Origin of the sequence: Lachnotalea sp. AF33-28, assembly GCF_003477885.1 — a bacterium.
GTDB lineage: Bacteria > Bacillota > Clostridia > Lachnospirales > Lachnospiraceae > AF33-28.
This window is the reverse complement of the sequence record NZ_QUEE01000005.1, coordinates 115,344-204,560: the sequence shown is the minus strand read 5'-3', so window position 1 is coordinate 204,560 and position 89,217 is coordinate 115,344. Positions and strand designations below refer to the sequence as shown.

Sequence of the window (89,217 nt, the reverse complement as noted above, 5' to 3'; positions counted from 1 at the left end):
AGAATAGAAGGAAATGAGGAAAAAGAAATACTATATCTTCGTAAGACATCCGAAAACGGGTACCATATATATGTCGCAGAACAAGCCCGATGTATTTTAACCAATAAAGGTCTTACTGTAGATGAGCCTGTATTAAAAAAAATCAAACCAAAAAGAATTTCGTATATTTTACCGGTGCTTTTAATAATGGTCGGATGTGTACCGTTTATTTGGTTAGCAATAACGAAGCTATAAACAAACTGGCAGGTCCTGATTAAGCCCCAAGCGGTCTGCTCGTTTTTATAAAAATAGATCCCGCTATTTATACTCATATAAAATTTCATAGTAACTGGTATAAAGAGGATACTCACAAACATCCGGATATGCTTCTAATAATGCATTGCCAAAATCAAAAACTATTTTTCCGTTATTAGGCTTATCCTTTATGATATCTATTACTATATCACATTCGCAGTATTCTAAAGGTGTTAAATCACCATAATAATAGGTCAGACCATATAAGGCTTCAGCTCCCACCATTTTTAATAGGGGGATTTTCAAGCGTCCTTTAAAATAATAATTATCCTCATTTTCGCCTACCGTAAGCTGATCACGATACTCATAAAAATACTGAAAAATATATAACAGATTTTCATAATTAAGCAGTGGCTTAAGTCCCAATTTGCTAAACAGCTCCTCAAAATCTTCACCAGCCTGCGGTTTTATTAATACATTGTTATCTTCTGATAAAATTTCAAAATTATAGTTATCCCCCTCAGAACTGCATTGAAACGTAAGCCGGCCTCTTGGTGCATGCATCCATAGCATATGGTAACTTCCACTTCCATTATAATTGTCTAATATCTTATTATAGCTTTGATCCATTGTGCTCTCATAAAATAGTGCCCATGGAATATCCGCTATTCCAGTATAGCTTACACTTGTAATGCTGCTTGTATCAAGAGATGTATATTTATCAGACATTACGTCGTCCATTAACAGTGTATATATTTTATCCCTATCTAATTGCATATTATAAGCATCTTCTTGTGAAGGAAATGATTCATTTAATGTAAAAAATTTTGATATTTGCGGTAAACCGGCGAGACATAGTATAAATAAAAATATTGCCAAAACAATTATAGTCTTTCTCATTTTATATCCTTACATTAAAAAATATCTGGTTGTTGTCTACTACTCTAGTTTAGATCAAGCAAGTCAATAATACAAGGCAGTAAAAAGGGGGAATTGCAGAAAGAACCAAAATATCTGCACTTACCCCCTATTAATTTAATTGTTACTTAACAAATTCTATGCTTTTCAGCATCTCATAAATTAGTTTCTTAAAAGCTTCCCATAGATTTTCAATTTCAGGTGCAACAGAAGGAACTAGTGAAGTTCCTGAAAGGTCTTTCGTTATCGCCCAAAATGCGCCTCCGGATAAGACATCAACAAATAGGGTTACAACAAATGCACCTACTACTTTTTCCCTATAAGTAATATGTGTAAGTTTATATGATGTCATAATTTCGTCAACTACCTGGTAAACCTCATAGCAAGGAGAGTTTTGAATATCTCTGTATAGTAATATAAATTCCAATGTAGTTTTTAACTCACTATTATCAGATTCACCTCCTTTATTTTCAGAAATTATTACAATAGACAGTGTAACCGTTATTCCTTCTTTAGTTTTAGTAAACGATAAGGCAAACAGACCATTTTCCATTGCTACTGCAACAGTATCGAGTTCATCAAGCGAAATCATTGGTGCACCTATTGTCAACGCTCCAATATGTATATCTTCTTTTGCTGACATTGAAATATTATGATCCGTAACAGTCATAAAAATATTGGTATCCGGAATACTCAGTTCATACGAATTGCTAACCTTCAGAGATAACCGTAAATAGCCCCAATCAAATAGTGGTATTTCTGTATCTAATGGTGGTTTCTTAAAGAACATTTGAGTTACTTTTAGTGATTCCAGTAAGACATATGTCCAATTGTAGGCAACACGCTCCAAACCACTCTCGTTAAGGATAATCTCGTTCCAATCTATCGGATACGCCTTTTGATTATATATTATGCTATTCTGATTAAGAATTTCAACATCAAATGTTCTAAGACTATTATTTTCATCTGTTAAAACAATAGCCCAGTGCTGATGGTAATCACAAAAATCAGGTCTATTATTTTCTGGAATCTCACTTATATCATACAAAAAAGAATGCATAGAATATTTATTTGAAGCAACAATGCATGCCGTTATATCTCCATATACACCAATGGAGTATCTATTTGATATACCACATTCATCAAAATATGATCTTATTCCCTCAAAATAATAGATTTCACCAGTTAACCCAATATGTTTAGGACTAAACAAATAAGAGAAATAAATCCTAGTTCCATCGGGTATCTGATAATAATCCAGCATTGTTTTTGCGACAATCCCATCCTGTCTTCCTTGTTCATATGTAAAATAGTCTACTTTATTAGCATAACTATTGAAAACCGGTATTAAACTAATACCAGATTGCAGAAGTCTCCTAAACGCTATTAGCTCAATGCCATAGGCACTGTTTCCCGCAATATTAACCGCTGCTGCAGTTTTTCCCGCATTTTTTATAGTATCTGTATCTGATATTCTTAAGGGGGCATAAATATAAATTGCATTGCCTTTTGCCAGATTAATCGGAAGACCAAATAAAGCATTCATTACTCTTTCATCAATCGCCCCATCAATCTTAAGTGTAATTCTGTTTTCATCTTTTATGTAAGTACTTATGCCATCTCTTACTGCTTTAAATTCCTCTTCATCAATACCCATAGTCTCATTTTCTGAAAAAGGACCATACCCTATTTCTATAGCAGCCATCATTTTGTACCAGGACTCATCATGAGACAACACACCATTATGAGCAGCACTATCAGCAATTAGCAATGATCGGGATTTTTTTAATATACCTAGTAGCCATCTAAGAGCAGTTTCACCAAAACCATACGCTCTTCCTAGATACCCATATGTAAATCCTCTTAGGTATACAGGTATGTCTTCTTCAATAACTCTACCATTACAAATAATTATATTCAAGGAAAATGGTAAAAGACATATTCTTTTTGTTCTATTCCAAATATGGCTATTTGATATATCCCATTCTCTTCCATAGTCAGCCTTTTCCCAAAAGTGCAGTATATTATCAGCATTCATCATTTCGAAAGTCTTATCATGATTGTCCAATAATTCGTACTCGTTTTCAGTAATATAGGCGTGATCATAGCAATCCTGTAGATAAGATTCTAAATATGTTTTGAGTAACCTTGTTATATCAAATGCGTAATTATTATGAAGATTATATAGTTTTACACCTTCAGTAAATAAATCACTTGTCAAATCATTGTGATCTGTAACCCAACACCATTCTACCAAATTAGCACCTGGTTCGAGACACCATTTATTATTTTTTAAGGTTAATGAAGAATCGGGTTTATAAATATTACGAATAAGAACAGAACCATTCATATTGCTTACCACACTCCATAACTGGTAATAATCAGAATATGCTCCTATTTCATCCAATACAATTTCTCCAGTTTTGGGATCATAGGATACCAATTTTGAATTCAGTTTTGATTTAATTCGGAATCCATATGGAGTATACAGAATATAAAATTGATAGGTAATTCCTACATCATTCAGTATATGTTCTGCTTTTAGTTCATCAGTGCCTGATTTCATATTGTAATTATTATCGCTTATATAAAATTCATTAATCGCACCTGGTATTGTATGGTATCCGATCATAACATCAACATAATAGTCCGCATATTTCCGATATTTCTGATATGTTGTAGTACTTGTGTCCACCTCTCCGGCTAAAGAGGTCGAAAATCCCATAGTCACCCAAGTTTCACTTCCAATTATGCCATCACTGATGAGATTCTGATCAGCCTGATACTTTTTAACCGCATCAACAGTACTTTCTCTGAATCTTCCATCTACCATAGGCAAAAAATACCCATTATACTTCAAATACGCCTGAAACAACTCCACCATACTGCCTTCCGCTCCCAGAGAATAGCTGGTTGTGCTTACGCTGCCGCTCCAGGATTTGCCCATCACATCCACAATCGCATCCGCTACCTTCCCGGCATAGTTTCCGCTGATGATTGCCGCGGGATTGGCGGGGAGGGGCAGTTCGATCAGAGATGCCTTGATTCCCTGTTCCTGGCACCATTTAGCGGAATAACCGCTTCCGTTCGCCAGAGACTTATTGTAGAAATTAAACTGATCAATGAAACTCTTTCCGATTTCCGCATCGCCGATGCTGTAACCCAGCCAGCCGTGTACATCCAGCGCAATGGTGACGGATGAACTGCTCTTTTTGGAAGTGATAAAGCTCTTGAGCAGATTTCCTTCCCTAACGGATGCGCGGTTCCAGTTTCTCGCGTCGCTGTAATATTTGAAGTTGTTGGTAGGGAACCAACGGTTGATATCCACACCGCTGTCCACCGCAGTACGTCCCGGGCCATTGTTCGTCCAACCGTTTAGCACGCCCTTCCGGTTCAGGCAGGGGATCACATAAACGGTCCAGCCGCTTAAATTATCCTTCTGGGAATACAGCCGGTCAAATACTCCGCAGCCGATCTGTGCCAGTTCCCAGCCGTCCGCTGCCCACGCATCCTCAAATCCATGCTCCGCGAAATATGCGATCAGAACATTGGGCCCGCCGCCAAACTGGTAATATTCCAGAGTCTCCGTGGAAACACCGTCGCTGTACTCCCGCTTTAGGGCAGCATTGCCGGGTGCAGGCACCGTTTTAAAGGAAGCAGACACATCTGTAAGGTTGCTGTTGGGAACATACCCCCTCTTAGAAGCTGTTTTTCCGGTGGAATATTCAATATAGGAATACTGGCTGGGGCCGTCCTCCTGCAGAACGATTACCCTTTCTCCGGCGCTTACAGTTCCCACCTTGGCATAGCTTCCCGGCCCGTACATAACATTTCCGTCATTTACTACTGCACACATCTTCAGTCTCGATCTGACTGTGGCGGGGATCTGTCCGGTATACGGCAGCAGCGTGATGCTGGTCTTGTCCACATATCCTCTCTTTCTGCCTGCCGAACTGTTGTATTCTATATAAGACCACTTTGTCTGATAGATGGTTTCTTTATCCTCGGCCAGCACAACAACAAATTCGCCCTGATAAACGCCTCCGGCTTTAAAATAAGTGGTATCGGTTCCCACGTATGCACCCGCTTTCGCGTCGCTGACATACGCCAATTTTCCCTGAACCGTTTCGGGATTCAGGCTGGATGTGGGAATGTATCCGCGCTTTGTTCCCTTGGAGGTGGCATATTCAATGTAGGTATATCCGTCCTTCGTATAGTTGAATACGGTTACACCCTCCGTAGGAGATACCGTTCCCACTTTCGCAAAGGAGGCGTCCGGCCCTGCTTTCACGTCAACAGCCTGGCTGCCGGCATTGACCTGCTGCATATGCCCTGCATAACTGTGCGTATCCGTACTGATGCCCGCATAATCCTTAATTACGGTCTTAGGTACGAAGCCTGCTTTCAGATTGCTCTTCGCCGGATACTGGATATAAAACCAATCACCTTCCTGCCATATGATCTTCACAGGGTCTCCCTGATCCACACTGCCCACCTTGGCATAGTTGCTGGTATCGGGACCGTGATATACATCGTAGTTCATGGCCGCCCGGTGATCAAAGCCGGTGGCATTTGAGAACGTTCCCGCCACATACCCTCTCTTTTTGCCGCCGGATGTATTATATTCGATAAAGCGGTAGCTGCCGTTTGTATCCCACTGGTCAATGAGGCTCACCAGTTCACCCGCGCCGATGGAACCTACGCTGGGGAAAGTCGTATTCGGCCCATAGTATGCCTTAGCCGAAGCCGTACCCGCGAAAGTGGCAATGGACTGGATTTTGCGCATAACATTTACGCCGGAAAAGGAAGTAATGGAAATGTAATGTCTGGGAACATATCCCCTCTTTCTGCCGGATGTGGTGTTATACTCGATCATCAGCCATTTATCCGCTGATATCGGTGTCTCATACTCCAGCACAGCCACCACTTCTCCGGCGTCCACGCTGCCCACCTTGGCATATCCGTCCAGATCGGGTCCATGGTACACATCACAGCTTTCCGCCACCACGCCGGTCCTTCCTGTATTAGAGCCGGAAGACAGGGACGATGTGAGGACAAATCCCCTCTTTGTTTTGGAAGATGTGCTGTACTCTACATAAGTATACGCATTATCTGTTTCGTCAAATCTGGTAAAACTCTCATTCGCGCTGATGCTGCCGACGGATGCGGATCCCCCTACGGGTTTATTGATTACTGTAAGCTTCGATGTGCAGCGGCATGCCCTTCCATTTGCCGAACGGGCAGGAAGCTTATTTACATCCGTAACGGAAACATTAACTGCACTGACAGGGATGTACCCTCTCTTGGCGTCAGCCGCTTCTCCTACATTAATCGCATATCCTGCATAAACATAATTGCTGTCAATCGGGTCTCTGCAAATCAGCACGACATCTGCGCCGGCATCGACTGATCCAACCGATGCATAAATACTGCTGCTAGGTCCGCAATACACGGTACTGCCTGTTTTCATTTTTGCATTAATCATAATCATTCTCTTCTTTCTGTGCGGTAAATCCGAACCTTTTGGGATGTGCACGGGCTTTGGCCAAATTTAATCCTCCGGAACCCATGCGTTTTCAGTGACATCTATATAAATCCGCCTGCGGCGGGTCGCTTTAGCGACATAATACCTTCCCGCCGCAGTGCGATCCTTGCGGAGCATTTTAATTCAATAGGGCACGCTCTATTGAATTAAAAATAGCAGGAGAAACCAACTCTGTATCTGAGTTGCGTTTCTCCTGCTATTGGTGCGCTCCCGGATATCCTTGTGCATCCGGATGCCCAAACAGGTAGTTGACGCGTGCTGTTTCGCTATCCTCTTATATAACGCCGGCGGGAACTGCAGTCTGTGCATCTGTCCCCGCGGTTTTCTGCATAAACTGGATAATTTCCAGCAGCTGGCGGATGTCCACCCTCACCAGCTTCTTACATTTCGGACACTTCACCTCGATCTGACAACCGTCCTCCGCTACCAGATCAAACAGCCTGGCATTGCAGTCATTGCAATGATACGTAGATTCAATCATATTAACCGCCCCGCTTTCCTGACTTAAGCAGTCATCTTCAAACTTATGTTCCAAACATTTGTTCTGTATTTATTATAACGCTGACATTGTATCCTGTCAACATGTTTTTAAATTTATTTTCAGATTTTTCCATCCGCCGTAAATTCGCCGTCTTTTCTCTCACAGATATCATTCCACTGGCAGCCGCCGCAGATTTCCTTCCTCCGCCCTTTCTCCAGTATCCGTTCCTTCACCAGTCCGGCGAACTCTTCCCATTCCGTTTCCGCGCCGTCCGAGAGGCCGCACAGCCGCATCACCGCTGTGTCATATCCTTCTGTCAGCCCGGCGGTCTCACAGACTCCGTCCCGGTTGTTTGGGCAAAGACGGCATACCTCATCCGCACTGCAGATGACGCGGATGCGCGGATTGTCCTGCATCCTCTGTTTTACCAGCATCATATGGTGTACAAAACCGTCGCTGTAACCTTTACCTTCAAAATAAGCGATGCACATCCCATGATGTGCTCTGATTCTCACAATATCGGTATTTTCCATTTTTTTCTCCTTTGATCGTCTGATTCTTATCAACGGCAGGCTAATAGCAATGAAAACAATCACGTTTCCAGAATTCTTCTATAAAACAAATGCCGGAAGAATGCGGTCACATTCCCCCGGCGTATCTGCCCGGCGCTTCGTTTCTTTTTTTCTAAACACATGCGTATTTCCGCTCTATAGTCACGCCGCGGTTTATCTGATCCGGTTCATCACCGCCGACATTCTCCTGCCCAAAGCCAGCGCCATCGCAATTTTCACCAGATCCGGGATGATAAACGGAAACACACACCATCCCAAAACCGTTCCCAGGCCCACCGCACCGCTGTTCCTCGTATACACTAAAAGGAACCAGGCTGTCCCGAAGGCATAACAGACAATCAGTCCCAGGACCATAGCAAGCGCCAGCGCCCAGGTCTTTCTGCCAAGAAGTATTTCCAGCCCCCACATAACCAGCGCGGAAAACAAAAATCCTATGATATATCCGCCCGTGCTGGTGGCCAGTATGCCGATCCCTCCCGAAAATCCGGCGAACACCGGAAGGCCCACAGCTCCCATCAGTATGTAAACCAGGACCGCCAGGGTTCCTCTCCTGCCTCCCAGCACCCCGACAGACAGAAATACTGCAAAGGTCTGCATAGTAAACGGCACCGCCATCGGTATGGATATCCAGGAGCAAATCGCTATAAGGACTGCAAATAATGCGATAAACGCAATGTCATAAGTTTTATTTTTGACCGCTTCTGCTGTTGACATCATTTCCTCCGCTTTTTGTGCACCGCGCTGCAGCCTTCCGGTCCGTAACCCCGTTTTGCAGATCCGTCCGGAAAGAAAACGCAGCATCACAGTGCGCTGTTTTTAATATCGGAATAAAGAATACCATAACCGCTTCCAATTGTCAACCCAAATATTTTATTTGGTTTACATTCGGTTTTTATGTTTGCGGTAACTGTGAATACTACTGCGTTCTGCCTCCCAGATCCCGCCTGAACTGCCTGATCACAAAACCAAACGTATACACTGCCATAATCCCCGACACAGCAGGCGCTATGGCGCCGATCAGCAGCAGATTATCCGGGCACCAGGTATATGCCAGCCAGATCAAGGGCATGCGCAGGCAGAGAGCGCCAAAGCAGCAGCTGATCATGGTGAATACAGTTTTGGACCTGCCGTTTAAGTAACCGTTCAGTGAAAATACCACGCTCACAGCCAGATAATCAAAGCTGCAGGACCGGAAAAACGGAATGCCCTCACGAATCACAGCGCCATCGTCCGTAAATATGCCGATCATGGTCTGCGGGGACAGCTGCGCCCACAAAAAGAAACAGCCGGACGCCAGCACCGCAAAGATAAGGCCTGCGAATACCGCTGTCTTCACGCGCTTTGGCCTGCCGGCTCCATAATTCTGAGCGGTGAACGCAGCCAGTGCGCTGGCCATGGATGTGGCAGGCAGCATGGCAAACACATCGTATTTGCTGGCTACCCCCACTGCCGCTGCCGCGTTGACCCCCAGCCGGTTTACCACTGAGGTCAGATACAAAAAAGAAAGCCTGACCATGCACTCCTGCAGAGAGATCGGGATGCCCACCCTGGCCAGCTCCCCCGCCTTATGCCAGTCGATCCGGAAGTTTGCGGGAGTAAAGCGGAAGATAAAACGCTTATGGTTCAGGTAAACAATCGCACAGCACATGCTGACTCCCTGTGACAGGATTGTAGCCAGCGCCACGCCGCGCACGCCCATATCCGCATACTTCACCAGCAGCACATCTCCGATGATGTTCAGCACACAGGACAGCGCCACAAACAGCATGGGTCTTTTAGAATCCCCATAGCCCCGCAATATGGCGCTGACCGCATTATATCCGCAGATAAAAAATATGCCGCAGGCGCAGACTCTCACATACTCTCCGGCCAGTTCGAAGGCCTCCGACGGAGTTTTTAAAGCCGTCAGAATCGGATCGGTGAACCATAAAAAAAGTCCTGTCAGTATCACCGCCACGCCGGCAAACAGTGTCAGCGTAGTCCCGATTGTCTTTCTCGTCTGCTCTTCCTCACGCATGCCGGTATATTTCCCCACCAGAATGGTCCCGCCCAGCGTCAGCCCGGATATCATGCTGGTGATGATCTGGGTGACCTGAGTGCCCGTGGAAACCGCAGCCACGCTCTCCGATGAGCAGTAACGGCCGATTACCATCAGATCAACGGCGCCGTACAGCGCCTGAATGATATTCGCGATTAAAAAGGGAACGGAAAACCGCAGCAGCACTCCGAGCACGCCGCCTTCCGTCAGCAGATTTTCGTCTTTCATACTCTCTCCTCTTCCCGGGAGTCTTCATCGGGCGGTGAAATACCGCTCTCATCTCCCCCAATAAACAGGATAAACCTTCCAGCAGCTGGAAGGTCAAGTATAATTTTTTTCACAGTCGTAAAATGTAATATTAAACTGTAACGCTTGTAATTAGGTATGTCCTTTGCCCCATCTAAACTTGTGAAACACTAGAAAAACCTTTAAATCCGCCGATTTTCTTGCTATTTAATAGATTTTGTTGTATGTCTATACTTAGGAAGCACCCTTGATGTATCCGCTTTCTCTGACATACTGAAGGAAGCCCCTGCTTATGCGGACAACTGCACGGTCATAGCTGACAAGCTGTCCTTATCGGGCAGCTTCTTTTGATGGAAATATTATTCAATTTGAAATTAAATTGAGTAATGCCTGAACTTGCTCGTAAGCATCCCTTTTTATCATTGCCATATCTTCATCATCACTCAACTCCAAGAAATCAGCTACATCTTTGGGACCTGCATGGTCTGCAGAAGCAAATTTACCAGCCAGTTTCTCTTTCATTTCCTGTACAAGTTTTTTATCTTCGGCAGGTTGAAACTCTTTTGCCAGCTCATTTATACCACCTTTATAGTGCTTAATTAAAAAATAAATATCATAAGCATCTTTGGCCTTTCCTCTTCCCATTGCTGTCGCTTTCATAATCAGATAAGGAACTACCGCAACAACACTCACATTTGCCACATCTAAGGCTCCATCCGGTCTCTTTGCCTCCACATGTATTTTCTGTGCTGGAAAATCAAATGCAAAATTTCCACCTGTGGCCTTTAATGCCTTAATCCCCTGCACATGTTGACTTCTTCTTTTTTGTTGTGTCCCACCATACATTCCCGCCAAAATATCAACATCTACATCATAAGAAATTCCCTCTATCTCCACTGTTTTAACAAATGAAAAATATTTATCCGGATGCTCTCTGTATCCACAACTCTGCAGAATTCTTGACATATTCTGATATCCTTCATCCTGTAGTGTTAAATGATTGATTAGAACATCAACATCTACACTACCTATATGTCCCTCTCCCGGGAACATCAAATCTGGAACCCAGCCGCCTACAATCCGAATATCTTCCTCATACTCTTTAAAAATATTTACCAGTTCCACCAATATTCTGTGAGCTGCTTCCTTTTGTCCTTCTGAATAATCAATACTGCTTTTCAAATCTTCATCTCTTATCACTTAATAATCTCCTTTTTAAGGACTGCCTCCGCCATTTCTTCGCCTCGCCCTTTTAACTGTGTGCTATCCAAATATATCTGTAATGGTGACACAACCTTATCCTCTTGAATTATTCTACAGTCTTTTATATAAGAATCATTTTCTAATGTAAAGATAATCACATTCGCACCACTATCCACTTCTTTTAATTCTAAATAATTGATTGCTTCCTGTATGTCTTCCGGTGCTATATAGACATGCACTTTGTTATAACGAACTACTGGCGCATATCGGACTCCACCGGAAAAACCGGTAAGATAACTTTCTATCCCCATATCCTGCCTTAATTTTCTTAATTTTTTTTCCAAAGCTGCTGGATTTTCCAGACTATAGCAAGGATAAGAAGATACTTCCTTTTTACCATAGGTCTTACTCCATTCCTTTAAAACAGATTCTGGCTCAGAAATTTTATATCCTTCTGACGTTTTAACCGCCCATGCATTCTTGACCAAGAAATCCATTACTTTTGACACCTGACCAATACTACAGTTGACCTTCTCTGATAAATGCTTTAACTTCCATGCTTTAGTTAAATCTGCAAAAAGTTCCCGCAAAATTAAGGAAGATACCCTGGAAGATCTCCCGAATACTGAAACCGCACTGTTCTGCTTTGGCTGAAGATTTTTATTTCCCCGCTCTGACAAGTAAATTGAATGTCCAACAAACCAACAGTTCCCAGCATAATCAAAATACCCCATCCCATTTTTTTCACAAATTTCAGCTGTTCGCTCCGATATATAGGGCGACACTATAATATGGATTTCTTTTTCATTACTTTTCTTTTCAATCAGTTGCATTACTGTAGATGGATACACTTGCTGTACGGAATAAGCATGTATTTTAAATTCAAAGCCGTCATCCATCTCCACAGATGCAATAAATCCATTCTCTGTTTTACGACCTACTTCGTATTTTTGGATATTCGGAAGCTTAAGCATTTTACTTGCTACACATTCCATTCCTTTTCTATCATCAAGTTTCACTGTAATCACCACTTTCACTCTTATAGTGAAACCTATTATATCAGTGAAACTAAATCAAGTCAATAACTACTTATCCCCTGCTCCATAAGTAAGCTTTATAGCTTCAACGTCGCCATTTAAGGGATTTTGTAAGATATCGTTTCAAACTTATCTATTCACCCGCCTGACCGGGATCTGCAGCTCGGTCAGATACCTGGCCGTATCGTCCGTAAATCCGGAATCAATCCAGGTGATCTCCACCGAATCTCCGGCGCACACATAGCCCATCTCCGGCGCCGCATCCAGCAGGCGGCAGTAGTACTCTTCCGAGTGCCGATGGGTGCCGGAATAGGATATCGTCAAATATTCTCCGTCCGGCAGACAGCGGCACTCCCCCCGGTACCCGTCTTCCTCCTCCAGCAGCACAAAAATACCGGAAAAGCGGTCAAATTTCCGCTGAAGCAGGCGCTCGCAGGAAACAGAAACGCCGACCTTGCCAAGGAACATAACCGCCTCCAGGTTATTCTCCCTTTCCAGCTCCCTGATCGGATATTCCAGATCTTCCCCCTGCAGTATGTCCCGGCGAAGGAAGACAATGCGGCGTTTTGGCAGGCTGCAGAGACGGATCCGGCCGGTCTCGGCACCGACCGCATCGGCAAGGCATGACAGCCGTTTTTCCAGCTTATGTTCAATACCGCGCAGATTTTCAATCTTGATTCTGGTCTCTTCCAGCTGTTCCTCCATGATCCGGCGGATCGTCGCGGTATCTTTATTTTCAAAAAAACGGCGAATTTTTTCCAGAGGCATATCCAGAGCCCTCAGATATTTGATTGTATTTAAGCGCTCAAACTGGCGCGTGGAATAATAACGGTACCCTGTAACCGGATCGGTGCTTTCCGGCTTCAGCAGTCCGATCTCATCATAATACCGAAGCGTCTTGGCGTTTATGTGAAAAAGGTTCTGCATTTCCCCTACGGTAAAAAGCTGTTTCATCTGGCATACACTTCCTTTGGATATAGTATATCATCCGTTGCTGTACTCGACTACTGAAAACGTCCCGCGCAAGACAGGGCCGGAACAGTAACATCGTTCGCTACTGTTCACAGTTAGCGAATAATTCCCGCGTATGAGAGGGCAGGGTGTAAACAGTAACATCATTCGCTCCGAATCCTGTGAAGCAGTCCATCTCCTCTTGTGAAATCTGGTTTTTATTGATATAATGTCGGCAGACATTATATCGTGCTGATTTTCGTCTGCGCAGCAGACTCTTACTTCTGAAAATCATGCGCATCCCCCGGAGGGGCATGTCAGCTTGCTGACATGATATAATGTCGGCAGACATTATATCGCGCTGATTTTCGTCTGCATAGCAGACTTTTACTTCTGAAAATTATGCGCATCCCCCAAAAGGGGCATGTCAGCTTGCTGACTTGATATAATGTCGGCAGACATTACATCGTGCTGATTTTCGTCTGCGCAGCAGACTCTTACTTCTGAAAATCATGCGCATCCCCCAAAAGGGGCATGTCGGCTTGCTGACATGGCTGCAATGAGAAAAGGTGCCGCCTCCCGGCGCAGAAACGAGGATACAGAATGGACTCTCGCAACCTCACCCTGCTGACAGATCTCTACGAACTGACCATGATGCAGGGTTATTACAAGGAAAACCGAAACCAGACCGTGGTATTCGACGTATTTTACCGGTCCAATCCCTGCAGCGGCGGCTATGCCGTCATGGCGGGCGTGGACCAGCTCATGGACTACATCAGGGGGCTCAAATTCGGCCCCGATGAAATCAGCTACCTTCGCAGCACCGGATTCTTCGATGAGGATTTTCTCGAATACCTCGCGGACTTCCGTTTCTCCGGAGATATCTACGCCATACCTGAAGGCAGCGTAATCTTCCCCCGGGAACCGTTAGTGAAGGTGGTTGCTCCGATCATGGAAGCGCAGCTGGTGGAAACAGCCATTCTCACCCTGATCAATCACCAGAGCCTGATCGCCACCAAGGCATCCCGTGTGGTCTATGCCGCCAATGGCGACGGTGTTATGGAATTCGGTCTGCGGCGGGCGCAGGGACCTGATGCCGGCACCTACGGGGCCAGGGCCGCCATGATCGGCGGGTGTATCGGCACCTCCAACGTGCTGGCCGGCCAGCTCTTCGATGTACCGGTAAAGGGGACCCACGCGCACAGCTGGATCATGAGCTTTCCCGACGAGCTGACGGCCTTCAGGACTTATGCCCGGCTCTATCCGGACGCCTGCCTGCTGCTGGTGGATACATATGATACATTAAAGTCCGGTATCCCCCACGCGATACGCGTATTTCAGGAGATGAAGGCGGCCGGCCGGAAGCTTAAGTTCTACGGCATCCGCATGGACAGCGGAGATCTTGCCTATCTGTCCAAGGAAGCCAAAAAGATGCTGGATGCCGCCGGCTTTACCGACGCCGTGATCTCCGCCTCCAGCGACCTGGACGAATATCTGATCCAGAGCCTTAAGAATCAGGGCGCGGCCATCAATTCCTGGGGTGTCGGCACCAACATGATCACCTCCAACGACTGCCCCGCTTTCGGCGGCGTCTATAAGCTTGCGGCAGTATTGGATGAAGCGTCGGGAAAATTCATCCCCAAGATCAAAATTTCCGAAAATACGGAAAAGGTGACCAATCCCGGCAATAAGACGGTCTACCGCATCTACAGCCGCGCCACCGGCAAGATCATCGCCGATCTGATCGCCCTTGCGGATGAGAAATACGAAGAGAGCAATCCCCTGCTGCTGTTTGATCCGGTGGATACCTGGAAGAAGACCTATCTGCGCCCGGGTGAATACCGGATGTGTGAGATGCTGGTTCCGGTCTTTCAGGGCGGCCGCTGTATATACACTTCTCCCAGCGTTATGGAAATCCGTGACTACTGCGCCGCACAGCTGGATACATTATGGGATGAGACCCGCCGTCTGGTCAATCCCCATCAGGTACATGTGGACCTGTCCCATGAGCTCTATCATATGAAAAACAGGCTCTTAGACCGCATGAATTCATTAAATCAGATGCAGGAGGTTTGATATGCTGCGTTTTATTATCGTCGCAACTTTTGTAGTGCTGTTCTTGATCTTTTCCATCCCGATCATGCTCGTGGAATGGATCATCGGCAAGTTTAACCCCGATCTTAAGGGCCGCAGTTCTCTGGCCATTGTGCAGTGGGCGTTTCGCGTGATCATCGTCCTGTCCGGCACAAAGGTGAACGTAATCGGCAGGGAAAATATCCCTGATGACCGGGCAGTGCTCTATGTGGGCAATCACCGCAGTTACTTTGATATCGTCATCGGATATACGCTGATTAAGGGCCAATGCGGATTTGTGGCCAAAAAGGAAATGGAAAAGATTCCGCTGTTAAGCATTTATATGAAATATCTGCACTGCCTGTTTCTGGACCGTGAAAATATCAAGGAAGGCTTAAAAACCATCCTGGTGGGCATCGACAAGATCAAGAACGGGATATCCGTCTGGATCTTTCCCGAGGGCACAAGGAACAAGGCCGAACAGGAGACGGATCTGCTGGACTTCAAGGAAGGCAGCATGAAGATGGCCGAAAAGACGAAATGTCCGATCATCCCCGTCGCCATCCATAACACTGCGGACATATTTGAAAAACACATGCCCCGGATAAAGCGGCAGGAAGTCACCTTCCGTTTCGGTGAACCCATCGATATCGCATCGCTGGACAAGGAACAGAAGAAATTTCTCGGCGCCTATACCCGCGGCCGGATCATAGAGATGCTGGAAGAATTTTAAAGGGTCCTTCTAACGGGCCTGCCCCGCTCCGCAGTATTTCGCCATATAAGCGGTGGGCGTCATGCCCACCCTTTTTTTAAACAGCTGGGAAAAATACTGGGGATTCTTTCCGCAGCCCACCTTCTCCGCGATGTCCTGTATCTTATCCCCGGACATCATATATTCTTTGGCCTTTCGAATCCTCACATCCGTCAGATAATCCGAAAATTTGCGCCCGGTCTCCCTGACAAACTTCTTGCTCACATAGTCCACATTCATATACAGGCAGTGTTCCGCAATATAGTTTAACGTCAGATTGGAGTTTTGAAGGTTGTTCTCCACATATTCAAAGATCTGCCTGGTCATGGCGCAGTAAGAGCTCTCCTGCCGGGGTTCGGCCAGCATCTCGCTCAAATGGGAAATCACCATCTGCTTAAGCCTGCCGATATCCGTCTCCTCGTTGGCCTTAGCCAGCCACTCCGTCAGGCGGATCGTGGACAGGGATGCATCATCCAGCGCAGCCTTTAGCATAAGGCTGCCGGAAAGCTGCCGCAGAAAATCGATATCGTCAATCCCCGACAGGATCTCCGACATCCTGTCCATGTCCCCGGCGCTGCCCTGCCGGATCTGCTGGTACAGCCGTCCGGTCTCCTCAATAATATAGTTATAGTTGCAGGTGTAGATGCTGTGGAAATTATTGATATAGTAGATGTTGCTGTAACGGGTCAGTTTGGCCAGAACTACGCGCAGCAGCTCCTGAAGGCTGTCATAGGCCTCCCCCGCAAGCTCCAGCGTCACATGCTGGGTTTCAAAGTCAAGCCCTCTGATATACCCGGTAAACTCCTTGTAATCCTCTGAAAAGCTCTTGAAAAACAGCAGCAGCGTATTGCTCACATATACGCCGTGCAGAGTCACCTGAGGCATGTGGCTTAGACAGTACTGTCTAAGCTCTGCCAGAAACGGCTCCAGGCTCTCCCGTTCCAGATAATATACATAAAACAGCTGATAGGCGGTCCCGTGAAAATCCATATAGGGCTCATATTCCTCCAGAATCTCTTCCCACCGCCTGTCCTGCCCCATGCTCTCGCCGATGATGCTGGACATAATGTTATGCTGCATATTGTTGGTGAGCAGGTACTGGCTGTTCTCCAGATTCCTGGCCTGTTTCCGCGCATAACAGTCCTTTGAGACCTCCCTTATGGCCTCCTCAATCTTGGACTGGCTGCAGGGCTTGAGCACATACTGCTTCACGCCGTATTTCATGGCCTCCTTGGCGTATTCAAACTCTCCGTAGCCGGAGAGAATGACAAACTGTGTATCCAGGTCCGTCTCCGATATCTTCCGGATCAGCTCCAGCCCGCTCATTCCCGGCATCTTGATATCGGTCAGCACGATGTCCGGCGATTCATCGATAATCATATCATAAGCCTCAAGTCCGTTGGAGCATAAGCCGATCAGTTCTGCGTCCAGGCTCTTCCAGTCTATTAAGTTTGATATTGTCTCTCTGATGACCCTCTCGTCATCCGCAATGATCAGTTTCAGCATCCGCATCCCCCTCTTCCCCGGTAATATATGGCATCCGTATCTCCGCCACAGCCTTTTCGTCCTCATTATAGAGCGTGAGCCCATATTCCCTGCCATACATCAGCTTGATGCGCTCGTCGATGTTGATCAGCCCTATGCCAAATCCGTTGGGCTTGATCTGGGAAGAACGCAGCTTTAAAAGCAGATCCTCTTCAAACTGTGATCCGTCATTTTTCACATGGATGACCAGCGTATGATCCGTCCGGTCATGTTCAATCAGTATCCCAATGCTGCAGAACTCCGTGCTTTCCTCCAGGCCGTAGTTGATGGCGTTCTCCACCAGCGGCTGTATGATCATCTTCGGTATCCTGGCGCCGTACAGCCCCTCCTCACAGGTGATGCAATACTCCAGACGGTCCTCAAACCGGTATTTCTGAATCGTGATATACGCGGTGATGATCTCCAGCTCCTGCTTCAGATCCAGAATGGAATTAGTTTTGCTAAGCGTCGCCCTAAGCAGGGTGCCCAAGGATTCCACCATGCAGGAGATCTCCCCGTTGCCTGCGGCCTTCGCCCGCCAGTTCACGGATTCCAGCGTATTGTACAGAAAATGAGGATTGATCTGCATCTCCAGCGCTTTGAGCTGAGCGTCCTTTTTCCAGAGCTCATTCACATAATTGACCTGTATCAGCTCCCTGATCTTTTCCGCCATGCTGTCAAACTGACGGTTCAGCAGTCCAAACTCGTCCCGGCGGCGGCTGTAGTCATACGCATTTTCAATCACAGCGTTTTCATCCGCACTGAAAGCCTGCATCTTGCGCACCAGCTGGTTGGTATGCCTGCTGATAAAAGCGATCATGGATTCCGAAAATACCACCGACAGCAGCACGCTGATCACCAGCATCACGATGCTGATCATCTTAGCCAGCGAAACCGTATGAAAGATCGGATCGTAGGACACATAGCAGGCATAGGTCCAGTTAAATCCTGGAATCGTGTTGGATACGGCAAAATACCGGTGTCCGTCCACCGTCATTATCGCGTACTTCCCATCAGCAATCTGCTCCATGCCCTGCCGGACCGACTCGGACAGATCCGTATGATTATAAATAATCCGGTCATCCGCCAGGATATAATACTGCGCGTCCTCATACATGCCCTCATTGAAATTCAGGGAATCCATGAGCCCGTTTAAATCCACGGACACGATCAGCGTGCCCAGCTCCTCCAGGTTGGAGCTCTGGATGTACTTGAACAGGCGCCCCATAAACAGCCCGTATTCATCGCTGTAATCCGAGATCCAGACCGGCCTGCCGTCCCCTTCATGGGCAGCCTCCAGCACATGGGACTCTATGTGATCCGGCGTTTTCTGAGATCCGAGATAATTGGAATAGGTAATAAATTCCTCGTTATTCAGTGTGATATATCCGATATAATTGGATTTGTACTGCTGATAGTATTCCAGCACCGTAGCGGCGAGGTTTCTGTAGGCCTCAGTCCTGATTCTGGGATTTTCCGAATGCTTCACCGAAGCCAGGTTGCTCTGCACATTGGCGTCGGAGAGCATCAGTCCTGACATGGTTTCAATGTTGGCCAGATAAAAAGATACGGTGGTGGCGGAATAGGAAAGATTGCGGGCAAGGGTATCCTGGAGCAGACGGTTGTAGGCCGACGTGGCCAGCTGCAGCCCGGAAATTCCCGCACAGGATACCAGTATGATGGAAAAAAGCACAATATACAGTATTTTTCGTTTCAAAGAAATGCCGGCCAGGACATGCCCAAGCCTGTTTAAAATTCTGTTCATATCGCTCCCCCTGCGAACTGTATGCGGCCCCTTAGAAGCCGCGGCTGCCCGGCCATCCGGCCGCTCAACACTATTATAATAAGAAAAGAGTGCAGGAATTGCAAGTTTTTGTCTGCAAGAAGCCGGATTTTTAATGCAGGACACCGGAATTTTTTATTAATTTATCCGAAGCCGGATGTTACAATGGGTCTACACCAACAGTGAGAGGGAGGTAGACTATGACAAAGAAGGAAAGAGTGATACGGGCGATCCGGCAGGAAGAAACGGACTGTATACCGTCTTGCTTTTCCATGCATTTCCCAGCAGAATGCGCCAATGGGGAAAATGCGATCAGGGCGCATCTGGATTTTCTGGAACAGACCGATGTGGATATCCTGAAGATCATGAACGAAAACCTGGTATCAAGCGGCTATGATCTGAACAGCCGTGAGGACTATGAGAGGTTTCCGGCCATTTCCGCAGAAGATCCGTTTATGCAGACACAGCTGAATCTGGTTAAAAGGATACTGGAGAAGACTCCGGACGACTGCTTCACCATCGGCACGCTGCACAGCGTGGGAACTTCCGCCATGTATCATCCGTTCAAAAGGATGGGTTACGGATACGACCAGTCCAGGAGCGTATTTGATGCGTGGATGAAGGAAAATCCCGCCAAAATGCTGGATGCCGTCAAACGGATTACCGACGGGCTCTGCGGGCTGGCGGCAAAATACATAGAAGCCGGTTTAGACGGTGTATTCGTAGCTTCTCTGGGAGCTGAGAGGCGTTTCGGCCTGACGAAAGAGCAGTTTGACGAATGGGTGGCTCCTTACGATCAGATGATCATGAAAGCTGTGAAAGATGCGGGAGGATACTGCTTCCTCCATGTATGCAACCGGGATGTCAATCTGGATTACTACAGGGATTACGATGAAAATCTGTATGATGTTGTGAACTGGGGAACATTTGAAGTGCCCTGTTCCATGAAAGAGGGCCGCGAAATCTTCCACGGCAGAACGGTCATGGGCGGCCTGGCGAACCGGGTCGGGGTGCTGGCCTCCGGCAGCGAAGAAGCGCTCTGCACAACCATTGAATCCGTAGTCAATTCCTTTGGCAGAAAAGGCCTCATACTGGGAGCCGACTGTACCGTCGCCACGGAACAGGATTTATCAAGGATCCGCCTGGCTGTAAATACAGCCAGAAGATTATAAACAAACTATGATGCACACAGATGTGTGCGCAGGTCATCAGCCTCCGGCCGGTGACAGGAATGGAAGGAGAACAGGACATGAAAAAAAGAGTATTGGCAATCTTTATGGCACTGGTTCTGGCCGCAGGCCTGACCGGCTGCAGCAGCAACAATGCCTCTGAGACCACCTCATCCAAACAGGAAGAGACCACAAAACAGGCGCAGTCAGAGGGCAAGGATGAAACCACCGCTGTCACAACCGCCGCTTCCGGCGAAGCGCTGGAGCTTTCCATCACATGGTGGGGCAGCCAGACGCGCGCTGACCTGACACAGGAAGCGCTGACACTTTATGAATCCTTAAACCCCGGAGTAACCTTTGACGGACAGTTTCTCTCCGGCGCCGATTACTGGAACAAGCTGGCCACCTCTGCCGCCGGACATACCATGGCGGATGTGATCCAGATGGATAAAGCTTATATCCAGCAGTATGTGGACAACGGCATGCTGGTAGACCTGCAGCCCTATGTGGACAGCGGCGTCATCGATTTATCCAATGTAGACCCCAGCGTACAGGAATTCGGACGCATCGGTGACGGCCTCTACGCGATCTGCATCGGCGTAAACTCTCCCGCGCTGTTCTACAACAAGACCCTGCTGGACGAAAACAGCATTGAAGTAAAAGACAACATGACCATGGATGAATTCCTGGAAATCTGCAGACAGGTTTACGAGAAGACCGGATACAAGACAAACCTGCAGTATAACAACGGTACATCCTGGATGGATTTCTATCTTCGTTCCTTCGGCGAAGCCACCTTTGCTGACGGCAAGATCGGAGCATCCGAGGAGAACATCGCTTCTTTCTTTAACCTGTATAAGATAGGCATCGAAGAGGGATGGCTGGTTGATCCCAGCGTATTCGCAGAGCGCACCATCGGACAGCCTGAGCAGGAACCTCTGGTTTACGGCTCCGATCCCAGCAACATGTCCTGGTGTGCATTCTACTTCTCCAACAACATGGCATCCATCACCAATGCGGCTCCTGAAGGAATGGAAATCGGCATCACCACATGGCCTTCCGATGACGCTGTAAAATCCAACTTCTTAAAGCCCAGCATGTTCTTCTCAGTTTCTGTGGACAGCGAGCATCCGGAAGACGCAGCAAAGCTGATCGATTTCTGGACCAACTCTGTGGACTGCAACAAGATCCTGCTCGGTGAAAGAGGCGTTCCGGTTTCATCCGTAGTAGCTGACGCAATCGCTGCCGACATGAGCGCCACCGATCAGATGGTAGTGGAATACATCAACAACGTAGTTACTCCCAAATGCTCCGCTATGAGCCCCGCATCTCCCAACGGCGCAACCGAAGTCTATGACCTGGTTTACAAGCTGGAAGAGAAGGTTTGCTATCAGGAGATGACTCCGGAAGATGCTGCCAAAGAGCTGATGACCCAGGGAAATAAAATTCTCGAAAGCAAACAGTAAATCATACGGGCTGCCGCGCTGCTTACTGGCGGCAGCCCTTTTTGTACCCAAAAACGGCCGGAACCGGTGCAGGATTCCCGGTCTGCGGCCGTCTTGCAGGGTGCGGAAATGAGGATGAATGAATATGAAAAAATCAATGACTGCGCTGAAACAGCATCTGAATAAAAACAGCACCGCAGGCGTCGTATTCGCCCTGCCCTTTATCATCGGCTTCACGATGTTTATGATTGTCCCCATGGGAATGTCCCTCTATTATTCTTTCTGTGAATTTGAAATACTCGGCGCTCCGAAATTTATCGGTATCGAGAACTACATCAAGATGTTTACAGAAGATGAGACCTTCTACAAATCCATCTCCGTAACCTTTTTCTACGCGCTTGTGTCCGTGCCTTTAAGGCTGACCTTCGCCCTGATCGTAGCTCTGATCCTGTTGAGAAATACAAAGGCCACCGGCTTTTACCGGGCCGCTTACTATCTGCCCTCCATCATCGGCGGTTCCGTTGCCATATCCATCCTGTGGAAACGCCTATTTGCAGAGGACGGCACCTTCAACCATCTGCTGCAGGCCATCGGCGTCAACTCCCATTTTTCCTGGCTCGGCAACAAAAACACCGCCATATGGGTGCTGATTTTACTGGCCGTATGGCAGTTCGGATCCTCCATGCTGATCTTTTTATCCGCTTTAAAGCAGATACCTTCTTCTCTGTATGAAGCTTCCCGCGTGGACGGCTCCGGCAAGGTAAACCAGTTTTTCCGCATCACGCTGCCCCTGCTGACCCCTACGATCTTCTTCAACCTGGTTATGCAGATGATCAGCGGTTTCCTGGCATTTACCCAGTGCTTTATCATCACCCAGGGAAGACCCATGAGCTCCACGCTGTTCTACAGCGTATACATGTACCAGCAGTCCTTTGAATTCTATAACACCGGCTACGGCGCGGCAATGGCGTGGGTAATGCTGATCATCATCTCCGCGATCACCGCCATTTTGTTCAAAACCAAGAAGCTGTGGGTTTATGAAGGAGGTTTCTGATAAATGAAACATAAAAAAATCGTCCGCAGGACCGTATATCACATCCTGGTGTGTCTGGGAGCATTTGTCATGGTTTATCCGCTGCTGTGGATGCTCATGAGCTCCTTTAAGGAGACCAACACCATATTTACCACCGCCAGCGAGCTGATCCCCAGGAAATTCACTTTGGCAAACTATGCCACGGGCTGGAAGGGCTTTGGGAAAATCCATTTCGGTACCTTTTTTAAGAACTCCGCGTTCATAACCATACTGGCCACTGCCGGGACCGTGCTGTCCTCGGCATTTGTCGCCTACAGCTTTACCAGATGCAATTTCAGGGGCAAGAAGATCCTGTTCGCAGCCATGCTGGTTTCCATGATGCTGCCGGCACAGATCCTGATGATCCCACAGTATCTGTGGTACCAGAAGCTGGGATGGATCGGTTCCTATCTGCCGCTGATCGTTCCTTACTGCTTTGCCATCCAGGGATTCTTTGTATACCTGATCATGAACTTTATAAACGGTATCCCCAGGGAACTGGATGAGGCAGCCAAGATTGACGGATGCTCCTACTACACCATATTCTTCCGCATCATATTGCCGCTGGTGGTTCCGGCGCTGATCACCGCTTCGATCTTCTCCTTCATATGGAGATGGGAGGACTTCCTCTCACCGCTGCTTTATGTGGGCAAGACAGAAATGTATCCGATCAGCCTCGCGCTGAAGCTCTTCTGCGACCCAGCCTCCACGTCGGATTACGGCGCCATGTTTTCCATGTCCATACTGTCCATCCTGCCGCTGATCGTGATCTTTATACTGCTGCAGAGGTATCTGGTGGATGGGATTGTGTCATCCGGTATTAAAGGTTGATGAAAAAACGGATAAAGAAGGTGACGGAAGTTGGGATTTGACGCATTAGATGAAATTGACAGGTGGATTGCGGACCGTGAAGAGGAATTTGTGGAGGACGTGCGCAGCCTGATACGGATTCCCAGCGTGTCCGTGACGGGAGATAAGTCCTTTGTATACGGAAAGGGCTGTAAGGATGCGGCGGACCGCATGATTGAAATTGCAGAAGCCTATGGGTTTAAGGCACAAGACTGCGGCGGCCGCTGCGTAAAGGTCAGCTACGGCGAATACGCAGAAGGAAAGCCTGACGTAGAAATATGGGGCCACCTGGATGTGGTCCCGGAGGGCGACGGATGGAAATATCCCCCCTATGAATGCACGAGAATTGGGGATTACCTGATCGGAAGGGGCATCGGAGACAACAAAGGGCCTCTGATGATCGTTCTGTACAGCATGCGCTGGCTGAAGGAGCACGGCGTGAGTTTAAACTATAACTTAAGCCAGCTCTGCGGGCTGGCTGAGGAAACCGGCATGGAGGATGCTTCCTGGTATCTCAGCCAATACCGGGCGCCGGATTTCGCGTTTATCTCCGACTGCCGCTTCCCGCTGTGCCATGGGGAAAAGGGCAGATGTACGATGACTTTTATAAGTGACGGGGTTCCAAACGACTTGCTGGAACTTGAGGCTGGCATTGTGGTCAACAGCGTTGCCGAGACGGCAACAGCCCTGCTGAAAGGAAATCATGAGATAAATACCGGTATAACTGAGTTTTACCCCATAACCTCGAACGCCGTTTATGCGGAAACAGAATACACGGGCGGCAATACAAAAGTGACTGTGCATGGCATCGCTGGACACGCAGCGGCTCCGGAAAAATGTATCAACCCGGTGGGAATTCTGGCAGGTCTTCTGGACCGCTGCGACAGCCTTTCGGCCCGGACGCGGACCTTTATGGCATTTCTGGAATCGGCATGCAGGGACGGTTACGGCACAGGGCTGGGTATCGCCTGTGAGGACCCGGTCTTTGACAGGATGACCTGTGCGGGGACGCTGCTGCGCCTGGATGCCGGCGGCATCCGCCTAAGCTTTGACATGCGATACCCTCCCTCTCTGCCCATCGGAGATACCTTAGATGCGGCGGATCTGGAAGCCAGGCGTTTCGGTTTTCATCTGGAAAGCTCCCATCACCGGGACGGATATTACCAGGACCCGGAAACCCCGCAGATCCAGGCTCTCATAAAGGCTTATGAGACAGTGCGAAAGGACGGAGCAAAACCCTATGTCATGGGCGGCAATACCTATGCGGGCCTGTTCCCTCATGCCGTGGCCTTCGGCCCGGCCATCCCGTCGGACTATTCCGCGCTGAATCTGCCGCCGGGCCACGGCGGAGGGCATGCCTGCGATGAGGTGCAGCTGCTTAGCAGCTTCAGGCAGGCCATCAAGATCTATATACTGGCGCTGCAGAACCTCAGTGAAGTCATGCAGCCCTAGAGCGTGCTAGTGCTAGGGTACCGGCACATTTACGTTTAGACTAACCGTGCTGTTTTCAGCGCACCAGCATCCTCCGCACATCGGGGATCGCATGCAGCACGGTAAACAGCACCGTAGAAATCACGAGACCGCCGATGCCCTGGACCAGATTGGAGGGCACGCTGGCAAACGCCGCTCCGGCTCCGTAAAGGGGAATCTCGCAAAGAAAATACCCTCCCGCCACCAGCGCGACATCTATAAGGCCGCATACTGCAACCGCAGGATGCGGCTTATTAAGTTTGCCGGCCAGCCTGCGGTAAGCCAGGTTGGAAAGCAGCGCGATCACACCTTTTATAGCGAAGGTAATCGGCACATAGATGAAATATCCGCCCAGCAGATCCGCCATGCAGGAACCGATGCCCGCAGCCAGAAACGCGCAGCCGGGGCTTAAAAAGATACCGCTTAGGATCACGATAGCATCTCCCGGATGGATGTATCCTCCGGTGCCCGGCGTTGGGATACGGATTACCATCGTGGCAGCACAGGCCATCGCAGCGAACAGTGCCGTTAAAACCAGATTTTTTGTTTTACTCATAAGGATACCTCATTTCTGCATATAGCTTGTTAATGCTTCATATATGCTACACTATAATACAGATATGGCCTTTTAGAAATATCCAGTTTTGCGAATATCGAGCAGTCCAGTTGTGTCTTGCTCCCCGCAGTTCCCGGCACTTAGGTATCCTTTAAATTCAATCATTCCCGGCTCTTAAGAGCGGCATGATACAGATCCCTGAAATATGCATTGCTCTCCAGCAGCTCATCAAACTTTCCCTGACCCACAATCCGTCCCTGTTTAAAGACGATTATGCGGTCGAAATTTCTCACGGAGCTTAAGCGGTGGGCGACGGCGATCAGCGTCCTGTGCGCCAGCAGCCGCACCAGCTCTTCCATCACGGCTTCCTCGGTGAGATTATCCATCGCGGAGGTAGCTTCATCCAATAAGGTTATCTGATTCTCTTCAAACCAGAGTCTGGCCAGCGCCAGGCGCTGTTTTTCCCCGCCGGATAGCAGCATCCCCCGCTCTCCGACCATAGTGTCAAGCCCATCCCCGCTGTTCTTTATGACATCGGAGAGCGAAACCCGCATAAGCGCGTCCAGCAGGCGTCCGTCTTCAATCTCCCGTTCAAACACGAGATTCTCTCTTACAGTTCCGTCAAATACCGGAGCGTCCTGGGAGATATAGCTCATCCGTCCGTACAGGCTGTTAAGGCAGAGGTCTTTTACTTCTTTTCCGTCCAGCTTTATGCTGCCCTGGCCATATTTTAGGAGCCCCGCGATGAGCTTGACGAGGGTGGACTTTCCGGAACCGCTCTCACCGACAAAGGCCACCTTCTCGCCCGGCTTCACCGTCAGGCTAACGTTATCGAGCACCTTTCGTTCCCCATATCGGAACGCCAGGGAATCCACCTCTATGCCTCCCTCCAGGTGATCAGCCACCGTTCCTTTTTCCAGCCGTTCATCCTCCTTGCTGTCCAGGAATTCCTCAAAACGCTTAAAGCCCTCCCGATCCAGCTTATACTCCACAAACAGCACATTAAATATGGCGATGGGAGTATAGGCGTTGTTGATCAGCGTGATCAATGCCACCGCAGCCCCCACCGTTATCTCCCCGCACTTCCACGCGTAAATGAGTATGCCTGTTTCCAGAACGGCAACGATCAGCGCAAAAATCGTAAAAAAGGCTTCATGGATCATCTTCATTTTCGCCTTGCCGTCCACGATCTCCCGCGCTGCTGCGCCAGCCTTTTTTATCTCCGCGGGAAACCGGCGTTCCATACGGAATACCGTCAGCTCCATAAAGCCCCTCACCAGATAGTGGTTCAGCTTTTCTTCATTGGAGAGGATCTTCTCTTTGATCTGATACAGCGCCTTTAGAAGCAGGTTGGTAATAATAAAAACTGCCGCGTAGCCGCACAGGATCGCCCAGGTAATCGGCCTGCTGATCCTCCATATAAAAAAGATGCAGAAGCAGACCGTCGGCAGCAGCTGCCTCACCAGGCAGAGCCAGAAATCAAAGATCATATTTCTGCCGGCTTCCGCCCCATTTTCAATGCGCTGTGTCAGCCGCCCGGTCCCCATCGCCTGATATTCCTGATAGTCGATGCGGCTGATCTTCTGCAGTGCAAGGAGCTTGAAATCCATGTATATTCCATGTCTCAGCTTTTCATCCGGATACACGTCCAGATAATTCATGCAATAATTTACGGCCAATATTGCGCCGTAGAACATCAGACTGCCAAAAAGCAGCGTCCCATCCGCCAGTCCGTCCACCACCCGCTGAAAATAATCCGCCTGGTAATTTGCCAGAAAAGCGTTAACCACGCCAAAAGCTATATAAACAATGACCCATATTCTGTTTTTAGATATTACTTTTTTTATATAACGCATCACTGTACCCCTTTTTCCTATATTTTTTCAGGTAATCTGTCCGCTGTCAGGCTCAATCCATGCATAGGAATGCACGCCTTCGGGCATGTCTGGGTTCAGTACAGCTGCGTCTGTCAGCAAGTTTCTATCCGCTCAGCACAATCTGCCAACAGTTAACGTCAACTGTACTGAGTAGTTATCTCGGAGCTTTCTCATCCTCCGGTCCCTCCTTTATTTCTGCTCTCATAGCCGTGAGCATCTTTTTAAAGTATAACACAGATCGCAGTCCAGCGCAAAATTACAAAATCAGGCAGTTGCTTTATCAACTGCCTGATCAAAAAGGTCTGACATATGAGCACTGGCATATGACCGTTTTCATTTAACACCCGCCCGATTTCAGCGCCTCCACCACCGCCTCCGCCGACCGCTCCGTCACCTCAATCGTGAGCTTCGGCTCATTGATATCGGCCAGATAATGGGCGTCTGAATTGCTGACAATCCGGCATTTCTCCAGATAGGGGTTCTCCCTTTTCAGGCGGTGCAGGTGACTCAAGTCTTTCAGTTCCGCACAGGTAAACCGGCTGTCCGGCGGCACGAAGCCTAAGTTGGCGATCAGGCTGTTGGCGTTTTTATCGATATGGGCGGGAAACATCACCCCGCCGTAGGAATCCGCCAGCTCCCAGAGTCCGTCAAAGGAGATATCCGCGCTGTTGATCAGAAGCAGCGGTACTTTTCCACAAATCCGATCCTCACCGTCGTAGATCTCCTGCTTGCCGAAGATGCTCTCATCGTTAGGAAACGGCATCAGCCGCTCATATACATAGGCGTCAAACGCCATGGCCTGCTCCAGCTTCGGAAACAGGCATACCGCGTGCACCTCTTCCGAGGTGCAGATCTCCATGCCCGGAATGGCCAGCACGCCGTAGGCTTCGGCCATCTCCAGCACGGCGGGACAGTTCTTGCAGGAGTTGTGATCCGTAACCGCGATCACATCCAGCCCCTTCACCGCCGCCATGCCGGTTATATTGGCCGGTGTCATATCATCATCCCCGCATGGGGACAGGCAGGAATGAATGTGCAGGTCATAATACAGGCTAAGCATTCAGCATCCGGTAGATCTCCAGAGCCGCTTCGAAGATGGGCATCTCCGTCTTCAGCACTGTGATCTCCTGTTCCTTCGCTTTTTTTACCGCTGTCTCATCCAGCTGCGTGCCTTCGGCCATGATCACACAGGCCGCGTCCGCCAGGGATGCTACGGCCAGAGTGTTCATATTCCCCATTACCGTCACCCAGGCGCAGCCCTCCGGCGCTCTCCCCATAGCAATGCTTAGAAGATCACAGCAGAAGGGCTTCGTGATCCCGCGGGCCGTATCCCCGCCCACATTGACAGTGCCGAATTTTCCTGAATCTATCAGATTTTGAACGGTCATCCTTTCCTCTTTTCCGCGCTGATGTACAGCGCATCTGCGGCATACAGCCGGTTATTCATCATCATCGTCATCCTTATTGTCCAGAAGGGACATCTCGCTGGATATCCGCTGGATATATTCCTTCAGTATATTCAGAGTTTCCTGGCCGCCGTTTCCGCCGGCCGCCAGATCGTCCGCCAGAATCGAAACCTCCTCCGAAAGGCGGTGCAGATTTTCTCTTAAATAATATACGCAGTCATTCTCACTGGCGTCGCCCCGCACGATATCCTCCGCCAGCGCCTTGCAGGTGGGCGCTCCGCAGGAACCGCAGTCCAGGCCGGGCAGTTTTTTACACAGCCTCTCCACCTGGTTGAGCATCGAAAAGCTCTCCATCATGTTGGAGCCCAGCCTAAAGACCGGCTCATACTGCACCTCCTTCGTCCAGTGCAGAACGGCTTTCGAAACATTTCCCATATGGCTGCGGGCCACCGGCATATACTTGCGCAGCCTGTTGAGCTTCACCTCCGCCACATACGGATTCTCCACGGTCAGCACTCCGCCCACGCAGCCGCCGTTGCAGGCGTTCAGCTCCACAAACTGCAGATTCGTAAATTTCTGATCCTCCAGATCCTCCAGCACGCGGATCACGTTCTCGATGCCGTCCGCCGCCAGATAGCTCTCAGTCAAAAGCCCGCCGGCCTCCCCTCCGCTGCGGCCCCAGCCGATGCCGATCCTGCCGGACATCACCAGTTCCGGGGATTCGTTTCCCACACCCTTCATGTAAGAGAGCAGCTTCGGATACACATCCTTGATGGCCAGCACATGGTCCACTTCGCTTTTCTCCGTGCCCAGAGGCGACCTCACATAAGTCACCTTGGACGGGCAGGGCGATATGAAGATGATGCCGATCTTCTCTCTTGGCAGGCCGGTCTTCTCCATAGCCCTCCTGGCCGCCAGTATGGCTGCCACCTCGATCGGGGGATTCAGCGGCAGCATATGCGGGATCAGGTTGGGAAACCTGACGCGGATCAGCCTGACCACCGACGGACAGGCCGTGCTGATGATGGGCAGCTGCTCCTGATGGGTTTCTATGTACCTCCTGGTCGCTTCCGAAACCAGCTCCGCCGCGGCGCTGACCTCAAACACATCGTCAAACCCCATCATGACCAGCGCGGCCAGCACAATATTGACATCATCCAGATTGTTAAACTGACTGTACAGGCTCGGAGCCGGCAGAGCCACCGTATACTCATAGTCCTTTAAGACATCCAGTTTATCATAAACAGCATGCTTCGCGTGATGCGGGCAGACCCGTATGCATTCGCCGCAGTCAATGCAGAATTTGCTGTTAATCTGCGCTTTTCCTCCCCGGACCCTGATCGCCTCTGTGGGACATCTTTTAATGCAGTTGATGCAGCCCTTGCACAGCTCCGGATCCAGGCGCACCGAATGGTAAAATTTGTCCATTGCCCCAACCCCCTTGTCACCTCACTATATAGTTACCCTCATGGTGATTGTCGTACCCACCCCCACAGTTGTATCGATCACCATGTCATCGGAATATTTCTTCATATTGGGCAGCCCCATGCCAGCTCCAAATCCAAGCGAACGGATGTCATCCGGCGCCGTGGAATAACCGGCCTGCATGGCCAGATCCACATCGGGAATGCCCGGGCCCTTATCCGCCAGCACCATCTTGATCTCGCTGGGCGATATTTCCACCGTAATCCTGCCGCCTTCGGCGTGTATCACCATGTTGATCTCCCCCTCATACATGGCGATGGCCACCTTGCGCACAGCCTCTGGATTCACGCCCATCTGCTTAAGCTTGCTCTTCACATCGCTGCTGGCTTCTCCGGCCCTGGTAAAATCATCCGGAGAAACTTCATAATTTAATGTAATCACATCATCCATCAGATCGCACCTCCGTGCAGCCCGGCTTCATAGAGCATGCCGCAGGCGGAGAACATGCGGTGTCCGGTTGCCAGAATGATCAGCCCCCTCTCCTTTGCCATCTCCAGCATGGCCTCATCCGGTTTTTTGCCCCTGACAAAGATCAGGCAGACGATATCCAACATCTCCGCGGTACGGATCACCTGAGGGTTGCACAGCCCCGTCAGCAATACCGAATGATCCTTGGAAAAAGCCAGCACATCGCTCATCATATCGGACCCGCAGGCGGATCTGACCTCTCTGTCCAGATATTCCTCCCCAACCAGTACCCGGGCTCCCAAAACATCGCGTACATCCCTTACAGTCATATATGCCTCCATTCTCTGTCACCAACCGCAGGTTGATGACCTGCGCGGTTTCGGCGCATTATTGATATTTATTTAACAATTGATACTAAGATTGATCTCAGTATAACATTTTCATTGTCAATAATCAACAGAAGGCTCATTTTGATAAGGCTTTTCAGTTGCAAATTATTGTGGATTTTCTGGATGTTTCGTGGTAGAATATTATGAAGATTGCACCCACCCCTCTAATTGAGTTTGTGAAAATGTTAACTTTTCCCTCAACCTGCGGCAGTAGGTGCAAAATGACTTGCTACATGCCATGCGTCGCAAGTATATCTGCCTGATGCGCAGTTATGAAGTATAATGAGGAGGTTAAACAATGGCTTGCAAAAAACAAGGTGTTCCTTTTGCAGGAACAGAAGAGCAGAGGGATGAGCTGTTAAAAGTGATTTCCGAGCTCAAAGATGAAAAAGGAGCTTTAATGCCGATCATGCAGAAGGCTCAGGAGATCTATGGCTATCTTCCGATTGAAGTACAGGCTATGATTTCAGATGAAACCGGCATTCCGCTGGAGAAGGTCTATGGAGTATCCACATTCTATTCCCAGTTCGCCCTTCAGCCAAAGGGTAAGAATCAGATATCCGTCTGTCTGGGAACCGCGTGCTACGTGAAGGGTTCCGGAGAGATCTTCAAAAAGCTGGAGGAGCTTTTGGGCATCACCAATGGGGAATGCACCCCCGACGGAAAATTCTCACTGGATTCCTGCCGCTGCGTAGGCGCCTGCGGACTGGCTCCGGTCATGATGATCAACGGTGAAGTTTACGGCAGGCTCACCGCGGATGATATCCCGGGTATCATTGCCAAATACGAATAGTTATGATGACGGAAATTTCATTAAATGTGCTGGATGTGGCGGAGAATTCCACTAGGGCCGAAGCGAGTCTCATCGAGATCAGCGTGCTGACCGATACGTCGGAGGATACCATGACCATCATCATTAAGGATGACGGCTGCGGCATGACGCCGGAACAGGTCGCCCATGTGGAGGATCCCTTTTTCACCACCAGAACCACCCGCAAGGTTGGGCTGGGCGTGCCCTTTTTTAAATACGCGGCGGAGAGCACCGGAGGCTCTTTTAAGATAGATTCCACCCCCGGCATCGGTACCGCCGTAACCGCAGTTTTTAAACTGTCCCACATCGACCGCATGCCTCTGGGAGATATAAACAGCACTGTACATACGCTGATCACGTTTCACCCGGAGACGGATTTTCTATATAATTACCGGTATAATGACCGTTCTTTTGTTCTGGATACAAGGCAGTTCCGGCAGATCCTGGGCGATGTTCCCTTAAACAGCCCCGAGGTCTCCGATTATATCATGGACTATTTGACTGAAAACAAGCAGGAAACGGATGGCGGCGCCATCCTGTAGGAAATTCCGGCGCAATATGCCGGACAAATGGAGGATGTAATATGAAATCTCTTGAAGAGTTAAAAGCAATCAGAGAAAAAATGCAGAACCAGGTAGGCCTGCGTTCCGAAGGTGAAGAGCAGACCCGCGTGGTTGTGGGCATGGCTACCTGCGGCATTGCAAGCGGCGCAAGACCGGTTCTCACCGCTCTGTCCGATGCGGTTATGCAGAAGGGTTTAAAGCATGTGACGGTTACGCAGACCGGCTGCATCGGCCTCTGCCAGTATGAGCCCATCGTCGAAATTATGGAACCTGGCAAGGAAAAGGTTACCTATGTGAAGATGACCCCTGAAAAGGCTATGGAAGTGGTGGATCAGCACCTGATCCGCGGCACCGTTGTCGATAAATACACATTAAATTCAGTAGATATCAAATAATTGAGGAGGAACCCCAGATGTATCGTTCACACGTATTAGTTTGCGGCGGAACAGGATGTACTTCCTCCGGAAGCCAGCAGATTATCGAAGCATTAAAAGATGAAATTGAGAAAAACGGCTTAAGCAAGGAAGTCGCGGTTGTCCAGACAGGCTGCCACGGTCTCTGCGCATTGGGACCGATCATGATCGTGTATCCGGACGCCGTATTCTATTCCATGGTTAAGGTGGAGGATGTTCCTGAAATCGTTTCCGAGCACCTGTTAAAAGGCCGTGTGGTAACCCGTCTCGTATATGATGAAACGGTGACTCCTGCCGGCATCAAGTCCCTGTCGGACACCAACTTCTATAAAAAGCAGCACAGAATCGCCCTTAGAAACTGCGGCGTGATCAACCCCGAAGTGATCGATGAATACATCGGCACCGGCGGCTATCAGGCTCTGGGCAAGGTTCTCACCGAGATGACTCCCGATGAGGTGATCCAGACCATCATGGACAGCGGGCTCCGCGGAAGAGGGGGTGGCGGCTTCTCCACCGGCCTCAAGTGGAAACTGGCGAAGGGCAACGATGCGGATCAGAAGTATGTCTGCTGTAACGCCGATGAAGGCGATCCGGGCGCATTCATGGACCGTTCCGTTCTGGAAGGCGATCCTCACGCGCTGCTGGAGGCTATGACCATCGCGGGTTACGCCATCGGCGCATCCCAGGGTTACATATATGTGCGTGCGGAATACCCGATCGCGGTAGAGCGTCTGAAGATCGCCATCGCGCAGGCGAGGGAATACGAACTGCTGGGCGACGATATCTTCGGCACAGGCTTTAAGTTTGATATCGACTTAAGACTGGGCGCAGGTGCGTTTGTCTGCGGAGAGGAAACCGCTCTGATGACCTCCATCGAAGGCCAGAGAGGCGAGCCCAGACCGCGTCCGCCGTTCCCGGCTCAAAAAGGCCTGTTCGGCAAGCCCACCATCTTAAACAACGTGGAGACCTATGCCAACATCCCGCAGATCATCTTAAACGGCCCGGAATGGTTTGCTTCCATGGGTACCGAGAAGTCGAAAGGCACCAAGGTATTCGCGCTGGGCGGCAAGATCCATAACACCGGTCTGGTGGAGATCCCCATGGGAACCACGCTCCGTGAGGTAATCGAAGAGATCGGCGGGGGCATCCCTAACGGCAAGAAGTTCAAGGCGGCACAGACCGGCGGTCCTTCCGGCGGATGTATCCCGGCTGAACATTTCGATATTCCGATCGACTATGACAACCTGATCAGCATCGGTTCCATGATGGGTTCCGGCGGACTGATCGTATTGGATGAAGACGACTGTATGGTGGATATCGCCAAGTTCTTCCTGGAGTTTACGGTGGAAGAGTCTTGCGGTAAATGTACCCCCTGCCGCGTAGGTACCAAGCGTCTGCTGGAGATCCTGACCAAGATCACCAAAGGCCAGGGCACCATGGAAGATCTGGACAAACTGGAAGAGCTCTGCTATTACATCAAAGACAATTCCCTCTGCGGTCTGGGACAGACGGCTCCGAACCCCGTTCTCTCCACTCTGCGCTATTTCAGAGACGAGTATGAGGCTCATATCAAGGAGAAGAGATGTCCTGCCGGCGTATGTAAGGCGCTTCTCTCCTACAACATCGATCCTGACAAATGTAAGGGCTGTACCTTATGTGCAAGGACCTGCCCGAACAACGCCATTGAAGGCACGGTTAAGAATCCTCATGTCATCAATCAGGATAAGTGTATCAAGTGCGGCGCTTGTATGGAGAAATGTAAGTTTGGCGCTATTTACAAAAAGTAATGGAGGAATTCTAAAATGGAGAATATTACAATCAAAATAAATGGAATGGAAGTCAGCGCTCCAAAGGGCTCAACCATTCTTGAAGCCGCCAGATTAGCGCACATTGAAATCCCGACCCTCTGCTTTTTAAAGGAGATCAATGAGATCGGCGCATGCCGTATCTGCGTGGTGGAAGTCAAGGGCGCGAGGAGCCTGGTTGCGTCCTGCGTATATCCGATCAATCCCGGCATGGAAGTATGGACCAACACCCCCAAAGTGCTGGAATCCAGACGCAAAACACTGCAGCTGATCCTGTCCAACCATGAAAGGAAATGCCTTTCCTGCGTAAGAAGCGGCAACTGTGAGCTGCAGAAGCTCTGCAAGGAGCTGGGCGTTACGGATGAGGACAGATACGAAGGTGCTAAGACGCCGTCTACTATCGATGACAGCGCGGTTCATATGATCCGTGACAACAGCAAATGTATCCTCTGCAGACGCTGCGTGGCGGTATGTGAGAAGGTACAGGGCATCGGCGTGATCGGCGCGAACCAGCGCGGTTTCAACACCGAGATCGGTTCCGCGTTTGAGATGGGCCTGGGCGAGACCAGCTGCGTATCCTGCGGCCAGTGTATCGCGGTATGTCCTACCGGCGCGCTTAGAGAGAAAGACAGCACGGACGCCGTATTCGCGGCCATCGCTGATCCTTCCAAGCATGTGATCGTACAGACGGCTCCCGCTGTCCGCGCGGCTCTGGGCGAGGCATTCGGCTATCCGATCGGAACCAATGTGGAAGGCAAGATGGTAGCGGCTCTGCGCAGGCTGGGCTTTGACAAGGTATTTGACACAGATTTCAGCGCCGACCTCACGATCATGGAAGAGGCGCATGAATTTATCGAGAGGGTGCAGAACGGCGGCGTGCTTCCGATGATCACCTCCTGTTCTCCGGGATGGATCAAGTACTGCGAGCATTATTTCCCCGATATGACGGAGAACCTGTCCTCCTGCAAATCTCCTCAGCAGATGTTCGGAGCCATCGCCAAATCCTACTATGCGGAGAAGGCCGGCATCGACCCGAAGGATATCGTATCCGTCAGCGTTATGCCCTGTACAGCGAAGAAGTTCGAGATCGGAAGGGACGACCAGGATGCCAACGGTGTTCCGGATGTGGATTTTGCGCTGACCACCAGAGAGCTGGCGCGCATGATCGAGCGCGTAGGCTTAAAGTTCACCGAGCTGCCTGACGAAGAATACGATGCGCCTTTAGGCCTGTCCACCGGCGCTGCGGTCATCTTCGGCGCTACCGGCGGAGTCATGGAAGCCGCTCTTAGAACCGCAGTGGAGACCCTGACCGGCGAAGAGCTGGCGGCGCTGGACTTCACAGAGGTCCGCGGCGTGGAAGGCGTAAAGGAAGCCACCTACAGCGTAGCCGGCATGGATGTGAAGGTTGCGGTTGCATCCGGACTTGGCAACGCCAGAACCCTGTTGAATAAGGTGAAATCCGGCGAAGCCAATTATCACTTCATCGAGATCATGGGATGCCCCGGCGGCTGCGTAAACGGCGGCGGACAGCCCCAGCAGCCAGGCAGTGTGCGCAACACCGTGGATATCCGCGCACTTCGCGCCAAGGTGCTCTATGATGAGGATGCAGGAAAGCCTATCCGCAAGTCCCACGAGAACCCGGCCATCAAGGAGCTCTACGCTTCCTACCTGGGCGAGCCCGGCAGCGAGAAGGCACATCATTTGCTGCACACCACTTATGTGAAGAGAAAGATTAACGAGATCTGATAAGAATATAACTCGCAGGATTTTCCGACTGCGGCGGGCCGCTTTAGCGGCGTAATACCTTTCCGCCGCAGTGCGGTCCCTGCAGAGTATTTCTAATTCATAGGTTGCTCTATCCTATGAATTAAAAAAGGCAGGGGGCTGCCGCCTGAACGGTTTAAAACCGGAAAGGCGGCAGCCTCCTGCTTGTTTTTGTTGTTATCATCTCGCCGCTGGTGAGAGACTGTCAAGAAATTATGCGCTAATCTCTTTAATTCTGTTCATAAACCAACCTCACTTCCTTAATGGGCTTCAGAAACTGCGAAGCGTCAATATACAGATTCTTCAAAATGGGAACCAGATCAATATATTCCTCCTCCGGATCCTGATTGTGCCGATATTTCGCCATAACCACCATATACCCATTGTCCCAGTCCTTTACGGAGGTAAAATACTCCAGCGAGTAAGGACCGCGAAAGCGGACAATCCTGCGTCCGTATTGGAACTTAATCATATCCTTATCATTGCTCAGATAAGCTTTTTCAGTGTCCATTTAGCACCTCCAGTAATCTTTCCATACTGCCTCTAATGATCTATGCACGCCAGTCATGCCCTTCAATTTCCGCAGTCAGTGCCTCTCCAAAAATATCAATATTATATCCTACCTCTATCAATATTACAATTCATGTTTCCGAACAATATGGCACGCTTTGGTTACTGTTCACAGTTACTGAAAAGTTCCCGCGTATGAGAGGGCAGGGTGTGAACAGTAACACGCTTTGTAACAACGCACTGCCCGCCGTTTTGTTGTGCCGCATACATTTCAAGGCCGGTTCCCTTCCAGCCGCCGCCAAGCGATACCGAACTGCTTTTTGAAGCACCGCGCAAAATACTTTGCATCGGTAAACCCGCTGGCAAACGCCGCCTGTTCCAGGCTCCTGCCGCCTCCGCACAGCATCAGAAGCGCCCGGTGCATCCGGTATCCCATAAGGTAATGGTTTACCGTCATCGACGTTTCTTTTTTAAACTGGGAACACAGATAATAATAATTAAGGTATACGCTGCCGGCGATCCTGTCCACGGTCAGCTCCGGCTCACCGTAATTTTCATTTATATAGTCCATCGCGCGTCTCACAGAGTCCGATAAACTGTTTTTCTTTATCAGCAGGATGCTGTAGCGCATGATATCCGTCACATAGCTTCTGATCTGCTGTGCATCCTCTAAGCAGTACAGCATCCGATTTGCCGCCTCGGAACCGCCGCGTTCCCCGTACAGCACACACTTCTGCCGCCTGACGGCATCCAGTATGATTTTGACAATCTCGACAGAGGTCAGCAGACAGCTTTCATGATCTCCCTTATCCCCCAGATCCTCCTCATAGATTCGCGCCAACAGCGCCAGCGCATTCTCCCTGCTGCCGCGCTGCACGGCCACCAGCAGTTCGGCTCTGCGGGACGCGGTCAGATACTGTCCGCAGGCCGCCGCGCGCAGATGGCTGTTTTCCGTTTTTTCCTTTCTGCGCTCCCGTATCTTAGCGGCCGCCGCATCCAGCACGTCCGCAAGCTCCGCCTCCTGGACGGGCTTGAGTATATAACCCAGCACCCCCAGGCGGATCGCCTCCTTGGCATAGGAAAACTCACTGTAGCCGGAGATGATGATAAAGACGGGATTATCCGCCATTCTTCCCGCTTTTTCTATGAATTCCAGGCCGCCCAGAAACGGCATATTGATATCCACCAACACTATGTCAGGCTTAAGCAGGCCGATTTTCTCCAGAGCCTCCTCCCCGTTTCTCGCCTCGCCGCAGATCCGGCAGCCATGCTCCTGCCAAGGAAAGGAGCTCTTCATCGCTTCCCGAAAGAAATATTCATCATCCGCTATCAGAACATCCATCATACGCCATCCTCCTCCCATTCACACAGAGGGATCCTGATCATCACCGCGGTAAATCTCCCCGGTATGCTCTCGATCTGCATCCGATACTGATCCGCATACAGCAGCTTAAGTCTTTGCGCGATATTTCCCAGGCCGAAAGAATCCCCGCTGGTGGATTTCCCGGACTCCAGGCTGTCCTGAATCTCCTTCAGGCGCGCGGGCTCAATGCCTTTCCCCGTATCGCACACCGTGATGATCAGGCTTTGTTCCCGGATACAGCCTTCGATGGAGATCAGACCTCTGCTCCGGCTTTCCTTGATGCCGTGATAGATCGCATTTTCTACTAACGGCTGTATGGTTAGTTTGGGGATGCGGTACGGATATGTTTCCGGATCAAATTCGATCCGGTAATCCATATATTCCACATACCTTAATCCCTGCAGCTTCAGATAGCTCTCTGTCAGCTGTATCTCCTCGTCAACCGTGATGATCTCCCTTCCCCTGCTTAGGGACAGGCGGTAAAAATCCACAAGGCTCCGCAGGGCTGTCAGAGCCTCCCTGCTCATCCCCAGCTTGATAAAGGAGGAGACCGTCTCCATCGTATTATACAGAAAATGAGGGTTGATCTGGGCCTGAAGCAGCTTATATTCATTTTTCTGTTTCAGCCTCTGTTCCCGGCAGAACGCCTTTCTGGATTCCTCCAGGCTGTCCATCAGCGCGTTAAACTCATCCGCCAGCAGACCCATCTCTCCGCCGATATTGCCCGGAACCCTGGCGTCTGTCTGGTTATCCTCGATTTCATTCATCGTGTTCAGCAGCTGGTATACCGGCCTGGTGACGGTCCGGGCCACCAGCCAGGACACCGTCATGATCATGACCAGGGCCGCCGCCAGGATCATGAGCAGGAGGAACCGCATCCTCCCCTGTTCCGCGGCCAGATCGGTCAGCTCCGTCACGCAGAAAAGCCTCCACCCCGGCCGGCTCTCCATGGATGAATACAGCACGGGGACCCTGCCGGCCGCATTCACCAGATCGCCATCCTCAATGCAGATCCGGTACTGTTCTTCTGTCATGCCCAGCACCTCACAGAGATCCCGGTTCAGAGTGTTCTTATCCGAAGCGGATATAATCCTGCCATCATTATCCGCAAGATAATAGCTGCTCCTGTTATTCAGGCTGGCCTTATCCTCATAAGCGGCCGAAAAGAAGGATTCCCCCACAAATAGGGTGACCACACCCAGCGCCTGCCCCGTATTCTTATCCCGTATCAGTTTGGATACCGGAAATACATAATCCTTTTCGTTATAGGGGCTGCTGTAGGTCAGAAGCGACAGCGGATTCCACACCGGTTTCTGCCGCTGGCGTGCCCGTTCCAGATCCTCCGGCCGGATGATGCCGCGGACCGATTCTTCCGGAATGTCATAGCCGCTGTATACCACGTCATCACCGATGAAAACCGCCATGCCGGAGGCGATGGTCGTGGGATTGATGATATCGCTGCCCGCTTCCGCCAGACCGGCCCACAGCCTGGCCCTGTAATACCGTTTGTCCGTATCCTCCACCTCCAGATACTCCCGCATCTCCTCCTGCAGCCCCCTGGATTGGGAAATCACACGGGCATAGTCCTCAGCTGTCCGGGCGATGGTCTCAATGTTGCGCGCCATGTTGTCCAGCATCTTCCGGTAGTCGTCCTCAATCCGGCTGACCATGGTGTTATAGAAGACCGCGGTGCAGACAAACCACAAAAATGCCAGCACTGCGGCAGCCACCGCAGCGTTGGCAAGAAATATCTTATTCTTCAGGGACAGGTGCCCCGCTTTTGTCCCCATAGGAATCCCCCCTCATACAGTTCCGGTTATCCGGCAGGCGCCTGCTTCTTAGCATGCTCTGTCCCGGAATAGTTCCGGCAACTTTATTATAGGCCGTCTTAGGAGTGTATGGAATCTTTATTTACCGGTAATATTTTCCTCTCGGGCAGCACCCGGAGATCAGTCTATGTTCCTATCCCGCTCCCAAGCACTTCCCGCACCACATCAAAAGGGACTTCATCCGGGGCCACACCGGTTCTGGCAGCAGCTGCGGCTAAGACTCCGGCGGCTTCGCCGATTTTTAGTATATTGCCGCCGGTCCGGTAACTGGCATGGGCGTAGAAATCTCCGCTGATCAGCCGGCCGGCCAGCACAAGCCCGCGCACATCCGCGGCGATCAGCGCTCTTAGCGGAATCTGATAGGGTTTTACACAGACTCCCCCGTCATCCCAGGAACCGCTTCCTGTTTTGCCGCTTACGTGAATATCCACGTTAAACGTCACATCGCAGATCCCGTCCTCAAACGTGCGCCCCGATATCAGATCTTCCCTTGTGACTGTATAATTCCCCCTGATCCGTCTGCCCTCCCGCACGCCGATCGCATCCGCAGTATGGGCGATGATCGCGGATTCCCAGCGCTTATCCGCGGCCGCCAGTTTATGCAGTGCTCCCAGCACTTCCGCCCTGGCTCGTATGACCGCGTCCGTAATCTGCCGTGCATCATCGCAGGGTACCTGATACTCATGGTTTAAGCTCACTGAGAACAGATCGCCTTTCAGATGCGTCAGCACCGGCATGGAATAGGACAGGCGTATCCCGCAGGATGCGAACAGTTCCTGAAAGTGCCGCTGCGCTTCTCCGGGGCAGCTCTCGTAATTCAGACAGAAGGGCCGCACATCCCGGACGGAAAGTCCGCATACCAGGGCGATCATGCTCATGGGCTGCATCCTCCCGGTTCCCTCTTCACCCATAAAGAAGGAGCAGCCCGCCATGGCGGCCGCGTCCCCGTCACCGGTTGCATCTACGATCACCGGTGCGAGAAAAGCCTGTCTTCTGCTCTTGGATTCTGTGATCACCCCTTTTACCGCCGGCACACCGCCCCCCTGCGGCACCTCAGTGATCACTCCCGCAAGCATCGTATGATAGAGCAGTGACACTCCCGCCTCCACGGCCATCTGTTCCATAACACATTTCATATCCTCCGGGCAGAAGGAATAATCGCCATGCTGCCGGCAGTAAAGGCTTCCCAGGGAGCAAATGCCGTCGGTGAGCCTGTCCAGCAGTCCCGATTTATTTTCCACATCCATCAGCCAGGTCATCAGGGAACCGGTCCAGGTCCCTCCCAAAGAGCCCTGGCGTTCCAGCAGCAGCACCGACGCCCCGTTTTCGGCCGCCCTCACCGCAGCAGCGGTTCCCGCCGGTCCGCCGCCGCAGACAATCACATCGTATCTTCCGGCCACGGGTGTCCGGCGCCGGGGCTCATCAATAAATATCTCTGCTTTATCCCTGTCCGTCATTTGCTGATCCTCCCCTGCATATTTGGTATCCGCATGCATCCCATGCGCCGATTTACTTGAGCACAGCCCCCGCCGTCAGCGCATTTTCAATCTGTTTGTTTCCCAAACAGTAGATCAGCACGGAAGGCAGGCTGGTCATTACGACGGCCGCCCCGATCAGTCCCCAGTGGGAGACCCCGACCGAAAGGAAAAAGCTCTGCAGCGCCACCGGGATGGGCCTTAATTTCTCCGTATTGCCCAGCACCTGCGCAATGGCAAATTCATTCCAGATGGATATGAAGATGAATACGCCTCTCGTCAGCACCGCAGGCTTGATCACCCGGAGAATAATCTTAAAAAACGCCTGGTACACATTGCAGCCGTCTATGGCCGCGGCCTCTTCCAGTTCCCCCGGCAGCGTAGCCAGAAATGCGCTGATCATAAGCACCGTGGAGGCCAGCTGAAATGCCGAATAAGGCAGGATCAGGCTTAGCCGGCTTCCTTTCAGCCCCATCTTCATCACCATCATATAGAGCGGGATCATCACCACCTGTATCGGGATCACCAGGCCGACGGACATATAAAACATTGCCTGCCTGGAGAACCGGAATTTCATCCTGGTGATGCAGTAAGCGAGCATGCTGCCAAACAGCAGCGTGATCAGACAGGTGCCGAAGGTATAGATCACGCTGTTTAAGGAATATTTCAGTATGTCCAGACTGGCCAGGGCTTCGCCGAAATTGGTGAATACCCACTCCTTCGGCAGGCCGAAGGGGTTGACGTAAAACTCGCTTTTTCCCTTCAGTGAAGTGAGCACCATCCAGAACATCGGGTATAAGAAGCCGATCCCGGCAGCAATCAGTAACAGTTTCAGCCATAATTTCTGTTTCAATATTGTATCGGCTCCCTTGCAATAGATTTGTTGATGATCAGTGAGACGATCATGCATTCCACGATAAAAATCACCGCTATGGCACAGCCCTCCCCGAACTGTGACATGCTAAACGCCTTATAATACATCTGATACAGCACGCTGCGCGAGGCATCCCCTGGCCCTCCCGCCGTCATGACCAGGATATGGGCATACATTCCCATGGAGCCCAGCGTGGATACGATCACCACATACTTGATGATGTCCTTAAGCAGCGGTATCGTGATGCGCACGCTCGCTCTGAAAAATCCCGCGCCGTCCACCACCGCGGCTTCATAATACTGTTCCGGTATGGCCTTAATGCCCGCATAGAACAGGATGCAGTTCAGCCCGATATACTGCCATAAAAATGCCGCCGCAACGCAGGCAACCACGGTATCCGGATTTGTCAGCCAGCTCTGTGCAAGCCCTTCCAGCCCGATCCCGCGAAGGGCCGAATTGATCATACCCCAGTCCGGATCGTAGATGCCGGTCCACATTTTGCCGATCACCGTCACCGACAGCACTGAAGGAAACAGCGCTCCAAATTTAAACACTGCCCGCACTCGGGGGGATGTCCGGTCCAGCATAAGCGCCAGCAGCAGCGAAATGGGAAGAGCGATGAACAGAGAGCATCCGACAATAAAATATGTATTCCTGTGCGCCTTCCAAAATACGGAGGACTGCAGCAGGTTCTTATAATTATCCCATCCGACCCACCCAGTGGACTCCGCCCCGTTGTGGGACTGAAAGCTGATCAGCAGCTGGGGGATCATAGGGAACACCACAAATACGGTAAACAGGGCAAGCCCCGGAAATGCGAATAAAAACACTGCTCTTTTGGTAAAAAATCTGTTCATAAACTATCCCTTCCGCAGCCGTTTACATTACTGTTTCTGAAACCAAGTATTTGCTTTCCAGATTGGATTAAAATCCTCTGAGAACTGTTGTGCCGTATAATCCCCTGCCAGCAGCAGATTGGTGTAGGTAGAAAACTCCGCCATCACCGCCGAATCCATCGCATTCAGATGAAGCGGTTTTAAATACAGTTCCGCATTGCTGTACATCTCCATCCGCTCTTTTTCCAGCTCGCTGGTGATCGGAGCCGCATTGTCGGTCTTAAAGTTCAGTGACGATCCTTTCTCTGCATGGCGCAGCGCTTCCTGCTTTGTACAGTATTCGGCGATCTGTACGGCCAGATCCAGATGCTCACTCTTGGCGTTTACCGCCCATCCGTTGAGCGTCGATCCCCAGATCTGTATCGCCTGTCCGGTCTTAACTTCCGGATTCGAAGACGGCCACATAAATACTCCCGTATCCTGTGCTGCCTCCAGCTCACCATAGCTCCAGGACATGGTCGCGATCATCGCTGTCTTGCCCTCCGTATACAGCGCGCAGTGTGTGCTGAAATCAATATTGGCAACGCCTTCCGGGAAGCACCCCATATTCAGCATGTCTTCAATCTTTTTCAGAGCTCCTATCACCCGCTCATCGGTGAAATCAATCTCATTGCTAAGGAGGGCCTGGGCCGCCGCCGGATCCTCATTCATGAGGATTGTGAAAAACAGGAAGTTTCTGACGCTCCATCCGGTGGTTCCCGTAATGGAAATCGGCGTGACTCCATTATCGATCAGTGTCTGACACACCTCGAGCAGCTCATCATAGGTCTGCGGCACTTCCAGATTGTACTGCTTAAAGATCTCCTTGTTGTAATAAACGGCGGGCGTATAAAATGCATCGATTCCCGAAGAGATTGCATAGATGCCGCCGTCCGAGTAATACAGCGCATCGGGATTTACGTAGTTATCAATAAACCCGTCCTTTGTGATATAATCCGCCATATTCAGCTGATTTCCGGCATTGATGATGGCGGTGGCGCTGGCCGCATCGCTGTACCAGACATCCGGCAGATCTCCGGTGGCGCTGTAGGTCTTCAGCAGGTTGGTCAGATCCCCCGTTCCCTCCCATTCAATTTCCACGTTGGGGAACTTTTCGGCCAGATTCTTTTTAATGTAGTTATCCATGATGTCATTCTGTACCTCATCCCCATTGAGATAGACCCCGCGCAGCTTGACTTTTTCCCCCGATACGGCCGCGTCTGTTTCGGCCTGTGTGCCCGCGCCGCCTGTCTGTGCCTGCGTCCCCGCATCTGCAGCGGAAGTCCCTCCGGGGCTGTCCTTACCGGAACACGCCGCCAGTCCGCACATCAGAAAGATTGCTGTAACGATGCCGATCCATGTTTTCTTCATCCCATATCCTCCTCGTAGTAACTGTATTCAGCTCATCGGCCGACGGCCAATGACCTGTAGTGTGCTTTTATTATAATATATATTTTTTTGACTTTGGGACAGGATTGTTGGGGGTTGGAGTAAAATTGTGAGGTTTCCTGCCGTCCGGACTGTCACAGCGAACGTTACCATGCGCTGCTTTACCTTTACCGGTTCTATGGACAGTAACCAGCGAAATCGGAACCGCCTGCATTTTCAATATTTTTATTGTTCTTTTTTTGATTTGCTGTTACACTGTTTTTAACACCTGTTAAATCAGAAAAGTAAAGGAGACAGCAATGAAATCAAAACATTTAATCGTTGTCAGTGTAGACGCGCTGGTTTTTGAAGATTTGGAATATGCCAAAACGCTCCCCATGTTTGGAAAGATTTTACGGGAGGGTTCTATGGTAGAGCGTGTAAAAACTATTTACCCTTCTCTTACACATCCCGTTCACGCATCTCTGCTTACCGGATGTCCGGCCGGTGTGACGGGAATCGTTTCCAATACCCATTTTACACCGGGCAATCTGGAATCCCCCTGGTATAACCGTTTGGAAGAAATCAGATGTGAAACCATTTTCCACGCCGCAAAAAGGGCCGGACTTAGCACCGCATCCTGCAGATGGCCGGTCACTGCAAATGGCGGAGACTGTATTGATTATCTGGTTCCGGAAGTTTTGCCTGCCGATATGGCCGGCCATGAAGATAATCCGATTCAGGCTTACATCAATACCGGCACCAGTGAATGTCTGCTGGATATTGTCACGGAAGCGCTAAAACGGTACGGACACGGCAATGATCATCCGGCATATGATGAATTTCAGATATACTGCGCCGCCGAAATCTTCCGCCGCTTTCGGCCCAATCTGTTATTTACACATCCGGGCTATGTAGACCACATGCGCCATAACACGGGGTTATTCAATGAACGGGTGAATGCGTCTATCAAAGAAACGGACCGGTGGATTTCCATGCTCTGGAATGCGGCAGCGGAAACAGGATTGGAAAATGACACGGATATTATCATTTTAAGTGATCACGGCCAGCTGGGAATCAGCCGTACTGTATGTCCGAATGTATTCTTAAGGGATGCCGGATATATTCAGGCCGATGAACAGGATCATCTTGTGAGCTGGGATGCCTATGCTTTAAGCTGCGGTTTATCCGCACAGGTTTATCTATCCCATCCCGAAGATTCTGCGCTTTACAATAGCGTAAGAGATTCATTGGAAAAAATGGCCGCAAAAAAGGACTGGGGAACTGAACGTGTATTTACCAGGGAGGAAGTAAAAGAGCTGTATGGCTTAGATGGCGGCTTTTCCTTCGTCTTAGAAAGTGATGGGGTCACTTCTTACAGTGACGAATGGGCTGGCCCGGCACTCCGTGAATTAGATACCTCTGACTACCGTTTTGGACATGCCACACACGGACACATGCCCGAGAAGGGCCCGCAGCCAACAATGTTTGCTATGGGTCCCTCCGTCAGGAAGGGGGTAATTGTTCCGCAGGGACACATTTTGGACCATGCCGCGACATTTGCTAAGATTTTAGGGATTGACTTTCCGCAGGCACAGGGGAAAGCGGCTGAATTTGTATAAAAGCGGGATACTCCGCCTGCGGCGGGTCGCTTTAGCGACATCATCCCGTTCCACCGCAGTGCGCTCCTGCCCGGAGGGAATGAGGATCCATGTGTATTTTCTGAATGAAGTGGCAAATTGGTGCTGGACATGGTAAAATCAAACCAAAAGTGACAACGATATTGTTTTATATAATATACAGGAGGCAAGAAATGATTTTATCCGATAAAACAATTATGAAAATGATACAAGAAAAAACATTGTCTATTACACCTTTAGAAAAGGAGCAAATACAGCCTGCAAGTGTTGACATTCGTCTTGGGGATACATTCAGTATTGTTGAAGATTCATCTACAGGTATAATTACGCTTGAAAACGAAATTAAATATAAAACAATTAGAGCAGATACTTATATCCTATTACCTAATCAATTTGTGCTTGCTACTACTATGGAATATATTAATTTACCTAATGACTTGACAGCTTTTGTAGAGGGCAGAAGTTCCCTGGGAAGAATGGGATTATTTATTCAAAATGCTGGTTGGGTTGATCCCGGTTTTAAAGGCGAAATCACACTCGAATTATATAATGCAAATCGTTGTGCTATTAAATTAAAAGCTGGACGCAGGATTGGGCAACTGGTTTTTGCTCAAATGGACGATACCGCATTAAATCCATATAACGGCAAATATCAAGGACAAAAAAGTGCAACAGGTTCAAGAGTCTTTATGGATAATGAAATAGTGAAACCGAATCGCAAGGCGCCTATCACTTAACTTGACGCTTTTTTGACGTCCGTGCATACAAAAGGGAAATATAAAGAGATACGGCGGGATTTAAGCAAAAGCAGCGAAAAGCCTCATTCTACAAGGGTTTCTCTGTTTTCTTATAAAGGCTTATGAGAAGTTATAAGACGATTTTCGTCTATCAAATCAATAAAAAAAACCCGCATGACAGGACCATACTCAGTTCTGTCATGCGCGGGTAAGTTAACGGTACTTGCCGGCAGTAACCCTGATCGCACTTTACGCCAGCAGCAGAATCGGCACAAACATCTGCGTCAGTCTGCCGCTGGACTTAATCTCAAGCTGCACCTCATATCTTCCGGAAGTGATGGATCCCGGCGTGACGGTAAAATCGAATTCCGTCACGGCCGATCCGCCGTGACGCTGGTTCAGATTCACGCACATGGAGGCGGCCGGGCGGGCGGTCCATTCAGCCGGAAGGTGAAGCCTGCATTCCAGCCATTGCTGTCTGTTCAGCCGGTTATCCACTCTTACCTGAAAACGCTTGGGCACGTTTTCCTGCACTGTCAGGCTGCCATCCTCATATACGATGCGGATATCATACAGGCTGCAGGACTTTCTGATGCAGACCGGCGATACCGCAATTTCCTTTGCAAATCCGGTGCCGGACCCGATGCTCTCCACAGTGTCAAACAGGAATTCCCCGTCCATACTCAGAGTGTACTGTCCGTGCATAAACACAGGCATCAGGTTGATCACTCTCTGCGTCAGCTCTGAAACTGTAGCGGGAACCCGCAGGCAGCTGTTTGTTCTGTCAATGGAGATGGTCTTGATCTCATCTCCGATGGGCTTGAGCCATTTCTCCTCGATTGCGCCGGTTCCGCCGATGATCCCCAGAAGCGCTCCCAGGGTCCCGGCCGTACAGTCCCCATCCTCACAGCAGCCGGCCGCTATACAGATGCTCCGGGAAAAATCGCCTTCTCCATAGACCCATCCGATCATCATGATGCCGATATTGCTGGGCGCGTCATAGCCGAGACTGCCCACCGGGATATCCGGTTCCGGCTCCTGGTCGCGGTATCCGGACAGCATGCCGAAGGAGCCGGGGTACCTCTGCAGCACAGCCTTTCTCGCCTCTTTCCAGTCCTTCCCCTCTTCATAACATTCGAATACGGTGCGCACCGCTCCGGCTACCGCGCAGTCCGCGGGAATATAGGACAGTGCGGTACGTACCAGTTCCTCCCGATCCGTTACCGCAAATGCAGCGCTCTCCAGAGCTGCGCAGTAGATTTCCGCGTACATGCCTTCCTGCGCGTGGTCGCATATGGCGTCCTCATAGGCATATTTCACTGCCGTATCGGGATGTCCGGGAGCCAGACAGGCCCAGATCTCACTCCGGATGAAACACCCGCAGCTGTCTTTATTGTGGTTTTTGTACCAGCCCGAGATGGGAGGCATAAGGCCGTAGCGCATGTTGTTCTTGCCGGCCCCATATTCTGACCAGTCCGCCGTTACATAGGAGATCCAGTACTCACCGAGAATCTCCGCATTCACGTTTTTTCCGTACTCTTCCGCCGCGTTCAGCCAGACGAGCTGCAGATCCAGATCGTCATTGGGCAGAACGCCCAGAGAAAGGTCATGGGTATAATATGAAATGTCATAGACCCCGCGGATGCATTCAAAAGGTGCCCCCAGAGTCCCGCCGATATTTTTCCCGAGCCAGCAGGCCCTTACCTTATCCCTATACTCGTTAAATGTAAGCTTCATAGTATCCGTCTCCTTATACGCTGTGATCCCCGTCTGCCGGGGTGATCCTTTAAAACAATTATAAGGCTTCTGCCGGTTTGGGAAAATGGGAGATCTTTACGCTATGGTAGGGGATTTTTACGGTAGCTGGAGGGAGTCTGGCCGTATACCTCCTTGAAATTGCTGTAAAACTGCTTTTTATCCGTATAGCCGATCCGGTTCATGATCTCCTCATTGCTAAGATCGGTATCCTTAAGGAGCCTGCCCGCTTCCGCCATGCGTTTTTCCTTTATATATTCCGAAAGGCTCACCCCGCAGTGCATCCGGAACATCCGGCTCAAATAGGAGGGATTGTAAAAAGTGCGCTCCGCAATTTCCTTAAGGGATATCTTTTCAAAACATCTGGAGTCGATATATGCCAGACATTCCGCAGTGATCGTTTCCACGCATTTCTGCGCGCTGTCCTTTTCACCGCTCCTTTTTTCGCCGCTTTTGAGTTTACGGAGGATCTTCGAAAACAGGACTCTGCTGTAACCGTTGAGGATGGAGCGGTAGCCGGTTTCCTTCCTCACAAATTCTTTCTCCATGTCCTCCACCAGCTCGCGCAGCTTTAAATACTCTCCTCCTCTGAAGCAGGCCATCTGTGTACAGCCTCTCGGCGCGTTCTCAAATTCTCTGAAAAGGGATATCTCAAATATCTCATAAATGCTTTCCGAGTTAATGAGCTGCGCGCTGAAAAATTCGGGCACATACAAAAGATTATAATAGCTTATACCGTCGTTTGTCTCAAAGGAATGCGTCTGTCCGTAATTGACAAATATGAGGTCCCCGGGCCTCGCATCATACCTCTGTCCGTCGATGTAATGGGTGCTCATGCCTTCTTCTATGAAGATGAGTTCCACGAACTCATGCCTGTGGATTTCGCATCCCATATCATGGGTGCAGTAAATGATATTGATATTTTCGCGGGGATCCATATATTGTTCCAGTTCAAACGTATACAATGACGCTCACCTGCCCTGTTTGGTGTTTAGAGATTATGTTATGCTTAAAGTATAGACTCCGGACAATTAAATATCAATAGCTGCTGTTTATGGCAGCCGTGAGCAGTAACGTTACTGTTCACACGCTGCCGATAAAGCAGCGTATGAGAGGGCAGGGTATGGTCCTCATAGGGATCCCTTGAAGCCCGCCGGTACTTATTGCTGTGTATTTTACAGCATTAGTACCGCTGCGCGCTTCACGGAGCGAGAGCGGGTCCCAATGAGGACCATACCCTGCCCTCTCATACGCGGGAAGTTTTCGGTAACTGTGAACAGTAATTATCATTATATACGTTATGTTCTCACCGGACCACCGGACTTGTAGGATTGTTATATAAAGGGTATAATCAGATCTAACAAATGTTTAAAAGAAACGGAGAAGCCGATGGATCAGAAGAAAAGTATATTTGGCAATTCCATGTGGATGATATCCGAGAGGCTGCTGCAGGCGGCGATATCGATTGTCGTATCTGCCATTACGCGCAGATATCTGGGCGTGGATAACAACGGGCTGCTGGCATTTGGCAGCGCCTGTGTGTCGGTCTTTCTGACCCTGTCGAGCCTTGGACTGGAATTCGTTCTGATCAAAGAACTGATAGAAAGCCGGAGGATGAGGGAAAAATACTGGGCACCAGCATGGTTATGCGTTTGGCTGCCAGTCTGTTCTCAATACTTGCTATACAGATTGTCGTCTTTACGGTCAAGGATCACAGTCCGTTTTACATGGTGATCGCTCTGCTGCAATCCCTGGAACTGATCTTTAAGCTGTATGAATTTCTGGATTACAGATTTCAGGCGCGGCTGAAATATAAAAACGTGGCGATTGCCAAGGGCATCACCTATGTCATCGTGGCTTTCTGGAAATTTTATATTGTGCTCTCCGCCAAAAATGTGGAATGGTTCGCCCTCTCCGCAGTGGTGGATGCTGCGGTCGCCTGCGCGATCCTCTTTATCATGTATTTCCGGTCCGGCGGCAGACGATTCAGCTTCTCCTTCTCTGTGGGAAAATATCTGCTGCGCCAGGGCAGGCCTTTTGTGGTGGCTTCTCTCATCACCGTGCTCTACAATACCATGGATAAGCTGATGCTGGGCAGCATATGCGGTGACGGTGAAACCGGAATCTATGACGCCGCATACTTCATCTCTTTTATCTGGGTCTTTATCCCCAACGCCATCATGAATTCCTACCGCCCCGTGATCATCGAGGGGCATGCCAGGAATATAAACTATAAGGAGCGGATGCGGACACTCTATTCCATACTGATCTGGCTGGGCATTCTGGTCGGTATCGGAACCCTGGCGGCAGGCAGGTTCGCCATATTGACCATCGGAGGCGGAAGCGCCTTTCTCGGCGCAGTCCCTTCCCTGAATCTGCTGATTTGGAGCACGCTGTTCTCACATCTGGCGGTGGCAAGAACAACCTGGCTTTTGTGTGAAGGACTCCAGAAATACTCCGGACGCTTTGCTCTTTTCGGCGTCATCATCAATTTTATCCTGAACGCGCTCATGATTCCCCGGTACGGGGCCACCGGGGCATCCTTCTCCACATTGATCACACAGATAACGGTAACTGTCGCGGTACCGCTTTTATACAGACAGACCCGTCCCTCTGTCATTGATATGTTCGCTGCCCTGAATCCAGCGGAACTGATTAACCGTCTGAAGCTCATACGCAGACGGTAAGCAATGAGTCGAATCGTCGGGATACCTATTCACAGTAACACAGGTCAGACAATCCTATACCATTATTAATTTGACAGCCTCCCTCCCACCTGCTATTATAGTAGCACCGATTCACACACATCAAATAAACCACGACAGATTGAAAGGTCAGGGAGCATCCGCATATGATAAAAATAACAAATACATCCGTAATGAATTTCGATAACGCTATCCGGGGGGCCCGCAATCCCATGAACAGCTGGGCGAAAGGCGACAGCCGCTATGAGGGGGATACCTTCATCTTCGGTCCCAACGATCTGGACCTTGCGAAACGCCTGTGCAGGGCCGGCAGAGACCACCGCAAATTCATCCGCCAGATCTTCGTATCCGTGGATATACAGGCCCCTCTTTACTGGTGGAAGGAGTTCGATACCTATAAAGTGGGCACCGTGGCCAATTCCACCAGCACCATGCACAAGATACATTCCAAGCCCTTTGACGTGGAAGACTTCAGCCATGACCATCTGACTCCGGACGGCCTGTCCGTGCTAAGGCAGCTGGTGGACAGCCTGGAGGATTTCCGCAGACTTTATCTGGAAACCAAGGACAAGCAGTACTGGTACACCCTGATCCAGCTGCTTCCCTCCAGCTATAACCAGCTGCGCACCTGCACGATGAATTATGAAAATATCCGGCAGATCTATTACGCCAGAAAGGAACACAAGCTGGAGGAGTGGAGGAGCCTCTGCGGGTGGATGGAAGAGCTGCCTTACTTTAAAGAGCTGTTCCTTGAATAGCTACTGACCGCAGGCTTTTAAAGCAAGATAGTTAGAAATATTGAAATTTCTCCAGCCTCCAAAGCGCTCCTCATTATCTGTAATAAATCTTTTATAGCGTTCCTGCTCTTGGGCGGCATCCAATGTCATGCGCTCCTTTTCCAGCAGCGCGGCCACCGGGGCCGCATCCAGCGACAGGTTTGTGAGGAAATGCATATCATCCCACTCTATCACTTCTGCATGGCTGACGTTGTAGCGGGCGATCCAGAAATCCGGCTTCGTAAAGCCAAGCAGCAGATAAGCGGTCAGCACCACCAGGAGGCCGAACCGGAACACCGGGAAACGCCTCCGGTAGATCAGCACCACCCCTCCGGCCAACAGAACCGTCAGGACGATCAGGCTCCACAGTACCAGCACGCGCAGAAATGTCAGGCGGTATGCGTGGATATACAGTATCATACGGTAAGCGGCCGACGCAATCATGATAAATGTGCAGCCACAGCAGAGGGTGAGCACCGTCTTCAGATGGGCGGACTCTTCAAAATGCTTCAGGCAGTACAGAACCCAGACGAAATTAAACGCGGTCACCAGAAGCAGCTGCATATAACCGCTCCTGGCATACTCAGCATAGGTGTATCCTTCAGGCAGCGACAGGCCTCCCGTAAACAGATAGAGCACCTGTATCACACAGAAAACCGCATAAACCGCAGTCAATGCCACACAGGGAACTATAATCAGCGACTGGCTCCTTTTTTTCACTTCTTTTACCTGTGCATTCATATCATGCTTAAGGCTTCCCTGAAGATATCCGAAATAGGCAAAAAAGCCGATCACCGTGAAGAACAGCACCCCCACCGCATCCATGTCCCATCTCTTAAAGATATTGATCCGATCCACCAGCCGTCCAAACACCATATCCGCCTGCCCCAGCAGCCAGACTATGACAAGCAGTATCGGGATGCCGACCAGCGTACCGATCAGATATTCCGTCAGGCGCCTGCCGGTATGCTTTCTGCGTTCCCGCGCCCATCTGCCCGCATCAGAAAAAGGATAGCATATGCCGCCGCAGGCATATATTCCCAGCATGCAGATGCGGCTGAAATGCTCCGCAAGCCCCCATTCCCTGATATCACAGCGCTGATGCAGCACGAAAACGCTGTACAGGATCAGTATGCCGATGAGATTAAAAAAATCAAAAAACCAGCTGGCTGTGAACAGAGAACAGAGTCCCAGAAGCAGGGATCCGGCCATATAGACCGCCGAACCGCGCTTCACCTTTACATCCAGCCTGCGCATGGAGCACACGGTCATCCCATATAAGACGATTACAAAAACCGGGCGCATGATTCCGCCGTTCACCCTGTAAAAGCATGCAGCGAACAGCAGCCCGAATATCAGTCCCATGAGCAGGAAATATCCGTATTGTTCACAGATCCGCCTGATAAACGGATTCCGTTCTTCCTCCCAAGTTGTTTCCTGCGCCGCCGCCATCGGCCCGGATGTCCGGTCTGTTGTTTCTCTTTCCATATCGTCCATAATGTATGCCTCCTCAATGCAGATTTCAATTCTGCCGACATTATATCACCTGTCGCATCTAATTTCAATATATTTTTATCGTTTTTCAATAAATTACGTATCTTCCATCCATACCAGGAGTCTGTGCAGTGAGCGCTGGATGCGTTTTTTTACGGCCTCATGGCTCATGCCCACGCGTTCACCTATCTCTCTGGCGTTATAGCCTTCCAGGTATTTCATACGCAGTATGCGCCTGTCTATGCCGGCCAGGCAGGACATGGCCGCATACAGCTCCGCCTCCTCTTCTCTTAAGGACGGCACAGGCGGCGGCTCCATCCTCTGCACTAAGAGCCGTTGGCGCACATTGTCATGATAACACTTTATCGCCTTTCTCTGGGCGATAGCCGTGAGATACACCTTCAGCGTGCCCTTGGTCAAATCAAAACGTTTCCTCCACAGATAAAAATCGGCGAAGGTATCCTGCACGCATTCCCGGATATCCTCCGGACTCTCCAGCCGCTGTGCTGCAGCATAGTAAACCGGTCTTGTGTACAGCTCCATCAGCAGGCGAAGTCCTTCCTCCGCATTTTTGTCAAGCAGCTCCAGCAATTCTCTGTCTTCCATGTCCTCACATCCCTTCTAAAAGGTAATTGTGGATTTATCTTCCAAAAGGGACATGAGGATAGAAAGTTTTATTTTTTGTGATATGATATGAATATCGAAGAAAAGGGCAGGGTTAAATTGCGGAGGTTGCTGATGGAGATTTCGAATAAATCGGTTAGAGAATATTCAGATTGGTTTACTGTAGATGGGATCGATGAGGATACTTATTGTATCAGCGAATACCGGCATTGGGAGGAGACGCACTGTTATCTTCTCAAGGGAAACGAGCGGAGTCTGCTGATCGATACAGGGCTTGGCATCCGCAATATCTATGAGGCGGTCATGAAGCTGACGGATCAGCCGGTAACTGCTGCGGCTACGCATATACACTGGGACCACATCGGAGGGCATGAGTATTTCCCGGATTTCTGTGCCCACAGGGAGGAGCTTTGCTGGCTTGACGGCGGTTTTCCGCTGACTTTGGATACGGTTAAAGAGATGGTGACTGACCGCTGCGACCTGCCGGCGGATTATGATGTGAACACGTACCGGCTGTTTCAAGGCATTCCTGCAAGGGTTCTGGAGGATAAAGATGAGATTGATTTAGGCGGGCGCATCATCGAAGTGCTGCACACGCCCGGGCATTCGCCCGGCCACATGTGCTTTCTGGATAAAGGACGGGGGTATCTGTTCACCGGAGATCTCGTTTATAAGGATACGCTGCTGGCGTATTATCCCAGCACCGATCCCGAAGCCTACCTCGCTTCTCTTGAGAAGGTCGCGGCGCTGCCGGTAAATAAAGTGTTTCCGGGCCACCACTCACTTGATATACAGCCGGAGCTTCTCGTGCGGATGAGGGACGCATTCAGGCAGCTGAAGGCGGACGGGAAACTGCATCACGGAAGCGGGACCTTTGGCTACGGAGATTGGGCGGTTTGGCTGTAATGGCAGTCTCTATAGCCTGTCAGGCTGTATGATGTCACTTCGGCATCCACACCATCCCTCCTGCCAGCAGGACTATCGCCAAGGCTGTGAATGCTGCCGCCAATATCATCAGTAATTCTGTTGCAATGCTTCTCATTCTCCTACCGTACCCTTTCATTTCTTATGTAAGTCCCGCTGCGGTTTGTATGCAGCAGGACTTACTATATAATTATCCGGTTTTGAGCAAAAGGGGACAGTTATTCATTGCTCTTTCGTTATGACAGTGGTAAAATACAGGGCAGTGCAAAGCTCATTGCTCCGCGGGAATAAAAAGAATGGCAGGTGATCAGACATGCTGGAAGAAAAAGATTATGTGATGCGGATCATACACGAAATGATCCGCACCATGGTGAAGCTTCTGCTGAACATTGATATGGATGACGGCAAACAGGAAGTGTTGTCGGACGGTGTGATGGCGGATGAATACGGCCGCCTGCTGTCCATGATTGCAGACGGCAGGATAAATGAAGCGGAAAACCGGCTCTATGAGTTCCTGGATGAGGATAACACGGATCATCTGGAACTGGCGCTTCGTTTCTATGACAAGCTCAATGAACTTGACGATGAGGCTCTGGAAAGGGCCGGTTTCAGCCGTGATGAGGTTAAGGAAGGCCTGATGCGCACAGCCAGAATATACGGCTGCGAGGGTTTTATCGATACCGGAATGTATTAATCCTCCATCGGATGCAGCCGCGCCTCACTCATGCAGCTTCCCCGACCTATTCAATCTGTGTATCTTACATGAATAAAAGAGAACCGGCAGCAGGAGTATCAGTCCGACACACATGAGAATCACCAGCGGAGTCACTGCCATCCTCCCCTGCAGATAGAGGATCAGCGGAAGCAGTATCAGCAGCGCTGCCGTTGTGAAATAGGCATTTCTAAGCGGCCGGTAATAGGCCGCCAGGTCGGATGCCGTGGTGTGGAGCTCAAAGGGCGCGCCGTCGCTTTTTTTCTCAAGGATCAGCAGTTCCCGGTTAAAAGTGCCCGGATTCGTGCTGATCTGGCCGGCTCCGGATCCCCAGGGACGCCAGCGCACCTTGCCGATGCTGTAGTTGACCTGTAGATTTTTTGAAAATGTGCGGTACCCCATCTCCTCCATAAACTCTCTGTATTCCTTAAGCTTATCCCAGGATTTTTCACCGACAAATTCCACGCAGTACTGGTATTCTCCCGGAACACAGGGCTCGAACTCATACATCAGCTTTGCAGTCCTTACCAGGCGGTACCCTTCCCCTGCCATTTTATTCAGCCATCTCTCCTGCCCTTCCAGGAAACTGAAAAAATAACGGTATTTCTTTTTACTCATGCTCCACACCTCCTATGATTGTATCCGCGGTGCAAAGAAGGCGTTTCAGCCGCTCCCGCTCGCCTTCTGCGGCCTTTCTGCCCGCTTCGGTAATCACATACTCCTTCTTTCTGCCGTCCTCCGCTCCGTACGGCTCCATCCACCCCTTTTTCAGCAGCGCATTGATCGCTCCGTACAGGGTTCCCGCGCCCAGCGACAGGCGGCCCGCTGTCTCCTGTTCAATAAACTGCATCATCGCATATCCGTGCCGCGGTGTAAATACGGAAAGCAGTACGTAGAACGTGGTCTCAGTCAGGGCTTTGCCCTTTATATTGTCTCTCATCTGTACCTCCGGATTCTGCAGAATCATATATTACGTTTACTGTAATATATCACTAAACGTAATATATGTCAATACAATCTGGATTCTACCGTTTGACACGCCGTAAATGCTCATGCTACAATGAGTCCAGTCAGTTAAAATTTAAAGAAAAACGCACCGGTTCTGCACGCGGCCATCAGCCTTCAGCCGGTGACATGAGAAGGAGAATTTATGCAGCAAACAATGATCATCCACAGCTTCGCTACAAGCGATTCCATCACACTTTACTGGGAAAAACCGGACATGCTCCCTGCCGGCGGCTGGTATGAGGTCCGCTTAAACGGCGCGGAGGCGGCAGTCTGTGACAGGACGCACTGCACGTTAAACGGTCTCCAGGCGGAAACTTCTTATACTGTACAGGTAAGGGCATTCGATCCGGTACAGGAAGAGGATGAGACCATAATATATGCCGAGTCCTGCTGCCTGGAGCTGAAAACAGAAATGAAAAAAGATCTGCTGGATGTGACGCAGGCGCCTTACTGTGCCGCGGGCGACGGCAAAACCATGGATACGCAGGCTCTGCAGAGAGCAATCGATGACTGCCGGGCGGACCAGGCCGTATACCTTCCGGCAGGAGTATATCTGACAGGGGCGCTGCGGCTGCACAGCGACATGGAATTATATTTGGAGGAGGGCGCCCTGCTGCAGGGAACGGATCGGGTGGAAGACTATCTTCCGCGTATCTGGAGCCGTTTTGAGGGCACGGAGCTTGAATGTTACAGCAGCCTGCTTAACTTAGGCGAGTTGGACCGTGAAGGAGGTTACAACTGCCGCAATGTGGTGATCCGCGGAAAAGGCACCATCGCCAGCGGCGGCAGAACGCTGGCGGAGAGTGTGATCGCTTCCGAAACCGAGCGTCTGAAGGACTATCTCGCATCGCTGGGCGATAAAATCCATGAATGTGAAAAACCGGAAACCATTCCCGGCAGGGTCAGGCCGCGGCTGATCAACATAAGCTGCTGCCAAAACGTGGTCCTGTCGGGGGTATCCCTGAAAAATGGGGCCAGCTGGAACGTACATATGATTTATTCCGACCATATCATCACCCATGACTGTACCTTCTATTCGGAAAATGTCTGGAACGGAGACGGCTGGGACCCGGATTCCTCCACGGACTGCACCATATTCGGATGCACCTTCTATACCGGGGACGATTCCATCGCCATCAAATCCGGCAAGAATCCGGAAGGGAATGTGATCAACCGTCCGTGCAGGCACATCCGCATCTTCGACTGCAGATGCGCCTTTGGCCACGGAATCACCATAGGCAGCGAGATGTCCGGAGGCGTGGAAGATGTATGCATCTGGGACTGCGACATGAGCCGTTCCATGTGCGGCATAGAGATTAAAGGAACCAAAAAAAGAGGCGGCTATGTAAAAGACGTGCACGTCAAAGACTGCAGGGCAGCTAGAATCCTGTTTCATTCCGTAGGCTATAACGATGACGGAATCGGCCATCCGCTGCCGCCGGTCTTTGAAGACTGCAGCTTTGAGCGTGTATCGATACGGGGTGAATATTACGGCCATGAGCGGGAGTGGATTCCCTGCGAGGCCATAGAGCTCTGCGGGTTCGACCGGCCGGGGCATGAGCTTAAGGATATTGTATTCAGCGACATTTGCATCGGCAGCGAAAATCAGAGCAGGAAGCAGACGCTGTCCCTGCAGTACTGCGAAAATATCACCTTTGAACGGATACGCTGTCTGTAAAGAGGTTCTACATCAGGCATAATTATTCCAGCACCTTAGCATGGACAGCCTGGCTCCGGCAGGCTTATCCCCATTTTCTTCATCCAGGCAGGAATAGGCATACAGTTTTTCGCAGGGCATGTCCGGGCATTCCCCGCAGTGGGTGAAGCCTTTATCCTGACAGCAGGCGGCTACCGGACACTCCCCATGGAACGGGTTTCCGTTTGTTTCAATGCAGCCCCCGCAGCTGCAGGGTTCACGGAAGGAACAGGCGCTGCACAGCAGGCCGCAGCGGGACTGCACCTTAAGCACGTCCTCCATGCTGAATTCCTCCCCCTGCCCCTTTACCCAAAGGGAAGCCCGCTTCGTTGTAAATTCGATGATGCAGTACTCCGGATCCTCCGGGCCTCCCGGAAAATGATTGATAAACCAGTCCTGCCACAGCTCCTTCCTGATCTGCGGATCGGTCAGGATACGGGCCTCCCCGGCCAGTGTCACATTATCGTCGCCACTGTGAAAGCATACGCCGGCTTTCGGACAGGCTTTCAGCCGCCTCGCCTTATTGCCGCTTAAGTTTGTCGCGAACCATGTCCTGCAGATGCCGTCCGTCCGGACGACGGATACAGTGGATACGGTCGGCCCCCCGGTCTCATCGGTTACGGCTATGTAAGCCTCCTTTGCGCTTTCTGCAATGCGGTTTGATAATTCAATTATTTCTGCTCTGTTCATTTGTTTTCTCCTTCTTCTCATCGTCGTTAGTATTCGCAGCTGCCGATAAAAGCAGCTGCGATTGCAGCATACCTCCAACAGCTTCGGGCTGATGATTGTGTGCACATCCGTAAATTTGGGTCACACACCGTCTGCACATATCCGGCAGTGAATGGTCTGGCAGTAGATTAAGTATAGCAAAAGGGACATGACAGCGGTATGTCATGTCCCTTTCGCTATATATCATATTTTTCTGCCAGCCGCCTGACACACGCTTTGAATTCTTCCCTGGTATCCGGCGGCGATAAGATTTCAGCCATGTCTCCAAAACCCAGCAGCCAGCTGTACGTGTATTCCTTGTTGGTATAATCCAGCAAAAACAGCAGCCCATCCGGCCGTTCTTCATAGCAGTCCGGCCCGTACTCCTCAATCAGGCGGAAACGCATCAATTTATCAAACAGGACTTCCATACGATGCCTGATAGGAAATGTATCTGCCACAGATGCTTTCTCCTCCGGGGCCGGTAAATCTGGTCTGTTACGGTAAGATTCCACAGGCGGTTCAGCTTGAACCTGCGAAAGTCCTCCCGGCCGCGGCACCATCCGAACACATACCAGGACTGCCATCGAAACTCGATAACAACCGGCTCCACAGTCCGGCGTGACTCTCCGCCTGCGCTGTAATAGTCAAAGCTAATCACCCGTTTCTCATGAATGGCCTGTTTCAGCAGCGCTATCTTCTCCGACAGGCTGTCTTTATAGTGGGACGCGAGATCGATCACAATGCTGTCAGACAGGGAAAGCACCGCGTCATTTTCAGGCGCCAGCTTCATCATCAGCCGTTCCAGGCCCGAGGTTTCGGAAACCGAATCCAGGCCTCTAAGCGCCGCCGTCAGATCCTGCAGCTCTTCCACGGTCAGCACGCTCTTATTGATCTTATAACCGTCCATGATGGAGATTCCGCCGTTTCCGCCCTGCACCGTAACCACCGGTATACCCGCCTGGCACAGCGCGTCAATATCCCGCAGGATCGTTCTGCGGGATACTTCAAACCGCTCCGCCAGCTCCGGCGCTGTCACCTTATCCTTTTGCAACAGAACCGTCAGTATTCCCATAAGCCGGTCTATCTTCATGTCAATCTCCTATCGGGCTGCCCAATTTTATCTGATCCGTTTTCGCGTGCCTCCGATAAAAGAATATCATGAATTTGTAATTTTGTCTTGATTACAGTTTAAAATTTTACTATGTAGAATGCTGGAATGTAGTGTGCGAACATGATACAATATCACTGTACTAATCAAAATTCGTTTGAAAGAGATTATATTCATGAATAAAAATATAGGTTTTACTGCGCTTCTTAACGATGCAGATATTTACAGTTGGAACCGTCTTGATAAAGATACCAAATCTCTTATTTTAAAAAGCACTTTTTATCACTGGCAAAAAAGAAGCAGATATAAGTCGCTATTTATATCCTGCCTTATTTTAGTTATGCTCTTTTTACAGTTATATACGGATAAAAATCCGTTTGTATTAACATTATTCTTATTTCTGTTCATCTCTAACGTATGTACTATAATAAAGCAGTCACTGTTTTTGCAGCAGGATTTTTCTAACTGGTGCTATGTCTTCCCCGGTACAATCGGCAATATATTTCCAGGCATACATTTGCAGGAACAGGGAAAACGTCTCAAGATAATTTACGGTCTTGAAGGCAAAACTGTTACAAAGCGGCCACACTCAGTCAAATTTTACAGACAGGCCGAATTTCTGATACTATATATCCCCAGTTTTATCCTAAGCCGCAATAAGCTTTTTATAATAAAATGTGAGAAAGACACTTATCCTTCAATCAGTTCCAAACAGTGCAATGCTTTGAACGTACCGGAAAAGGCCAGGTATAAACAGCTTAAAACAACTGACCGTGATATCAATTTCAAAAAATACTGCAAACACTATATCAATTTGTTTAATATGTGTTTCATTATATTTTTTATTTATATACTTCAATTTTTGATCTATCACCATAATATATCCATAAGCATGAGTGCTCAGCTTCTTATTATGAGTATTTACAGCCTGTACCGGATGCTTCACTCTCTTGATTTGTTTTTTGACGGTTTTGCATTTAACAGTATGGATGTGTTTACCGCACATGCGCATAAAATCCAAAACTTGATGTCAAAAAGTATTGTCGAAAAAATACTGCTCCAAAAGTTCACATTTTATATTACTTTAAACCGTTATGCCCACGGCAATTTCAATACCGGTGCTTTCGCAGATCACGATGCTTTGTTTAAGCATCAGCGAATGTACGAAAGTGCAGATCTGCAGGCCTGTATCTTGAAAATGCTTTCTGCATTTCAAAGAAAACATCAAAAAGCGCTTCAAAATGCGCTGCAGGAGGCAGCAGGCTTACACTTTTGGAGTCCGGCACAAAAAAAACGGCAAGAATTAATGCTTAAAACCGGTCTGGTTTTAAAATTAATTTTATCGGGGGACCGTAGCGAGGCCTGCAAAGTCCTTAGCTGTATACACCATTTATTAGATTCATCAAAGCTTATGCCCGGCTGCACACAGTATATTTTATTCTGTTATTGTTATCTGGAATTAAAAATATCGTACTCTGAAGATCATACGAAGTCAGGATCTATATATACAAAGCTGGCGGAATATATACCTTCTGACAATATTCTCAACCATTTATGCATGCTAAACTGTCCGCCTGATCACGTTCTAAACTGTTCAGTATATGAAAAAGGGGGATTTTAGGATGGAACGGATAAAAGCGCTTTATGATTGGTCAGCCTTAAATAGCCTTGACTATGCGAAAGTAGTAAAAACGTCATTTTATATCTGGGATACGCACTTTAAAATATCATACTTAAAACTCTACTTAATTGGCAGCGGTACCCTTTTTCTAATAATGACCATCCTGTCTTACAGTCCTTTTTTTCTGCCGGCTTTAATTATATTTCAAATTTCTATATTCTTAATTTGCAAAACAGGAAGACACAGCGAGGATCAGCGTTTTTCTAATTGGGCATATATGTTTAAATCCAATGTCATTACTGAACCTTTTGCAGAAATATCTTATAATGCTCAAACCGGTAATATACATATTGATCATTCCATCTCTCCTCAAAATTCTTTACATTGCCCTCTGTATGTACTTGATGTATTTGATATAGCAGACCGCTCTTTTATACAGTATAGAGATAATTACGGTTATCAGCGCCTGTTAATGTTTAACAAATTCGTACTGGACGATTTTGAGAAAAGCAATGATATACAATTCTACCGTTTATCTTTTGATAAAATGCAGAATAAGCTGGACTATAAAGAGATTATGCCCAACATAAAATGCGATTACCGTAACTATTTATCAGTGGGGATTGTAAGTATCTTATTCGTCGCGGCAGGCATTATTGCAAGCCTGTTATTCCGTCATTGGACGGCCTTGTTGTGTATTCCTATACTGTACTGGATTTTTGCAAAGTGCAGGCAGGGGAGAACCCGTCTGCTGACTAATTTCTGTGCTCCTTATTGCTGTACCGAATACGAATTTTATAAGAAGTTAATGCAGTCGACTAAATCCTTGCTATATGAAAAGCAGTTAAAAAGTTTAATTCTTTTCTATATGGCGATTTCAGCTTATGCCCACGGTGATTTGTGCTCCTTTAAGCAGTTTATGGCGGATCACTCAAAGGTACACTATATTAAGACACCGCTTTGTATATTACTTCAAACCCAGTTTGCCAATTTATTGTCTGCCTATAATTCACGTAATAGCCATGAATTGGGAAAGCTGGTTAATTCCTTTGATAAGTATGTAAAGCAGAAAGACATGTTTAAAATGGACAAAGTACAGCTTATCCAGTATATCGGACTCACATTGTACAGGGAAACCTGTGGAGAATACAGCAAAGCGCTAAACAGTCTAAAAAAAGTCAAAGAAACTGCAGTCTCTCCAAAATCAACGGTTACTTATGGAATATCTGCCATATTAAGTTATTACACAGTCAGCAAACGCTTAGCTATCTGCGTAGGTGAATCAGCGGATCCGCTGCCACTGGAATTGTCGCAAGCTTTGAATATAACCGGGCTATTTAAAGGCATGTTTTAATTCTTTAAAGGGAGATGAATCGATATGATCTTTAGTAATCTCTATGACTGGAATGACATAAGTCAAGACGAACTTGTGAATATACAAAAATCGACTTTTGCTTATATAGATAATCAATTTCAACAATCATTATTAATCGTAATATCATTTCTTACAATAACAACTGATATTATATTTACTTTGACAACACATAACATATTTTTTGGAGTCAGTGCTCTGCTTTATATACTATGTCTGCTTTACAACCTAAAGTTAGAGAAAAAGCATAAGCGCTCCAGATTTTCCACATATGTCTTTATGTTTTTTCAACAGTTTGTCGGTCATCCATTAAGCAAGATTACCGTTGACAATAATACGGGTAAATTTTTAATTGAAAATACCCATTTTAATTATGCCAGATCATTTAAAGGAAGCTCATTTTATTTATTTGAACAAAACGGACATTATTATATGTATTCTTCGCTATCTTTTACTGGAAAAATATACATGATTCATCCCGAAGATATTGAACGGTTATCTCAAATTAGTAAGGTACGCTTTTCCAAGCTCCCCGAAGCACCTAATACATTTCAGATAGATTATGCTGCTTCAGAGGTCGACCCGGTTATCATCTATAAACAATTACTATTTCGTCAGCTTGTCGGCCCAGTCTTGCACTTTATACCTGTCTGTACTGTACTTTTTACACATGAAATTGTTAGTATTTGTGCCATAGTTTTCTGGGTGAGTTGGTATATTTACATGGAAGCTTTAAAAGAAGACCTAATTAACGCCTTTTGCCAGACCTATACCAATCCTGACAGCCAGCTTTTTATAAAAACCGCCACCCATTTTAAAGATATCCTACGTGGTAAAAAACAGCGTGATTATTTGTCTTTCTATATTATATTGGCACATTATTATCACAATATAAATTTATCGGACAATTTTATTAAAAATACCTTAGTTATATTTCCAGGCTCAAGGCCTTATGTAGACACAGTTATGTTTCAACAGCTTTTAAATCTTATAAAATTTTGGAAAAATCAGGATGTGACCGCACTGATCCGCGCCTCTGATGATTTTAAAAACGAGGTTACACGTCTAAATTATAGCAAATGGCCTCCCATTATTATAACTGCTCATATAAGTCAGATATTGATCTGTATTCTACGGAAAGATTATGCCGCAGCACTTGAGCATATGGATAAAGTAAGCAATGTTTATTGCCAGCACAAGACTATTATACCTTACAACATGCCCGACCTCATTAATTACCTGTATCTAAAGAAGATGGTCAATGAGTACAACAATATAGACTGCAACATTTTAGATACTTTGAACTATTTATGTTCCCAAACGAATATAAAGCCTATTATATAGACAACTATTATTCACATTTTATGTCCGCAGCCACAGGTGGCATTTTACTTACTTAACTAAAGAAGCTGGCCGAAAGGGCTGTGCAGACACTATTCCACACAGTCCTCCTCACCGGCGCTCTTCTCTGCCTCCCCGTTTATCTCCATCTTCTTAACCAGCTCATCCCGAAACTGTGTAAAATATGTACGCGCGTACCGGGGGTAGCCGGGTATTCCGATATGAATCCGTATCATCCCCAATATTTTATCCGCCCTTTCCAAAGCCCGGTCATATTCTCCCTTAAGGTCGCCGTAATACATATTCACCATATGATCCACGAGATCATATGGGATGGTTTTAAATTTGTCATGTTCCTCATAGGCCGCCTTTTTCACTTTGCGCAGCCCATCCGGTTCTCCACGGTAATACGCTCCGAGCATTTCCAGAAAACGGCGCGGCGGCAGCGCATAGGCAGCTGTCCCTGCCTCCGGAAGCAGCCGATCCACCGGAGTATCAGCCACCGTTTTATCATTATGACAATACCTGGCAAGCCCGATAAATAGGACAAAGATCAGCACTGAAGCGATGATGGAGACCTCACTGCCCGTGAGCAGCAATACCGGCCATACCGCCAGCAGGGACACCATCTGCAGATGCGCCATCATCCGCATGCGCTTATATCCTGTAAGATAATCAATTTCGGAAGGATCATAATGCAGCTCAAAAAGGCGCTGATCCTCAGGGCATACCGCTCCCCGGCACCGCCGCAAGTAACGGCATCGACAGATACGTTTTAGACACCCTTCCGTTGGATTTTATCTCCATTAGGATATCGTATCTCCCCTGATTGACGGTTCCGGGCGTGATTTGGAAGGAAAACTCCGTGACCGCGCGTCCTCCGTGGTTCTGGTCCAGGTTCACACACATCACGCTGCCCGGAGCTGCCTCCCACCCTTCAGGCAGGTACAGTCTGCATTCCAGCCACTGCTGGCTGTGCAGGTTGTTTTTAATCTTTACATAAAACTCCCGGCTCTCATTTACCGCAACCTCCAGGCCTCTGTCGTATGTGATCTGTATGTCAAACAGACAGCCACTCTTTCGGACACAGACCGGGGAGGCCGCGATTTCCTCCGCAAAAGAAAACGTGTTAAAAAATCCGGTATCCCGGACATTTTTGTATATGCTGTCCACCGGGGCAAATACAAGCTCTCCTGCTTCATTCAGGCTGCAGTTTCCATGCATGAACACCGGCATCAGATTCAGCACCCTCCCGGTGAGCTCGGTCACTGTTTTCGGTATGGGCAGACAGCCTTTTGTCACATCGATGGATATGGTCTTAATCTCATCGCCGATCGGCTTCAGCCACTTCTTATCTATGGCGGCTGTGCCGCCTGTAATTCCCAGTATGGAACCGAGGGTACCGGCCGTACAGTCCCCGTCCTCACAGCAGCCCGCCGCAATGCAGATGCTTTTTGAAAAGTCCCCATCACCGTATATCCATCCGATCATCATAATCCCTATGTTGCTCGGCGCATCATAGCCAAGGCTTCCCACAGGGACATCCGGCTCCGGCTCCTGATCTCTGTACCCATATGCCATGCCAAAGGAACCGGGAAATACCTGAAGCACCTTTTTCCGCGCTTCCTTCCAGCTAAGTCCGTCGCTGCGGCACTGTGAGACAAGCCTCACCGCCCGCGCAATCGCGCAGTCTCCGGGAATATAGGTCAGAGCCGCGTCTACCAGCTTCTCTCTGTCGGACTCCACAAAGGCTGCGCTTTCCAGCGCCGCACAGAAAATTTCTCCGTACATGCCTTCATCTGCGTGGTCGCAGACAGCGTCCTCATAGGCATAGCGGACAGCGATCTCCGGATGCCCCGGTGCCAGGCAGGCCCACAGCTCACTCCGGATAAAGCACCCGCAGCTGTCCTTGTTGTGATTGTGATACCAGCCGGATATCGGCGGCACCAGTCCATAGCGCAGGTTGTTTTTGCCCGCGCCGTATTCCGACCAGTCTGCCGATATATAGGACAGCCAGTATTCACCCAGAATTTCGGCATTCAGATTTTTGCCGTACCGTTCGGCCGCATTCAGCCATACCAGCTGCAGATCCAGATCGTCATTGGGCAGCACTCCGGACGATAAATCATGTGTGTAGTAGGAAACGTCATAAACTCCGCGAAATCCTTCAAAGGGCGCGCCCAGAGTCCCCCCGATATTTTTGCCGAGCCAGCAGGCCCTCACCTTATCCCTGTATTCCTTATATGTCAGCTGCATACAAAATTCCTCCTTGTCAGCCCTTCACCGAGCCGATCATAATTCCTTTTACAAAATATTTTTGAATAAACGGGTAAATACAAAGCACCGGTATGGTGGACACGATGATCGCACTGTATTTTAAGGTCTGCGCCAGTTTCATCTTTGCTTCCACCGCGGCCGCATCCATACCCGTTGTACTGTTCATCGTAAGCTTGTTTGACATCAGCATATCCCTCAAAAAAGACTGCAGAGGCATCAGCTTCGCGTCATAGATATACAGCAGCGCAGTATAAAAATCGTTCCAGTGTCCTACCGCATAATACAGGCCGATTACCGCAATGATCGGCTTGGATAAGGGCAGCACAATCTTAAGCAGATACTGAAATGAATTGGCTCCGTCCAGCGTTGCGGCTTCCTGCAGCGTGGAAGGAATGCTGTTTATAAAGTAGGTCCGGGTGATGATCACGTTATAGATCGAGCATGCGCCCGGTATGATCATGGCCCACCGCGAATCCAGCAGCCCCAGCCTGCTGACCACCAGATATGTGGGAATCAGGCCGCCGCTGAAATACATCGTCAGCATGAACAGAAACATCAGAAAATTCCGCGGGACAAAGTCCTTCCTGGACAGAGGATATGCCGCGCATACGGTCATGAGCAGATTTACCAGCGTTCCGACCACGGTATAAAAGACCGTATTGGCGTACCCGATCCAGATCTTGCCGTAATCCATCAGCGCTTTATAGGATGCCAGCGTAATCCCTTTCGGAAACAGAATGACATTGCCGTTCCACACCTCATTGGGATCACTGACCGACGCGATCACCACAAACCACAGAGGCCATACAAAAATAAACAGCATGACGACCATGACAACCGTATTGATCACATCAAACCTGCGGTCGGAACCGGAATGTCCGGCCTTTACAGGTGATTTTTGTTTTTTCATAGCCATCCTCCTGCTAAAACAGACTTTCGTCTGCAAATTTTTTACATATCTCATTTGCGCCCACAATCAGTATGATATTGATCAGCGAGCTGAACAGCCCCACCGCTGTAGAATAACCGTAATCGCTGTTGATCAGTCCCACTTCATAGGTATATGTAGAAATTACGGACGCCGAGCTGCGGTTCAGAGCGTTCTGGAGCAAAAATACTTTTTCAAATCCCACGTTCATCAGCGAACCGAGCTGAAGGATCATCAGCATAATGATTGTCGGTTTGATGGACGGCAGGTCCACATGTATGATTCGCTGGACTTTCGTCGCGCCGTCCACAATAGCCGCCTCATGCAGCTGCGGATCCACACCTAACAGTGCTGAAATATAGATGATGGAGCTCCAGCCCATCCCCTGCCATACCCCGCTCCAGACATAGATCGTCTTAAACCATTCCGGCCTGGCCAGAAGATCCGTCGATTCCATTCCGAAAACACCGCGGATTATGTTAAACACACCGGTATCCGGTTTCAAAAAAATTGTAATCATGCCGCAGATTACCACAGTGGAAATAAAGTATGGCGCATAGGAAACCATCTGGACCGTTTTCTTTAAGTGTCTGTTTTTCAGGTAGTTGAGCATCAGCGCGAATAAAATGGGTATGGGAAAACCGACCAGCGTGGAATACACACTGATCCCCAGAGTGTTTAAGAGCAGCTGTTTAAAATTGTACGCGCTGAAAAACCTTTTGAAATGTTCCAGCCCCACCCAGGGGCTGCCCATGATTCCCAGCTTTGCATTGAAATCCTTAAATGCCAGCAGGACACCGTACATAGGCGTGTACGCAAAAATAAGATAGTAAATAACAACCGGCAGAATCATTACATAGAGAATCCAGTTTTTTCTCATGTCTCTAAGCAGTCTCTGCCCAAAGCTGCCTCCGCTTTTCATCCGATCACTCCTTTATTATTCCAAAGGGGCTGCCGCACTATAGAGTGCTTCAGCCCCTTTTTCTGTGAGCCATTTGACATTAAATGCTATTTGCCGGCAGCTTCATAAACCGTTTTGTATATCTCTTCCAGTTTCTCCGCGCCCATCTTATTCATAGTCTCTATATAACCGTCCCAGCTGCTGTCCAGATCCAGTTCTCCGATTGCCACCTGCGCCGTGTACTGTTGAATATAGGCATCGATATCGGTCTTAAGGGAAGCGATCTCCTTGGTCTGTCCGTCCGAATAGTTCATCATCGGCAGCGGCACCACACCGTTAGCGGTAAGCTTTGTGAGCTCTGAAGCCATATATGCCTCATCCGGATCCGTGCTTGAAGACATATTTCCAAACCAGCAGTCAGGCAGCACGCCGACATGATAGGTAAAGCCCTGCAGAGTATTGGAGGAGCGCAGAGTGGTCACCTCATCGCCGTATCCGTTTCCGAGCATCCATTCCCACTCATCCTTTTCATTAAACTGATAGGTCTTGCCTTCCACACCGAGCCATACGAGCCTGCCGCCCTCCTCACTGTAGAACTGGTCCGCCCAGGCAATCAGCACTTCCGGGTTCCGGCACTTATCCGTTATGGCCATGCCGCCGCTGAAAATGCCAGTATTCAGAGGATACGTTCCGTCCTGAAAGGGTTTCAGGGTAATATAATCGTCATCATTGTCACGGCCGACGCTGTTAAAGGCGCCATACTCAAAGAAACACCCCAATACATCATTGGTCTGGCCGATCGCCCCCTGCTGCTCATGAGCCTGGGTAAAAGAGTCCTTGTATAAAATCCCCTCCTGATAGAGCTTGTTGATATACTGCAGGAATTTCTTATATCTTTCATCCGTAGGAATATAGGTCAGCTCCCCGTCAACAACCGCGGTTTTTGTCACCTGATCATACGCGAAATCCTCGTATGCCATCAGAAGCTCGATCGAGCAGATATCGGTGGATATCAGCGGTATCTCATCGTCAGGATCTCCGTTTCCGTTGGCATCCTGCTCTTTAAACGCCTTTAAGACTTCATATAATTCTTCATAACTGGCAGGCTCCTTTAAACCCAGCTTATCCATCCATTTCTTATTAATCCAGCAGGGAATCATGCTGCCGCTCTGGTTATCGATCTCAGGCAGTGAGTATATATGGCCGTCCGGAGAGGTGATGTAGGCCCATCCGTCCCTTTTATCCAGCAGCGCCGTCAGATTGGGGGCATACTCCCGGATCAGATCCTCCAGCGGAATAAAGATACCCTGTGAACCGTATTTGCTAAGATCTGCCATGCCGATGCCCGATTTATAGAGCATATCCGGATACTCGCCGGAAGCCAGTATCAGGTTTCTCTTTTCCTGCAGATCTACGCCCTGTACGGAATTAAATGCAATATTAATATTGGCGTTTTGCATTGCTGTCTGCATTGCAATGTTATCTGCCAGGTCATATTCCCCGCTCAGGACCGCCAGACAGGTAAACTCCATTGTTTCTTTTAACGGAAGTGTGACCCCGCCTTCCGCCTGCGTCTCCCCGCCGGTACTTTCCTGCGCGTTTACGGTATCCTTAACTCCGGTGCTGCTGCCTGCATCAGTGCTGCTGCCTGCATCAGTGCTGCTGCAGGCAGCCATACTCAAAACCATAACGGCTGCAAGAGCTGCACTTAAAACCCCCTTCAATGATTTCATATGCCATTTTCTCCTTTCATGTCACCTGCCGTCAGGCGGATGACCTGCGCGCACATCCGTGCGCTCCCTCTTTTTGTTTCTTCGTTCACAGAAGGCGCCTCCGTTTGTGAATGCCTTAATTCTATAACCTTCCACCAGTCCGGACAAGGCACATTTCTTTATTTAAGCCGATTTAAAAAGCGTCACAGCCATTGTCCTGATCCAGCCTGCAGTATTTATGAAACCGTACCGTTTTTAAGCATCTTTCAGCTTAAAAATTGTATCCCTCATATACGGACCGCTTTATTGCCAAACGCTAAAACCTTCTGTATAATAATTACATCGCACATCTGCCGAGGCATCCGCATCAGTCTGCCAGGCACAGCACATATCCGGGGGGAGACAAGATTATGGGACGGCTGAAGAAAATCATTCATAACCACACGTATCATACCCTGATGCGCTATTTTTTGTCTTACTTTACAATCATAAGTATTTTTCTTTTATGCTTTTTCCTGCTGGTGCGCAATCAGCTGACCACGCTCTATTTTAACGAATTAAGCCGGCAGATTGACCATCAGTTAGAAAATGCCGCAGAGCAGTTTTCCAACAGCCTGTCCTCTGTCAATCCGGTGAACAACTCCCTCATCAGCAACACAACGCTCATTCTGTCCCGCCACGAGAGCAGCGCCTGGTCGAAGTATCTTGTCTATCAGGAAATGGGCAAGTATGCCAAAAGCAACAGCCTGATCAACTGCATCATCTATTACGACAAGTCCCGGGATATGCTTCTCTCCACACGCCAGCACGCGGAATACCGGGAGGGTGCTTTCTTTATTTATAACGGGGCTGACTGTACCGCATTTTATCCGGATGAATATATGGATATCCCATACAACCAGTTGATTTTTCTGTCCGGAACAGCCTCGGAATATCTGGTCTACTTTCCTTATAATGCATCCGACGCGGGATATGTGGTATTCTATATTATCGATTCCCGTGAAATCCAGAATATGCTTAAAAGCTCCGTCTCCGGTGAGATCGTATCGATGGCTCTCGTAAGCTCCGGCGGACAGATCGCCGCATGTCCTTTTGGCCCTCTGTCACAGTCAGGCGCGCTGCCCAGCCCGGAAAAAGGCATCTACCGCCTCGATTCGCAGACGTCCCTGCTTATAAGCTCCGAACTGTACAACAGCTTCCACTTAGCCGCGCTGATCTCCAACGAACTCCTGCTTAAACAGGTGGATACCGCATTCCGGCGCACTTACCTCTTTCTGATTTTTTTGGGCATTCTGGGCATATTTCTGATCGTTCTCGCTATGAAGAGCACCTTTGTCCCGCTGCATAACCTGACCAAGAAAATAGTCAAGAACCCTGACCCCAGCATGGAATATCTGGAGCAGCTGGAGCATGCCTTCAACGAATCCATGGAGGAAAGCCAGCAGCTGCAGGACAAGATCACCCGGTACAAATCCTCCATGCAGAAGTCCATACTGGATTCCATCGTCAACAATAACCGAGGAGCCAAACCGGAGGACTTTTGCAGCATCGATTCACTTTTTACTGCGGAGCTGGATAAGCATATTTTTGTGCTCTATATGAAAGCCTTAAAACCGCCGTTTCCCGCCCAGGATATCGGACAGTATTTTTCACAGTCTCTTCCCAAGGATGATTCCTGCATTGTCTTGGAATCCGGCAGCGGCAGCGCCACATTTCTTCTGAGCTATTCGGGAATGGAGCAGAATAAGGAGGAGGTCATCCACATGCTGATCAGCAGTATCTGTGAGGAAAAAGGATATCTGGCGGCATTGAGCAACTCCTCTTCCTCTCCCCTTGACATACCGTTTTTATATGAAAATGCAATGCAGGCCAGCTGCTGCTGGGACCGTCAGCCTGTGGTCTCCTATCAGACGGTCGCCCCGGCTCTGCCCAGGAAGGCTTCCGTATCCTATCCCTACCGGAAGCTGGACGATCTGGCGCGGTCCTTTCAGTATTATGATTTCTGCGGAGCGAGACAAATCGTCAGGGAACTTTTTTACCAGATCGAATCCCCTTTCCTCACAGGAAATTCACTGCCCAATTTCTTCAGCCACTGCTTGCTTATAGATATGCTCACGGTCATCATCAATTCCATGACCCAGGCCAATATCAAGTTTAAGACTTACAGCTCCCTCTATTTTGAAACGCTGTATTTCTGCCGCAGTTTTCCTTATGAAGATAAGAAACGGGAAATAAGTGAAAACGTTGAAAAACTTCTGCTGCTGTTCGAAGAGGAATATGAGAATAAAAGCATTAATTCAGCCCGCATCCAGCATCTGGTAAAACAGCATTATACTTCGCCCGATTTCTCCATCTCCTATCTGGCGGACTTATCCCATGTCAGCATCGCCTACATGAGCTATCTGTTCAAGAAAGAGATCGGAGAGAATTTCCTGGATTATGTCTGGACCATGCGCCTGGAAAAAGCCAAGGAGCTCCTGCTCACCACCGACATTTTAATCGATGATATCAGCACCGCTATAGGATATCTAAATCCTTCAAGCTTTCGCCGGAAATTCAAACAGTCCGTAGGGCTGACGCCCTCTCAGTACCGCAGCAGAGGCACCTCAGGCTGAGAAACACGCATCGGCCGAAACAATAAAAAGCAGGAAATTATCCTTTAGATTAAGATAATTTCCTGCTTATTCATATCATCTTCTGCCCTGATACCTGGATTCAGTCCTCATAGACCGTAGTTATGATCTCTCCCCCTGCGCAGTCAAAGGTAACGGCGTCTGAGTACGCATAGTTGTCCATTGCATCCCGCATTTCAAACACCATGGAATAGCTGCCGTCAGGCAGAGGCATCTCTCCGAAGGCGGTGTCGGCCGTCACGGTAATGGTGGCCGCAGTATAGGGTTCAAAGTCATCGTCGCCGGAAGCGCTGGCCAGATACCACAGAGTGGTGATCTCATCGCCTTCCTGGAGCAAGCGCAGATCCTTATCCGACATGCCGCTTTCATCCATGCCCTGACGCGCTCCCAGGACACTCCACTGTTCGGTGCCAAAGTCATAGGCTGTCTGGAGATTATACTCCTCTCCGTTCAGGAGAACAGGTACGGAGTACAGGTTGTAACCGTCCCCCTCAAAAGACAGCTCCATATAGACGAGATTCCCGTCAATCCCACCCCAGACACCCCGGAAATTGTCGTAAAACACTCCGTTCTCCCAGTCGGCAGTCATATCGTTATCCGTTCCCAAAAGCATCATGGCATCGCTCTCTTCATTCACATAATTGAGGGAAAAACCGATGCCTGCCAGGATATCCGCAGCCTCCGGCCCCAGGGTGAGGATAGAGGTTCCCTCATCGTTCAGATCCAGCGCAGCGCCGTCCCAACCCATGGCGGCCAGGTTCTTCACCTCCGGCAGCTCGTCAAAGTCCATGCTCCGGATATACTCCATGCCGGCACCATCCAGTTCACCGGTGAGCTCATAGGCATAGATCCGCAGTGGCGAATCCTCCGCCGGACTCCAGGTCACTGCCGCAGAGATACCAGTAAACCGCCCAGCTTCCGGGCTCGGCCGCCCCGCTGCCTGCCGGCGCAGCTGCATCCGCAGTATCGGGTACGGATGCGGCCACATCCGATCCGCCAGACCCCGATGATCCGGACTGTGCCGCTTCGTCACCGCAGGCAGCCAGAGAAAAGACCATGACAATGGCTAACAGCAGTACAGAAAGTTTCTTCTTCATTCCGTTCTCCTCCTTATCATGTCACCAGCCGAAGGCTGATGACCTACGCACACTTCGGTGTGCTTCCTTTTAAATCCCAAGCAGCTGGTGCTTCTTGGCAGTGAATTCCTCCTCCGTAATGATGCCTGCGTCAAAAAGCTCCTTAAATTTGCGGATCTCGCCGGCGGCATCTCTCACGGACAGATCCCCCGCATTCTTAGAGCCGGTTGAATCGGCTCCTTTTCCGATGTGCTGTTCCGGCGACTCCGGACTAAGAAGCGTCATAAGGCCGCGGGCAAGCTCGTACAGCTCATCGGTCATCTCCCGGTAGTCGTTCAGATAGTCCTCAGTGCTGGGATAACTCGAATTAAACGACGGCGCATCCCACTCCATCCGGCAGTCTGTCCAATACGGGTGCTCCATGGTGATTTCCATATACAGGCTGTGGATCGGGCCGGAAGCCTCAAACCGGGGCTCCGGTATATACGACCGCGAAGGCGGCGGATTGTCCCGATCCCGGTCCTGATTGCGGTCCCGGTTCTGCTGTTCCATCATGCGGGTCATACGCTCCATCCGCTCATATTCCCGCCGATCCCGCATGAAGCGGTCGATATCCGCCTGCATGGAACTCACTCGCCAAGGAACATCGCTTTCATAACAGCGCAGAGCCTCTTTGCTGCCCTCAAAAAGGGGGCTGCGGTCCTCCACTATTCGGAAACTCCTAAGACAGGACGCTTCAAATACCAGTCCGTCCTTCCTTTTATTCAGACGGAACAGGCCGTGCACGCTGTCCAACGAAATATCTTTATCCAGAAAGGGGTAATCATACCGCTGTGTCTCTGTAAACCGGTCCCTAAGGGAACTGCTCCCGCAGGATATATGTACCGAGCGCCGTTTCCACACAGATGCCCGCAGGAACCGCCAGGGGATTTGCCATATCCTCCAGAACCAGCATCTCTCCCGCCTTCAGAGGGGCTTCGGCCAGTCTCGCTTTCATTTTACCATACCGTACGGTAAAATGGGGCTGCAATCCTGCCGTTCACTCTGTAATCCAGGGGCTTTAGTCCTCGTATAAGCTTTATTTAACGCTGCTTACTATAGCATCAATATTTTCTTCAAGTGAGGTATCCGCTCCGGTGGTATATGTAAGGCTCACGGTCTGCGTGGTTCCGTCCTCATGGAAGAGTACCCAGGTATTCACGGTTAAGTCCACACCGTTGGAGTTTGTCAGCTCACAGTTTGCAAATACGGCGGGGATGCCGTTACAGTCGGCAGCATTGTCAAACGTGATAAACTTCACATCCGTCTCTCCGAATATCTGCTGCCTGTAGCTGTCCTGATCCAGATCCGCAGGGCCGAATCCGCCCGAATCCACCGGAATTCCGACAATTATGGTAGCCGATGTATCTTCGTTTGTGGCGAGCATGCCGCTCCCCTGATCCGTAAATTCGCCGAAATCGCTGGGCACATCGATGGACACGCCATTGACGCTTTTAGTGGAAAGTGTGACAGGATCGCCTCCGCAGGCTGTAAGGCTTAATGTCATCATGACCGCAAGGGCAAGTGCTACTAATTTTTTCATGTTTTTTCTCCTTTTTTTAATTTAAGTTGTATATCGTACTGCTTTCTACTGAATACAGAATAAACCGTCCATTCCGAAAAATGGACGGCTGTGCATGAATCGAACGAAAATTGTCTTGAATCGTCAGTAGGGATTCGATCACAGGGACAGCCGCAGAACGAACCGGCCATCCTGCGAAGAAAATGAATAGATACCGCCGTACCTCTCCACAACGGCGCATATGCTGCGGACTCCCACTCCGTGACCCGGCCGGTCCGTGACGGGAAGCCCGTTTTTAAAGGTGATGTCCGCCCGGCAGGGGTTGGTGATCTGTAAAAAGAGCTTGTGCCCCTTTTCGTAGGCGTCTACCTCAATAATACGCTCACCGGTCCGGGACTGACAGGCATTGAGCGCATTTTCCAGAGCATTCGAGAGAAGGACGCACAGATCGCTGTCCGAAACCGTGAGAAAGGGCGGCAGGCCTGCCCTGACTTTGATACCGATCCCATTCTTGGCACACCGGCCGGCAAAAGCGGAAAAAATCAGGTTGGCCGACTCGTTCTCGCAATAATCCTGAACCTTCTGTGCCTCGATCTCCGCGCAGATGCCGTGAATATACTCCTGTGCGCGGGAAAGCCGGCCGCTGTCTATGCAGGCGGAGAGATACTGCAGGTGGTGGCGCAGATCGTGGCGGTATGTGCTGGCCTGTTTCTGGGATTCCCGCAAGGCGGAAATCTCCCGCAGAGTCTGGGACACCTGAATGTTCAGACTGTTTTGCACCTGCTCCATCAGGAGGCGCTCCCGTTCCTGTGCCGATGCCTTCAGCAAAAATACCAGATAGGCCGCGCAGCAGACGAAGGGCATAAATTCCAGCACCGCAGGGATTCCACGGTAGAGCAGATCGGTGTATACGGTCACCAGATAATCAAACACATAATAGATGGCTAGAATCAGGCCGATCCGCCATTGAACACCGGGCGGGCGGTCTTCAAAAGAACGGACCGTGGGCGCCACAAATCGCAGCAGAAACAAAAGCAGCGGCAGGGTGACTGCCAGCGCCGCCTCCTGGGTCAGACCGCTCCCGCCAAGGATCACCGCACATAAAAGTCCAAGCCAGTACCGCAGCTGACAGCAGAGATACGCCATCAACACAGATATGACCGACCACAGCCGCCTGCGGGTCAGCGCGCATAAAAGCAGCCAGCCGAGGATTCTGTAAATATAACCCTGGGCCGCCAGCAGTACGGCCAGCCCGGCGGCAACACTTAGGCGCCCGCGCCGTGAACTTAATGTATTGCAGAAAGCGGCGGACAGCACTCCGCCGAAGATGCCGACAGACAGGTTGTTCAAAAGCATAACAATACCGCTCATATCGTCACCTGCCGTTCCTGAAATGCGTGCTCCAGAAACGCATTCTTAAGCTCCGCATATTTTCCCCTCGGAATTGGAATCTCCGTCAGACAGAAAAGCGTAATGGCACGGTAGGAAATATTCTGTATGTAATCCATATTGACCAGGTAGGAACGGTGCGGCCGCAGGAACCCGCCCCGCGGGAGAAGCTGTCCGCTAAGGTCATCCAGACGGCCGCTGCTCTCCAGCACTTTTCCTCTGCTTAAATGCAGCAGAAGGATGCGGCCGATCACCTCACAGTACTCCAGTTGGGCAAGGCTCACCCGGGTGATACCGCTCTTACACTTTAATATCAGGCTGTCGCCCTCGTCTCTGGCGCAGCCGGCCAGAACAGAATCCAGCAGCCGGTCGAAGCTGTCTTCCCAGATCGGCTTGAGCTGATAGAAATAGGCCCCCACCGCATAGGACTGCACCGCAAATTCAGCGGAGGAGGTGAGAAAGATGATTTTCACATTGTTGTCCCATGTGCGTATCTCCCGGGCCGCTTCGATACCGTTTTCACCCGGCATGAGCACATCCAGCAAAAGGATATCGTAGCGCGTTCCCCGCTCCATTGCAGCCAGCAGCTCGAGAGGACTGATATAGACTGTATATTCAATTTTCTGATTGTGCGACACACGGTACCGGTCCGTCAGCACACTCAGCTCATTCAGGACCGACAGATCGTCATCACAGAAAGCAATTTTTATCATTCTGTATTCTCCCAGCACCCGGCATCTGTCTGCCGGCGGTTTTCCCTAATTGTAACAAAACGGACCGCAAAAAAGGTGTTTTTGAAGAAATCTTCAAAAACACCTTTTCCTTTACGGCAAAGCGTATAATCTGTGGTAGTATATAATTATTCACTGCCGGGAGGAGAGGACATGTACCGTATTCTTATGATAGACGATGAGCCGTGGCTGATGCTTGCCCGCAAGTCTTTTTTAGAGGAGAAAGGCTGCCGGGTGGAAACCGCCCGGACACCGGGAGATGCTGTGGGCCGCCTGATGCTTAACTCCTACGATCTGATTTTACTGGACGTGAAAATGCCGGAGATCAGCGGCTTTGACCTCTGCGCGGAGATCAAAAAACTGACCGAAGCCCCTGTGGTATTCCTAAGCAGTCTGGCCGAAAAGGCCGACCAGATTCGGGGATTTGCGGCCGGCGGAGCGGACTATATACAGAAGGACTGCCCCCATGAGCTCTTCTGGGCAAAACTGCAGGCCCGGCTGACTGCAGACCGGGGAATACAGGCCCTCCGGGTCTTCCCGCCGCTGTCTCTGGATTTTCAGCGCCAGCGGGCCTTTATAGCCGGGACTGACCTAGCCCTGACCCAGAGCGAGTTTTCCCTGCTCTCTCTTCTCTCCTCCCGTCCCAAGGATGTATGGACGGTGGAAGAGCTGTACCGGGCCCTGTGGTGGCAGAACGGACCGGTGGATGCACAGATCGTTCAGGGCCACCTCTCCCGCATGCGCCGGAAAATAGAAAAAGCCTTCCCCCGCCACGAGTTTATCGAAACCGTGTGGGGAAAAGGCTACCGTTTTGTTCCCATGGAGGATACTAAGAATGATCAATAAAAGCCGAACGCATGAGAACGGCAAAAGAAGCATCTTGCGGGCATACCTGCCGGCTGTTATGTGCGCGGCGACGCTGTCTGTGTTCTTTGTCTTTCTCTTTGCTGCCGATAACAAATACCGCACCGCTCCTCCCTACGGAAGCCATGGGGTCGTATCGCTGACAAAAGCGGATATCACCCGGCACACACCCCTCTTTCTGATCGACGGCTGGCTGCTGACCGACGGACGGTCAGACCGGCTCCCAACCTATATCGGACAGTTCGGAAATTTACAGAGGGGGGACCGGACAGCCTCTCCCCACGGTACAGCTGAATATGAAATCGTCCTGCCTATGACGGCAGCCCGGTGGAGGCGGTGCTGTATTTTCCTGTGCTCTTTTCCACCCACAGCATCCGGCTGGATGGCACTGTGCTGGATCAGGGCGAAGGCGGCGCGGGAGTTTCCTTCACCCTGACGCCCGGCGATCATCTGCTGACGGTAGAAACCGCCTCAGACCGCGGCTATTACAGCGGCATGTACCACCCTCCCGCCCTGGGCACAGCGGAAACGGTATCACGCATGGTGCTCGTCCAATGCACGGCCTATGCGCTGGCCTTTTTTGCCCCGCTGACCCTAGCCCTCTTTACGCTGACGCTGTGGCGGACGGCGAAAGACAAAGCCGCATTTTGGTTCGGACTGCTGTGCTGCTGTTATTCGCTCTACATATCCTATTATTTTGTGAGGCTGTTCTGTGCGGGCGCAGAGTCCTTCTGGTATCTGATCCAGAGCGCGGCCCCCTATGGCCTGTGCTTCTGCATCCTGCGGCTGACCGCTCTGTTTTCCGGTGAAGGGAATTTAAAAGCCCCGGACAGCGCGGACGGATCAGCGGGCAGATCGGCTGCACGGCGCATTAACCGACCTCTTCTATCTCTTTACCTTCTGTGCCGCTGCCGCGCTGACACTTCGGGGGCGGAAAACAGAGGGCTGGGAACGGCGCTTTTCATGTCTTGGCTGTATCGTCTTCGGCATAGGACTGCTGTGCTCCCTGCTCACATCCACGCTGTTTAGCGGTGTGTTCCATGCCGGCAATCTCTTCGAACCCATCCGGTTTTTCTGGCAGTTCGAATGGTGCGGCCTGCTGCTGGTGGCTGTCTTCGGAGCCACAATGGCAGCCCGTAACCGGCGTATACTGGCGGAAAATTCGGCTTTCCAGACCCATCTGGAAGATCTGGTGCAGCAGCGCACCGCGGAACTGACCAATCTGATGCAGGAGAGGAAGGCATTTTTTGCTGATATGGCCCACGACCTGAAAGCTCCGGTTTTTGCCACCGGTTCTTTCATCCAGGCTATCCGGGCGCATAACACCGGGATAGACAGCGAACTTTCCACCTACATCGATCTGGTGGAACAGACCCAGCAGGAGATGGCGCGCCGCGTATACGGGCTCAATGAATTCAATAAAATCGACGCTCTCACCGAAGCCTATGAGCCGGTGTCCGTCCGAAATCTGCTGGAAGAGACCCATGAACTCCATCACATGGCGGCGGAGGTGCAGTCGGTGTATCTGACCGTAGAGCCGTTAGAGGGCGACGGTCTCATCTACGCACAGCCCAAAAAACTGGAGACCGTGCTGGAAAATCTGATTTTTAACGCGCTGAAAGCAACTCCGCCCAACGGGCGGATCACCCTTTCCGCTCAGCTTGACGGCAAATACTGCCATCTGTCTCTGGCCGACACGGGATGCGGCATCCCGCCCGGAGAGTTAGCCCATATCTTTGACCGTTTTTTTGTCGGCCGCCAAAATGCCGGCACGGGCAGCGGACTGGGGCTCTATATCGTAAAGTGCATTGTAAACGGACTTAAGGGCGAGATACACGTTTCCTCCGAGCCCGGACACGGCACGGTATTTTTCATCGATCTGCCTTTAATGGAGCGGCCGTAACCTCCGGTCTTACTTGGTCATGGAAAACTCCAATAAAAACCTGCCGCTCTCCGATTCATCCCGGATCATGACATACGACGTCATTATATATCCCTCATATGCCACATGCCGGCGCATCTTTATCCCGGCCCTGCTGTATTCCAGATCCCCAAAAGGATCTTCGGCGATCTCATCCGCAATGGCCTTACGGCCTCCGAACAGCAGGCCGGCATCCCTCTGTGCTCCCGCAAAAGAGAGCACTGCCAGCGTCAGCTCATTGCCGAAAGAACCGATCCAGTCCTCACTGTCCGTCACTTCAACCGTCATACGGATTTCATTGATATACCCGTCCTTCAGCGTATATTCAAAATCCGGAGTTTCCACACCCCCCAGGTTTATAATAAAAGTCCCATCTGTCTTATTCGCAGCCCACAGGCCGTCCCGGTCCAGGTACTGTCCGCTGTCGATGCCATAGTACTCCGCCAGGAAATTATAATTTTCGGCAAACTGCGCCACGGTCATATCTCCCCTGTTCGGCGGAACCTCTGCAAAGGCCGTTACCATCACCGACGCCCCAATGAGCAGGGTATACGCAAGCGCATACAGCCATCCCCTGAAGCTCCCGAAATCCTTAACGCTATAGACAACTCCTTCATCCCAGGGCATATCCACATTTTCTCCGCAGCGCTTATAACTTTTCCACAATTTCACCAGTCTGTACACCGGAATATACAGTCCCAGCCCCTGAACAATTACGTTCCATGTGCGGTTCAGTCCCTTATTATATGTAAGGCGCCTTCCGTCCTCATCCTCCAGACGCAGGCCGAAGATGCACTTTCCCGGGGTCGTGCCAAACCAATGCAGAAACAGCGGTTCCAACAGAAGCATCAGAGCCATGCTAAACCACATCTCCAGGCAGACGGCAAACAGATTTTCCTGCATGCGCGCTATATTCACATGAAATACCAGCGCCAGCACAGCGGTCAGGATCAGGCTGCACAAGGAATAGTCCAGGCTTCTGGCAAGAAATCTGCGCCAGGGACAGCACGCCTTCGGCACCGAATCCTCTTCTGCCTTCACATACGGTTCCGGTTTGCCGGCATCCTGATCTCCTATGCCATTTAAATATCTGGCAGCATCCAAAGTGGCATAGGTCACCCGGTCTTCCCGCATAGCTCTGCAGATCTGCCGGGCACGGTCTGCGTCCTTCATCACCTGCTCCAGCTCCCGCAGTTTCACCGACAGCGTATCCGGCAGATCCGCCTTTCCCGACTGCAGATCGCGGATCTCCTCCAGTGATATGTTCAGGCTCCGCAATAGCTTTATGCGCATCAGCGTACCCAGATCTTCCTGCGAATAGTCACGATATCCATTCGATGTACGTTTCGGGCACAGCAGCCCCTCCTGCTCGTAATACCGGATATTCGCCCTGGCCATTCCCGACAGCGTTTCCATTTCCTTGATTGTCATAAAGCTTTCCTCCTTTGTGTCGCAGGTCTGATACTCTGATTATAAGGTATCAAGCAGCTTTACTGTCAAGGAGTTTTTATGGATTTAAGATACCATGATCTTACCATAAGAACAAGCCGTCGCCTTTTAATTTAAATATGGCCTCAATAAAATAGTAGTCACCGTAAATCAGATTGAATTCGTGACGCTGGTCATGATATGCAGAACTGCATTTCTGCAGGATACAGTCGCATTCCTTCCCCCAGCAGCACCGTTCTTTTTCCAGAGCTTTTAACATTTTTAGAGCGGCATTTTGATAGAGAGCCTGCTCATATTCGCCGCCGTACGCTGCAATTTCTATTAATCCACAGGCCGCAATAGCTGCAGCGGTGGAGTCTTCCCAGTAAGGTGTGGCCGGCTGACGAAAATCCACCGGTATCAGTCCGTTATCCGGAATATTGGCCATAAAATAATGTGCAACACGTTTGGCCGTATCCAGATAGTCCTGCTTGCCTGTATGTATGTAGCTTAAAACAAAACCATATAGCGCCCACGCCTGCCCCCGTGTCCAGGAAGAGCCATTCTCATACCCCTGTCCGCCATAGGTCCGGACTTTTTCGCCGGTCTCCGGATCAAATTCTACTATGTGGTTGGAGGAGCCATCCGGGCGGATAAAGTTTGCCATTGCTGTATCCGCATGCATCATCGCAATTTGACGGAAGCGGGGATCTTTTGTTTCTTCGCTGGCCCAGTACAGCAGATTTAAATTCATCATGCAGTCTATTATAGCCCAGCCGATCACTTCCTCATTATGCATCTTATTCCATGCTCGAATAAACCGGCCGGCCGGATTAAAACGTCCGGCCAGCAGATTGGCAGCGTGAAGGCCTCTGCGCCGTGCGTCTGCATTTCCGGTTTCACGGTAGTCCGCAACAGCAGTAGGAAGCCACATAAATCCCAGATCATGATGCAGGCCATAGAACTGCTCAAAACAGGTGTCTAAAAGCTCTTCCGAATACCGGGCGATGTCCACATATTTTTTATTGCCTGTCTCGTGGTACATCTGCCACATAATCCCGCCCCAGAAACCGTTGGTCCAGCAGGCGAGACCGGCATCAAGATTATCGGATAGACCAAGGGCAGACCGGTCATCATGTTCACCATTCACGGTGGTAGACGGTATTTTATTTTTGGACTTATCGCTGACCCAATCCATTTTTTTGATAATCTTTTCAACAGTTTCATGTACCCACTGCATATCCTGTTCGTTTAGCATACAAATCCTCCTAAAGTTACAATATAGTATTAGCCATATCATACCGCATTGATATTTCCGACACAATGATTTAGAATGTAATTAAATGATCAATTCTGCTTTTATATATTAAAACCGGATGGAAATCAGAGCCGCCCGCTCCGGATTTATTTTTAGAAACAGTGAAACAGGAGGATCCCTATGCATGCAGACAGCGAAACAGTAATACGTAAAATAGAATATGAGGATCTTGATGCCGCCTTTCAGCTGATAAAAAATGTCTTTCAGGAATTTGTAGCCCCGGATTATCCGCAGGAAGGGATCGAGAGCTTTTATAATTATTTTACTCCGGAAAGCAGCTACAGGAGGAAGCTTGCCTCGGGAAAGGAAACCATGTACGGCGCTTATGCCGGCGATACGCTGGCAGGCGTGTTGTCCCTTTCGGCAGGCGGAACCGTCTCATGCGTGTTTGTGGATGGGAAATATCACCGTCAGGGTATTGGAAGCGGACTGTTTTGCACCGTAATCCGGGAGCTTAAGGCCCGCGGCGAATCAGAACTTCATCTGAGCGCTTCCCCCTATGCAGTCCCGTTTTATCACGCCCTCGGCTTTAGGGATACAGGAGAGCAAAGCTCCTATAAGGGAATCGTATATACTCCGATGAAACTGACATTTTAAGCCAAAGCTGCTCCGGCATAAAGATGGCCGATGTAAGGTCAGACTATCCGCAGGTATAACTATGAGCAGCTGAAATTAATGGGGCTGTGCTCACACAGCCCCATCAATTTGCCTGCATATTCTGTTTACGGCGCCGTGCTCCTCTTCGGCACAAAAAAGTCATCTCTAAACGCGCCTTCCAGTTTAAGAAGTTCAATCTTTTTATCTATTCCTCCGGCATATCCGGTCAGGCTGCCGCCTGCGCCCACCACCCGGTGGCAGGGGACAATGATGGAGATTTCATTATGGCCGACCGCGCCGCCGACCGCCTGCGCGGACATATGAGGCACTGCTCTTTTCGCCGCAAGCCTTCCGGCAATCTCTCCGTAGGATACGGTTTTTCCGTAAGGGATGGCACACAGAATCTCCCACACCTCATTCTGAAATTCCGTCCCGGTGAAATGAAGGGGCAGCTTATAATCCGGCTCTTTTCCCAAGAAATACATATCGAGCCATTCCTTAGCCTGATCGAATATGGGCAGAGCCCTTTCCTCATGCTCCTTATCCAAATTGCGGGCGAAATATTTCTGTCCCTCAAACCAGAGTCCGGTCAGGCCGATTTCATCGGCGGCCAGAAGAATCCCGCCTAACGGTGACCGATATGCAGCTGTATACTGCATTACATCCTCTCCTTCCACGCGCAGTCCGCATCGGCAGACGCTGCGACTCCTTTGATTCCGAGCATCAGAAGCCAGCGCTGGTCAAACCATATTGTCCCGTCTTTTCGGTATGGCCTGAACCCGGTCTTCGTCCCGCCGGCCAGATCCTCTTCCATCATGGAGATAATTTCCTGCCGTATATCCCCGGGCGTTTTGGTAAGTTCCATCCATGCGGACAGTTCTACCGGAATGCCCGTTCCCTCCGCTTTTACCAACTTACAGCCGTGTCTTTGAAACAGCGCCAAAAACTCACTGCGGCTGGCATTTCTGACATGGGAAGGGTCCCGCATCGCTTCAATCCTGTCCTCAGTATCTCTTAAGTCCTCTTCGGCCGCTTCCATATCGATGAGTACGAGCTTCCCACCCGGTTTCAATACTCTGTTCATCTCCGCAAATGGCGCGCTGATCTCTGAAAAATGGTGAAATGAAAGCCGTGACAATGTGATATCATAGGTCTCGTCCGGGTAGGGAATCGCTTCCGCATAGCCCTGCACAAACTGCATATTTGTAAGCCTCTCCTTTTCCGCCCTGTCCCTGCCGATCTTAAGCATAGCAGGAGTGGCGTCGAGGCAGACGACAGAGTTTACAAGGGGAGCCAGGTTTCTCCCACAGATACAGGTGCCGGCGGCCACCTCAAGCACTCTGTCCGTTTTTGCCGCGCCGATTTCTCTGACGATATAATCAAGATATTCCTGTTTTGAAAAATTCATCTGTTTCGATTCAAAGCCTTCTGCCTGCACAGAAAAGGACTCCTGTACAGCTTTAATGTTTTCCATTGTATTTAAACCGCCTCCAAGTACCAGTGTGCTGCCATATTTACACCCAGCCTAACAGTGTTGAGTATAATCCGGCCGCAGATCAGATTTTCCTGCTTTATTCTTGTTTCTTATTGTATCAAAAACTTGAGGAAATGCCAATACTGTGCGATTTATCTGCGGTGAATTCTGCGGTAAAATAGTAACAGTTCAGACATCCGATGTGAAAATAACTCTTTGTAAACCCACCGCATTTGTGATAGGATAAACCCGCTTCCCCACACGCGCCATACCGCGCCGGTCTCCCTCTCTGTTGACTACTTGGGCGACCCGGCCATCGGGCATCAGGAGACCAAAAAGGCGGAACTGATCCTGACAAGCGGCACCGATGCCGCCTACCGCCTGTCCCTTTCCTGTCCGGAAGGCTGGACGGCGGATATGCCTGCCAGCGCCGCAGTCCCCGCAGGAAGCACGGTGCGCATACCGGTCATCCTGACAACGGACGGCGCCGGCAGCGTCCTGTATGAAAGAAATATACTGACATTTACGGCCGAAAATGAAGACGGCCGTCACACTTTGGATTTCGGTATTGCCGGAGCCGCCGTATGGAAGGTATACGGTCCGTTCTGGAACAACTGCCGTGAAATTCCGGAGATGCCCAGCTGGGAGAGTTATTTCCCGTATTTCAGCGATATGGACCAGGTGCGCCAGTACCATCTCAACACCTTCGCGGATATCGACCGGGAATACATACGGGAGGACGATTTTTCCGCCATAGAGGATCAGATGAGCGATACCTGCTCCATGCTTCCGAAGACGGTGGATATCAAGACGGACCGTTTTCATATATCCGATTTCATAAAATTCAAAGGTTCCTGCGCCGTATATATGATCCGTGAGCTGATCTGCAAAGAGGATATGACGGTCTCCATGATCATCGGACATACCGCTCCTTACAAGCTCTGGATCAACGGAAAACTCATCGATACCGCCCGGGACTGTGACTGGTGGACGGCGGAAAACCATCATCTGGACGGCGTCGAATTAAAGAAAGGCGTCAATCAGGTGGTGTTAAAGGCGGCGAGAATCGGCGATAACGGTTCTTTCAGCCTGGTATTTAACCATGGCACCATGACCGAGCATTACTGTGACTTTGGCTCCGGGATTTAGCCTTAAACTTAAAACGGCTGCTGTCAGGCATCACTTCGCTGACAGCAGCTATTTTTGCGTCCCGGAAAATACCGGAGCGTGTTACGCAGTCTCCGATCCGCGCACTCATTATATGTAAATCATAGATTCTTCCTGCAGTCTAACTTCCCGCGCAGCCACAGATAATACGGCACCTCATAGGCCAGCATCACAATCCATCCGATCAGGCAACTGTACGCAATGCCTTCCAGCCCCATCCTGGGCACCAGGATATACGCGCTGGTCACTCTGCCCACGATCTGGAGAAATGTGGCCATCAGGCAGACGTTCATCCTGCCCCATCCCCTTATGTAACCCTGCAGGCCGTTAGTCATGGCCGGCAGCAGATAAAAAAACGCCATGGTCCTCAGATAATTGCTTCCAAGGCCCACCACCGCATTTTCCGCATCCGATACAAACAGATGCATCACCGGAGTAGAAACCAGATAGATCAGGGTGCCGATGAACAGCCAGTACACAGCCTCCATCAACATGCCAGTTTTTAGGGACTTCTCCACCCGCTCCTGATTCCCCGCGCCCCGGTTCTGCGCTGCAAACGTGGTCATGGCGGACCCGATGCTCTGCTCCGGTTGAAAGACGAAGTCATCCACCCTCGTCACCGCATTAAACGCGGCGATGGTATCCACACCCAGAGGGTTTACACAGGACTGCACCAGCACCTTGCCCACGTTTAATGTGATCTTCTGCATGCCCGTGGACCAGCTGTAATGTATGGTATCCTTCAGCAGCGCGCGGTCCACCGTCATCTCTCCCCGTGGAATGGAAAGCAGCGGAACGAACCGGCGGATATAGATCATGCAGAGTACGGACGAAATCCCCTGGGATATGACGGTCGCCAGAGCCGCGCCGTAAACTCCCGCCTTAAGTCCCACTACAAAGACCAGATCCAGCGCCACGTTCAGCACCGAAGAGAAGATCAGAAAATATATAGGCGTCCGGGCATCGCCGATACTCCGCAGAGTCGCCGCATAAATATTATAGAGGAATGTAAAAACAAGCCCGGCACAGACGATACGCAGATATCCGGCCGTGATATCCATGATCTCGTCCGGTGTCCGTATCAGCTGCAGGACCGGCCGGACAAATATACAGGTGGCCAATGCTATGCACAGGGCAAAGACGATTCCCACGATCATCGCCGTGGACACTTCCCTGCGAAACTTCCTGTGATCCCCCGCGCCGAAATACTCGCTCATTAAAACCGAGGTTCCGTTGCAGATGCCCACAATGAAAAAGATAATGACATTCATAAGCGGCGCCGAGATACCGATGGCGGCCTGAGCCTGATTTCCCACGAACTTCCCCACAATGATGGAATCCACGGCGTTATAGGTCAACTGAAAGATGTTGCCCAGAATCAGAGGTACCGCAAACCGGACGAGGTGGGCCCGGATCCCCCCCTTTGTCATATCACTTTTCATAGCAATGAATCCTTTCCCGATTTATTGTAAGCGCTTACACATGTATATGATAGCATATCCGACTCAGAAAAGGAAGTTGAATATCGCAAAATACCGGCAGCCGCACTTTAAAAGCTCTTGCTATTCCCGCATATTCTGAATACAATACACTTAACAGTGCAGGCATCCAAATCAGAATCACCTGCCAAATAAATCAAAGCAAAGGAGCTATTTAAATGAACCAGACAAAACCGGTGCGGGTAGCAATCGCAGGCCTTGGCAGCAGAGGCCTGGACACCTATGCTGCATATGCTAAAATTTTTCCGGATAAGATGCGGATTACCGCGGTTGCGGAACCGAGACAAGAGCGTCTGCTGGCTGCAGCTGCTGCATACGATGTGCCGTCCGATCTGTGCTTTGCGACGGCGGAAGAAATGCTGGAATGTGAAAAACTTGCAGATGT

At 49.8% G+C, this 89,217-nt stretch carries 81 protein-coding genes and 1 pseudogene (1 of these 82 cut by a window edge); 31 read left to right on the top strand and 51 right to left on the bottom strand.

All coding sequences use genetic code 11. From position 1 onward, the window contains the following. On the top strand, nt 1-234 hold a 234-nt coding region (locus DWZ56_RS22975; protein WP_207666314.1), incomplete at its 5' end, for a hypothetical protein. Nucleotides 235-297: 63 nt separating this feature from the next. Here DWZ56_RS22975 and DWZ56_RS22620 read toward each other — a convergent pair. The 9 genes from DWZ56_RS22620 to DWZ56_RS09150 all read right to left on the bottom strand — a co-directional run bounded on the left by DWZ56_RS22620 (nt 298) and on the right by DWZ56_RS09150 (nt 13,228). After that, nucleotides 298-1,134: a hypothetical protein gene (locus DWZ56_RS22620; protein ID WP_147369409.1), complete on the bottom strand. Its 837-nt coding sequence runs from the start codon at nt 1,132-1,134 to the stop codon at nt 298-300. 142 nt (nt 1,135-1,276) lie between these two features. Continuing rightward, a complete protein-coding gene (locus DWZ56_RS09185; protein ID WP_158584514.1) occupies nt 1,277-6,637 on the bottom strand; it encodes a peptidoglycan-binding protein in 5,361 nt (1,786 codons plus the stop codon). 334 nt (nt 6,638-6,971) lie between these two features. Further along, entirely contained in the window at nt 6,972-7,178 is a 207-nt protein-coding gene (locus DWZ56_RS09180; RefSeq protein ID WP_147369408.1) for a hypothetical protein, read from the bottom strand. A gap of 119 nt (nt 7,179-7,297) precedes the next feature. After that, nucleotides 7,298-7,711 (bottom strand): DUF1284 domain-containing protein, encoded by a 414-nt coding sequence (locus tag DWZ56_RS09175; RefSeq protein ID WP_118556263.1) that lies wholly within the window; start codon nt 7,709-7,711, stop codon nt 7,298-7,300. 192 nt (nt 7,712-7,903) lie between these two features. Further along, nucleotides 7,904-8,464 (bottom strand): biotin transporter BioY, encoded by a 561-nt coding sequence (locus DWZ56_RS09170; RefSeq protein ID WP_118556452.1) that lies wholly within the window; start codon nt 8,462-8,464, stop codon nt 7,904-7,906. A gap of 202 nt (nt 8,465-8,666) precedes the next feature. Then, nucleotides 8,667-10,016 carry an MATE family efflux transporter gene (locus tag DWZ56_RS09165; protein WP_118556261.1) on the bottom strand — a complete coding sequence of 450 codons (1,350 nt, stop codon included), beginning with the start codon at nt 10,014-10,016 and terminating at the stop codon, nt 8,667-8,669. A gap of 381 nt (nt 10,017-10,397) precedes the next feature. Beyond that, nucleotides 10,398-11,234 (bottom strand): hypothetical protein, encoded by an 837-nt coding sequence (locus DWZ56_RS09160; RefSeq protein ID WP_118556259.1) that lies wholly within the window; start codon nt 11,232-11,234, stop codon nt 10,398-10,400. Further along, on the bottom strand, nt 11,231-12,256 hold the full coding sequence (locus tag DWZ56_RS09155; RefSeq protein WP_147369407.1) for a type IV toxin-antitoxin system AbiEi family antitoxin: 1,026 nt from the start codon (nt 12,254-12,256) through the stop codon (nt 11,231-11,233). Before DWZ56_RS09155 ends, DWZ56_RS09160 begins: the two co-directional genes overlap by 4 nt. A gap of 147 nt (nt 12,257-12,403) precedes the next feature. Further along, the gene (locus DWZ56_RS09150; RefSeq protein WP_118556255.1) at nt 12,404-13,228 is read right to left on the bottom strand and encodes a MerR family transcriptional regulator; all 825 of its coding nucleotides are present in this window, start codon (nt 13,226-13,228) and stop codon (nt 12,404-12,406) included. A gap of 600 nt (nt 13,229-13,828) precedes the next feature. On the opposite strand from DWZ56_RS09150, the gene DWZ56_RS09145 reads away from it, so the two are divergent. Next, a complete protein-coding gene (locus DWZ56_RS09145; RefSeq protein WP_118556253.1) occupies nt 13,829-15,301 on the top strand; it encodes a nicotinate phosphoribosyltransferase in 1,473 nt (490 codons plus the stop codon). A 1-nt stretch (nt 15,302) separates the two neighbouring features. Next, nucleotides 15,303-16,031, top strand: a complete 729-nt coding sequence (locus DWZ56_RS09140) for a lysophospholipid acyltransferase family protein (protein ID WP_118556251.1) — start codon at nt 15,303-15,305, stop codon at nt 16,029-16,031. Nucleotides 16,032-16,040: 9 nt separating this feature from the next. Here DWZ56_RS09140 and DWZ56_RS09135 read toward each other — a convergent pair whose 3' ends face one another. Then, the gene (locus DWZ56_RS09135) at nt 16,041-17,555 is read right to left on the bottom strand and encodes a response regulator transcription factor (RefSeq protein WP_118556249.1); all 1,515 of its coding nucleotides are present in this window, start codon (nt 17,553-17,555) and stop codon (nt 16,041-16,043) included. After that, nucleotides 17,530-19,338, bottom strand: a complete 1,809-nt coding sequence (locus DWZ56_RS09130) for a cache domain-containing sensor histidine kinase (RefSeq protein WP_118556247.1) — start codon at nt 19,336-19,338, stop codon at nt 17,530-17,532. Before DWZ56_RS09130 ends, DWZ56_RS09135 begins: the two co-directional genes overlap by 26 nt. A gap of 218 nt (nt 19,339-19,556) precedes the next feature. On the opposite strand from DWZ56_RS09130, the gene DWZ56_RS09125 reads away from it, so the two are divergent. The 5 genes from DWZ56_RS09125 (at nt 19,557) to DWZ56_RS09105 (ending at nt 25,343) form a co-directional block, all read left to right on the top strand. After that, nucleotides 19,557-20,528: a uroporphyrinogen decarboxylase family protein gene (locus DWZ56_RS09125; RefSeq protein WP_118556246.1), complete on the top strand. Its 972-nt coding sequence runs from the start codon at nt 19,557-19,559 to the stop codon at nt 20,526-20,528. A 77-nt stretch (nt 20,529-20,605) separates the two neighbouring features. Continuing rightward, nucleotides 20,606-21,991 (top strand): ABC transporter substrate-binding protein, encoded by a 1,386-nt coding sequence (locus DWZ56_RS09120; protein ID WP_118556451.1) that lies wholly within the window; start codon nt 20,606-20,608, stop codon nt 21,989-21,991. Nucleotides 21,992-22,127: 136 nt separating this feature from the next. Next, nucleotides 22,128-23,024: a carbohydrate ABC transporter permease gene (locus tag DWZ56_RS09115; RefSeq protein ID WP_118556450.1), complete on the top strand. Its 897-nt coding sequence runs from the start codon at nt 22,128-22,130 to the stop codon at nt 23,022-23,024. A gap of 3 nt (nt 23,025-23,027) precedes the next feature. Further along, nucleotides 23,028-23,873 carry a carbohydrate ABC transporter permease gene (locus tag DWZ56_RS09110; protein WP_118556244.1) on the top strand — a complete coding sequence of 282 codons (846 nt, stop codon included), beginning with the start codon at nt 23,028-23,030 and terminating at the stop codon, nt 23,871-23,873. Nucleotides 23,874-23,903: 30 nt separating this feature from the next. After that, nucleotides 23,904-25,343, top strand: coding sequence for a Sapep family Mn(2+)-dependent dipeptidase (locus DWZ56_RS09105; RefSeq protein ID WP_118556242.1), 1,440 nt, complete (start codon nt 23,904-23,906; stop codon nt 25,341-25,343). A 55-nt stretch (nt 25,344-25,398) separates the two neighbouring features. On the opposite strand, the gene DWZ56_RS09100 is transcribed toward DWZ56_RS09105, so the two are convergent. The 7 genes from DWZ56_RS09100 to DWZ56_RS09070 form a co-directional block, all read right to left on the bottom strand. Then, nucleotides 25,399-25,917: an ECF transporter S component gene (locus DWZ56_RS09100; protein ID WP_118556240.1), complete on the bottom strand. Its 519-nt coding sequence runs from the start codon at nt 25,915-25,917 to the stop codon at nt 25,399-25,401. 161 nt (nt 25,918-26,078) lie between these two features. Next, nucleotides 26,079-27,773: an ABC transporter ATP-binding protein gene (locus tag DWZ56_RS09095; RefSeq protein WP_118556238.1), complete on the bottom strand. Its 1,695-nt coding sequence runs from the start codon at nt 27,771-27,773 to the stop codon at nt 26,079-26,081. 358 nt (nt 27,774-28,131) lie between these two features. Beyond that, complete coding sequence (locus DWZ56_RS09090) at nt 28,132-28,854, bottom strand: PHP domain-containing protein (RefSeq protein WP_118556236.1); 723 nt, start codon at nt 28,852-28,854, stop codon at nt 28,132-28,134. Next, nucleotides 28,847-29,182 (bottom strand): hypothetical protein, encoded by a 336-nt coding sequence (locus tag DWZ56_RS09085; protein ID WP_118556234.1) that lies wholly within the window; start codon nt 29,180-29,182, stop codon nt 28,847-28,849. Before DWZ56_RS09085 ends, DWZ56_RS09090 begins: the two co-directional genes overlap by 8 nt. 51 nt (nt 29,183-29,233) lie before the next feature. After that, on the bottom strand, nt 29,234-30,628 hold the full coding sequence (locus tag DWZ56_RS09080; RefSeq protein WP_118556232.1) for a [Fe-Fe] hydrogenase large subunit C-terminal domain-containing protein: 1,395 nt from the start codon (nt 30,626-30,628) through the stop codon (nt 29,234-29,236). 24 nt (nt 30,629-30,652) lie between these two features. Further along, complete coding sequence (locus DWZ56_RS09075; RefSeq protein ID WP_118556230.1) at nt 30,653-31,075, bottom strand: ATP-binding protein; 423 nt, start codon at nt 31,073-31,075, stop codon at nt 30,653-30,655. Continuing rightward, complete coding sequence (locus tag DWZ56_RS09070; RefSeq protein ID WP_118556228.1) at nt 31,075-31,422, bottom strand: DRTGG domain-containing protein; 348 nt, start codon at nt 31,420-31,422, stop codon at nt 31,075-31,077. Before DWZ56_RS09070 ends, DWZ56_RS09075 begins: the two co-directional genes overlap by 1 nt. Before the next feature lie 358 nt (nt 31,423-31,780). Here DWZ56_RS09070 and DWZ56_RS09065 point away from each other — a divergent pair, with 358 nt between their 5' ends. From DWZ56_RS09065 to DWZ56_RS09045, 5 genes are read left to right on the top strand one after another with little or no spacing between them, the layout of a single operon-like run. After that, nucleotides 31,781-32,275, top strand: coding sequence for an NADH-quinone oxidoreductase subunit NuoE family protein (locus DWZ56_RS09065; protein ID WP_118556226.1), 495 nt, complete (start codon nt 31,781-31,783; stop codon nt 32,273-32,275). A 2-nt stretch (nt 32,276-32,277) separates the two neighbouring features. Beyond that, on the top strand, nt 32,278-32,835 hold the full coding sequence (locus tag DWZ56_RS09060) for an ATP-binding protein (protein ID WP_118556224.1): 558 nt from the start codon (nt 32,278-32,280) through the stop codon (nt 32,833-32,835). Nucleotides 32,836-32,876: 41 nt separating this feature from the next. Beyond that, a complete protein-coding gene (locus DWZ56_RS09055) occupies nt 32,877-33,251 on the top strand; it encodes a (2Fe-2S) ferredoxin domain-containing protein (protein ID WP_118556222.1) in 375 nt (124 codons plus the stop codon). A 17-nt stretch (nt 33,252-33,268) separates the two neighbouring features. Continuing rightward, entirely contained in the window at nt 33,269-35,056 is a 1,788-nt protein-coding gene (nuoF, locus tag DWZ56_RS09050; protein ID WP_118556220.1) for an NADH-quinone oxidoreductase subunit NuoF, read from the top strand. Nucleotides 35,057-35,071: 15 nt separating this feature from the next. Beyond that, the gene (locus DWZ56_RS09045) at nt 35,072-36,820 is read left to right on the top strand and encodes an NADH-dependent [FeFe] hydrogenase, group A6 (RefSeq protein ID WP_118556218.1); all 1,749 of its coding nucleotides are present in this window, start codon (nt 35,072-35,074) and stop codon (nt 36,818-36,820) included. Nucleotides 36,821-37,067: 247 nt separating this feature from the next. Here DWZ56_RS09045 and DWZ56_RS09040 read toward each other — a convergent pair whose 3' ends face one another. The 7 genes from DWZ56_RS09040 to DWZ56_RS09010 all read right to left on the bottom strand — a co-directional run bounded on the left by DWZ56_RS09040 (nt 37,068) and on the right by DWZ56_RS09010 (nt 45,135). Then, the gene (locus DWZ56_RS09040) at nt 37,068-37,349 is read right to left on the bottom strand and encodes a DUF7724 family protein (RefSeq protein ID WP_118556216.1); all 282 of its coding nucleotides are present in this window, start codon (nt 37,347-37,349) and stop codon (nt 37,068-37,070) included. Between the two features lie 270 nt (nt 37,350-37,619). Then, a complete protein-coding gene (locus DWZ56_RS09035) occupies nt 37,620-38,693 on the bottom strand; it encodes a response regulator (RefSeq protein ID WP_158584513.1) in 1,074 nt (357 codons plus the stop codon). Beyond that, nucleotides 38,690-40,501: a cache domain-containing sensor histidine kinase gene (locus DWZ56_RS09030; protein WP_118556212.1), complete on the bottom strand. Its 1,812-nt coding sequence runs from the start codon at nt 40,499-40,501 to the stop codon at nt 38,690-38,692. Before DWZ56_RS09030 ends, DWZ56_RS09035 begins: the two co-directional genes overlap by 4 nt. Before the next feature lie 164 nt (nt 40,502-40,665). Next, entirely contained in the window at nt 40,666-41,997 is a 1,332-nt protein-coding gene (locus DWZ56_RS09025; RefSeq protein WP_158584512.1) for an FAD-dependent oxidoreductase, read from the bottom strand. A gap of 52 nt (nt 41,998-42,049) precedes the next feature. Then, a complete protein-coding gene (locus tag DWZ56_RS09020; RefSeq protein WP_118556208.1) occupies nt 42,050-42,868 on the bottom strand; it encodes a carbohydrate ABC transporter permease in 819 nt (272 codons plus the stop codon). Further along, entirely contained in the window at nt 42,865-43,746 is an 882-nt protein-coding gene (locus tag DWZ56_RS09015; protein WP_118556206.1) for a carbohydrate ABC transporter permease, read from the bottom strand. Before DWZ56_RS09015 ends, DWZ56_RS09020 begins: the two co-directional genes overlap by 4 nt. A 27-nt stretch (nt 43,747-43,773) precedes the next feature. Continuing rightward, nucleotides 43,774-45,135 (bottom strand): ABC transporter substrate-binding protein, encoded by a 1,362-nt coding sequence (locus DWZ56_RS09010; RefSeq protein ID WP_118556204.1) that lies wholly within the window; start codon nt 45,133-45,135, stop codon nt 43,774-43,776. Nucleotides 45,136-45,452: 317 nt separating this feature from the next. Here DWZ56_RS09010 and DWZ56_RS09005 point away from each other — a divergent pair, with 317 nt between their 5' ends. After that, nucleotides 45,453-46,754 carry an alkaline phosphatase family protein gene (locus DWZ56_RS09005; RefSeq protein WP_118556202.1) on the top strand — a complete coding sequence of 434 codons (1,302 nt, stop codon included), beginning with the start codon at nt 45,453-45,455 and terminating at the stop codon, nt 46,752-46,754. Nucleotides 46,755-46,945: 191 nt separating this feature from the next. Next, nucleotides 46,946-47,509, top strand: a complete 564-nt coding sequence (dcd, locus tag DWZ56_RS09000; RefSeq protein WP_118556200.1) for a dCTP deaminase — start codon at nt 46,946-46,948, stop codon at nt 47,507-47,509. A 249-nt stretch (nt 47,510-47,758) separates the two neighbouring features. Here dcd and DWZ56_RS08995 read toward each other — a convergent pair whose 3' ends face one another. Continuing rightward, nucleotides 47,759-49,246 carry an ADP-ribosylglycohydrolase family protein gene (locus DWZ56_RS08995; RefSeq protein ID WP_118556198.1) on the bottom strand — a complete coding sequence of 496 codons (1,488 nt, stop codon included), beginning with the start codon at nt 49,244-49,246 and terminating at the stop codon, nt 47,759-47,761. 101 nt (nt 49,247-49,347) lie between these two features. Further along, nucleotides 49,348-50,229 (bottom strand): AraC family transcriptional regulator, encoded by an 882-nt coding sequence (locus tag DWZ56_RS08990; RefSeq protein WP_118556196.1) that lies wholly within the window; start codon nt 50,227-50,229, stop codon nt 49,348-49,350. Between the two features lie 424 nt (nt 50,230-50,653). On the opposite strand from DWZ56_RS08990, the pseudogene DWZ56_RS08980 reads away from it, so the two are divergent. Both DWZ56_RS08980 and DWZ56_RS08975 read left to right on the top strand, forming a co-directional pair. Further along, nucleotides 50,654-51,951 (top strand): annotated as a pseudogene (locus tag DWZ56_RS08980) (flippase). 164 nt (nt 51,952-52,115) lie between these two features. After that, nucleotides 52,116-52,727 carry a hypothetical protein gene (locus DWZ56_RS08975; RefSeq protein WP_118556190.1) on the top strand — a complete coding sequence of 204 codons (612 nt, stop codon included), beginning with the start codon at nt 52,116-52,118 and terminating at the stop codon, nt 52,725-52,727. On the opposite strand, the gene DWZ56_RS08970 is transcribed toward DWZ56_RS08975, so the two are convergent. Together DWZ56_RS08970 and DWZ56_RS08965 are read right to left on the bottom strand one after the other, a co-directional pair. Continuing rightward, nucleotides 52,728-54,242, bottom strand: a complete 1,515-nt coding sequence (locus DWZ56_RS08970) for a DUF4153 domain-containing protein (RefSeq protein WP_118556189.1) — start codon at nt 54,240-54,242, stop codon at nt 52,728-52,730. It abuts the gene before it with no gap. A gap of 93 nt (nt 54,243-54,335) precedes the next feature. Continuing rightward, a complete protein-coding gene (locus DWZ56_RS08965; protein ID WP_118556187.1) occupies nt 54,336-54,845 on the bottom strand; it encodes an RNA polymerase sigma factor in 510 nt (169 codons plus the stop codon). Nucleotides 54,846-54,977: 132 nt separating this feature from the next. On the opposite strand from DWZ56_RS08965, the gene DWZ56_RS08960 reads away from it, so the two are divergent. Together DWZ56_RS08960 and DWZ56_RS08955 are read left to right on the top strand one after the other, a co-directional pair. Continuing rightward, nucleotides 54,978-55,769, top strand: a complete 792-nt coding sequence (locus DWZ56_RS08960) for an MBL fold metallo-hydrolase (protein ID WP_118556449.1) — start codon at nt 54,978-54,980, stop codon at nt 55,767-55,769. A gap of 331 nt (nt 55,770-56,100) precedes the next feature. Then, nucleotides 56,101-56,481: a DUF6483 family protein gene (locus DWZ56_RS08955; RefSeq protein ID WP_118556185.1), complete on the top strand. Its 381-nt coding sequence runs from the start codon at nt 56,101-56,103 to the stop codon at nt 56,479-56,481. Nucleotides 56,482-56,505: 24 nt separating this feature from the next. Here DWZ56_RS08955 and DWZ56_RS08950 read toward each other — a convergent pair whose 3' ends face one another. Both DWZ56_RS08950 and DWZ56_RS08945 read right to left on the bottom strand, forming a co-directional pair. Continuing rightward, nucleotides 56,506-57,117, bottom strand: a complete 612-nt coding sequence (locus tag DWZ56_RS08950) for a DUF2812 domain-containing protein (RefSeq protein WP_118556183.1) — start codon at nt 57,115-57,117, stop codon at nt 56,506-56,508. After that, nucleotides 57,110-57,439, bottom strand: a complete 330-nt coding sequence (locus DWZ56_RS08945; RefSeq protein WP_118556181.1) for a PadR family transcriptional regulator — start codon at nt 57,437-57,439, stop codon at nt 57,110-57,112. Before DWZ56_RS08945 ends, DWZ56_RS08950 begins: the two co-directional genes overlap by 8 nt. Before the next feature lie 210 nt (nt 57,440-57,649). Between DWZ56_RS08945 and DWZ56_RS08940 the strand changes: the two genes are divergently transcribed. Further along, nucleotides 57,650-59,185, top strand: a complete 1,536-nt coding sequence (locus tag DWZ56_RS08940; protein ID WP_118556179.1) for a glycoside hydrolase family 28 protein — start codon at nt 57,650-57,652, stop codon at nt 59,183-59,185. 12 nt (nt 59,186-59,197) lie between these two features. Here the strand turns inward: DWZ56_RS08940 and DWZ56_RS08935 are convergent, their stop codons facing one another. The 3 genes from DWZ56_RS08935 to DWZ56_RS08930 all read right to left on the bottom strand — a co-directional run bounded on the left by DWZ56_RS08935 (nt 59,198) and on the right by DWZ56_RS08930 (nt 61,004). After that, entirely contained in the window at nt 59,198-59,893 is a 696-nt protein-coding gene (locus DWZ56_RS08935; protein ID WP_158584510.1) for a pyridoxamine 5'-phosphate oxidase family protein, read from the bottom strand. Nucleotides 59,894-60,108: 215 nt separating this feature from the next. After that, nucleotides 60,109-60,342 carry a hypothetical protein gene (locus tag DWZ56_RS23775; RefSeq protein WP_442911443.1) on the bottom strand — a complete coding sequence of 78 codons (234 nt, stop codon included), beginning with the start codon at nt 60,340-60,342 and terminating at the stop codon, nt 60,109-60,111. Then, a complete protein-coding gene (locus DWZ56_RS08930) occupies nt 60,318-61,004 on the bottom strand; it encodes a helix-turn-helix transcriptional regulator (protein ID WP_442911442.1) in 687 nt (228 codons plus the stop codon). The genes DWZ56_RS23775 and DWZ56_RS08930 overlap by 25 nt, the downstream gene beginning before the upstream one ends. A 193-nt stretch (nt 61,005-61,197) precedes the next feature. Between DWZ56_RS08930 and DWZ56_RS08925 the strand changes: the two genes are divergently transcribed. From DWZ56_RS08925 to DWZ56_RS08915, 3 genes are read left to right on the top strand one after another with little or no spacing between them, the layout of a single operon-like run. Further along, complete coding sequence (locus DWZ56_RS08925; protein ID WP_118556175.1) at nt 61,198-62,643, top strand: hypothetical protein; 1,446 nt, start codon at nt 61,198-61,200, stop codon at nt 62,641-62,643. 1 nt (nt 62,644) lies between these two features. Beyond that, on the top strand, nt 62,645-63,997 hold the full coding sequence (locus tag DWZ56_RS08920) for a hypothetical protein (RefSeq protein ID WP_118556173.1): 1,353 nt from the start codon (nt 62,645-62,647) through the stop codon (nt 63,995-63,997). Between the two features lie 24 nt (nt 63,998-64,021). Then, nucleotides 64,022-65,359, top strand: a complete 1,338-nt coding sequence (locus DWZ56_RS08915) for a hypothetical protein (protein WP_118556171.1) — start codon at nt 64,022-64,024, stop codon at nt 65,357-65,359. An 89-nt stretch (nt 65,360-65,448) separates the two neighbouring features. Here the strand turns inward: DWZ56_RS08915 and DWZ56_RS08910 are convergent, their stop codons facing one another. The 5 genes from DWZ56_RS08910 to DWZ56_RS08890 form a co-directional block, all read right to left on the bottom strand. After that, nucleotides 65,449-66,009 (bottom strand): hypothetical protein, encoded by a 561-nt coding sequence (locus DWZ56_RS08910; protein WP_147369405.1) that lies wholly within the window; start codon nt 66,007-66,009, stop codon nt 65,449-65,451. Between the two features lie 67 nt (nt 66,010-66,076). Then, nucleotides 66,077-67,612 (bottom strand): ADP-ribosylglycohydrolase family protein, encoded by a 1,536-nt coding sequence (locus DWZ56_RS08905; RefSeq protein WP_118556167.1) that lies wholly within the window; start codon nt 67,610-67,612, stop codon nt 66,077-66,079. 16 nt (nt 67,613-67,628) lie between these two features. Next, a complete protein-coding gene (locus DWZ56_RS08900) occupies nt 67,629-68,543 on the bottom strand; it encodes a carbohydrate ABC transporter permease (RefSeq protein WP_118556165.1) in 915 nt (304 codons plus the stop codon). A 13-nt stretch (nt 68,544-68,556) separates the two neighbouring features. Beyond that, nucleotides 68,557-69,483, bottom strand: a complete 927-nt coding sequence (locus tag DWZ56_RS08895; RefSeq protein ID WP_118556163.1) for an ABC transporter permease — start codon at nt 69,481-69,483, stop codon at nt 68,557-68,559. Nucleotides 69,484-69,569: 86 nt separating this feature from the next. Further along, a complete protein-coding gene (locus tag DWZ56_RS08890; protein ID WP_118556161.1) occupies nt 69,570-71,195 on the bottom strand; it encodes an extracellular solute-binding protein in 1,626 nt (541 codons plus the stop codon). Between the two features lie 389 nt (nt 71,196-71,584). Between DWZ56_RS08890 and DWZ56_RS08885 the strand changes: the two genes are divergently transcribed. Further along, the gene (locus DWZ56_RS08885) at nt 71,585-73,789 is read left to right on the top strand and encodes a helix-turn-helix domain-containing protein (RefSeq protein ID WP_118556159.1); all 2,205 of its coding nucleotides are present in this window, start codon (nt 71,585-71,587) and stop codon (nt 73,787-73,789) included. 100 nt (nt 73,790-73,889) lie between these two features. Here DWZ56_RS08885 and DWZ56_RS08880 read toward each other — a convergent pair whose 3' ends face one another. The 7 genes from DWZ56_RS08880 to DWZ56_RS08855 form a co-directional block, all read right to left on the bottom strand. Next, the gene (locus DWZ56_RS08880) at nt 73,890-74,615 is read right to left on the bottom strand and encodes a hypothetical protein (protein WP_118556157.1); all 726 of its coding nucleotides are present in this window, start codon (nt 74,613-74,615) and stop codon (nt 73,890-73,892) included. A 28-nt stretch (nt 74,616-74,643) separates the two neighbouring features. Continuing rightward, nucleotides 74,644-74,904 carry a hypothetical protein gene (locus DWZ56_RS08875; protein WP_118556155.1) on the bottom strand — a complete coding sequence of 87 codons (261 nt, stop codon included), beginning with the start codon at nt 74,902-74,904 and terminating at the stop codon, nt 74,644-74,646. Between the two features lie 69 nt (nt 74,905-74,973). Further along, the gene (locus DWZ56_RS08870; RefSeq protein ID WP_243095159.1) at nt 74,974-75,786 is read right to left on the bottom strand and encodes an SHOCT domain-containing protein; all 813 of its coding nucleotides are present in this window, start codon (nt 75,784-75,786) and stop codon (nt 74,974-74,976) included. Further along, nucleotides 75,737-75,880, bottom strand: a complete 144-nt coding sequence (locus DWZ56_RS22705; protein ID WP_158584509.1) for a hypothetical protein — start codon at nt 75,878-75,880, stop codon at nt 75,737-75,739. Before DWZ56_RS22705 ends, DWZ56_RS08870 begins: the two co-directional genes overlap by 50 nt. A gap of 81 nt (nt 75,881-75,961) precedes the next feature. Next, complete coding sequence (locus DWZ56_RS08865) at nt 75,962-76,465, bottom strand: hypothetical protein (RefSeq protein ID WP_118556153.1); 504 nt, start codon at nt 76,463-76,465, stop codon at nt 75,962-75,964. A gap of 138 nt (nt 76,466-76,603) precedes the next feature. After that, entirely contained in the window at nt 76,604-77,815 is a 1,212-nt protein-coding gene (locus DWZ56_RS08860; RefSeq protein WP_118556151.1) for a sensor histidine kinase, read from the bottom strand. Further along, the gene (locus DWZ56_RS08855; RefSeq protein WP_118556149.1) at nt 77,812-78,546 is read right to left on the bottom strand and encodes a LytR/AlgR family response regulator transcription factor; all 735 of its coding nucleotides are present in this window, start codon (nt 78,544-78,546) and stop codon (nt 77,812-77,814) included. Before DWZ56_RS08855 ends, DWZ56_RS08860 begins: the two co-directional genes overlap by 4 nt. 171 nt (nt 78,547-78,717) lie before the next feature. Here DWZ56_RS08855 and DWZ56_RS08850 point away from each other — a divergent pair, with 171 nt between their 5' ends. From DWZ56_RS08850 to DWZ56_RS08835, 4 genes are all read left to right on the top strand, one after another. After that, nucleotides 78,718-79,410: a response regulator transcription factor gene (locus DWZ56_RS08850; protein ID WP_118556146.1), complete on the top strand. Its 693-nt coding sequence runs from the start codon at nt 78,718-78,720 to the stop codon at nt 79,408-79,410. Continuing rightward, complete coding sequence (locus tag DWZ56_RS08845; RefSeq protein WP_118556144.1) at nt 79,400-79,864, top strand: hypothetical protein; 465 nt, start codon at nt 79,400-79,402, stop codon at nt 79,862-79,864. Before DWZ56_RS08850 ends, DWZ56_RS08845 begins: the two co-directional genes overlap by 11 nt. Beyond that, nucleotides 79,765-80,457 carry a hypothetical protein gene (locus DWZ56_RS08840; protein ID WP_158584508.1) on the top strand — a complete coding sequence of 231 codons (693 nt, stop codon included), beginning with the start codon at nt 79,765-79,767 and terminating at the stop codon, nt 80,455-80,457. The genes DWZ56_RS08845 and DWZ56_RS08840 overlap by 100 nt, the downstream gene beginning before the upstream one ends. Before the next feature lie 97 nt (nt 80,458-80,554). Beyond that, entirely contained in the window at nt 80,555-81,331 is a 777-nt protein-coding gene (locus DWZ56_RS08835; protein ID WP_147369404.1) for a sensor histidine kinase, read from the top strand. A gap of 9 nt (nt 81,332-81,340) precedes the next feature. Here the strand turns inward: DWZ56_RS08835 and DWZ56_RS08830 are convergent, their stop codons facing one another. Next, complete coding sequence (locus tag DWZ56_RS08830; RefSeq protein WP_118556139.1) at nt 81,341-82,780, bottom strand: MerR family transcriptional regulator; 1,440 nt, start codon at nt 82,778-82,780, stop codon at nt 81,341-81,343. Between the two features lie 100 nt (nt 82,781-82,880). Continuing rightward, a complete protein-coding gene (locus DWZ56_RS08825; RefSeq protein WP_118556137.1) occupies nt 82,881-84,035 on the bottom strand; it encodes a glycoside hydrolase family 88 protein in 1,155 nt (384 codons plus the stop codon). A 180-nt stretch (nt 84,036-84,215) separates the two neighbouring features. On the opposite strand from DWZ56_RS08825, the gene DWZ56_RS08820 reads away from it, so the two are divergent. Beyond that, nucleotides 84,216-84,692 carry a GNAT family N-acetyltransferase gene (locus DWZ56_RS08820; RefSeq protein WP_118556135.1) on the top strand — a complete coding sequence of 159 codons (477 nt, stop codon included), beginning with the start codon at nt 84,216-84,218 and terminating at the stop codon, nt 84,690-84,692. A gap of 125 nt (nt 84,693-84,817) precedes the next feature. On the opposite strand, the gene DWZ56_RS08815 is transcribed toward DWZ56_RS08820, so the two are convergent. Together DWZ56_RS08815 and DWZ56_RS08810 are read right to left on the bottom strand one after the other, a co-directional pair. Then, nucleotides 84,818-85,351, bottom strand: a complete 534-nt coding sequence (locus DWZ56_RS08815; protein ID WP_118556133.1) for a methylated-DNA--[protein]-cysteine S-methyltransferase — start codon at nt 85,349-85,351, stop codon at nt 84,818-84,820. Beyond that, a complete protein-coding gene (locus DWZ56_RS08810; RefSeq protein WP_118556131.1) occupies nt 85,351-86,166 on the bottom strand; it encodes a class I SAM-dependent methyltransferase in 816 nt (271 codons plus the stop codon). Before DWZ56_RS08810 ends, DWZ56_RS08815 begins: the two co-directional genes overlap by 1 nt. A 300-nt stretch (nt 86,167-86,466) precedes the next feature. Between DWZ56_RS08810 and DWZ56_RS08805 the strand changes: the two genes are divergently transcribed. Beyond that, on the top strand, nt 86,467-87,315 hold the full coding sequence (locus tag DWZ56_RS08805; RefSeq protein ID WP_118556129.1) for a hypothetical protein: 849 nt from the start codon (nt 86,467-86,469) through the stop codon (nt 87,313-87,315). Nucleotides 87,316-87,434: 119 nt separating this feature from the next. Here the strand turns inward: DWZ56_RS08805 and DWZ56_RS08800 are convergent, their stop codons facing one another. Then, entirely contained in the window at nt 87,435-88,775 is a 1,341-nt protein-coding gene (locus DWZ56_RS08800; RefSeq protein WP_118556127.1) for an MATE family efflux transporter, read from the bottom strand. Nucleotides 88,776-88,990: 215 nt separating this feature from the next. Here DWZ56_RS08800 and DWZ56_RS08795 point away from each other — a divergent pair, with 215 nt between their 5' ends. Continuing rightward, nucleotides 88,991-89,217, top strand: partial view of a Gfo/Idh/MocA family protein gene (locus DWZ56_RS08795; protein WP_118556125.1) — the beginning only. 1,075 nt of this gene lie beyond the right edge of the window; 227 of the gene's 1,302 nt are visible here — the first part of the coding sequence; the start codon lies at nt 88,991-88,993; its stop codon lies beyond the right edge, outside the window.

What these genes read in the sequence shown, in the direction of transcription:
- DWZ56_RS08945 (WP_118556181.1), bottom strand. Translation starts at nt 57,439, where the DNA reads ATGAGAGACAATATAAAGGGCAAAGCCCTGACTGAGACCACGTTCTAC.
- DWZ56_RS09115 (WP_118556450.1), top strand. Translation starts at nt 22,128, where the DNA reads ATGACTGCGCTGAAACAGCATCTGAATAAAAACAGCACCGCAGGCGTC.
- DWZ56_RS08900 (WP_118556165.1), bottom strand. Translation starts at nt 68,543, where the DNA reads ATGAAAAAACAAAAATCACCTGTAAAGGCCGGACATTCCGGTTCCGAC.
- DWZ56_RS09085 (WP_118556234.1), bottom strand. Translation starts at nt 29,182, where the DNA reads ATGACCGTTCAAAATCTGATAGATTCAGGAAAATTCGGCACTGTCAAT.
- dcd (WP_118556200.1), top strand. Translation starts at nt 46,946, where the DNA reads ATGATTTTATCCGATAAAACAATTATGAAAATGATACAAGAAAAAACA.
- DWZ56_RS08825 (WP_118556137.1), bottom strand. Translation starts at nt 84,035, where the DNA reads ATGCTAAACGAACAGGATATGCAGTGGGTACATGAAACTGTTGAAAAG.
- DWZ56_RS08950 (WP_118556183.1), bottom strand. Translation starts at nt 57,117, where the DNA reads ATGAGTAAAAAGAAATACCGTTATTTTTTCAGTTTCCTGGAAGGGCAG.
- DWZ56_RS09070 (WP_118556228.1), bottom strand. Translation starts at nt 31,422, where the DNA reads ATGACTGTAAGGGATGTACGCGATGTTTTGGGAGCCCGGGTACTGGTT.
- DWZ56_RS09005 (WP_118556202.1), top strand. Translation starts at nt 45,453, where the DNA reads ATGAAATCAAAACATTTAATCGTTGTCAGTGTAGACGCGCTGGTTTTT.
- DWZ56_RS08875 (WP_118556155.1), bottom strand. Translation starts at nt 74,904, where the DNA reads ATGAAGAAGAAACTTTCTGTACTGCTGTTAGCCATTGTCATGGTCTTT.
- DWZ56_RS08975 (WP_118556190.1), top strand. Translation starts at nt 52,116, where the DNA reads ATGATAAAAATAACAAATACATCCGTAATGAATTTCGATAACGCTATC.
- DWZ56_RS22620 (WP_147369409.1), bottom strand. Translation starts at nt 1,134, where the DNA reads ATGAGAAAGACTATAATTGTTTTGGCAATATTTTTATTTATACTATGT.
- DWZ56_RS08995 (WP_118556198.1), bottom strand. Translation starts at nt 49,246, where the DNA reads ATGAAGCTTACATTTAACGAGTATAGGGATAAGGTAAGGGCCTGCTGG.
- DWZ56_RS09010 (WP_118556204.1), bottom strand. Translation starts at nt 45,135, where the DNA reads ATGAAGAAAACATGGATCGGCATCGTTACAGCAATCTTTCTGATGTGC.
- DWZ56_RS09040 (WP_118556216.1), bottom strand. Translation starts at nt 37,349, where the DNA reads ATGGACACTGAAAAAGCTTATCTGAGCAATGATAAGGATATGATTAAG.
- DWZ56_RS08970 (WP_118556189.1), bottom strand. Translation starts at nt 54,242, where the DNA reads ATGGACGATATGGAAAGAGAAACAACAGACCGGACATCCGGGCCGATG.
- DWZ56_RS08855 (WP_118556149.1), bottom strand. Translation starts at nt 78,546, where the DNA reads ATGATAAAAATTGCTTTCTGTGATGACGATCTGTCGGTCCTGAATGAG.
- DWZ56_RS09150 (WP_118556255.1), bottom strand. Translation starts at nt 13,228, where the DNA reads ATGAAACAGCTTTTTACCGTAGGGGAAATGCAGAACCTTTTTCACATA.
- DWZ56_RS09095 (WP_118556238.1), bottom strand. Translation starts at nt 27,773, where the DNA reads ATGCGTTATATAAAAAAAGTAATATCTAAAAACAGAATATGGGTCATT.
- DWZ56_RS08800 (WP_118556127.1), bottom strand. Translation starts at nt 88,775, where the DNA reads ATGAAAAGTGATATGACAAAGGGGGGGATCCGGGCCCACCTCGTCCGG.
- DWZ56_RS08865 (WP_118556153.1), bottom strand. Translation starts at nt 76,465, where the DNA reads ATGAAAAAATTAGTAGCACTTGCCCTTGCGGTCATGATGACATTAAGC.
- DWZ56_RS08920 (WP_118556173.1), top strand. Translation starts at nt 62,645, where the DNA reads ATGGAACGGATAAAAGCGCTTTATGATTGGTCAGCCTTAAATAGCCTT.
- DWZ56_RS22705 (WP_158584509.1), bottom strand. Translation starts at nt 75,880, where the DNA reads ATGAAAGCGAGACTGGCCGAAGCCCCTCTGAAGGCGGGAGAGATGCTG.
- DWZ56_RS09125 (WP_118556246.1), top strand. Translation starts at nt 19,557, where the DNA reads ATGACAAAGAAGGAAAGAGTGATACGGGCGATCCGGCAGGAAGAAACG.
- DWZ56_RS08815 (WP_118556133.1), bottom strand. Translation starts at nt 85,351, where the DNA reads ATGCAGTATACAGCTGCATATCGGTCACCGTTAGGCGGGATTCTTCTG.
- DWZ56_RS08930 (WP_442911442.1), bottom strand. Translation starts at nt 61,004, where the DNA reads ATGAAGATAGACCGGCTTATGGGAATACTGACGGTTCTGTTGCAAAAG.
- DWZ56_RS08835 (WP_147369404.1), top strand. Translation starts at nt 80,555, where the DNA reads ATGGCAGCCCGTAACCGGCGTATACTGGCGGAAAATTCGGCTTTCCAG.
- DWZ56_RS09145 (WP_118556253.1), top strand. Translation starts at nt 13,829, where the DNA reads ATGGACTCTCGCAACCTCACCCTGCTGACAGATCTCTACGAACTGACC.
- DWZ56_RS09090 (WP_118556236.1), bottom strand. Translation starts at nt 28,854, where the DNA reads ATGCTTAGCCTGTATTATGACCTGCACATTCATTCCTGCCTGTCCCCA.
- DWZ56_RS09060 (WP_118556224.1), top strand. Translation starts at nt 32,278, where the DNA reads ATGATGACGGAAATTTCATTAAATGTGCTGGATGTGGCGGAGAATTCC.
- DWZ56_RS09065 (WP_118556226.1), top strand. Translation starts at nt 31,781, where the DNA reads ATGGCTTGCAAAAAACAAGGTGTTCCTTTTGCAGGAACAGAAGAGCAG.
- DWZ56_RS09140 (WP_118556251.1), top strand. Translation starts at nt 15,303, where the DNA reads ATGCTGCGTTTTATTATCGTCGCAACTTTTGTAGTGCTGTTCTTGATC.
- DWZ56_RS08935 (WP_158584510.1), bottom strand. Translation starts at nt 59,893, where the DNA reads ATGAACAGAGCAGAAATAATTGAATTATCAAACCGCATTGCAGAAAGC.
- DWZ56_RS08845 (WP_118556144.1), top strand. Translation starts at nt 79,400, where the DNA reads ATGATCAATAAAAGCCGAACGCATGAGAACGGCAAAAGAAGCATCTTG.
- nuoF (WP_118556220.1), top strand. Translation starts at nt 33,269, where the DNA reads ATGTATCGTTCACACGTATTAGTTTGCGGCGGAACAGGATGTACTTCC.
- DWZ56_RS09015 (WP_118556206.1), bottom strand. Translation starts at nt 43,746, where the DNA reads ATGAACAGATTTTTTACCAAAAGAGCAGTGTTTTTATTCGCATTTCCG.
- DWZ56_RS08890 (WP_118556161.1), bottom strand. Translation starts at nt 71,195, where the DNA reads ATGAAATCATTGAAGGGGGTTTTAAGTGCAGCTCTTGCAGCCGTTATG.
- DWZ56_RS08905 (WP_118556167.1), bottom strand. Translation starts at nt 67,612, where the DNA reads ATGCAGCTGACATATAAGGAATACAGGGATAAGGTGAGGGCCTGCTGG.
- DWZ56_RS08830 (WP_118556139.1), bottom strand. Translation starts at nt 82,780, where the DNA reads ATGACAATCAAGGAAATGGAAACGCTGTCGGGAATGGCCAGGGCGAAT.
- DWZ56_RS09130 (WP_118556247.1), bottom strand. Translation starts at nt 19,338, where the DNA reads ATGAACAGAATTTTAAACAGGCTTGGGCATGTCCTGGCCGGCATTTCT.
- DWZ56_RS08880 (WP_118556157.1), bottom strand. Translation starts at nt 74,615, where the DNA reads ATGGAGTATATCCGGAGCATGGACTTTGACGAGCTGCCGGAGGTGAAG.
- DWZ56_RS09120 (WP_118556451.1), top strand. Translation starts at nt 20,606, where the DNA reads ATGAAAAAAAGAGTATTGGCAATCTTTATGGCACTGGTTCTGGCCGCA.
- DWZ56_RS08925 (WP_118556175.1), top strand. Translation starts at nt 61,198, where the DNA reads ATGAATAAAAATATAGGTTTTACTGCGCTTCTTAACGATGCAGATATT.
- DWZ56_RS09180 (WP_147369408.1), bottom strand. Translation starts at nt 7,178, where the DNA reads ATGATTGAATCTACGTATCATTGCAATGACTGCAATGCCAGGCTGTTT.
- DWZ56_RS09100 (WP_118556240.1), bottom strand. Translation starts at nt 25,917, where the DNA reads ATGAGTAAAACAAAAAATCTGGTTTTAACGGCACTGTTCGCTGCGATG.
- DWZ56_RS09075 (WP_118556230.1), bottom strand. Translation starts at nt 31,075, where the DNA reads ATGGATGATGTGATTACATTAAATTATGAAGTTTCTCCGGATGATTTT.
- DWZ56_RS09055 (WP_118556222.1), top strand. Translation starts at nt 32,877, where the DNA reads ATGAAATCTCTTGAAGAGTTAAAAGCAATCAGAGAAAAAATGCAGAAC.
- DWZ56_RS08885 (WP_118556159.1), top strand. Translation starts at nt 71,585, where the DNA reads ATGGGACGGCTGAAGAAAATCATTCATAACCACACGTATCATACCCTG.
- DWZ56_RS09165 (WP_118556261.1), bottom strand. Translation starts at nt 10,016, where the DNA reads ATGAAAGACGAAAATCTGCTGACGGAAGGCGGCGTGCTCGGAGTGCTG.
- DWZ56_RS09175 (WP_118556263.1), bottom strand. Translation starts at nt 7,711, where the DNA reads ATGGAAAATACCGATATTGTGAGAATCAGAGCACATCATGGGATGTGC.
- DWZ56_RS09045 (WP_118556218.1), top strand. Translation starts at nt 35,072, where the DNA reads ATGGAGAATATTACAATCAAAATAAATGGAATGGAAGTCAGCGCTCCA.
- DWZ56_RS09080 (WP_118556232.1), bottom strand. Translation starts at nt 30,628, where the DNA reads ATGGACAAATTTTACCATTCGGTGCGCCTGGATCCGGAGCTGTGCAAG.
- DWZ56_RS08965 (WP_118556187.1), bottom strand. Translation starts at nt 54,845, where the DNA reads ATGGAAGACAGAGAATTGCTGGAGCTGCTTGACAAAAATGCGGAGGAA.
- DWZ56_RS08960 (WP_118556449.1), top strand. Translation starts at nt 54,978, where the DNA reads ATGGAGATTTCGAATAAATCGGTTAGAGAATATTCAGATTGGTTTACT.
- DWZ56_RS09135 (WP_118556249.1), bottom strand. Translation starts at nt 17,555, where the DNA reads ATGCTGAAACTGATCATTGCGGATGACGAGAGGGTCATCAGAGAGACA.
- DWZ56_RS09110 (WP_118556244.1), top strand. Translation starts at nt 23,028, where the DNA reads ATGAAACATAAAAAAATCGTCCGCAGGACCGTATATCACATCCTGGTG.
- DWZ56_RS08955 (WP_118556185.1), top strand. Translation starts at nt 56,101, where the DNA reads ATGCTGGAAGAAAAAGATTATGTGATGCGGATCATACACGAAATGATC.
- DWZ56_RS08895 (WP_118556163.1), bottom strand. Translation starts at nt 69,483, where the DNA reads ATGAAAAGCGGAGGCAGCTTTGGGCAGAGACTGCTTAGAGACATGAGA.
- DWZ56_RS09025 (WP_158584512.1), bottom strand. Translation starts at nt 41,997, where the DNA reads ATGACGGACAGGGATAAAGCAGAGATATTTATTGATGAGCCCCGGCGC.
- DWZ56_RS23775 (WP_442911443.1), bottom strand. Translation starts at nt 60,342, where the DNA reads ATGGAAGTCCTGTTTGATAAATTGATGCGTTTCCGCCTGATTGAGGAG.
- DWZ56_RS08915 (WP_118556171.1), top strand. Translation starts at nt 64,022, where the DNA reads ATGATCTTTAGTAATCTCTATGACTGGAATGACATAAGTCAAGACGAA.
- DWZ56_RS08860 (WP_118556151.1), bottom strand. Translation starts at nt 77,815, where the DNA reads ATGAGCGGTATTGTTATGCTTTTGAACAACCTGTCTGTCGGCATCTTC.
- DWZ56_RS09170 (WP_118556452.1), bottom strand. Translation starts at nt 8,464, where the DNA reads ATGTCAACAGCAGAAGCGGTCAAAAATAAAACTTATGACATTGCGTTT.
- DWZ56_RS08940 (WP_118556179.1), top strand. Translation starts at nt 57,650, where the DNA reads ATGCAGCAAACAATGATCATCCACAGCTTCGCTACAAGCGATTCCATC.
- DWZ56_RS09035 (WP_158584513.1), bottom strand. Translation starts at nt 38,693, where the DNA reads ATGATGGATGTTCTGATAGCGGATGATGAATATTTCTTTCGGGAAGCG.
- DWZ56_RS08810 (WP_118556131.1), bottom strand. Translation starts at nt 86,166, where the DNA reads ATGGAAAACATTAAAGCTGTACAGGAGTCCTTTTCTGTGCAGGCAGAA.
- DWZ56_RS08850 (WP_118556146.1), top strand. Translation starts at nt 78,718, where the DNA reads ATGTACCGTATTCTTATGATAGACGATGAGCCGTGGCTGATGCTTGCC.
- DWZ56_RS09030 (WP_118556212.1), bottom strand. Translation starts at nt 40,501, where the DNA reads ATGGGGACAAAAGCGGGGCACCTGTCCCTGAAGAATAAGATATTTCTT.
- DWZ56_RS08910 (WP_147369405.1), bottom strand. Translation starts at nt 66,009, where the DNA reads ATGCGGATGATGGCGCATCTGCAGATGGTGTCCCTGCTGGCGGTATGG.
- DWZ56_RS08820 (WP_118556135.1), top strand. Translation starts at nt 84,216, where the DNA reads ATGCATGCAGACAGCGAAACAGTAATACGTAAAATAGAATATGAGGAT.
- DWZ56_RS09185 (WP_158584514.1), bottom strand. Translation starts at nt 6,637, where the DNA reads ATGATTAATGCAAAAATGAAAACAGGCAGTACCGTGTATTGCGGACCT.